Below are 112437 nucleotides of genomic sequence, written 5' to 3'. Positions count from 1 at the left end.
ACCCGGCCAAGCTCGGCTATTGCGACGCCTGCTTCACCGGCGATTACCCGATCCCGCTGACCGACGCGCTGGACCAGCCGCCGGTCGAGTCGAACGTCCCGGTCCGCGCCTGACCCGAAGCCCTCCCCCGCAACGGGGGAGGGTTTTTCGTATGTGAACGAACAATAATCCCAGGAAACGAGTCGTCCCCATGTCCCGTCTCTCCGGCCGCATCGCCCTCGTCACCGGCGCCTCGCGCGGCATCGGCGCCGCCGTCGCCAAGCGTTTCGCTGCCGAAGGCGCCCATCTGGTTCTGGTCGCCCGCACGGTCGGCGGGCTGGAGGAGACCGACGACGCCATCCAGAAGCTCTCCGGCCAGTCGGCGACCCTGGTGCCGATGGACCTGCGCGACTACGACAAGATCGACCAGCTCGGCCATGCGCTCTACCAGCGCTTCGGCAAGCTGGACGTGGTCGTCGGCAATGCCGGCGCGCTGGAGGCTCTCGGCCCGGTCGCCCAGTACGATCCGAAGCTGTGGTCGCGGGTGATGGACCTGAACGTGACGGCGAATTACCGGCTGATCCGCTCGATGGACCCGCTGCTGCGCGCGTCGGGCACCGGCCGCGCCATCTTCGTGACGTCCGCCGCCGCCAAGGCGCCGCACCATTACTGGATGCCCTACGGCGCCAGCAAGGCGGCGCTGGAGATGATCGTGAAGACCTACGCGATGGAGGTCGCCTCCTCCACCGTCCGCGTCAATCTGCTCGACCCCGGCGTGGTTGCGACCAAGCTGCGCACCCAGGCATTCCCCGGCGAGGACCCGACGAAGGTCGCCCAGCCCGACGACGTGACCGAGCGCTTCGTGGAGCTGGCCGAGGCCGCCTGCGAGCGCCATGGGGAACTGGTTCTGGGGCAGTAACAACTCACCTGCCAAATCCCCCTCTCCCCCCGGGGAGAGGATCGGGGGTGAGGGGGATGCACATGCCGGATGTCTTCGGCTGCGCCGAACCCCCTCATCCTAACCTTCTCCCCAGGGGGAGAAGGGATCTCCAAGAAATCAGCGCACCATCCCGCGCAGCCTATACAGCTCCTCCAGCGCCTGACGCGGCGTCAGGCTGTCCGGGTCGATCCCCGCCAGCGCCACCTCGACCGCTGACGGCCCGGCCGGTGCCGTCTCGACCTCCGCCACCACCTTCGCCGGCCGCTTCAACGCCGCGCTGAACAGCGGCAGATCCTCGGCCAGCCGGTGGATCGTCGCGTTCTGGTCCCCCGATTCCAGCAGCTTCAGCACCTCGTCGGCCCGCCCGACCACCGCCGGCGGCAGCCCGGCCAGCTTGGCGACGTGGATGCCATAGCTGCGGTCCGCCGCGCCCGCCGTCACCTCGTGCAGGAACACCACGTCGCCCTGCCATTCCTTGATGCGCATGGTGTGGCAGGACAGCGCCGGCAGCTTCGAGGCCAGCATCGTCAGCTCGTGATAGTGCGTGGCGAACAACGCGCGGCAGCGGTTCACGTCGTGCAGATGCTCGACGCAGGCCCAGGCGATGGACAGGCCGTCGAAGGTCGCCGTCCCGCGCCCGATCTCGTCCAAAATCACCAGAGCCCGCGCGCCCGACTGGTTCAGGATCGCCGCCGTCTCCACCATCTCCACCATGAAGGTGGAGCGCCCGCGCGCCAGATCGTCGGCGGCGCCGACGCGGCTGTAGAGCCGGTCGACCACCCCGATATGGGCCTGTTCCGCCGGGACGAAGCCGCCCATCTGCGCCAGGATCGCGATCAGCGCGTTCTGTCGCAGGAAGGTCGATTTACCGGCCATGTTCGGACCGGTCAGCAGCCACAGCCGGTTGTCCGGCGCCAGATCGCAGTCGTTGGCCACGAACGGCCCGCCATGGGCGGCGTCCAGCACCGCCTCCACCACCGGATGCCGCCCGCCCTTGATCGAGAAGGCGAGGCTGTCGTCCACCAGCGGCCGGCTGTAGCGCCTCTCATCCGCCAGTTCTGCCAGCGAGGTGGCGACGTCCAGCGCCGCCAGCGCATGCGCCGCCTGGGCGATGGCGTCGGCCTTGCCGGCGACCACCTCGACCAGCCCGGCGAACAGCTCCAGCTCCACCGCCAGCGCCCTGTCGGCGGCCTCCGAAATCCGGCGTTCCAGATCCGACAGTTCCACCGTGCCGAAGCGCACGGCGTTCGCCATGGTCTGGCGGTGCATGAACACCTCGCGTCCCTTGTCCGACATCAGCTTGTCGGCATGGGCGGCGGTGACCTCGATGTGATAGCCCAGCACATTGTTGTGCTTGACCTTCAGCGACGGCACCCCGGCGATCTCGGCATATTTCGTCTGCAGGCCGGCGATCAGCCGCCGGCTCTCGTCGCGCAGGGTCACCAGCTCATCGAGCGCATAGCTGTAGTCGCGGGCGATGAAGCCGCCGTCACGCGCCAGCAGCGGCAGCTCCGGCGCCAGCGCCTGGGTCAGCTGGTCCACCAGTTCCGAATGCGCACCCAGCCGCTTGTCCAGCGCCGCCAGCCCGTCCGGCAGCGGCATGGCGCCGGCCAGCAGCTCGCGGATCAGCCCGGCCTGCCGCAGCCCGTCGCGGATCGATGCCAGATCGCGAGGGCCCCCCCGGCCCAGTGTCAGCCGCGACAGCGCCCGTTCCAGGTCGGGACAGCTGCGCAACGCTTGGCGCAGCTCGGCCCGCAGCCGTTCCCCGGTCAGCGCGAACTCCACCATGTCCAACCGGCGGCCGATGGCGACCGGATCGGTCAGCGGCGAGGTCAGGTGGGCGCAGAGCAGCCGGGCCCCGGCTCCCGTCACCGTGCGGTCGATGGTGGCGAGCAGGCTGCCGCGCCGTTCCCCGTTCAGCGTCCGCGTCAGTTCCAGATTGCGCGCGGTGGAGGCGTCGATCTCCATCACCGCCCCCGGCCCCAGCCGGCGCGGCGGCGACAGCCGGGGCACGCGCCCCTTCTGCGTCAGCTCGACATAGCCGACGAGCGCACCGGCCGCCGCGACCTCCGCCCGGCTGAACGTGCCGAAGGCGTCCAGCGTGCCGACGCCATACTGGGTCAGCAGGCGCTGCTTGCCGTTCTCGCTGTCGAAACGCGGGTTGGGCTGCACGGTCAGCCGCGACTTCCATTCGCCCCACAGCTCGAACAGCTCCGGCGTCTGGCTCAGCTTCTCGGAGATCAGCACTTCCTGCGGGTCGAGCCGCCCCAGCGCGGCACCCAGGCCCGCGCGCTCCACCGGCTGCACCACCAGCTCTCCGGTCGACATCTCCAGCCAGGCCAGCCCCAGCCCGCCCGCCGTCTCCGCCACCGCCGCCAGCCAGTTGGAGGAACGGGCGTCGAGCAGGCTGTCCTCGGTCAGGGTGCCGGGGGTGACGATGCGGATGACGCCGCGCTTCACCACCGATTTGCCCCCGCGCTTCTTCGCCTCGGCCGGGTCTTCCATCTGTTCGCAGATGGCGACGCGGAAGCCCTGGCGGATCAGGCGCTGCAGGTAATTCTCGTGGGAATGCACCGGCACGCCGCACATCGGGATGTCTTCGCCCAGATGCTGGCCGCGCTTGGTCAGCGCGATGTCCAGCGCCGCCGCGGCATTGACCGCATCCTCGAAGAACATCTCGTAGAAGTCGCCCATCCGGTAGAACAGCAGGCAATCGGGATGCGCCTGCTTGATCTCCAGATACTGCGCCATCATCGGCGTGGCGTCGGGCGGAATGACGATTTCTGCGATGTCGGACACGGGAACCACGAAGCCTTGGATGGGTGTTGTTTCGGATGCGCACCCTATCACGGGATATGCAGCCGCGGGATAGGCGGCTTTGCCGAGCCTGGGACAATGGGACGCGCACGAACGACTCGGGTCCACGTCCCTGTTGCGGTTGACGGGCGCGCGCCGCCGGTCGCTACAATAGGGAAAGCTGAAAAATAGGGAGACGGCCATCATGACGCAATCGACCGGGCAGACCGTGCCCGCCGCCACACCTGCCGCCATACCAGCCGAGGTGCGGGAGGTCGTTGCCCTCTTCGCCACCCGCGCCGCGTTCGACCGCGCGGTGGAGGCCCTGCTGGCGGCCGATTTCGACCGCGCCGACCTGTCGGTCCTGGCCAGCCACACCTCGCTGGAGGCCGCCGACCCGAAATACCGGCCGCGCGACGAGGCGCTGACCGGACTGGTGGGCGAGCTGAAATACGCCTTCCCCCTGACCACCGCCGGCCTGATCGCCATCGTCGGCGGCCCCATCGAGGCGGCGCTGGCGGCGCTGGTCGCGGCCGGCGTCGGCGGCGTGGCGATCAAGGACTATCTGGACGAGCTGACCAGCCATCCCAAGCCCGACGAGTTCACCCGCGCGCTGGAGGCCGGCGGCATCATCCTGTGGGTGCGGGTGGAGACGGCGGAGCGCGAGGCGCAGGCCTCCGCCCTGCTGGATCGCGAAGGCGGCGGCAATGTGCATGTGAGCGTCCGCGACGCCTGACGGAGGGGCGGGCAGGGGGTAAGGCAGGCGGCATCAGGCAGGCGGCGTCAGGCGGTCAGGTTCATCACGGCGCCGCGCTTGGCGTCCTGCCCCGTCAGCTTCCGCTTCAGCTCCTCGGCGATTTCCTTCTCGACCGCCTCCCGCTTGTCCGACGGCATCGACTTCAGGTCGTCCTCGGTCATCTTGTGACGGGCAAGCCAGTCATCGCGGATCCGCTCGGCCGGCGTCTTCTTCGATTCCTTCAGGAAGGCGTTGACCGCGTCGGTGTCGGTGGTCGGGCCTTCGCTGCTGCCCCAGCCCTTGCGCGCGGCCGCCGTCTGCGACTGGGTGTAGAGGGAGGTCGAATAGCCGCTGTAGCCGTTGACTTGCATCGCGGTGGTTCCGCTGTCGGTTGCGCCGCCGCCGGACAGAACCTGCCGACAGTGCAGAACGCGATGCAATTTCAACGCCGAACGGGAAACCTTCTCGTTTCAAGGACTTGATGCGTTCACCAGGGCGGCCGAGCCTGCCGCCGGGCAAGTTCTGCCGGCCCATTCCTGCCGGTCTCGCCCTTCGCCGGGGACCCGGCCCTTCCCGTTACGCCGCGGCGGCCTGACGGCGCGTCGGGGTGGCGACCATCCGCAGCCCGTGCGCTTTGTACTGCGCCTGGACGATGGACGCCCATCCCATGCGGATCAGCGTCAGCTTCACCCCGTCCGACAGCTCGTCGCCGGTGACGAGGTCGGTCACCTGCCACATCAGCGTGTCGTCCACCGAGCGCGGGAACATCGCGGCCACCCGCAGCAGCCGCGCCATCAGCGCCGCCACCGTCTGCCGTCCCAGCCCGCGTTCGGCCAGCGCCAGCGCGTCGTTCAGCGCCGCCAGCTCCCGCCGTCCCTTCAGCGATGTCTCCTTCGCGGCTGTCTCCGCCGCGCGTCCCGTGCTCGTCCGGCCGGTCATGGCCTGTCTCCTGCGATACCGTCCATGGCGACCACTCTGGCCCCGCAACGGAAGCCTCGCTGTGACGGCCGTCACAACCGGGTGCACATGCAGGGGCCGGGCCCCTGGTTTTCCAGTGCGGGCGTGCTACCTGAAGGCTTTACCGCTATAGTGCGACCGTTGCGGCCATCCGGATCGCCTGCACGCCGCTTTAGAAGCCGAGGTTTTTCCCGACCGATGCTGTCCCGCTCCAAGGCGTTGCCCCCGCCAGAGTCGCCCGCGCCCGCCATCCCGAACAAGCGCGCCATCATCTCCCGCCGCAAGCTGTCGGGGGAGCTTGAGGATCTGGTCGCCGAACACGGCACCGGCGACAAGCTGCGCCCGGCGCTGATCGCCTGCCTGCGCAAGTCGCTGGCCGAGGGCAGGGCGGAGGTGCGGCGGCGCTTCGACGCCGGCGGCTCGGGCGAGCAGTGCGTGCGGGAAAACTGCTATCTCGCCGACCGCGTGGTCGGCACGCTGGCCGACTTCACCGTCCGCTTCATCTTCCCCACCGCCAATCCGACCTCCGGCGAGGTGTTCGACGTGGTGGCCACCGGCGGCTACGGCCGCGGCGAGCTGGCGCCCTTCTCCGACATCGACCTGCTGTTCCTGTTGCCCTACAAGCGCACGCCGCGGGTGGAGCAGGTGGTCGAATACATGCTCTACATCCTGTGGGATCTGGGGCTGAAGGTCGGCCATGCCGTGCGCAGCATCGACGAGTGCATCCGCCAGTCCAAGGCCGACGTCACCATCCGCACGGCCATCCTCGAATCGCGCTATCTCTGGGGGCCGGGCCAGCTGTTCGCCGAGCTGCGCAAGCGCTACGACAAGGAGGTGGTGGCCGGCACCGGCCCCGAATTCGTCGAGGCCAAGCTGGCCGAGCGCGACAACCGCCACCTGAAGATGGGTGACAGCCGCTATGTGCTGGAACCCAACCTGAAGGACGGCAAGGGGGGGCTGCGCGATCTCCAGACCCTGTTCTGGATCGCCAAGTATCTCTACCGGGTCGAGGGAGTCGACGAGCTGGTCGGCAAGCATGTGCTGACGCCGGAGGAGGCGCAGCGCTTCGCCAAGGCGCAGAACTTCCTGTGGACCGCGCGCTGCCACCTGCATTACCTGACCGGCCGGCTGGAAGACCGCCTGACTTTCGACGTCCAGACCAGCATCGGCGCCGCCATGGGCTATACCGACCATGCCGGCACCAAGGGCGTCGAGCGCTTCATGAAGCATTACTTCCTGGTCGCCAAAGACGTCGGCGACCTGACGCGCATCTTCTGCGCGGCGCTGGAGGCGGAATCGAAGCGTCCGCCCCGGTTCAATCTGCTGCGTCTGGCCTCGGTCGCCCGGCGCAAGGACGTGGACGGCTTCATCGTCGACGGCGAGCGGCTGAACGCCCGCAGCGACAAGCAGTTCAAGGAACAGCCGATCGACATGATCCGCCTGTTCCACACCGCGCAGATGAACGACATCGACATCCACCCGGCGGCGCTGCGCTCCATCACCCGGTCGCTGTCGGCCATCGGCCCGAAGCTGCGCAACGATCCGGATGCCAACCGGCTCTTCCTCGACATCCTGACCGGGCCGAAGGATCCGGAGATCACCCTGCGCCGGATGAACGAGGCGGGCGTGATGGCCCGCTTCATCCCCGACTTCGGCCGGGTCGTCGCGCAGATGCAGTATGACATGTACCATGTCTACACGGTGGACGAGCACACGCTGTTCGCGCTCGGCATCCTGCACAAGATCGCGTCGGGCGAGCATGCCGACGAACTGCCGCTGTCGACCGAGGTGATCCACAAGGTCGTCTCGAAGCGGGCGCTCTATGTCGCCGTCCTGCTGCACGACATCGCCAAGGGCCGCGGCGGCGACCATTCGGTGCTGGGCGCCCGCGTTGCCGAGAAGCTCTGCCCGCGGCTCAGCCTGACGGCGGAGGAGACGGAGACGGTGGCGTGGCTGGTGCGCTGGCACCTCGCCATGTCGCACACCGCCTTCAAGCGCGACCTGGAGGACGACAAGACCGTCCGCGACTTCGTGGCGCTGGTCCAGTCGCCGGAACGCCTGCGCCTGCTGCTGGTGCTGACGGTGGCCGACATCCGCGCCGTCGGCCCGCAGCGCTGGAACAACTGGAAGGCCACGCTTCTCCGCGAACTCTACAACCGTTCCGAAGAGCTGATGTCGGGCGGCATGACGGTGGAGGGCCGCGGCCGGCGCATCCAGGCCTCCCAGGCCGCATTGCGCGCCCAGCTGACCGACTTCGACGAGGCGGCATTCGAGCATCACAAGGGGCTGGGCTACCCCGGCTACTGGCTGGCCTTCGACACCGACACGCTGGCCCATCAGGCCCGCATCGTCCGCGAGGCGGAGCGGGCACAGCGTCCGCTGACGGTGGAGACCCGCGTCGACCGCGGCCGGGCGGTGACGGAGGTGACGATCTACGCCACCGACCACAGCGGCCTGTTCTCCCGCCTCGCCGGGGCGCTGGCCGCCTGCGGGGCGGACATCGTCGATGCCCGCATCTTCACCATGACCAACGGCATGGCGCTCGACGTCTTCTCGGTGCAGGACGCCGCCGGCGGCGGCGCCTTCGAGAGCGGCGACAAGCTCGCCAAGCTGTCGGTGATGATCGAGAAGGTGCTGTCGGGCCAGTTGAAGCCACTGAACGACCTGTCGACCCGCCGCACGCCCCATGCCAGCCGCACCCGCGTCTTCCATGTGCCGCCGCGCGTGCTGATCGACAACAACGCCTCCACCACCCACACGGTGATCGAGGTGAACGGCCGCGACCGTCCCGGCCTGCTCTACGACCTGACCCGCGCTTTGTCGAACCTGACCCTGCAGATCAGCTCGGCCAAGGTATCGACCTTCGGCGAGAAGGCCATCGACGTCTTCTATGTGAAGGACGTCTTCGGCCTGAAGGTGACGCATGACGGCAAGCTGTCCAAGATCAAGGAACGGCTGCTGAGCGCACTCGACGACCCCACCGGCGACGCCCCTCCCCCGGCGACGGTCAAGCGGACCCGGACCAAGGTGACGGGGGCGTAAAACACCCCCTCTCCCCCAAAGCTGATACCCTCTCCCCCCGGGGGGAGAGGGGACAGCCCCGGAAACCGCCGTCTACGGCGCCATGAACACGCTGGCGTGCTTGCCGGCCTCGCCGCTGCCCAGATCCTTGGCGATCACCGCGACATCGGTCGAGCCGGACTTCACCGCCGCCGCCGGCACCTTCACGAACACCCGGAAGGTCGCCACCGAGTCCGCCTCCGCGGTCAGCGTCAGGCTGCCGCCGCTGCCGGCCGCCTCATCCCCCGCCACCGACAGATGCGCGTCGCGCAAGCCCTCGAAGCTCACCGCATAGCTGCGGGCGATGTGCGTCTTGTTCAGCACCTTGATGGTGTAGGCGTTCTGCACCGACCCGTCGGACAGAGTCACGAACAGCGGCGCCCGGTCGCGCAGCACGCTGACGTCCAGCGTCGGCCGCAGCATCAGCGCGATGCCCATGGCGCAGAGCACGATCAGCATGATCAGCGAATAGATCACCGTGCGCGGCCGGACCAGCTTCACCCGTTCCGGCTTGCCGTCGATCTTGGCGATCTGGTTCGACTGGGTGTCGAAACGCACGAGGTCGAGCGGCCGGCCGATCTGCCGCATCACGTCGTTGCAGGCATCGACGCACAGGCCGCAGCCGATGCAGGAGATCTGCTGTCCCTCGCGGATGTCGGTACCGGTCGGGCAGACATGGACGCACTGCTTGCAGTCGATGCAGTCGCCCAACCCCGCCGCCTGCCGGTCGTCCCAGCTCTGCGACTTGCGCAGCGGCGCCCGGCCTTCGCCGCGCCAGTCCTCGTAGGTGACCAGGAAGGTGTCCTCGTCCACCATGGCGGACTGGAAGCTGCGCCACGGGCAGACATAGATGCAGATCTGCTCGCGCGCCCAGCCGGCGAAGAAATACGTCGTGAAACTGAACAGCGCGCTGAAGGTCGCCACCCCGCTGGTGATCTCACCGTGGAGCAGCTCGTTCATCAGCGTCGGCGCGTCGTTGAAATAGAACACCCAGGCCCCGCCGGTCAGCAGCGAGATGCCGACCCACGCCGCATGCTTGGCGGTCTTGCGCGCCAGCTTGGCCCCGGTCATCGGCGCCTTGTCCAGGCGGATGCGGGTGGTGCGCGGCCCTTCGATCTTCCGCTCCACCCACATGAACAGGTCGGTCCACACCGTCTGCGGGCAGGCATAGCCGCACCAGATGCGCCCGGCCAGCGTGGTGGCGAAGAAGATGCCGAAGGCGCCGAGAATCAGCAAGCCGGTCAGGTAATAGACCTCCTGCGGCCAGATCTCGATCCACAGGAAATAGGCGCGCCGCCCGACCATGTCGATCAGCACCGCCTGGTCCGGGATGCCCGGCCCGCGCTCCCAGCGAAGCCACGGCGTGATGTAGTAGATCGCCAGCAGGACGATCAGCACCGCCCATTTCAGCTGCCGGAAGCGCCCCTTCACGTCGGCGGCATAGACCTTGGGCCGGTCGATGAACCAATGGCGTCCCGGTTCCTCCTGCGGCCCGGCGTGGGTCTTGGCGGCGTGCTTGCCGGCAGGTTCGGGGCGGCGGGTGAGGGTGGTGTCTTCTTGGCGAAGGGACATGGCATCTTTCCTCGGCCGTCAGCGGCACGGGTGGCGTCAGCGTCGTCCCTTCTCCATAAGACTTCCGTGATGGAGCCGCATTGCGCAATGTCAATCCGGCCCACTTTCTCAAACGGTCTGCCCGCGCAGCTCCGCCAGCCCGTCGTGATAGGCGCGGTCGAACAGCGCCTCCAGCCGGGCGTCGATGCCGCGCAGCCCGGCGACCACCGCATGGGCCCATTCGAAATACTCGACCTTGCGCGACAGCGGCCAGTCGGCGGGCGGGCTGTGCGCCATCGAGCGCAGGTTCGACACCTTGTCGGCCAGCTTCACCAGCTTCGCGCGGGTCGAGGCCTTGGGGGCGGCGTCGATCTGGTGCTGCTTGCGCTCGGCCTTCGACATGCGCTTGTCGTCGGTGGTCTCGGCGACGACCTGCACCACCTCGGTGCCGAACAACTGCTCGATCTCCTCATAGCTGGCGTCGGTGTCCTCCAGCGTGTCGTGCAGCAGCGCCGCGATCACCACCACCGGGTCCTTGCCGGCCGTCGCCTCCGCCACCAGCAGGGCCACCTCCGACAGGTGGTTGACGTAGGGTTCGGCGCGCACGCCCTTGCGGCGCTGGTCGATGTGCTTGTGCGCGGCGAAATCCAGCGCGCGGGCGAAATCGAGGAGGGGGGCGCCCGGCAAGGAGGAATTTGGCAAGGAGGCGTTTGGCAGGCTCATGCTGTTCTCTCGGCTGGGGCATTGCATTATTCTCCGCATCGGAGAAGCCCGTCCTGGGAACTCCCCGATGCCGAAGGACCGCGCCCATGTTCACGTCATTCTTCTTCGATCTGCGCAAGGCCGGCGTGTCCGTCTCGCTGACGGAGTACCTGACGCTCATGGAGGCCATGAAGCAGGGCACCGCGTCCTTCCGCGTCGAGGATTTCTATTATCTCAGTCGTGCATGCTTGGTTAAGGACGAACGCAACCTCGACCGCTTCGACCGCGTCTTCGGCGCCACCTTCAAGGGCCTTACCGAGGAGATGCCGGCCGGCGAGGAGGTCCCCGTCACCGACCTGCCGGAGGAATGGCTGCGCAAGCTGGCCGAACGCTTCCTGACCGACGAGGAGAAGGCGCAGGTCCAGGCGCTCGGCGGCTGGGACAAGCTGATGGAGACGCTGGCCCAGCGTCTGGCCGAGCAGAAGGGCCGGCACCAGGGCGGATCGAAATGGATCGGCACCGCCGGCACCTCACCCTTCGGCGCCTACGGCTACAATCCGGAGGGCGTGCGCATCGGCCAGCACGAGAGCCGCCACCGCCGCGCCGTCAAGGTGTGGGACCGTCGCGAGTTCAAGAACCTGGACGACCGGGTGGAGATCGGCACTCGCAACATCAAGGTGGCGCTGCGCCGCCTGCGCAAGTTCGCCCGCAGCGGCGCCGCCAGCGAACTCGACCTGCCCGGCACCATCCGCGCCACCGCCAACAACGCCGGCTGGCTCGACCTGAAGATGGTCCCGGAGCGGCACAACACGATCAAGGTGCTGCTGTTCCTCGACATCGGCGGCTCGATGGACGACCACATCCGCCTCGTCGAGGAGCTGTTCTCCGCCGCCCGCAGCGAGTTCAAGCATCTGGAGCACTTCTACTTCCACAACTGCGTCTATGAGGGCGTCTGGCGCGACAACGCCCGCCGCCACACCGAGCGGCTGTCGACCTGGGACGTGCTGCACACCTATCCCGCCGACTACAAGCTGGTCTTCGTCGGCGACGCCGCCATGAGCCCCTACGAGATCGTCTATCCCGGCGGCAGCGTCGAGCATTGGAACGAGGAAGCCGGTCAGGTGTGGATGCAGCGCCTGCTGTCGGTCTACGCCAAGGCGGTCTGGCTGAACCCGACACCGCCGCAATACTGGGACTATTCGGAAAGCACCCGGCTGCTCCAGCGCCTGATGGGGGGGCGGATGTTCCCACTGACGCTGGAGGGGCTGGACGGGGCTATGCGGGAGTTGGGGAGGTAAGGGGGCGGATCGGCCGGAAGGGATCGATTGGGGCAAACTTTGAAGTCACCCCACCACCCGCCGGTACAGGTGCCACGTCGCATGCCCCAGCACCGGCATGACCACCGCCAGCCCGACGAAGGCCGGCAGGCACCCGACCGCCAGCATCGCCACCACGATCACGCCCCACAGCATCATCGGGCCGGGATTCGCCATCACCGCGCGGATGGAGGTCTGCATCGCGATGATCCAGTCCACCTCGCGGTCCAGCATCATCGGGAAGGACACCACGCTCAGCGCCAGGGTCGCCAGCGCGAAGATCAGGCCGACGGTATTGCCCAGCACGATCATCTGCCAGCCCTCCGGCGTGGTGAACAGCAGATGGACGAAGGCGCCGACGCTTCCGGGCTCCAGCCGGCCCAGCGTGTGGTCGTAGACGATCTGCGCCGCCCCCAGCCACAGCACATAGAGCGTCAGCATCAGCAGCCCCAGTGCCGCGATCGACCAGATCGCCCGTGACCGGAAGACATCCAGCGCATTGACCCAGGAAACCGGCTGCCCGCGTTCCCGCCGCCGGCTCAGTTCGTAAATGCCGACGGCGGCGAGCGGTCCGACGAAGGCGAGGCCGGCGACCAGCGGGTAGAACAGCGGCAGCAGATCGCCGCCATAGGCGATGCGCGCCGCGACCAGCCCGACGAGCGGATAGATGACGCTCAGGAACAGCAACTGCGTCGGTGCCGCCAGGAAGTCGCGCCATCCCAATGCCAGCGCCTCGCCCAGGCTGAGGGTGTCGATGGAACGGATGCGGACATCCTTGGGCACCACCAGCATGTCTGTCAGCGGGGCCTTGTGCTCGGGCATGTACCAGCGGTTCGCCATGGCTGGACTCCTCCCTCTTCCTTGACCGGCCCGGTGGGGGCGTGGACGGGCAGTCGGTGGTGTCGCGAGGGCGGCTCGATCCGGCGAACGGGCGGGGCGGCGTGAGACTGTGCCGGCCAGGCGGGGACGGGGGATCGGACCGCGGTCCGGCAGAGGATACACCCGCTGCCGAAATCGGGCATGGCGAATGATGGGTATACATACATTTTCGGGGGATGAGGCCGCGCAGACCTTCGAACCGAGGAACCATCAACGCGAGGGGTTTTAAACCTATCATTGCCGAAGATTCGCGCTTGAATTAGGATTAATAACCTACATAGCCGAGGAGATGCCCCATGCCCGATTGCCTGTCCCCCACCAGCCACCCCACCGACCACTTCCCCCGCTGGGCCGAGGAGCCGCCGGTTACACCCGGGGGCTCGCTCGTGCCCGGTTCGCGCTTCCACGAGGAACAGTGGGTGATGGCCGCCGGCATGCTGGCGCGTGGCGCCTCCTTCCAGCAGGTCGCCCGCGCCATGGGGTGCAGCCGCACCACGCTATGGCGTGCCTATTACGGGTCGCAGGCGTTTCGCCATCGCGTCTGGTGGGAGCGGCAGGCGCTGAACCGGGAGTCGGAGCTTCGGCTCGGCTCGCTCCGCGCCCTGGTGACCGAGCAGATCGAGCGGCTGGTCTCCTCCGGCGATCCCTCCACCGTGCGCTGGCTGGCCGAGCGGCTCGGCCTGTTCAGGGAGTGCGACGATCCGGGCGCCAGGCAGGCCGCTGCCGCCAACCCCGCCACCGCAGCAGCAGACCCCGCGCCGCCCGAGCCTCCGCTGCCCGGCCTCGACGACGACAGCATCCCCGGCGCGATCCGCGAGCACAATCCGCCCGACCCCAAGGTGATCGCCGCCATCGTCGCCCGGCCGGAGGCTGAGGGGCCGAAGGGTGTCTATCCCTGGACCGTCAACCCCGACGATCCCTATCCCAATCTCGGCTCGGCCCTGGAGCGCCAGGGCGGGGAAGGGGCGTTCCCCCGCCGCCGGTGAGCGGATGCGACAGTGGAACGCCGCCCGGAAAACGGTTCACGGCGTTTCAGACGTTCCATCCGCCCCACGCCGCAGCGCCGGCACCCCGCCCAAGACCGCCCCAAACCGCCACCTCACACCGCCGCCTGTTCGATCAGCCGGTTCGCCAGGGTCACCTTCTGCGCCAGCGTCGTCGCCAGGATGCGGTGCAGGACCAGCGCCAGTTCCGGATCCTCGCTCTCCAGCCGGGCGAGCGTCGCCGCGGTCAGCCGGTGGATGGTGGCGGGGGTTTCCACCACCACGTCGGCGCCGCGGGTCTGGCCCAGCAGCAGGGCGATCTCGCCGACCACCGCCCCGGCGGTCATGGTGCGCAGGCGCAGGCTGCGGCCGTCGGGCAGGGCGATCTGCACCTTCACCCGGCCGCGCCCGATGATGAAGACGTCGCTGGCCGCCTCGCCGGCACGGATCAGCACCTCGTCCGGCTCCAGATGCAGGGTGTCCAGCGCCATCACCGCATCGGCCAGCCGGGGGTGCGGACCGGTCATCGCCTCCAGATGGCGCAGCAGCGGCGCGTCCACTCCGCCACCGGCCGCGCCGCTCTGGGCCAGCAGCGCCTCCTCGCAGGATTCCAGCGCATGGTCGAGGTCGGGCGCACGGCGCAGCACCGGGTCACGGTCGGGGTCCAGGCCGCAGTTGCGGAAGGCGTCCTCCACCGCGTCGGGCAGGGCGCTCAGCACCAGCGTGGCGCCGGCCGCCTCGATCAGGTTGCGGATGCGGCGGAACACCCCGGCGGCGGCCGAATCCATGCCCTTGATGTGGCGGAAGTCGATGATCAGGAAACGCAGCGGCCGGTCGCCCACCTGTCCACCCGTCTGCCCGCCCGCCCGCTCCAGCCGGTCGCGCACCGGGCCGACGATCTGCTCGGCGGTGCCGAAGAACAGATAGCCCTGCAACTGCATCGCCTCGATGGCCGTTCCGGCGCCGGTCAGATGCAGGCTGGCCGCCGGGCTGCGGTCGACCCGGCTGCGCAGCTCCGCCCCGCTGTGCCGGCCGCGGATCACCGGCAGCCGGGAATAGCTGTAGACGAACATCGCCAGCGACACCGCCAGCCCCAGCGCCAGCCCCTCCATGAAGCCGATCCCGGCAATCGCCAGGACCACGGCCAGCACGATCAGCCACTCCGTCCGCGGCAGCCGGCGGCGCGCGTCGATCAGCCACTCCTGCAACAGCTCGACGCCGAGGAACAGGATCAGCCCGGCGGTCAGGAACACCGGCGTCACCGACACCAGCCACCCCGCAACGAACAGCCCGCCCAGGATCACCGCCGCGGTCGCCAGCCCGGCGCCGCGCCCGGTGGCACCCATCCGCCCGGCCAGCAGGGTCATGCCCAGCCCGACATAGCCGGACGGCCCGCCCAGCGCGCCCGTCAGCAGGTTGGCCGCTCCGGTGCTGCGCAGCTCCGCGTCGGCGTCGATGTCGCGCCCTTGGCTCAACTCCCCCTGGGCCAGCTCGATCCCGCTGACATTCAACAGAAGGCCCAGCATGCCCAGCACCGCGACGGAAACCATCGCCGGCAGCGCCGCCGCCACCCGGCCCCAATCGGCCAGCGCCAGAACCTCCGTCGGCACCGGCAGGCTGAACCCGCCGCCGCCGGCCACGCCGGGCAGCCAGCCCCAGCCGCGCGCCTCCTCCGCCGTCACCCCCAGCAGGGGCAGCCCGGCATGGAAGGCCAGCGCCGTCGCCAGCAGGACCAGCGGCATGGTGAAGGGGCTGTCGCTGCGCCGCATCGTCAGCACCAGCAGCCCGGCCAGCCCGACCGCCGCCGCGGCGGTGACCATCACCATCGGCGCCGCCAGCCCGGCGATGCCGGCGCCCAGCCCATGCCGCCCGCTGACCATCGCCAGCGCGCCTTCCACCAGCAGCCAGCCCGACCCGGCGAGGAAGCCGGCCACCACCGGATAGGGAAAGAACCGCACCAGCCGCCCCAGCCGAAGCCGCCCCACCGTCCAGAACAGCAGCCCGGTCACCAGCGTGCTGCCGCCCAGGATGGCGAAGGCGGTGGCGATCCTCACCTCCTCCGGCGCGCTCTCCAGGCCGGCGGCCATGGTCGCGACGGTGGAGGCCAGGATGGCGACGCCGGTCTCCTGCACCAGCGCCACGGAATTCGGCTGCGTGCTGCGCAGGGCGACCAGCAGGGCCAGGATGGCGGCGCTCAGCAGCACCACGCCGACCCCGGCGCCCAGCCCGGCCGCCAGCGGCCCGGTGAACAGCAGCGCGGCAATCGCCAGCCCGTTGCCCAGATTGTCGATGCCCGCGATCAGCCCGATCATCGCCGATGCGATCGGGCGCCGGCCGGGATGCGCAGGGTGGCCGGTGGAGGGTTTCCGAATGGGGGCGTCGCTCATGATGTCGCGTTCGGTCCGGCTGATCGGGCGGGTCTTGTGCAAAGGGCTGCGTCACGGCGGCAGACCGCCGTCACGGTTGCAGCAATGAGCGGAATTCCGCGGCCCAGGCAAGCAATAAGCGGTGATGAATTGTGCTGCGCCACCCTGCATTGCGCCAGCCGGTTCTTCCGCCGCGGGGCGACGGTCCCCCGACCCGGCCAGGGCTTGGTATGGTGGCATATGATTAAGCGTGTGTTGGCGTTGCAAAAATCAATTATCAGGAATCATATCTCTCGCTATAGGACGGTATAGAGGGAGAATTTCGTGAAGCATGCATATTTGCTGGGCCTGCTGATGCCCCTGGCGCTTGGCGCCGCCTCAGGCGCGCTGGCAGCAACCGCCGCGACCAAGGACGCTGCCGAACCGGCCGGCGAGGCCATCGGCAATCCGCCGCTGCTGACCAATTCCGAATCGCCGCGTGTCGGCTCTCTCCTGATGCGCCAGCCGCAGGCGACCGCCCGTCCGCACACCGGGCAGGCGCGCAATTACGACCTGTTCGTGTCCTTCACCGACGGCTATATCCGCAACCCCGCCCAGGGCCGTCCCGACGCGGTGCGGTTGCGCAGCTATCGCGGCACCAACGTCGATCCCAACCATCCCTATGTCGCGCCGACCATCGAAGCGACGCCGGGCGACACGGTGCGCATCAAGCTGCACAACGACCTGCCGGCCGATCCGAACTGCACCAGCCAGGCGGCGGCGGACATCAACACCCCGCACTGCTTCAACGGCACCAACCTGCACAGCCACGGCGTCTGGGTCAGCCCGACCGGCAACAGCGACAATGTGCTGATCTCGCTCAATCCGGGCGTCGATTTCGAATATGAGTACAACATCCCGGCCGACCATCCGGCCGGCACCTTCTGGTATCACCCGCACCGCCACGGCTCGACCGCACTCCAGGTCGGCAGCGGCATGGCCGGCGCGCTGATCATCCGCGGCGACCGTCCGCCGACGCGCGAGGCCAACGGCGATCTCGATACCCTGCTGACCAGCCCCAAGGGCGTGGCGATGACCGACCGGGTCCTGCTGTTCGAGCAGATCCCCTACGCCTGCACCAAGGACGGCAAGCTGAAGACCAACGCCGACGGCTCCATCGACTGGAGCTGCGCGCCGGGCGAGGTGGGCGAGGTGGTGTCCTACGACCAGTTCGGGCCGGGCACCTGGGAGCAGTCCGGGCGCTTCACCACCGTCAACGGCCGCGTCCGTCCGATGTTCGCCAACGCCAAGACCGGCGAACCGGAGCGCTGGCGCCTGATCCATGGCGGCGTCCGCTCGCCCATCACGGTGGAGTTCCGCAAGCTGGACCCCACCGGTTTCTTCCAGAGCGAGAAGACGCTGTCCGCCGCCGGCCAGGACCGCTTCGCCAAGGAACGCTGCGTCGGGCAGCCGGTGCCCTACATCCTGGCGGCCTCCGACGGCCTGACCATGGAGGAAGGGCAGGTGCGCACCAGCGTGCCGATGCAGCCGGGCTACCGCGACGATTTGCTGGTCAACTTCCCCGAACCCGGCATCTACTGCGTCATCAACAAGCCGTCCGCCGCCAACGCCAGCCCGGACCAGACCGCCACCTCCACCGGCGTGCTCGGCTTCGTCCGGGTGAAGGGCGACCGCGTTGTCAAGGATCCGGTGAAGGAGACCATCCGCCGGCTGTCGGTCAACGCGACGAAATACGCACCGTCGGTCGCCAAGGAGGTCATCGACGGGCTGACCTCCCGCTGCTTCGCCAAGGCGATGGTCGACACCCCCTATTGCCCGCGCTTCTCGAAGTTCACCGCCCACCGGCCGATCACCGAGCATGAGGTGATGCACCAGCCCAAGCAGGAGCTGACCTTCTTCATCAACCTGCCGCCGGAAGGGGGCAAGCGCACCAACCCGCTGTTCCAGGTCGCCGACAGCTTCGAGGTGGTGGAGAATCCCGACGGCACCTATGGTCCGAAGGGAGCCGCCGCTTACCAGCCGAACGTGGACAACCGGCCTGTGGTGCTGGGCACCGCCCAGCAGTGGGAACTGGCCTCCTACTTCGTCAGCCATCCTTTCCACATCCACGTCAACCCGTTCCAGATCGTCTCGGTCATCGGTCCGGACGGCCGCGACGTCAGCGAGCCCGGTTCCGGCGACCCGGACTATGCCGGCATGAAGGGCGTGTGGAAGGACACCATCTGGGTGAAGAGCGACAACAGCAGCGCGCTGACCTCCGCCGAGCCGCCGAAGGGCGTCTACAAGGTGACGGTCCGCACCCGCTACGAGCGCTTCATCGGCGAGTATGTGCTGCACTGCCACATCCTCGACCATGAAGACCAGGGCATGATGCAGAATGTCAGCATCGGCGTGCCCGATGGCCGCGGCGGCCTCGCCGGGGCGCATCACTGACCGCCCGGCGCGCTTCCCGCTTCCGCAAAGCCGGGAGCGGGGAGTGCGCTCCCCCCGATGCTGCGATCCGTCGCTGCCTCCAACCATTGAAAAAGGCCCCTGTTTGCGTCTACGGTCGCGCGTCCCCTTGGAGTGAGTGCATGCGCGATATCACCCCCGTCACGGTCGCACGCGGCGACGGCATCGGCTCGGAGATCATGGATGCCGTGCTTTATGTGATGAATGCGGCCGGCGCGCGGCTGAAGGTGGAAGAGGTTCCGGCAGGCGAGGCCGTCTACAAGCGGGGTCATCCCGGCGGGCTGGATGCCGCCGGCTGGGGATCGATCCGCCGCACGCGGGTCTTCCTCAAGGGGCCGATCACCATGCCCCAGGGATACGGCAACAAGTCGCTGAACGTCGTCGCCCGCACCACGCTGGGCCTGTTCGCCAATGTCCGCCCCTGCGTCTCCTACCACCCCTATGTGCGAACCCGGCATCCGCGCATGGACGTGGTCATCATCCGCGAGAACGAAGAGGACCTCTACGCCGGCATCGAGCATCGCCAGACCGACGACGTGATCCAGTCGGTCAAGCTGATCTCGCGTCCGGGGTCGGAGCGCATCGTCCGCTATGCCTTCGACTTCGCCCGCTCCAACCACCGGCAAAAGGTGACGGCCTTCGTCAAGGACAACGTCATGAAGATGACGGACGGGCTGTTCCTGAAGATCTTCTACGAGATCGCGGCCGATTATCCGGAGATCAAGGCCGACCACATGATCGTCGACATCGGCGCCGCCCGGCTGGCCGACCAGCCGGAGCGCTTCGACGTTATCGTCACCCTGAACCTCTACGGCGACATCGTTTCCGACATCGCCGCCCAGCTGACCGGCTCGGTCGGGCTGGCCGGCTCCGCCAACATCGGCGAGACCTGCGCCATGTTCGAGGCGATCCACGGTTCGGCCCCGATGATCGCCGGGCAGGGCATCGCCAACCCCTCGGGCCTGCTGATGGCCGCCGTGATGATGCTGGTCCATATCGGCCAGGGCGACATCGCCGCCCGCATCCACAATGCGTGGCTGAAGACCATCGAGGACGGCATCCACACCGCCGACATCTATGCCCGCGGCCTGGGGCGGGTCCGTGCCGGCACCGCCGCCTTCGCCGAAGCGGTGGTTGAGCGGCTGGGCCAGACCCCGGTCACCATGCCGCCGGTGGGCTATTCCACCGCAAGGCCGGCCTATGACGGCCTCAACCGGCTGGCGCCGCGCGTGCGTGCGCTGAAGGAGCTGGTCGGGGTGGACATCTTCCTGCATTGGTCCGGCGGCCTGCCCGACGATCTGGCCGAGCTGGTGCTGCCGCTGTCGACCGATGCGCTGAAGCTGACCAGCATCTCCAACCGCTCGCAGCGGGTCTGGCCGGACGGCAATGCCGATGTCTTCTGCACCGACCATTGGCGCTGCCGCTTCCTGTCTCAGCACGGCCCGGTGCAGCATGGCGCCATCGTCGAGCTGCTGGGCCGGCTGGCCGCAGCCGGGATCGACTTCACCCAGACCGAGAATCTCAGCAATTTCGACGGCAAGGCCGGCTTCTCGTCGCCGGGCCAGTGATCCGGTGGGCGGGGTGGGAATAAAGCGGCAGGGCAGGGCGTCATGACTGACGACGACGCCATCCCCGGACCCGACATGAGCCCGCCCGACATCGACGACCGCGCCATCGCCGCGCATGTGCCGCGGCTCCGGCGCTATGCCACCGCCCTGGTGGGCAACCGGCCGGACGCCGACGATCTGGTGCAGGACTGCGTGGAGAAGGCGCTGGCCAACCGCCATGCGCTGCGGGACCCGTCGAAGCTCGGCGGCTGGCTGATGACCATCCTGCACAACCTTCACATCTCCAGCCAGCGCGGCCGGCGGCGGCGCGGGGCGGAGGTGCCGGTGGAAGATCTGGCCGACGATCTGGCTCTGAGCGCCCCGCCGGCCGACCGTGGGGCGGTGCGCGACTTCGTTCGCGCCTTCGCCCAGTTGACCGATGAACACCGCACCATCCTGCTGCTGACGGGAATGGAGGGGCTGTCTTACCGCGAGGTGGCGGAGGTGCTGGAACTGCCGATCGGGACGGTGATGTCGCGGCTGGCCCGGGCGCGCGAAAAATTGAGGGTCCTGCTGGATGGTGGAACCCAGCAGGTCGTCAGGAGGATCAAGTGATGAGCGGCATCAGCAATCCCGTGACCGAAGCCGAGCTGCACGCCTGGCTGGACGGCGAATTGCCGGAGGAGAGGCAGGCCGCTGTCGAACGCCACCTCGCCGACAATCCGGAGGTCGCCCAGCGCTTCGAACGCTACCGTGTTCAGCGCTCCCTGTTGGGTCAGAGCTTCGGTCCGCTGATCGACCAGCCTCTACCCGACCGCCTGACCCCGCCCTTCACCGCCCGCGACCATTCCGAAAAGCCGCTTCCTGCCCGTGGCCGTGCTGTCTGGTGGGGAACGGCGATTGCCGCCTCCCTTCTGGTGTTCGTCGCCGGCGGTGCCAGCGGCTGGCTGATGCGCGACCGCATCGGCGTGCGGGCCGAGCCGCCGACCGCCGCCTTCATCGCCGATGCCGTCGCCGCCCACCGCGTCTTCTCCGTCGAGGTCCGCCATCCGGTCGAGATCGGCGTCGAGGAGGAAGCGCATCTGGTCAACTGGCTGTCCAAGCGGTTGGGCAAGAATATGCGTTGCCCAAAAGTCACACGAGGGGGTTACCAACTGATCGGCGGCCGGCTTTTGGCCGATTCCGCTGGACCTGTTGCAATGTACATGTACGAGGATGCGGCCGGGCGTCGCATCACGTTGTATATCCGCCCCTCTCCCAACACCTCCGGTTCAGCATTCCGGTTCGCCCAGGATGGCGGCGTCCGCGCTTTGTATTGGCAGGACAATGGGTTGGCGCTGGCTGTCGCCGGAGAGACCGATCGGGATACCCTGTCCGGCGTCGCCGAGGAGGTCTATGGCGCGTTGAATTCGTGAGTCTACCCACGGACTTATCAACAGGAATGTTGCCGCGCCCCCCTATCGTCCGCGGCCGTCATCTGGTAGCTTCCTCACCGGCTGGCACAAAATGTTGCGGCTTATGGAAAACGGCACTAGACCGTGACCTGTTTGCCACAGCATAACCGGACACCGGATCGGGAGTACTCGGGGATGAGTTGGACGGACGAGCGGATTCAACAGCTCAAGGATCTCTGGTCCCAGGGTTTGAGCGCGAGCGAGATCGCCGACATTCTGGGAGATATCACCCGCAACGCGGTCATCGGCAAGGCCCATCGCCTGGGCTTGTCGGGCCGGCCGTCGCCCATCAAGAAGAAGCCGACCCGCGGCGCCACCATCCTCGCTCTGACGGAGCGCATGTGCAAATGGCCGGTCGGCGACCCCAAGCACCAGGATTTCCACTTCTGCGGCAAGACCGCCCTGCCGGGCATGCCCTATTGCGCGGAGCACGCTGCTCTGGCCTATCAGCCGGCGTCGGGCAGCAAGAAGCGTGAGGAAGACCGCAACGTCGGCGCTGCCTGACAGTTCGGCAAGATACCCAACAAAAAAGCCCGCTCTCGGGGGAGAGACGGGCTTTTTTGTTGGGTGATTTGTGGGTCGACTGGTTGCGCGGGGAGGAGCCCTATCGGACCTTCGCCGCATCGCGCAGCACCAGAACCATCCCCTTATGGCCGGCGACCAGCATCGCCGCCCCGGCCGGCCGATCCGGTCCCTCGACCGACCACAGCGTGTCGCCGACGAACAGCCGGCCCTGTCCGTTGACGATCGGCTCGCTCAGCGTCACCGCACGGCCGACCAGCTGACCGGCGCGGTCGTTGATCCGGGCGGCATCGCTTTCCGACGACGCATTGCGGCGGCGTGCATGGACCATTGCGACGGCAACGGCAGCCCCCGCGGCGATTGTGAAGAATCCGGCCTCGTTGACCAGCCCCCAGTCATGCCAGAGCGCGGTGACCAACCCTGTCAGCATCGCCGCCCCGCCGAACCAGATCAGGAACAGGCCGGGGATGACCAATTCCGCCGCGATCAGCACCGCACCCAATGCTCCCCAAAGCAGAGGTGACATCCGTCACTCCCCATCCGCAGCGGATGCGGTCGGCGGCGCCGACCAAGGATTGCGCTTGGCGGCGGTGGGAGGCTCCGGCGGTCTCGGCGGGGTCGCGTCGCGCAGCAGCTCGCCCAGACCCGACAGGGCACCCGCCACACCGGCCAGTTCCACCGGCAGGATCATCGTCTTCTGGTTGGGAGAGGCGGCGAAGGCCTTCAGCGCCTCCATGTATTTCTGACCGAGGAAGTAGCCCAGCGCCTGGTTCGAACCCTGCGCCACCGCTTCCGACACCAGCCGCGTCGCCTTGGCTTCGGCCTCCGCCAGCCGTTCGCGCGCCTCCGCCTCCAGCTTGGCGGCTTCAAGCTTGCCCTGGGCGATGCGGATCTGGCTTTCCTTCTCGGCGTCGGCCTCCAGAATCTGGGCGCGGCGAAGGCGTTCGGCCTTCAACTGCCGACCCATCGCCTGAACGATGTCGTCGGGTGGGGTGATGTCGCGCAACTCGATGCGGGTCACCCTCACACCCCAGGAGGCGGTCGCCTCGTCCACCGCACGCAGCAGGTTGGCGTTGATCGCCTCACGCTGGCTCAACAGCTCGTCGAGGTCCATTGAACCCATCACCGTGCGGGTGGTGGTCATCGCCAGCGTCTGGATCGCCCGCTGCAGGTCGTTGACCTCGTAGGTCGCCTTCATCGGGTCCAGCACTTGGAAATACAGCACCCCATCTGCCGTCACCGCGGCATTGTCCTTGGTGATGACGCTCTGCGACGGCACGTCCACCACCGTCTCGCGCATGTCCACCTTGGCCCGGATCGAGCTGATGACCGGAAAGATCACGTTGAAGCCGGGATGCAGAGTCTCCTGATAGCGGCCCAGCCGCTCGACGATGAAGTTGAAGCCCTGGGGGACCGTGCGGACGCTCGTGATCGCCAGAATGACGACCAGCACGAACGCCGCGATGACCAGAATGCCGAGTTCCATCAATCGCCGCTCCTGACATGGACGAGCGCCGTCGCAGACGCCCTCACACCCCATCATGAGCCAATTCGGAGAGGCTGCAAATGCCGCCCCCGTCGCAACAGCGTGCCTCAGTAATCCTGGGTGTCATGCTTCAACCGCACCAGTTCGCCGTTCAACAGCGACAGCATCAGCTGCACCACCATCTCATGGACGATCACGGTGTGGTGGTTGCCGGTCTCCTGCATCGCCTTGCGCAGCGATTCCCGCACCGCGGGCACGCCGGTGACATCGATCAGCACATCCAGACCATCGCCCAGTTCCGCCAGATCGTGGAAGTTGGTGGTGGTCTTCACGCCCCGGTGTTCGGCAAGGCGCATGCCCGGCGCCTCCGGATCGAGATCCGCCACGCCCAGCAGTTCGACGAAGGGAGCGGCCAGCAGCTTGCGCAGCAGCGGCATTCCGGTTTCGCCGGCACCGATGACGGCGACGCGGAACAGATCGTTGGACATCGGGTTCGTTCCTTTTCAAATTCGGACAAGAAAAAAGCGGGGAGCCGAAACTCCCCGCTCGAACCCTAGCCGAGCCGCGGTCCGGTTTGACCCGGACGCGGCGTCGCACCCTCGTGAAGAAAGCGCCGGCTGAAGACGACGCCGGCCTTACGACCAGGCGGCCATCTTCTTTTCCAGATTGTCCGACAGCTTGTCCAGGAACTGCTTCGTGGTCAGCCACGGCTGCTGCGGGCCGATCAGGATGGCGAGATCCTTGGTCATGAAGCCGGACTCGACGGTCTCGACGCAGACGCGCTCCAGCGTCTGGGCGAACTTGATCACGTCCGGGGTGTCGTCGAATTTGCCGCGATAGGCCAGGCCCTGGGTCCAGGCATAGATCGAGGCGATCGGGTTGGTCGAGGTTTCCTTGCCCTTCTGGTGCTCGCGGTAGTGGCGGGTCACCGTGCCATGGGCGGCCTCGGCCTCGACGGTCTTGCCGTCCGGCGTGACCAGGACCGAGGTCATCAGGCCCAGCGAGCCGAAGCCCTGCGCCACGACGTCCGACTCAACGTCGCCGTCGTAGTTCTTGCAGGCCCACACGAAGCCGCCTTCCCACTTCAGGGCCGAGGCGACCATGTCGTCGATCAGGCGGTGTTCGTAGACCAAGCCCTTGGCCTTGAACTGGTCAGCGTAGGTCTCGTCGAAGATCTTCTGGAAGATGTCCTTGAAGCGGCCGTCATAGGCCTTCAGGATCGTGTTCTTCGTCGACAGGTAGACCGAGTAGCCGCGCTCAAGGCCGTACATCAGGCTGGAGTGGGCGAAGCCCTCGATCGAGTCGTCGAGGTTGTACATGCCCATCGCCACGCCGGCGCTGGGGTAGTCGAACACCTCATGCTCGATCTGGCTGCTGCCGTCGGCGGCTTCCCACTTGATCGTCATCTTGCCCGGACCGGGGACGACGAAGTCGGTGGCCTTGTACTGGTCGCCAAAGGCGTGACGGCCGATGATGATCGGCTTGGTCCAGCCCGGAACGTAGCGCGGAACGTTTTCGCAGACGATCGGCTCGCGGAAGACGGTGCCGCCCAGGATGTTGCGGATGGTGCCGTTCGGCGACTTCCACATCTTCTTGAGGTTGAACTCCTTCACCCGAGCTTCGTCCGGGGTGATGGTCGCGCACTTCACGCCGACGCCATACTGCTTGATGGCGTTCGCGGACTCGACGGTGACCTTGTCGTCGGTCTTGTCGCGGTTCTCGATGCCGAGGTCGTAGTACTTCAGGTCGATGTCGAGGTAGGGCAGGATCAGCTTGTCTTTGATGAACTGCCAGATGATGCGCGTCATCTCGTCGCCGTCGAGTTCGACGACCGGATTGGCTACCTTGATCTTGGTCATGGGTGCGAGATCTCCCCGAACGGGTAAGGGCGTTGTCATTCCTTGGGAGCCGGGCGCGTCGTCCAGCGGGCGCTTGTTGCCGGGGAGCATGCCGCATGGGTGGCTCCCCGGTACCCCGGGCGGAAATCAATCGCGGTTATATAGCATCGCCCCGTGACGGAAAGGAAGGCGCGGCGGTGGCTCAGGCGTCGATGTCGCACGATTCCGCTTGCAACACGGCCCTGCGCCCGGCCATGATGGTCAATTGGTATTACCGGTTGGCCGGATTGTGGCCCTTTGACGGCGGAATGCCGCGTTGGGGCCGCAAATCCGGCGCCTGGAACGGTCAGGCCGCCGACTCCGGCGTTCGTGAGGGTCGCCGTTCTACCGGATGGCTGGCCGCCGTGCCGGCAAGGTCTCGTTCCGCATTCAGCATGTAGTCACGGGTCAAGGGCACTGCCCCCAGCGAGCGTGCGACCTGGACTTGGAACACCATGTGCCCCTGCAGCCGGAAGGCCAGTTCGGCACCGGCCAGATAGAATTCCCACATGCGGCAGAACCGCTCGTCGTACAGGGCTTTGGCCTCTTCCCAGCGGTCGAGGAAGCGGGCACGCCAGTGACGCAGCGTTTCGGCGTAATGCAGGCGCAACACCTCCAGGTCGGTGGCGAACAGGCCGGACCGCTCGATGACCGGCAGCACCTCCGACAGGGCAGGGGAGTAGCCGCCGGGGAAGATGTATTTGCGGATCCAGGGGTTGGTGCTTGCCGGCCCGTCGAGCCGGCCGATGGAGTGGATCAGCGCCACACCCTCGTCGTTCAGCATCTCGCGTACCGCCGAGAAGTAATCGCGGTAATGCGGCACGCCGACATGCTCGAACATGCCGACCGAGACGATGCGGTCGAAGGCCCCCCGGTGGGCGGCGGCGAATTCGCGATAGTCGCGCAGCTCGAAGGCGACCCGGTCGGCCAGCCCCGCCTCCTCCGCCCGCTGGCGGGCGACCGCCAGCTGTTCGGACGACAGGGTAATGCCGGTCACCCGTGCCCCGGTGTGCCGCGCCAGATAGAGCGCCATGCCGCCCCAGCCGCAGCCGATGTCGAGCACCCGCATGCCCGGCACGATCATCAGCTTGGCTGCGATGTGCCGCTTCTTGGCCTCCTGCGCCTCGTCCAGCGATGTCCCCGGCTCGGGGAAATAGGCGCAGGAATACTGCATGTCCCGGTCAAGGAAGAGCTGATAGAACTGGCGTGACAGGTTGTAGTGATGCTCCACATTTTGCCGTGACCGCTGCATCGGGTTGTATTGCTGCACATGGCGCAGCAATGGCGATAGCGATTCCAACGCACGGCCCAGCGCACCCTGAACCTCGGCGCCGCTCATCAGCATCGCCAGCAGGTCGTAGATGGTGCCGCCCTCAATCGAAAAGCGGCCGTCCATATAGGCTTCGCCAAAACGCAGGCGGGGATTGATCAGCAGGTCGCGCTCGACCCTGCGGTCATGGAGGCGAAGGGTCAGATGTGGAGGACCGGATCCGATCCGATGATGTTTTCCATCGGCCGTAACAAGATTGAGGGTTCCGTCGCCCTTGGCGGCGGCAAGCAGGCGAACCAGCAGCATGCCGAACTCCTTCCGCGGTGCCGTCCAAGCATCGCGCGCAAGGCTGGGTGCGACAATTCGTCAATCGGTCAGGACTGCTACCCAATTGGGCATTGCTGCCCTATGCGCAGAGTTATGTGCGGAGGTGCTCCGCCGGGCCCTGAATGCGGAAAACCGCCCGGCCCCAGGTGGGGCGGGCGGTTTCCGGACGAGCGGTGCGACGATGCCGCGAGAACCCCGAAGGCGTCTTCGGGGCTGCCACGGCAGAAGGGCTATCAGCCCTCCTCTTCCTCGGTCGCGGTCTCTTCGACGAAGGTCTCTTCCTCGTCGTCGTCGCGCAGATCGGCGGCGGTGATCATGCCACCGCGCTGGGCCTGCAGTTCGGCCTCTTCAGCCGAACGGGCGACGTTGACCGTGACCGTGATCGACACTTCCGGGTGCAGGACGACGCGCAGCTTGAACAGACCCAGGGTCTTGATCGGGGTGTCGATCTGGACCTGCTTGCGGTCGGTCTTGTAGCCGGCGGCGGTCAGCGCGTCGGAGACGTCGCGGGTGGTCACGGAGCCGTACAGGACGCCGGTCTCGGCGGCCTGACGGATCACGACGACCGTCACCTTGTCCATCTTGGTCGCGACCTGCTCGGCGTCCTTGCGGCGCTCCAGGTTCACGGCCTCAAGGTGGGCCTTCTGCTTGTCGAAGACAGCCAGGTTCGCCTTGGTGGCGCGCATGGCCTTCCGCTGCGGCAGCAGATAGTTACGGGCGAAGCCGGGACGCACATTGACGACCTGGCCCATCTGGCCGAGCTTCTCGACCCGCTCCAGCAGAATAACTTCCATCACTCGTCCTCCTGACCGGGGGCCGCGGGGGAAAACCGGCGGCGCAGCCCGATCCATTGCTCGATCATGCCCAGGCCGACCAAAAGCAGGATCGGCCACCCGAAGAGAAACAGCATCATGTAGAAGCCAACCAGGATCAGCGTTCGCGCCGATTTGCTGCTGGCGAATACATGAACCACCGAAAGCCCGGCGAAGGCGAACGGGATTGCCAGGATCAGGGCCAGATTGACCGCCAGGAACCCGACGGTTCCCGGGACGGCCGATGCCGCAGCGACCGACACCGCGAACAGCGGCGCCAACCAACCCGGCAGTTCCAGCTCGGCCAGACGCATGGCAGGGCGCCGGTTGCGGCCGAACCGCATCAGCGCCCCCTGCGCCAGCACCGCGTTGACGATCGTCATGACAAGCCATGAGACCGCAACCAGTCCCGGCAGGACGGCCGCCACCCAGAATGCCTCGGGATCCGGGGCCGGCTGGCCCTGCGAGCGGAACGCCGGCTCGACGACTCGGGCCAGGGTCTGCCGCATCAGCCCTTCGAGCCCACCGGGCTCTCCGAGCGTCAGGATCACCGCGGCGAGCAGCGCCGCCACGCCCATCCCGGTCAGGCCCATCAGGACCCGGCCGGGCGGATACCATTCAAGGGATCCATCCTCCCGCGAGCGCGCCAGCAGCGACTGCCGCACCACCAGGATTGCCGGGGCAGCCCCGGTCACCAGGTAGGACAGCGCCACCAGCATGCTGCCGGAGGTGCCCAGCAGCACCGCGGCGGCACCGGCCAGACCGGCCAGCGCCACCACCGGAGCCCCCAGCCACAGTCCCGTCAGGAACAGGGGCAGGGGGGCCAGATAGCCCAGGATCAGCGCACCCATCCCGCCGAACGTGACCGACAGGTAGAAGAATGCGCTCGCCAGACCGCCGCCGACGGCGACCACCAGCGGAACGGCCGGACCCAAGGCCATGGAAACCCCTTGAAGAACCTTCACCGAAACAGTTCGGCCGTTGCCGGGCTTACTTCACCACGTAGGGGAGAAGGGCCAGGAAACGGGCGCGCTTGATGGCGCGGGCCAGTTCGCGCTGCTTCTTCGTCGAGACCGCGGTGATGCGGCTCGGGACGATCTTCCCGCGCTCGGAGATGAAGCGGGACAGCAGCTTGACGTCCTTGTAGTCGATCGCCGGGGCGTTCGCGCCCGAGAACGGGCAGGTCTTGCGGCGACGGAAGAACGGGCGGCGAGCGCCGCCGGTGCGGGCCGGAGCGCCCGTGGTCTGCTTGTCGGACATTTACGCGGACTCCCCTTCGGCGGCGGCAACGTTTTCCTGGCGACGCGGCGGACGCGGGCCACGGTCGTCGAAGCGACGCGGACCACGATCGCCACGATCGCCACGCTCGCCGCGCTCGTTGCGGCTCTGCATCATCGCCGACGGATTGGCGTCGAGCTCGTCGACACGCACGGTCATGAAGCGCAGCACGTCTTCGCTGATGCTCATGTTCCGCTCCATCTCGGCGACGGCGGCGGCCGGCGCGTCGATGTTGAAGAGGGTGTAGTGACCCTTGCGGTTCTTCTTGATCTTGTAGGTGAGGGTCTTCAGACCCCAGTATTCGCTCTTGGCGATCGTGCCGCCGTTGTCGCGAACGATCTGGGCGAACTGCTCAGAGAGCTGCTCGGCCTGGGCGGCCGAAATGTCCTGGCGCGCGATCAGCACGCACTCGTAAAGTGCCATTGCACTCCCCATGGCTGTTCATGGTCCGGCGCTGCGCCCCATCCCTCATGGATCGGATCAGCCGCCCGGGCCTAGCCGACGGCGGACCGACGGCAAGGAGTTATGAAGCGGCGCAGTATGCACAGGCCGGCGGTGGTAGCAAGTGGAAAACCTCCCCACCTTTTGGAAAATCTATGCCGGCCATAGGGTGTTGTCCGGATGAACGGGAGTGCTGCCCGGATGAACACCGCTGCGCTTCCCGGGAATGGGCTGGGTAGAGACGGGGCAGGGGTGGATATCGCACGGGATACGGTCCGGCGCATTTGACCGAAGTGCAATACACCGTCCCAGGCGCCATGTTGCGACTGCCGTTCCTGGCGGAGCTATGGGTCGACTCGCCCAGTCATGCTCCGTCGGCGGCATGACAGCCCGGTGCCTGGAGTAGCCATGCGCAAGAACATGTTGCCGTACCATGTCGTGGAACTGAGAGGGCTGGCCTGCATTCTGCTGGTCGCCTATCACGTGGTCGGCATTCCCGGATCCGGAATGCAGGTGGCGGAGGGGTCGATCTACCGCTATGCCACCGACAGCTTCGAGTTGATCCGTATGCCGCTCTTTACCTTCATCTCGGGGCTGGTCTATGCCCTGAACCCGGCCCGGAGCGATCGGCTGAAGACCTTCTTCACCAAGAAGCTTCGCCGCCTGGGCTTCCCGTTCCTGGTGGTGTCCGCCATCTTCTATTTCCTGCAGACGCATGCGCCGGGCGCGAACGGAAGTTTCGTTCCCGAGTCGATGTGGCGGATCTACGTCTACCCCTATGCCCATTTCTGGTATTTGCAGGCGCTATTCCTGATCTTCTCTGTCGTGGCGCTGCTCGATGCGCTCCACGCCATGGACAGACCGGGCGGATTCGTACTGGCAATGGCCGCAGCGGTGGCGGCCTGCCTGACGGTCCATGTCGAATCGAATATCTTCTCGATCAACGAGGCCTGCTTCCTGTTGCCGCACTTCCTGTTCGGGGTGGGCGTCACCCGATTCCGGGGGATGGTCCCGCGGCAGACGATGCAGGCGGCGGCCGGTGCTGCACTTGCCCTCGGCGTCGCGCTCCATCAGGCGTCGCTGTGGGGGTATCTGCCCCATTTCGGCTGGAACAGCAGCGTTGCCCTACTGTGCGGCATGGGTGGAGCGGTGACCCTGCTGCATGCCATGCCGTCGAGCCGGATTTTCCGGACCGTCGGCGCCTCTTCCTATGCGATCTACCTGCATCATGCCTTGTTCGCCGCCGGCACGCGCGTGGTGCTGCACCATGTGGATGCCCCGGACGGCGTGATTTTCTGGGGGGCTCTGCTTTCCGGCCTGATCGGCCCGATGGTGCTGGAGATGCTGGCGCAGTTCCGGCCATGGACCAGGGTGGCGCTGATGGGCAAGGCATGACCACAGGCCTTTGATTTGCACTGCGGCAAACGGTGCAAGACCCGGTGAGCGGCACCTCTGCGCGAGCCCACGGACAACCCCCTCGGAATGGCGGTTTTTCGTGGGCTTTCTGCCTCAATACGTGGCGTTTTATCGCACCATTGTCGCTTTGGTCATCGCGCGTCGCTTGACTTGCTCAAAAGTGAGGGTATGACTGTCGCCCAATCCATGGTGCCGCCGCAGGGGCGGGGCGCATTCATCCAGGGTTTCACCGAAGCATGACCAGGGCGTTCGTCTTTCCGGGGCAGGGCAGCCAGGCCGTCGGCATGGGCCGCGAACTCGCCGAGGCGTTCGAAGTCGCTCGTCACACCTTTGAAGAGGTGGACGATGCGCTGAACCAGCGACTGTCGCGCCTGATGGTCGAGGGGCCCGAGGCCGATCTGACCCTGACCGAAAACGCCCAGCCCGCCCTGATGGCGGTCAGCGTCGCGGTGATGCGGGTGTTGGCGAGCGAGGGCGGTGTCGATCTGTCCAAACATGCCACCTTCGTTGCCGGCCATTCGCTGGGCGAGTATTCGGCGCTGTGCGCTGCCGGTGCCTTCTCGCTGGGCGATACCGCGCGCCTGCTGAAGCTGCGCGGGCAGGCGATGCAGAAGGCCGTTCCGGTCGGCAAGGGCGCCATGGCGGCTCTGCTGGGTGCCGATCTGGATCAGGCGCAGTCGATCGCCGCCGACGCGGCCCAAGGCGAAGTGTGCAGCATCGCCAACGACAATTCCGTCGGACAGGTGGTGATCTCCGGCAGTGCCGATGCCATCGACCGTGCCATCGCGCTGGCGGCGGAACGCGGTCTGAAGCGCTCCGTGCGTCTGCCGGTGTCCGCTCCCTTCCATTGCTCGCTGATGCAGCCGGCCGCCGACGCCATGGCGGAGGCTCTGGCGAACGTCACGATTTCTGCGCCGGTGGTTCCGGTGGTTGCCAACGTCACCGCCTCGGCGGTGTCCGATCCCAACTCCATCCGTCGCCTGCTGGTCGAGCAGGTGACCGGCATGGTCCGCTGGCGCGAATGCGTGCTCTATATGAAGGAGCAGGGCGTCGAACGGCTGGTCGAGGTCGGGTCGGGCAAGGTGCTCGCCGGGCTGACCAAGCGCATCGACAAGGATATGGCGGCGGTGTCGGTCGGCACCCCGGCCGATGTCGAGTCGTTCCTGAAAACCCTGTGATTGTATCAGCACTCTGATAAATCAGCGTCATGAGGCCATCCATGTTTGACCTGACCGGCAAGTCGGCCCTCGTCACCGGCGCCTCCGGCGGCATCGGCGCGTCGATCGCCCGTGCTCTGCACGCCCAGGGCGCTGCCGTCGCGCTGTCCGGCACCCGCGTCGCCCCGCTGGAGGCCCTGGCCGCCGAGCTGGGCGAGCGTGCCTTCGTCGTGCCCGGGAACCTGTCGGAGGCCGCCGCCACCGAGCAGCTGTTCAAGGACGCCGAGGCGGCGCTGGGCAAGATCGACATTCTCGTCAACAATGCCGGCCTGACCCGCGACCAGATCGCCATGCGCCTGAAGGACGAGGACTGGCAGTCGGTCATCGACGTGAACCTGACGGCGGCCTTCCGCCTGTCGCGGGCAGCCATGCGCGGCATGATGAAGCGCCGCTGGGGCCGTATCATCAACATCACGTCGATCGTCGGCGTCACCGGCAACGCGGGGCAGGCGAACTACGCCGCCTCGAAGGCCGGCCTGATCGGCATGTCGAAATCGCTGGCGGCCGAACTGGGTTCGCGCAGCATCACCGTCAATTGCGTCGCGCCGGGCTTCATCGCTACGGCCATGACCGACGCGCTGAACGAAGAGCAGAAGCAGAAACTGCTCCCGTCTATCCCGGCCGGCCGCATGGGCCAGTCGGACGAGATCGCCGCCGGGGTCGTGTACCTCGCGAGCGAGGAGGCCGCCTACGTCACTGGCCAGACGCTGCATATCAACGGCGGCATGGCTATGATCTGATGAGGATCGGACGGGGCGGCATCGCCACGTGTGAAGAACGGCGCCAACCAGGCTCGCTCGCGGGTGCTGGTCAAGGCTGCTGAAATGTGTTATCGGACGGGGCTTTTCGCGGCAGGACGGCACGTTCTTCGCGTGTTGCTCCGACCGGATTATCCCGAGCGGTTTCAAGGATTGGAAGGTCTTAAAAGATGAGCGACATCGCCGAGCGCGTGAAGAAGATCGTTGTGGACCACCTGGGTGTCGAGGAGTCGAAGGTGGTGGAGAACGCCTCCTTCATCGACGATCTGGGCGCTGACAGCCTCGACACCGTCGAGCTGGTCATGGCCTTCGAGGAAGAGTTCGGTGTCGAGATCCCGGACGACGCCGCGGAGAAGATCCTGTCGGTGAAGGACGCCATCGACTTCATCAAAGCCAACGCCGCCGCCTGATCGGGCCGCGGGCATTGAGCCCCCGAGGGCCAGGCAAACCGCATTTGCAACACCAGCAGTGCGGAGCCTGGCCGTCGACGACCAGATCGTCGACAGTTTATTCGAGGAAAGGTCAAGGAACAGCCTCATGAGACGTGTCGTCGTCACCGGACTCGGTATGGTCACGCCGCTCGGCGTCGGCCACACGCTGAACTGGGAGCGGCTGATTTCCGCAACGTCGGGAATCCGCGGCATCACGGGGTTCGACGCTTCGGACCTGGCCTCCAAAGTCGCCGGGCAGGTCCCGCGCGGAAACGGTGAGGGCGAGTTCAACGCCGACACCTTCATTCCGCCGAAGGACCAGCGGAAGATGGATGACTTCATCATCTTCGCCATCGCCGCGGCGCAGGAAGCAATCAAGGATTCGGGTTGGGTTCCCCAGACCGATGAAGAGCGCGAGCGGACCGGCGTCATGGTCGGTTCGGGCATCGGCGGCCTTCCGGGCATCGCCGACGGCGCCGTCACCCTGCACGAAAAGGGTCCGCGCCGCCTGTCACCCTTCTTCATCCCTGCCTGCCTGATCAATCTGGCCTCCGGCCATATTTCGATCCAGCACGGCTTCAAGGGCCCCAACCATGCGGTCGTCACCGCCTGCTCGACCGGCGCGCACGCCATCGGCGACGCTGCCCGTCTGATCATGTGGGACGATGCCGACATCATGGTCGCCGGCGGTACGGAGGCGGCGGTCAGCCGTCTCGGCGTCGGCGGCTTCGCCGCCATGCGCGCGCTGTCCACCAGCTTCAACGACACGCCCGAAAAGGCGTCTCGCCCCTATGACAAGGAGCGCGACGGCTTCGTCATCGGCGAGGGTGCCGGTGTGGTCGTGCTGGAAGAGTTGGAGCACGCGAAGAAGCGCGGCGCCACCATCTATGCCGAAGTCGTCGGTTATGGCATGTCCGGCGATGCGCACCACATCTCCGCTCCGGCGGAAGACGGCAATGGCGGTTTCCGCGCCATGAAGGCTGCGTTGAAGCGCGCCGGGCTGAACCCGTCCGATATCGATTACGTCAACGCCCACGGCACCTCGACGCCGCTCGGCGATGAGATCGAGCTGGGGGCGGTGAAGCGCCTGTTCGGCGACGCCATGGACAATCTGGCGATGTCCTCCACCAAGTCGGCCATCGGCCACCTGCTGGGAGCCGCCGGTGCGGTCGAGGCGATCTACTCGATCAAGGCGATCAACCACGGCATCGTGCCGCCCACGCTGAATCTCGAAAATCCGTCAGAGAGCTGCATGGGTGTCAATCTGGTGCCGAAGGTGGCGCAGGAGCGCCGCGTGCGCGCCGCGCTGTCGAACTCCTTTGGGTTCGGCGGCACCAATGCCTCGCTGGTGTTCAAGGAATTTGCGTAAACGAAGCGCCGCACCCGCGTTGCGGTCTGCAGTCTTCAAGAGGTGAGCAATGGGCTGGGGTCTCCGGATTTTTGCGGGGACGCTGGTCCTCGCCGTCGGTGCGGCGGGTGGAATCGGCGTCTGGGGCTACCAGCGCTATTCGGCCCCCGGACCGTTGGAGCAATCCGAAACGGTCGTCATCCCGCGCGGCAGCGGGTTGGAGTCCATTGCCATCACGCTGGGCGACTCCGGCGTGATCGGTTCGCCGCTGGTGTTCGCCGCCGCGGCCAAGCTGTCCGGCACCTTCCGTGACTTGAAGGCTGGCGAGTACCAGTTCCCCGCGGGAATCAGCATCGAAGGCGTTCTGGAGCAGATGCGCCAGGGCCGCACTGTGGTGCGTCGCTTTACCGTGCCGGAGGGGCTGACCTCAGCCCAGGTGGTCGCACTGCTCGCACGGGAAACCGGACTGACCGGCGATCTGCCCAAGCCGCCGAAGGAAGGCTCCCTTCTGCCGGAGACCTACCACTTCGCCTATGGCGACAGCCGCGCCGCTCTGATCGAGCGGATGCAGACGGCGATGACCCAGGCGCTTGCCGAGGCCTGGAAGAACCGCGACCAGAATTTGCCGTTCGAAACGCCGCAGCAGGCGTTGACTCTCGCCTCCATCGTCGAGAAGGAGACCGGCATCGCTGCGGAGCGGCCGCGGGTGACGGGAGTTTTCGTTAACCGGCTGGAAGCCGGCATGAAGCTCCAGTCCGATCCAACGGTGATCTATGCGCTGACCGATGGCAGCGGCGAACTGGGGCGTGCCCTAACCCGCAACGACTGGAAGTTCGAGTCGCCCTACAACACCTATGTCGCCACCGGCCTGCCGCCGGGGCCAATCGCCAATCCGGGCAAGGCCTCGATCCAGGCGGTGATGAAGCCCGAACGGCACGAGTTCCTGTATTTCGTCGCCGACGGCACCGGCGGCCATGTCTTCGCCAAGTCGCTGGCTGACCACAACCGCAACGTCACCAAATGGCGCGAGGTCCAGCAAGGCCGGCAGCCGGAGCATGGCGAAACGTCATCGGAGTGACGGCCGATAACGAACCGCGTGGTTGCGCGTATTTTAGGAATTCGGCAGTCTTTGCATCGCAGCGAAACTGACCACCGTCCCCAGGGAGATGTAATGAGCGTGGATGTCGAACAGCGCATCCGTGATCGCGCCTATGCGATCTGGCTGGAAGAGGGCTGCCCCCAGGGCCGCGATGCCGACCATTGGCTTCAGGCTGAACACGCGATCCTGGCCGAGGCGGTTGCCGTTCCGGATCATGCGCCGGTCGTCGCCGTGGTGAAGGCTCCGCGCAAGACCACCAACGCCAAGCCGCGCAGTGTGGTGAAGCCCGCCGAAGCGGAAGCCGCGCCTGCCGAGCCCCCGAAGGCGCGTAAGCCGCGTATCCGCAAGGCGGTCACCGCCTGATCTGTCGCGGCCCGACCGGTCGCGGGATGGCGTCCGGGGTCAGGCGGCGTTCGAAGCCTGCGGCAGTTGCAGGTTGGAAATGACCATCACCCCGGCGGTCGTGCCGTAGGACTTGCGGGCGGCGCGCAGAGCGTCCAGCGCCTCCGTAAGGCTTTCCTCGGCGAAGCCCGGAGCCAGCCCGGCCAGTTCCCGCTCCGTCAAATCGATGAAGGCGTCCAGCAGGCGCGCGTGGATGCGGCTGGCCAGGCGGACTTCATCGGCGACCTTCTGTGCGGGCATGGGGAACTCCCTTGGTGTCGTGTGGGTCTAATGTTCGGAAGAGCGTCTTCTCGGGATCGAGCGTTCCCGCAAACCGATTAGGCGTGGAATAGGGTTAAAAGAACTTTAAATGCCATGTAATCCCGGCTGGGATTAAGAATTACCACTTCAGAGACTGCGGCCGGTGGGCTTGCGCAGCGGCATGCAGCGCCGGAAACGCTTCCGGGTCTCGCTCCCTGTTCGGAACTTCGGCAAAGGCCAAGCTTCAGCCGGCTTGGAAGCGCGATACCTGACGGCGCGTTTCATCGGCGAGGCGGGAGAGATGCACCATCGTCGCGGCGATCTCCTCCGACGCGGCGGCATTCTTGGAGGCGACGGTGCGCACGCTCTCGACCGACCGCTCGATCTCGCGGACGGAGGCCTGCTGTTCCTCCATGGCGACCGCGACCGACTGGAAAGCGCCGTCGATGCGGTCGACCCGTTCGGCCAGACCGTCCATCCGGCGCCGCGCCTGTTCGGTAACGGCCTTGCCCTCTTCGGCCAGTGCGGCGGCGGCTTCGATGATCTCCGCGATCTGGCGGGCGCTTTCGACGGCGTTGTCGGCGAGCTTGCCGACCTCCTCGGCGACGACTTCGAAGCCCTTGCCCTGCTCGCCGGCGCGGGCGGCCTCGATGGAGGCGTTGACCGACAGGATGTTGGTCTTCACCGCGATCTGGGTGATCGCCTCGGTGATGCGGCCGATGCGCCGGCTGTTGTCGGCGATGGTCTGCGAGACGCGCAGCAGTCGCGCCATGTCCTGCCGCCCACCGTCGGCGAAGTCGGCGGCATCCTTCACCATGTCGGACGCATCGCGTGTGCTGTCGGTGACATGGGCGATGGCGCGGGCCGATTGCCCGACCGCCGTCGCCACCTGATCCAGATCGTCGGTCTGTTCCGAGGCGCCGTCCGACACATGGGCGATGGCGGTGCTGGCCTGACCGGCGGCGACGGCGACCTGGGTCGCCTGCTCACCGATGGTGCGGAAGGCCGTGCCGGTTTCCTGCAGCAGGGCCACCATCTCGCCATAGGCCCCATGGAAGTCCGGAGCCTGCCGCGTCCCGACCGTCTCAAGCGAGTCCACCGGCTTGCCGGACAGCCTGTGCATCTCGCCATGCAGTCCGTGCAGCACCTGGATGACGGTGGCGAGGGCACGGCCGATGGAGCCCAACTCGTCCTGCCGGCCGGTGTTGGGCACCGCCACTGTCAGATCGCCGTCCGACAGGCGCTGGACCGCCGCGGTGGTGGTGGCGATGGGGCCGGTCAGGCTGCGGGCGATCAGGATGGACAGGATCGTGCCGGCGGCCAGCGCGCCGAGCGCCCCGCTCCACAACAGCATGACCGCACGCGACCGTCCGGCCTCGCGCTCGGCCGTCTGGGCGGCCACCAGCTGCGTCACCTGATCGTTGACGATCCTGGCTGCGTCGCGCATGGCGTCCCGCGCGGCGTTGCGCCGGGCGACGATGTCGGCCACCAGCAGGAACTCCGTCTCGACTCCCATGATGGAGGCGGTCAGCTTCTCCGACTCGCGCAGCGCTTCCCCGTCGTTGGCCGCCTTGCGGACATCGCCGACGACCGCCAGCAGCCTGTCGATGCTGGCGCTGAGGGAGTTGCGGCCGGAACCGCCATGGTCGATCAGGAACTGCTGCACGTCCAGCAGCGCGCCGCGGGTGTCCTGGATCAGCCGCCCGGCGATAGAGACCAGCAGCGCCGAGGATTCCAGCGCCGTCACCGCAGCACGATCGCCGGGATCGGCCTTCACCCGCGCCAGCGCGTCGGCATAGCGCGCCGACTGGTCGTGCGTCAACGTCTGGGCGATCACCAGCAGGGCGGCGGTCTGCTTGCGCAGCTTCGCCAGGCTGGCGAAACGGTCGACCTCCAGCCCGACCACCTCGTCGAAGGACTTGCGGTAGGCCGCCAGCTTCTCCAGCGCCTCGCGCAACGCCTCCGGGGGTACCGCATGGTCGGGCAGGGCCAGCAGCGCCTCGGCCTCCGCCCTCAACTGGTCGGTCAGCTGCCGCACCCGCCGGCTGGCGGAGGGATCGACGTCCAGCAGGTAGCGCGACTCCTCCTGCCGGGCGCTGTACAGCAGCGTGTCCAGACGGGCGGTCTGGGCGGCGATCTCCACCCGCGAGGCGTAGGTGTTCAGCCCGCTCCAGCCGACGACGGCGACGGCGAGCGTCAGCAGCAGGACGGCGGCGAAGCCCAGGGCGATGCGGGTGGCGATGGACATGCCGGTGGAGGTCCGATCAAGGCCGCCCCGAGGACGGCGCCGGGTTGAGCGATGGGCGGATGGCGGAAGCCCCGCGCGAACTGCGGCATCCCAGTCCATCTGCCGGATTCACCTTGCTTCGGTTGGGGTGCATCCGGCAAGTCATAAGGGTGGCGTGCGGTCTCCGCGAGATGTCGCGGGATGCCGCTGGTCGTTCGTGAGGAGCCAGTACTGCGATGTCCCTTCCGGCCAGCTTGCGGATCCTTCCCCGCTTCGGACTCGCCGTTCTTCTGCCCACGGCGGCAGCGCTCGTTCCCCTTCTGCTTCCCCAGGCGGTTCCGGATGCCGCGCTGCAGACCGTCTGGCTGGCCACAGGCGGCGCGCTTGTCCTGGCGCTGCTGATCGGCTGTGTCCTGGCGCTCGATCTGTCGGATGCGATGACGCGGCTGGAGTCGGCTGCAGAGTGCCTCGCCACCGGAACGCCGGACACCGGAACGACGGACCCCAGTATGCCGGACGATGCATCCGCGCTGTCTGTCCGTGGCGACGAGGCCGGAGGCATTGCCGCGGCGCTTGCCCGTGTCGCCCGGACCCAGGACAGTCTCCATGCGACCCTCCGCCGCCTGACGCATGAGGCCGACGGCGACGCACCGGCCGCAACACCTCTTCTCCCCGGCCGCTATGGTGAGATGGCGACGCTGGTGGAGGACGCCCGTGCCTCCTTCCGGAACATCGGCCAGCAGGCCGCCCAGGTCGCCGTCGCCGCCGGGCAGGCCAGCACCGCAGTGTCGCAGGTCGCCGACGGCGCCGCCATCCAGACCGAGGATCTCGACCGGGTGGTTAATGCGGTCGGCCGCTCCGTCCGGGCCATCGCCGACGTCACCGACAGCACCCGCGCCGCTTCCGACATGGTGCGTGTCACCGCCGGATTCGCCGACCGCGGCAAGGCGGAGATGGCGCGGCTGGTGCGGGTTTCGCAGACCATTGGCGACAACAGCCGGCGCATCGGCCGCATCACCGAGGCGATCACCCAGATCGCGGTAAAGACCAACATCCTGTCGGTCAACGCCTCCATCGAGGCCGCCCGTGCCGGCGAACAGGGCAAGGGCTTCGAAGTGGTCGCCGAGGAGGTCGGCAAGCTCGCCGACAACGCCGTCGAAAGCGCCCGCCAGATCGCCGAGATCGTCGAGGCCGCCGCAGCACTGGCGGAGGAGGGGGTGGCGGCGACGGCGGAAGTGGTGCAGATGATGGACGGCATCGCCGAGCGGGTCACCCAGATCGACCGCATGGTCCAGTCGGTCGCCGCGGCCATGGCCCATCAGCAGGACCATATCGTCGAGATCGAATCGAACGTCGGCAACATCCGCACCGTCGCCTCCAAGAACGCCGCCGCGTCGGAGGAGATCACCGCGACCATGGTCCACCTGTCCCGGCTGGCCGACGACACGCGGCGGCTGGCCGAACGCTTCCGGGCGTCGTGACCGGCGGCGCCGTTCCTCCTGCTTCCGGATCGGAGGGGCCGCTGCACGATCTGGTGCGGCGGCTGCTGGAGGATGTCCGGCGCAAGGCGGGGATCCGCCACGACCGCCCGCTGGAGCGCAAGCTGGTGCGCATCCTGGCGGCGATGCCGCTGGCTGTGCTGGAGGAATGGGTGGCGCAGATCGAAGGGGCGCCGGCCGACAGTCCGGACTGGCTGAGCCTGATCGAGAATCTGACGATCCATGAAACCTATTTCTTCCGCGACCTGCCGCATCACGCCTATCTGCGCGGCCATCTGCTGCCGCGCCTGATCGCTGAACGCGCCGCGACCCGGACCCTGCGGCTGTGGAGCGCCGGCTGCGCCACCGGGGAGGAGGCCTATGGTCTCGCCATCGTGACGCTGGAGGCGCTGGCCGACGCCGGGCACGCACGCCGCACCGCCCAGGGGCTGGAAACCGACTGGACCGTCGAGGTCCTCGGCACGGACCTCAGCCGCATCGCCGTGCGGCAGGCCGCCAACGCCTGCTATGGTGGCGAGGGGCTGGGTCCCTTCCGCGAAATGCCGGCGGATTACGGGAACTGGTTCGTGCCGCTGGGGGCAGAGGCGCCGCTGCACCGGCGGGTGCATGGCGATGCCCGCCGGGTGGTGCGCTTCGCCCGCCACAATCTGATGGATGCGACCCTGCCGGATGGGGTGCCGGCCGGTGGCTTCGATCTCGTGTCCTGCCGCAACGTCATGATCTATTTCGATGACGACAGCCGCGAGCGGGCGCTCTCCCTGCTGACCGCGGCGGTGGCGCCGGGCGGCTGGCTGGTGCTCGGCACCACCGACCGGCTGCCGGACGACTGCTGCCGGGGCCACGGCTTCGAACGCCATCGCGGCGACCGCGCGCTCGCTTACCGGCGGGGAGGAGCGGCGGTATGACGACCTGCGGCTATCTCACCTTCGACATTGCCGGTACGCCCTTCGCCGTCGCCGCGGATCGGGTGGAGGAAGTGGCGGAGCCGACCGGCATCACCCGGCTTCCCTTCGCCCCGACGCAGGTGGAGGGGCTGGCGAATGTCGCCGGCCGCATCCTGCCGGTGCTGGACGTCACCGGCTATCCGTCGCTGCGGCTGGCCTGGGGCGGCGGACGGCGTGGCGGGCTGCTGATCGTGCTGCGCGCCGGGACCGGTGTGCTGGCACTCCGCGCCGGCCGCATCGGCGGTACGCTGACGGCAGAGCGGGTGGGGCTGTGCGCGGCGGAGCCGGAGGATGGTGGAACACCGGTGGCCGGCCGGTTGCGCCATGGCGACCGGTCCCTGCGCCTGCTCGACCCCGACCTGATGCAGTTGGGGCGCGGCGGGGCGCTCGCCATTCCGGGGCTGGCGGAGGCCGACGCGCTGTCCGGCGGTGCTGCCGAGCCTCCCGACCCGTCGCGCGAGCGTGCCAGCATCCGCCTGCTGATGGTGGAGGTCGCCGGCCAACCCCATGCGCTGGAGATGGCCGATCTGCTGCTGGTCTTCCCCGTCGGCGACCTGCGTCCGCTGCCCCATGCGCCGGCGCTGGTGCGGGGTGTGGCGCGGGTGCAGAAGCGGTCGATCCTGGTCACAGATCCGCTCGGTGCCGGTATCGGGGATCGGCCCGGCGGCTACGCCGTTGTCCTGCGGACGCGCCGGGGGCCGGTGGGCGTGCGGGTGGATGGGGTGCGCAGCGTGGTGCGCGTGCCGCTGGACCGTCTGCGCGCGGGTGAGGCCGGGGCGGCGGCCCGGATCGTGGACTATGATGGACTCTGGCTCGACGTGAGGAGTGTGGCGCGCATGCTGGGCGATCGACTCGACGACATCGGCCGTTTCGTGCCGGAAGGCGGCGATCCCGACGACGATCTGGCGGAAAGCCGCCTGCCGCGCCGTTTTTACCGCCGCTTCCTCACCCTGGTGGTGGAGGCCCGCATCTATGCGCTGGAGTTCGAGAGGGTCCGCCGCGTGGTGGAGGTCTCCGACCGGCTGCGCCTGCCGCAGGGCGCCGAAAGCTTCGACGGGCTGACCGATGTCGACGGCCGCATCCTCCCGGTTCTCGATCTGCGCCGTCTGCTGGCGCTGGCGCCGGTCGGCGCGCCTCCTGCCACGCCCGGCATCGCCGTTCTGGTGGAGATCGACGGTGGTACCGTGGCGGTGATCGCCGACGAGATCCAACGCATCCGCAAGATCGACAGCGAGGATGTCGACCCGCTGTCCGACCGTCTGACCGCCGCGGTGATCCGCCTGGACAATGCCCTGATCCCGGTTCTGCGGCCCGAGGGCTTGACCGCCGCCGCGGCTGCCGGCACCAGGGTGCTGCCCATCGGAGACGCCCGGAGCGAGGCCGCAGCGCCATGACCGACCCGCGCATCCGTCTGCTGGTGGTGGACGACAGCAACTTCGTCCGCATCGCCCTCCGCAAGATGCTGGAGCCGGCGTCCGACATCGAGATTGTCGGCGAGGCGCGCAACGGTGCCGAGGCTCTGCGCCTGTCGCGGAAGCTGAAGCCGCATGTCGTGGCGATGGACCTGAACATGCCGGTCATGGACGGAATCGAATCGGTTCAGGCCATCGCCGCGGAGAAAGGCCCGCCCTGCATCATGGTTTCCAACGAAACGTCGGAGGGGGCCGCCGCCACCATCCGGGCGCTGGAAACCGGGGCGGTGGATTTCGTCTGCAAGAACAGCTCCTTCATCACCTTCGACATGGCGTCCATCGAACGCCAGCTGACCGAGAAGGTGCGCCATTGGGGCCGCTGGCGCATGACCATGACGGGGGAGCTGGCCACCGATTCCGTTGTGGCGCCCGTGACCGAACCTGCACCCGAACTGGCTCCGTCGACGCGTGCGTCCGTCCGCGGACACCGCCCCGACCTCGTCGTCGTCGGCGTGTCCACCGGCGGGCCGGTGGCGCTGGCGGAATTGCTGGGTGCGCTCGGACCGCTGCCCTGTCCGCTGGTGGTGGCGCAGCATATGCCGGCCAGCTTCACCGCCGGTTTCGCCGCGTCGCTCGCCCGGTCGCTCGGCCGGCCGGTGGCGGAGGGGGCCGACGGCGAGACGCTCGACCCCGCGGCCGTCACCATCCTGCGCGGCGGCGGCGACTGGGCGGTGCGCCGCGGCGCTTCCGGCCGCTTCACCCTGCATGCCGCCGACCCGGCCGGCGCCATCTACCACCCCTCGGCCGACCGGCTCTTCCGCAGCGCCGCGGAAGCGGCGGAGTCGCCGGTCGCCGTCGTCCTGACCGGCATGGGCGACGACGGCAGCAGCGGGGCGGCGGCCTTCGCGGAACGCCGCTTTCCCGTTCTGGTCCAGGATCCGGCGACCTGCGCGGTCGACGGCATGCCCAGGGCGGCAATCCGTGCCGGTATCGCCACGGAGGTGTTGCCGGTTACGTCAATCGCCCGCAAGCTGAACGCTCTCTTCACACTCTCCTGACCGTCAGTCAGACCCCGGAAGCCGACAGGCGCTGCAAACATAGGAAGCTTTTACTCATGGCGAAGCCGACGATCCTGCTGGTCGATGACTCGGTGCTGATGCGCACCATCATCGGCGACATCGTGCGCGCTGACGACGAGCTGTCCCTCGTCGGCGCGGCCGAAAACGGCAAGGTGGCTCTGGAGATGGTCAAGAGCCTGAAGCCCGACATCGTCCTGCTCGACATCGAGATGCCGGAGATGTCGGGGCTGGAGGTTATGGAGCATCTGTCGCTAATGTCGCGCGCCAAGGTGATCATCATCTCCTCCGTTGCGCAGGTCGGCTCGCCCGAAGCGAACGAGGCCCGCGCCCTGGGGGCGGTGGAGATCATCGCCAAGCCGTCCGGCACCATGAGCCTCGACCTTGCCCACAAGAAGGGGCACGACATCGTCGCCGCCATCCGCCGCGCCTCCGGCTTGCCCCCACCCGCGAAGCCCTGAGTCTCCGGTTCGGCGCCTCCTTTCCAGAGCGGTGATCCATGAGCAGCGAACTGATCGAGACCCTGTGGCGACAGTTCGGCGTCGAGGCCGGCGAACATTTCGACCTGCTGGAAAAGCTGCTGTCCGCCGGCCCCGGCGATGGGCCGGAGGTGGAGCGGATCGCCGCCCTGTTCCGCTCCTTCCATTCGCTGAAGGGGGCTGCCCGCGCCATGGACCTCTTCGCGATGGAGGCGGTGGCGCACCGGGCGGAAACCATCCTCGGCCGTGTGCGCAGCGGCGCGCTGGTGCTGACGGAGGAGGTCACCGCCCCGTTGCTGGAGGCTCTGGACGCGCTGCGCGGGCTTGCCGAGGCCGGCATGCGCGACCGCCGCGACGGGCTGGCGCCGGCGGACCTGCTGGCGAGGCTCGACGCGCTGGGCGGTGAAGGGCCGGCTGTCAAGCCTGCGTCCGTTCCGCCGCCGCCCCCGCCGGTGCGTCTGCACGAGAACGAGCGGATGCTCGGCCTGTTCGTCGGGCTGCTGCATGACGGGATGGCGACGCTGACACGCGCGCTCGACCTCGACACCCTGGACGAAGAGGGAGTCCGCAGCGTCGACGACACGGCAGACCGGCTGGAGCTGGCCTGCGAGCGGCTGAACTTCCTGCCCTTCGCCGACACGCTGCGCCGGTTCCGCGAGGCGCTGGCCGCCCGTGATGCCGACGCCATCCTGCGCGAGCTTCAGGCCGTCGCCACCGCCAGCGCCCGCATCGGGCGGCTGACCGGCAAGGATGCCGGCGCGGCGATCCTGGCGACCCTGCTGGCCGACCACAACGCGCAGATCCTTGCCCAGGGCGGCGCCCGCGCCGATGCGTTGCTGGCCGATCCGGCGGCGCTGGCCGATGCATCCGTTGCCGCCGAGCTTGCCGGGCTGCTCGACCGCATGGCGGCGACGCTGGACATCGTACGGCTGCCGCGCGGCTCCGCCCTGCTGCGGGTGCTGGCCGATGTGATGCGCCGCGCGGTCCCCACCGACAAAGCCGCCGACCATGCCGCCAACCACGACGGCTGGCCGGTCCTGCTGGCCGACGCCCGCACCATGCTCGCCGATCTGGCGGCGCGGGCTGCGCGCGATCCGGCCGAGGATCTGGACACCGACGGGGTGGCCGCGCTGGAAGGCCGCCTGCGCGCCTTCGTCGATGCCGTCTCGGCCGAGCGGGAGGCGGGCGAGGCGCGCCGTCCGCTGACCGCGGACGAGTTGTCGGCCCTCGGACTCGATCCCGGCCTGCTGCGCTTCCTGTCGCCCGACAGCACCGCCGACCTGCGCGCCGCCATCGCCGATCCGGAGATGCGGCTCTACGAGGTCACCGCCTTTCTGGAAACCTCGCCGGAGGTCGCGTCCGGCTTCGTCCAGTGGATGGGCAGCAAGGTGCGCGCCATCACCAACTGGCCGGAATTCATCGACGGCAAGACCTGGCTGCGTGTGCTGGTCGCCTCACCGCAGGAGCTTCCGGCCCTGGCGGATGCCCTGGCCGGCATCGATCCCGGCGGCGGATTCCTGCGCATCCGCGCCTGCGCGCCGTCCGACCCGGCCGGGGATGGCGGAGAGCCGGTCACACCTGACGTGCCGGCCCCTGCCGACGCGCCGTCCCTGCCTGCGGTGCAATCCGCCGGTGCGCCGATGACGACCGCTGCCCCGCCGCCGCCCGCCGCCCCAGCCGCCCGCCCGGCGGCGACCGCCGCGGGGGGCGTATTGCGCGTGCCCGGCGAGGTGATCGACCGCTTCATGGCCCGCATCGACGGCATGGTCCTGCTGTCCGGCGACCTGAACGCCACGGCCAACGACCTGAGGCTGGAGTCGGCGCTCGCCGCCTTGACCGAGCGGCTGGGTGCCGGCGACCCCGACCTGCGTGCGCTGCGCGAGGCGGTCGAGCATCACCGCCGCGACCTGCTGGACCTCGACACCCAGCTCAGCCGCTCTGTCGACCGGTTGCGCGAGGCGGCGCTGGACCTGCGCGTCGTTCCCATCGAAACCCTCTTTAACCAGTTTCCCCGCGTCGTGCGCGAACTGGCGCGGGGGCAGGGCAAGTCGGTGCGCTTCGCCACCGAGGGCGGCGAGGTCCGCATCGACAAGAGCATGGTGGAGATGCTCTACGACCCGCTGATGCATATGGTGCGCAACGCCATCGACCATGGCATCGAAGCTGCCGCCGACCGTGAGGCGGCCGGCAAGCCGGCCCAGGCTACGCTTTCGCTGCGCGCCATCCAGCGCAACAGCCGCGTTCTGGTTGAGATCGTCGACGACGGCCGCGGCATTGCGACGGAGGCGGTGCGCGCCAAGGCGGTGCGCCAGGGCCTGATCGGCGAGGAGGACAGCCTGCATTTGTCGCCCGATGCGGTGCGCGAGTTCATCTTCGCCCCCGGTTTCTCCACCGCCGACACGGTGACCGAAACGTCCGGCCGCGGCGTCGGTATGGATGTGGTGCGCAACGCCATCACCCGGCTGGGCGGCAGCATCGCCATCCGCACGCGGGAAGGGGCGGGCACCGCCTTCGCCATCGACCTGCCGCTGTCGGCGGCGATCCTGCGCACCCTGCTGGTGCAGGTCGACGATCAGGTGCTGGCGATCCCCGACCGCTTCGTCGAGGAGGTCTGCGGCTTCACCGCCGACGATTTCCACCGCGTCTCCGGCTGCTGGACCGTCATGCGCCGCAAGCGGGTGCTGCCGGTGGTCCGCCTCGCCGATGCGCTGGGATTTCCCGCCGACGGGGAATGGCCGCCGTCCGGTCCTAGCCAGCGCCTTGTCGTCGTGCTGCGCCAGGGCAGCCGCCGGATCGGGCTGGAGATCGACAAGCTTCTGCGCCGCGGCGACCTGTTCGTCCGCGAAAGCCATCCCGGCCTTGCCGAGGTGCCCGGTGTCGGCGGCGTCTCCCTGCTGAACGACGGCCGCATCGTCATCATCCTGGACGGCGACGAACTCTATCGCCTCGCCGCGCTGGCCCAGCGGCGGGAGGCCGAGGCGCCGGCCTGATGAACCCGTTCGGCTTGGCCGGTTCATGAAGGGAAATTCATGGTTGAGTCAGCTTGGGGACAGGGCGGACGGGCTAGTGTCCTTCTTGTGACGCGGTCGGGCCAGCCCCCCTGAAACACCGGCCCGTCACAGTTGAGCGTCTTCTTATCTGGTGTCTCTTCCCGATGGTTCCCTGCCATCGGACCCGACCGTCCGGTTCTCCCGTTTGCCTCCGGACGGTACCTATCGGCGGAGCGCGTCCAAGCCAATTTCCAGGCCGACGTTGCCCCCCACCATAGGCCCCCTGGCCTTGGGTGCGCTCCGCCGTTCCTTCTTTTCCCCGATGCCGTTCAGCAGCCTTGACGCAGGAAGGTCCACCCGGCTTTCTGGTGGCCGTCGAAGGCTTTCCCGGTAGCGACCCGCCCGTGCGTCCCGCCATCCTGTTTCCGCTGTTCAAACCGGTCACGGCACTCCCCGGCCTCGGCCCCCGGCTGGGCAAGCTGGTGGAGAAGCTGGCCGGCGCCCATGTGGTCGATCTGCTGTGGCATCTGCCCTGCGGCGTGGTCGACCGCCGCTTCTCGCCGAAGATCGCGCAGGCGCCGCATGGGCGCATCGCCACCCTGACCGTGCGCATCGACTCGCACGCGCCGCCGCTGAACCCGCGCCATCCCTACAAGATCCGCTGCACCGACGAGACCGGCGTGCTGGAGCTGGTCTATTTCCATGTCCGCGGCGACTGGCTGTCGAAGCAGATCCCCGCCGGCACCACCATGGTGGTTTCCGGCAAGGTGGAGTGGTTCAACGACACCGCCCAGATCACCCATCCCGATGCCGTCGTCCCGGTCGACGCCAAGGAAGAGCTGGAACTGGTCGAGCCGGTCTATCCGATGACCGCCGGCCTGCCGGCCAAGACGCTGCGCAAGGCGGTGCGCGCCGCACTGAACGATGTCCCACCACTCGATGAATGGCAGGACCCGGCATGGCTGTCCCGCCGCCAATGGCCGACCTGGGCCGAGGCACTGAAGCGTGCCCACACGCCGGAGGATGAGGGCGACCTCGCCGCCACCGCGCCCATCCGTTGCCGCCTCGCCTATGACGAGCTGCTGGCGAACCAGCTGGCTCTGATGCTGGTGCGTGCCAGCCAGCGCCGGCTGGCCGGGCGGGCGACCCAGGGTGACGGCAGCCTGCGCCGCGCCGCGCTGGCGGCGCTGCCCTTCTCCCTGACCGGCTCGCAGGCTGGATCGCTGGAGGAGATCTATGCCGACATGGCCGCCGAACGGCGGATGCTGCGGCTTCTCCAGGGCGATGTCGGCAGCGGCAAGACCGTGGTCGCGCTGATGGCGATGCTGAACGCGGTGGAGACCGGCGCCCAGGCCGCTCTGATGGCGCCCACGGAAATCCTCGCCCGCCAGCATGCCGAGAGCCTGGCGCCGCTGTGCAAGGCGGCCGGTATCGAGATCGGGCTGCTGACCGGGCGCGACAAGGGCAAGGCGCGCCAGGCTGTGCTCGACCGGCTGGCGTCCGGCGAGCTGCCGCTGCTGGTCGGCACCCATGCCCTGTTCCAGGAGGATGTCGCCTTCAAGGATCTGGCGCTGGCGGTGATCGACGAGCAGCACCGCTTCGGCGTCCATCAGCGCCTGCAACTGTCGGCCAAGGGGCGGGCGGTCGATGTGCTGGTGATGACCGCCACACCGATCCCGCGCACGCTGACCCTGACCGCCTATGGCGACATGGACGTGTCGCGCCTGACCGAAAAGCCGGTCGGCCGCAAGCCGGTGCAGACCGTCACCATCGCCCTTGACCGGCTGGAGGACGTCGTCAACGGCATCCAGCGCAAGGTGGCAGAGGGCGCGCGGGTTTACTGGGTCTGCCCGCTGGTCGACGAATCGGAACAGAGCGACCTCGCCGCCGCGACCGAGCGCCATGCCTTCCTGCGCGCCACCTTCGGCGATCGCGTCGGGCTGGTCCATGGCAAGATGCGCGGGCCCGACAAGGATGCGGTGATGGCCGCCTTCGCCGAAGGCAGCCTGGATGTGCTGGTCGCCACCACGGTGATCGAGGTCGGCGTGAACGTTCCGGAAGCGACGGTGATGGTGATCGAGCATGCCGAACGCTTCGGCCTCGCCCAGCTTCACCAGCTGCGCGGCCGGGTCGGCCGTGGCGAGAAGCCGTCGAGCTGCCTGCTGATGTTCGAGTCGAACCTGACGGAGACGGCGCGCGCGCGGCTGAAGACCCTGCGCGACACCGAGGACGGCTTCGTCATCGCGGAGGAGGATTTGCGCCTGCGCGGTGCCGGCGAGGTTCTGGGCACCCGCCAGTCGGGCCTGCCAGGCTTCCGGATGGCCGACCTCGCGGTGCATGGCGACCTGCTGGCGGTTGCGCGCGACGATGCCCGGCTGGTGGTGGAGCGCGACCCCGACCTCGCCAGCCCGCGCGGACAGGCGCTGCGGACCCTGCTTTACCTTTTCGAACGGGATGCGGCGGCCAAGACCTTGCGGTCGGGCTGATCGCCGTCCCGATCCTCGTCGTCAGGTTCGGCCGGCATTTCCACCAGGGTGGGGCGGCGGTCGGGCGGGACGACGATGCCGCCGGACATCACCAGCTTCAACCCATCCTCGACGGTCATGTTCAGCACGGTCACGTCTCGCCGCGGCACCATCGCCAGATAGCCGGCGGTGGGCGGCGCACAGGGGATGAAGACGTTGACGATGTCGTCGGCTTCGCCGGCCAGCTTCACCTGCACCTCGGGATGGGCGCTGCCGGTGATGAAGCCCAGCGACCACACGCCGGGGCGCGGATACTGGATCGCCACCACCTCGCGGAAGGCGTTCGATTTCTTGGCCAGCACCGTCTCGAAGATCTGCTTCACCCCGCCATAGACGGAGCGGACGACCGGCATGCGTCCGACCACCCCTTCGCCAACGCCCAGCACCAGCCGGCCGACATAGCCGGCGGCGAAGGCGCCGATCAGGGTGACGGCGATGATGACCACCAGAACGCCAATGCCGGGGATCGAGAAGGGCAGATAGTTTTCCGGATTGTAGACGCTGGGGATCAGCGGCCGGATATATCCGTCGATCAGCGAGACGAACCACCAGGCGATATAGACGGTGATGGCTATAGGGGCCGTTACCAGGATGCCGGCCAAAAAATAGGCCCGCAGGCGCCCCATCAACCCGATGCCTTCGCGGCGATGCCGCGCCGGCTCCCCCGTATGGCCTTTCGCCTGGGGCTTGCCCTGGGTTTTCGGGTCGGCCTTCACCTCGGCCTTCGGTTCAGTCTGATCTCCGCTCACGCCTGCCCATCCGCCCATCGTCCGTCCGCGCCATAGTGGGGCAAGCGCGGCCCGCTCTCAACTGCCGCGTAAGGGGACGCGGGAATTGGGAAAAGCCTCAGCCGACCAGCGAGCTCGCGATCACCGACAGCAGCGTGACGGCCCCGGCGATGGCGGCGCCGTCGACATGGTTAGGGAAGGCGCGCCAGAACTCGTCCTTCGAGACCGGTTCCGGTGCGTCGTATTCGTCTATCGACAGGCCGGCGGCGAGGCTGCCGCAGGTATGGTCGGCGATGGCGCCCGACAGATGCGCCATGGCGACGGCGAGATAGCAGAACTTTACGAAATCCAGCAGGAAGCCCAGCGTGCTGTTCGCCTCGCCCAACGGGCTGGCGGTGAATCCGGTGGCGGCGACCGTGCTCGCCATGGCGATGGCCGCTGCGAAGGGGATCAGGGCGACCGACAGCAGCCGTTGCCGGTCGATGCGGCGGGCGGTGGGCACGGGGAACAGGCTCGGCATGGTCGGCGCTCCGGGCAACGATGGGACTGGCCAATGGGAATTCGGCGTGGCGTCACCCCCTTCTGCGCGCTTGGCGTTAACGGAGGGTTGACACCGGCCAATAGTCACAGCGCCTTCCACCTTTGCGCAGGTCACGCTATCCTTCGGAGCAACATACAGTCCGGGGCGAAGCCGGAATCTTCCGTGCCAAAGACCGACATGACGAAACCAGAATGACCAAATCCGACAGCCCGGCCGATGGGCTGGCTGAGGCATCCGCCGCCGGCCTGGACCGCATCGAGCTGCTTCGCCCGCTGTCCGTCGACCAGCGCGCCGCGGTGGCGCGCCAATGCCGCTGGCGCCGCTTCGCTCCCGACGAGCAACTGATCGACCATTGGGCCGACACCCGCGACGTCGCTTTCGTGGTCGAAGGGCGGGTGCGGGTGCTCAGCCATTCGGCCGGTGGGCGCGAAATCAGCTTCAACGACATCGAGGCGGGGGAACTGGTGGGGGAGATGTCGGCGCTGGACGGCCGTCCGCGGTCCGCGTCGGTGGTGGCGCTGGGGGAGGGCGCCTTGATCGCCTTCCTGCCGGCCAAGCCTTTCCAGGCGCTGGTAACCGCCCATCCGGATCTGGCGATGGCGACGATGCTGCGGCTATGCGACAAGCTGCGAGGCGCCACCGACCGCATCATGGAACTGTCGACGCTGGGCGCCAACAACCGCGTTCATGCCGAACTGCTGCGCCTCGCCAAGCGTGGTTCGCGCCAGGGTGCGTCGGCGATCATCGCGCCGATTCCCGTCCATTCCGACATCGCCGCCCGCGTCAGCACCACGCGTGAAACCGTCGCCCGCGTGCTGAGCGACCTGACCCGCGACGGGATGCTGGAACGCCGTCCCGACGCGCTGGTGGTGCGCGACCTGTCACGGCTGGAAATGCTGGTCGAGGATGTCCGCGGCGGCGCCTGAGCGCGCCGGCAGGGAAGCGTACCCTGCTCGGACCCTGAAAAAGAAAAGGCCGCGGCAACCCGTATGGTCGGGCCGTGCCGCGGTCGCCTTTCAAACCCTCAAGACTTTTTTTGCTTTTGTTCCGCGATCAGCGGTGCAGAGACCGGACCAGGATCGCCACCGGGGTGGCCATGGCCCATTCGGTCAGGAACGCGGCGACCGGACGCAGCAGGATCGCCGCGGGGGTGGCTTCGAACCAGTCGGCGGCGAAATCGCGGACCGGATGCTGGGACTGGGTGTCGCCATGGATTCCATGATCGCCATGATGAAGGCTGAGGATGCTCATGATCGTCTCCGTCGGCTGGAAATGTCGGAAGGGGTGGCGGGGTGTCAGCGCTTCAGCAGGCCGAGCAGGTAACCGGCCGGGGTGGCGGCAACCCATTCACGCAGGAAGGCGCCGACCGGACGCAGGACCAGATAGGCCGGGGTGGCTTCGAACCAGGCCACCGGGAATTCGGCGACGGCGTGCAGGGCATCGGTCGAAGCGTGGTGTTCGGTGCCGGGGTGGAAAGTGGTGGTGGTCATTGTCGTCTCCATCGGGCTGTTGAGGAGACTATATACTGGTATACCCAATGCCAAATACGCGGCCTTTGCATTGCTGAATGCCGCAAAAATTACAGCTATACAGAGGTTTCCTTTGGCAAATCGTCATTGGACAAATCAATCAGTGTCCCGAACTATAAACCCATGGCGACGCCATCCGGACTGCTCCCCCGCGCCCGCCGGATGTTCGGCCGACCAACCAACATCTTGACAGTGCTGCCGGAAAAAACGACTTCAGGGGGATGGTTCAGTATATCGGCCCCGATCCGCTCCGCAGTCTCTACGACGCCGTCCAAACGATGCGGCGCGAACCCTCCGCCATTCCGGAGACCTCCCGCACCGGAAAGCTGCTGGCCCAAGGCCGCGCCCGCATGGCGCGCAAGGTGGGAGAGGAGGCGATCGAGGTGGCAATCGAGGCGATGCGTGGCGACCGCGGCGCGCTGGTGATGGAGGCGGCGGACCTGCTGTACAATCTGGTGGTGCTGCTGGCCGACCTGGATGTCGCCCCCGACGAGATCCTGGCAGAGCTGCGGCGGCGCGAGCTGGCCTACGGCATAGCCGAGAAGCTGCCGAAATCGGACGACCCCATCAACGGTGTCGCCGCCGGCCATGACAGGCCGCTTCCCCCCAAACCCAATTCGGACAAACCCAATCAGGCCAAACGCTGCAAGCGTTAGGCGGAGTCCGCCTCCTGCGGGAAGACCAGATCGAACCGCGTGCCCGCGCCCCTGGCGAAATGGTATTCGCCGTGGATTTGCCGGGTGAAGGCCCGGATCAGATCCATGCCCATCGACCGCCGTCCGGGCGGGGCGGTATCCCCCGGTTCCGGCGCGCCGGTGCCGTCGTCCTCGATGCTCAGGTGCAGCGATCCGTCTTCCGCCGTCACCGCGATATCGATGGTGCCGGAGCCGCGGCCCGTGAAGGCATGCTTGTAGGCGTTCGACACCACCTCGTTCAGGATCAGGGCGAAGGGCACCACACGGTTCAGGTCGAGGCTGACGGGCTCGACCCTGTGCCTGATGACGATGGTCCGGCCGGGGCGGCTGTGGAAGCTGTTGAGGTGCCCGGCCAGCGCCTCGACGAAATTGTCGAGCCGGACCGCCGATATGCCGGTCGACCGGTAGATCTGCTCGTGGATCAGCCCCATCGTGTTGATGCGGGTCAGGGCTTCGCTGAACGGCGCTTCCAGTTCGGGCGACCGCTGCGCCTGCAACTCCAACAGGCTGAGAATGACCTGCAGGTTGTTCTTCACCCGGTGGTGAATGTCGCGCAGCAGCACTTCCTTGTCGGCAAGCGCCTGATCGAGGTGATGGGTGCGCTCGGCGATGCGGCCCTCCAGCGCCTCGTTGGCGCGGCGCAGCGCCCCCTGCGCATTCACCGCCTGCCGTGACCGGTGCAATGCGATGCCGCCCAGCAGACCCAGCAGGCCGAGCGCTGGGAAGGCCGTCAGGACATAGGGCAGCACCCGGTCGCGCCAGGCCGCCTCGATGGAGGCGACATCGGTGCCATAGACCACGTAGACGGGCAGGTCGGGCACCTTGCGGCGGGCCAGCAACCGCTCGATTCCGTCGGAGGGGGTGACCGCGCGGAAGATGCCGTTCCTGTCGGGGGCGGAGATCAGTTCCGGGAAATGGCCGATGGCGGCGCTGTCCTCCGGTGCGATCATCGGATTGCGGACCAGCACCTCGCCATCCTCGCGCATCAGCAGGATCACATCGCGGGACCCATGCAGGACCGAACGGTAGAAGTCGCTGAAATAGCTGGGAAGCAGCGAGATCTGCGCCACACCCTGGAACCGGTGGTCGGGCAGTTCCATCCGGCGGCTTAGAGTGAAGACGACCTCCGATACGATCTTGCCGTTCATCCGTGAACCGATGTGAAGCATCGTGCCGGGATTCCGGTGGGCGCGGAAATACTCGCGGTCTCCCGCGTTTAGCGGGCGCATCGGCCATTCGTAGCTGCTGGCGCGAACCCGCCCGGTCTCGTCGGTAATCCAATAGGACTGGACCTCCGGCGATTGCGCGGCCATCGCCTTCAGCCGCTCGAACAGCAGGGGAGTGTTGTCGATCCGGTCCCAGCCCAGGTCGTCCACCATCCATTCCATGTGCGACAGGGTGGAGGCATGGATGCCCAGCGTTCTCGCCGCATGTTCCTCAAGAACGCGGGCGATGGCGATGCTGCGGTTCTCCGCCTCGGAGATCACCTGGCTGCGATACTGGTAGGCCGAGAACACCAGAAGGGCGGCGGTGAGCCCCAGCGATACCGCCAGCAATGCGCCCACAGCCAGGGACGCTGCCTTGCGCCCTCCCCGTTCCGCAACCCGGCTTCCTGCGGCATGTGCGTCCTGTTCGAGGCCAGCAGGGGTCATCGGGGCGAGGTGGTCCTTCCGTAAAGAGGATGGGCAGGGCCTGAGAATAGCTCAACCGTTGCATTCCGTCATCCGACAACCATATCGGGTTAAGCATCTATACTATTTCCCCGAATGGTAGGCTTCGTCCTCTCTTCTGTCCAATCCGGCATGATGCATTGGGACTTCGGCCGAGGGAGCATCCCCGCAGCATGGAAAAAGGAATCCTCCATCTCCTCTCCCGGTGGGCAGCTGTCCCGTGGTCAGTGTCGCACCCGCTCTGTCCTTTGCACAGCTTCCGTTGTGTGTGGGCGCAATGAACTCTTGCGAAACATTGACGAACCGACACGGCGCTGTTCACTAATATGCGACAAATTGAAACGAATGCTGCCGATTCGTCCGATCGGACTTGGAACCGGCACCGGACGGTGGTTCCATTATGCTGCGATGAGGGCGGTCATGCCCAGCGGTATGGGGGCGAGGGATGATGGGGATGGACGGTGGGCTGGACGACGAGCTGCTGTTCGGCCCGGAAGACGGTGCCGTGACCGTGGCAACGCCCCGGCCATCCGGGCTGCCCTGGCCCGTTCTGGTGGTGGACGACGATCCCCAGGTCCATGCCATGACCGCGGTTCTGCTGCGCGACTTCGATTTCGACGGACGCCCGTTCGAGGTGGTTAGCGCGCTGTCGGCGGAGGAGGCGAAGGCGGTCCTAATCCAGCGGCCCGACCTGCCCATCGCCCTGCTCGATGTGGTGATGGAGACGGAGGATGCCGGCCTGAAGCTGGTCCGCCACATCCGGGAGGAACTGGGCAACCATCGCATGCGCATCATCCTGCGCACAGGCCAGCCGGGACAGGCGCCGGAACGAGACGTCATCGTCGGCTATGACATCAACGATTACAAAGCCAAGAGCGAACTGACCGCCCAGCGTCTTTTCACCACCCTGGTCAGCGCGTTGCGCGCCTGGCGCGACATCGTGACGATCGAGCGCAACAGGCAGGGGCTGGAGCGGATCCTCAGCGCGTCGGCCCCGCTGTTCGAGATGCGGCCGATGCGCAGTTTTGTCGAACGGCTGGCGGAGCAGATCGCCCGCGTCGTCGATCACGGCGCCGCGCCGGCGGTGCTGGCCTGCCGGCCGGTTGCGCGTGCCGACGGGAGCCTGACCGTCGAAATCGTCGCCGGGCTGGGTCCGTTCGCCGGCAGCATCGGCATGCCGGTCGGCGAGGTCCTGACCGTCGCCGCCGCCGCGGAGGTGGCAACTGCGCTCGCCACCCAGTCCAACCTCTACCGTGACGACCATTGCGTCCTGGTTTTCCGCACGCGCGAGCATGGCGTGACCATCTTCCGGCTGGAACGGACGGAGCCCTATATCGCCGACGAGCACCGTCTGCTGGAGCTGTTCTGCAACCGCGTCGCCATCGGGTTCGACAATGTCTGCCTGTATGAGGAGCTGATGGCGCTGAACCGCTCGCTGGAACAGCGGGTGGAGGATCGCACGCTGGAACTGGCCGCCAACCAGAAGGCGCTGATCCTGGCGAAGGAACGGGTGGAACGGGCGCTGGAGCGCGAACTGCTGGCGCGCGACCAGCAGCGCCAGTTCCTGGGCATGGTCAGCCACGAATTCCGCACGCCGCTCGCCATCATCGACAGCGCCGCCCAACTGCTGGCGATGCGGGCCGGGCAGGTGGAGCCGGAGATGCTGGAACGGCTCGCGGTGATCCGTGGCAGCGTGCAGCGCCTGACCGGCCTGATCGACTCCCATCTGACCGACGAGCGGCTGCAGAGCAATGCCCTCGTCGTGGAGCGGGCCGAGGTCGACCTTCCGGACCTGATCCGCACCGTCGTCCAGCCTTTCCGCGTCGCCTACCCCGACCGCGAATTCCGGCTGACCCTGGACCGTTTGCCGCGGCGGGCGGAGATCGATGCCAACCTGATCGGTCTGGTGATCAGCAATCTGGTCAACAACGCCCTCAAATATTCCGGGCCGGGTGGGCCGATCCTCCTCAGCGGCGACACCGACGGCGCCATGGCGGTGATCGAGGTGACGGACCAGGGCCGCGGCATTCCCGAGGTGGAGCTTCCGCGCCTGTTCGACCGTTTCTTCCGCGGGGCGGGCGCATCCGGAGTGCCGGGCACCGGCATCGGGCTGCACACCGTCCAGCAGATCGCCCTGCTGCATGGCGGCGCGGTCGCCGTCGACAGCATGCTGGGGAAGGGATCGACCTTCCGGGTCGTGGTGCCGGTGTGATGCAGCGCGATGTCGGGGCGGCTCCCATCTCGCCTCTCCGAAAGTCTATGGTCCTTTGTCATAGGAGGTGACATAGTCGGACGGAACCCTGGTACCGGTGGAACGTCAGGCCGCAGCCATGCTCGCCCAGCAATATGCGTCGATTAAGCGCGATCTCGACGACAAGGGGATCGTGTTCTCTTTCAGCGGATATTTGTCGGAGGGGATACTTTACTCCCTGGGTGAGGCTCTGCGCGAGAAGCTGGCCTTGGAGGCGGCCGACGGGCCGACCATCCGCCGCGTCTTCTCGGTCTTTGTCGAGCAGATGCAGAACATCATCCGATATTCGGCGGAGAAGATGTCCGGCACCGCCGGCCGCGCTGTGGAGCTCAGTGCCGGAATGGTTACCATCGGCATGGAGCGCGGAAAGGTCTTCATCGTCTGCGGCAACACCGTGCGCAACAGCGAAGTGCCCCGCCTGAAGGAACGGCTGGACCATCTGAAGAGCCTGGATCGCGACGGCATCAAGAGCTACTACCGCGAGCAGCTTCGCGAGGAGCCGGACGACGGCAGCCGCGGCGCCACGCTGGGATTGATCGAGATCGCCCGGCGGGCCAGCGATCCCATCGATTACGATTTCAACGCGATGGACGCCGACCGCAGCTTCTTCTGCCTCAAGGTCAGCGTATGAACGTTCGAGCCGAGCAGCATGCGATGGACTGCCTGACCATTCCCGCCACCGGACGGACGCCCGGCGTGTCGTTCGACTTCGCCAGCGGCCATTTGCGGATGACCGGCGAATCCTATCCCGACGATGTCGCGGCCTTCTTCGGCCCGGTGTTCGAGGCGTTGCGCGGCTTCCTCGACGATCCCGACGGCGGTCCTATCCGCTTCGACATGGAGCTTCTCTACTTCAACAGCTCCAGTGCCAAGGCTCTGATGAACATATTCCAGATGCTTGAGACGGTGGCCAAGGGCGGGCGGCCGGTGACGCTGACATGGTGCGTCGAGGAGAATGACGAGTCCATGCGCGAACTGGGCGAGGATTTCGCGGAGGATTTACGGCACGTCGTCTTCCAGATGCGGGAGATGCCCGCCGGCGGCCCGCCATGAGCTTCAATCTCTTCGCCGCGGAGGAGGAGGCCCTCGCCAAGGCCCGCGCTCTGGAGACGAGGCTGGGCGCGCTGGCGCCGGACTGCCTGCCCGAATTCCGCGACCTGATCGCCGCCTTCGAACTCAGCACGCGGGAGCAGCAGCGGCTCGTGCGGGTCAGCGACCGGTTGCAGGCCCAATTGAGCGACGCCATCCACGAGTTGGACCGCCAGCGCAGCGAGGCGGAGGCGGCACTCGATCACCTGCGCGAGGCGCAGGAGGCGATGGTCCAGTCGGAGAAGCTGGCGTCGCTCGGTGCGCTGGTCGCCGGCGTCGCCCATGAGATCAACACGCCGGTCGGCATCGCCGTCTCCTGCGCCTCGCATCTGGCCGACGCCACCCAGGCGATGCGCCGGCGGGCAGACGGCGGGACCTTGGGCAAGGCGGAGTTCGCCCGCTACCTCGCCACGGCGGTCGACACCACCGATCTGATCCTCGGCAATTGCGAAAGGGCGTCGCAGTTGATCGCCGGCTTCAAGCAGGTGGCGGTGGACCGCGCCAGCGCGGTCCGGCGCACCGTCAATCTCGCTTCCTATATCCAGGACACGCTGGTCAGCCTTCAGCCCAAGTTCCGGCCGTCGGGCCATGCGGTGGCGGTCTATTGTCCCGCCGACCTGGAACTGGACAGCTATCCCGGCGTGCTGTCGCAGATTTTGTCGAATCTGGTGATGAATGCGCTGACCCATGCCTTCGCCGACGGGCAGGCTGGGGGGATGGCGATCACGGTGGATTGTCCGGATGCCGACACCGTCCGCATGTGCTTCGCCGACAATGGCCGCGGCATGAGCGAGGAGCACAGCGCCCGGGTGTTCGAGCCCTTCTTCACCACCCGGCGCGGTCGCGGCGGCAGCGGGCTTGGGCTCCACATCGTCCACAATCTGGTGGTCGGTGTGCTGATGGGCTCGATCACGGTGTTAAGCGCGCCTGACCTGGGCACCAGTTTCACCCTGCAGTTCCCCCGCCGGACACCCGACCGCGACCTGCCGGTCGAGGCTCTGACGATGTAAGAACCGGGCTCAGCCCTGGCCCGCCCCAACCACCCGGATCGGAGCGGAGAACACGTAACCGACGCCATGCACCGACTTCAGCGGCGCGGGACCGCCGATGGCGCCCTCCACCTTGTGGCGCAGGCGGCCGACGACGGTGTCGATGGAGCGGTCTTCCGGGTTCCAGCGGCGATTGTACAAAGCCTGGGAGATCTGGTCGCGTGTCGCCGGCTTGCGTGCCTGGGCGGCGAGCAGGCTGGTCAGCTTCATCTCCATGCTGGTCAGGCTGATGCGGATGCCGGCAGGATTGGTCAGGCTCCATTCCGTCGGGTCCAGCGACCAGCGCGCCTCGTCCGCCCCGTCGCCGGCGGCTTCGCCGGACGCCGCGCCGTTGGCGGACTGGGCGGCCGATTCCGCGGCGCGCTCGCTCAGCCGCCGCAGCAGCGACTTCACCTGCGCTTCCAGTTCGCGAAGCTCGACCGGCTTTACGAGATAGGCGTCGGCGCCGATCTCCAGCCCGACGATGCGGTCGACCGTCGAACTGCGGGCGGTGACCATGATGATGCCGGCGCCATGATGGTCGCGCAGCCGGGCCGCGATCTTGAACCCGTCCTCGTCCGGCAGATTCACATCCAGGATGACGATGGCGGCGGTGCGGGTCTGCAACAGCCGGTCCAGTTCCGTCCCGTCGCGGGCGCCGATGGCATCGAATCCGCAGCTCGACAGATACTCCACCATGTCCGACCGCAAGGAATTCTCATCTTCGACCACGACGATCGTCGGACCGGCCATGCCGTGTTCTCCCCATCACCACTCCAGCGGGTGCAACATACCCTGGAATGCCTAAATTTTAAAACAAACTTGAGTGGTAGTCGCTGCTCCCGCTGCGCCTGCGTCACAACCCGTCACAATATATGACGTGTCTGTAACAGATTCGCACAATCGGTCCAGGACTTTTACGCCGCCCGGCGGCTGGACCCTGTGCTGGAAATGGCGGCTGCGTCCGTCAGCCGCACGCGGAAACCGAACAGGGTGATGTCGTCACGCTGTTCGCGGCCGCACTGGAACCGGTCGAGCGAGCGTTCCACCTCGGTCTTCAGTTGGTCGAGTGGGCTGTGGGTGCCTTGGCTCAACAGCTCGTGCAGCCTGATCCGGCCGAAGCTGCGTCCGCGCTCCCCGCCATTCTGGTCGACCAGACCGTCGGTGCCCATCAGGAAGGTCTGGCCGGGCCGCAGGGCAATGCTCTGGTTGGTGAAGGGCGACTCGGCGCCACACCCGGCCGGCTCGCTGCCGGTCGCGCGAAAAGCGCTCGGACGATAGCCCAGGCTGCGGCGGTCGCCCCGCAGTTCCGTCAGGCCGCCGTCGGCGACGACCAGCAGCGGGATACGGGCGCCGGCGAAGACCAGTTTGCCCTCGGCCGGTCGGATGTGGCACAGCCCCAGGTCGAGGCCGTTGTCGAAGCAGTCTGCTCCGCCGCGCGCTTCCTCCTCCTGATGCAGGGCGGCGCGGACCTTGCGGTCGACGGCGGCAAGCACCGCGGCCGGATCTGCTGCGCCAAGCTGGTCCAGTGCATTGTTGAGGATCGCGCTGGCGGTCATGGTCATGAAGGCGCCGGGCACGCCATGGCCGGTGCAGTCGGCCACAGCGACCACGAATCCGTCCTCGACCTCCCGGCAGACATAGAAGTCGCCGCTGACCACGTCGCGCGGGCGCCACAGAACGAAATGTTCGGTCAAGCCGGCCGACAGCGTGCCGGTGGACGGCAGGATGGCCGACTGGATCAGCTGGGCGTAGTTGATGCTGTCCATGATGGCGCGGTTGGTGGCGGCCAGCGCCTCGGTCCGGTCGCGAACCCGGCTTTCCAGGGTGCTGGTGTGATCCTGCACCGTCGCCGCCATCCGGTTGAAGCCATCGGCAAGCACACCGATCTCGTCGCTCCGACCGGCATCCATGCGGGCGCCGTACTCTCCGCGGGCCATGGCGCTTGCCAGCTGCGTCAGGCGGCGCAGCGGGCGCAGCACCATCCGGTTCAGCGTCAGCCCCAGCGCCGCCATCGCCCCCAGCAGCGACAGCAGAAGCAGCCCGGCGACCGGGATCAGCGCATCCAGCGTGGCTTGCCGCACCTCGGCCGTCGAATAGGCGATGCGCAGATGCCCGACCGTCTGCACCCGCCCTTCGCGTCCGTGCAGAAGGATGGGGCGTTCGACGGTGACGATGCCGTCGGCATCCTCGGTCTTTCCTGCGGCCTTTCCAACTGAGGTCCGCGCCAGCGGCTGCTCCCGGTCCGTCTCGAAGACGGCGATGGAGCGGATCGCCGGATCGCGGGCGGTCAGCGCCTCGATCATGCGCTGGGCGCTGCGGTTGTCCATTTCCCACACGAAGCCGCTGAGCGCGTCGGCCTGGGTGGCGGCGACCAGCTCGGCCCGCCGCAGCAGGTCCTGATGGCGCTGTCCCTCGACGATCTGCTCCGAAAGCAGCATCGCGATGGTGCCGATGCTTGCCGTCGTCAGCAGGATGGCCCCTGCCACCCGCGCAAGCAGGGAGGATCGCCGGTTCAAGACAATATCCCGCTGCGCCGCCACAGCGCTTCCAGGCGCCCGTCCGCCTCCAGACGGTCGAGCAGCCCATTGAGCCAGCCGGCGGTGAGCGCCACGCCGTGCCGGATCAGGATGGTGTGCTCGTAAATCTGATCGGTGCGGTCGGAGACCAGGATCTGCCGGGCAAGCTCCGGCTCGCGCTGAAGGAAGCGGGTCAGGAAGGATCGGGTGACGATGGCCAAGTCGGCCCGCCCGGCGACGACGCTGCGGACATTGCCCTCGTGCGTCACTGTGACGCGGGTGCGGTAACGCTGCTCCAGCCGCTTGGGGTCGGCATCGAAGCCGGCGAAGGCATAGTGATAACCGAGCCGTCCGAGAATCGTCTTCCCGCTCAGGTCGTCGAAATAACGCTGGTCGATTCCCGGTGCCGCCCTGGCGATGAACACCTCCGCATCGCGCAGAAAGGGGCGGGTGGTATCGACCGGGCGGTCCTGCCAGCCCCAATTGCGGCACTCGAAGGCGATCATGTCGAACCGCCCCTGTTCCAGATCCTCGTAACGGCGCTGCGGGGCGGTCCTGACCGTCTCGAACCGGAAGTCGCCCTGGGCGCCGTTCAGCAGATCCAGCAGGTCGCGCGTGATGCCGCCGCCGGTTTCGTCGACATAGGGCGGGAACTCATAGGCGCCGACCTGGATGATCGTGGTCGAAGCCTGTGCCGACCGGAGCCCAAGGAGCGGAAGGGTGCAGAGAAAGGGCAAGGCGGTTCCAAGAACCGTCCGGCGGGATAGCGGTCCCGACATTGCGCCCCTCCCGTGCTACCGCGAACAGATTAGGATCAGTCTACCCCGGTATGCACCCACGTCGCAATGCAGGACGTTTCCTTATCAAGTCCGGCAAAACAGCCTCTCCGGTACGATAACTTCCTCTCCAATCTCTCAAGCCGCCTCGGTGGCCCTTTCCGTCTGGGCATCGGCCAGAGCGGCGATCTCGCCGCCGGTCAGGGTCTCACGCTCCAGCAGGGCCTGGGCGATGCCGTCCAGGGCGGCGCGGTCGGTGCGCAGCAGCCGGCGGGCATGGTCCATGCCTTCGTCGGTGATGCGCCGGACCTCTTCGTCGATGCGCCATGCCGTCCGTTCGGACCGCGCCCCCGGTTCCGCCGCCGCATGGGCGACGAAGCCGATCTCCTCGCTCATCCCCCAGGCGGTGACCATCCGCCGCGCCAGATCGGTGGCGGCGCGGAAGTCGGCCTCGGCCCCGGTGGTGACCTGATCGGCGCCGAAGGCCATCTCCTCCGCCGCGCGGCCGGCCATGGCGACGGCGATGTCGGCCATCAGCTTGGCGCGCGAGACCGAGACACGGTCGCCTTCCGGCAGCCGCACCACCATGCCCAGGGCACCGCCGCGCGGGATGATGGTTGCCTTGTGGATCGGGTCGGCCTGCGGGCAGCGCAGCGATACCAGCGCGTGGCCGGCCTCATGCACCGCGATCAGCCGCCGTTCGTGCGCCGTCAGGGCGAGGCTGCGGCGCTCAGTGCCCATCAGCACGCGGTCCTTCGCAGCCTCGTAATCGGCCATGGTGACGATGACACGGCCCTGGCGCGCTGCCGACAGCGCCGCCTCGTTGGTCAGGTTGGCCAGTTCCGCGCCGGAGAAGCCCGGCGTGCCGCGCGCCACCGTGCGGGCGCAGACGTCGGGGGCCAGCGTCAGGCGCCCGGCATGGACGCCGAGGATGGCCTCGCGCCCGGCGACGTCGGGCAGGCTGACATGGATGTGGCGGTCGAAACGGCCGGGGCGCAGCACTGCGGGGTCCAGCATCTCCGACCGGTTGGTGGCGGCGATCACCACCACCTCGCCGCCATCGACGATGCCGTCCATCTCCACCAGCAGCTGGTTCAGCGTCTGCTCGCGTTCCGAATGGCTGGTCGATTCGCCGCGCTTGCCGGCCAGCGCATCGATTTCGTCGATGAACAGGATGCAGGGGGCGCTGGCGCGGGCGGTCTTGAACAGGCTGCGTACGCGCGCGGCACCCAGACCGACGAACATCTCGACGAAATCCGATCCCGACGCGGCGAAGAAGGGCACGCCGGCCTCGCCCGCCGCGGCCTTGGCCAACATGGTCTTGCCGGTGCCGGGCGGGCCGACCAGCAGGATGCCCTTCGGCACGTGGGCGCCGGCCATGGCGAAGCGGCGCGGATCCTTCAGGAACTGCACCGTCTCGCGCAGCTCCTCCTTCGCCTCGTCAACGCCGGCCACGTCGGCGAAGACGGTCTTGGTGTCCTCCGGCCGCACGCGGGTGGCGCGGCCCATGCCGAAGAACTGTCCGCCGCTCATCAGCAACCCGCCGATCAGCAGCGCCACCACCACGAAGGGAGCGGCACGGTCCAGCACGCCCACCGTCTGCGCCATCAGCCCGCCGGGGCCCTCGTCGAAGGCGATGGCGACCTTGTGGGCGCGCATCTCCTTCAGCAGATCGTCGGTCACCGGCATGACGACGCGATAGCGGCTGCCGTCCGTACCGACCGCATGCCCGGTGCCGTTGGCAAAGGTGATCGAACCGAGTTCGCCGCGCCCGGCCTGCTCGATCAGCGCGCTGTAGGTGGCCGGCCGTTCATCCGCCCGCTGGTGGTGATCGTACCAGGCGGCGAAGCCGAGCCACACGGCAAGCAGGGCGGCCAGGACGGCAAGTGCGATCAACGGGCGTTTCGGCAGCGTGGGCATGTCGGCTCCGCAAAGGGAAAAGGACTGGCTTTCGATCTATGCCATTGATGCTGGAGGGTGGGGCATGACAGCAACCGATAAGGCCCCGCGTCCCTTCTTTGACACCGTAAGCGGTGCGTTTCCGGAATGGCTCCTTTCGGATTCTACGGAGATCTCAAGCGGTTGCCGATAGGCTTCTCTTCGGACAGTATGGTCCTCCAACCAAAGTGCACCGCCCGAACGATAAGGACCATACCGACATGGCCGAGGCCGCCGCCGCGGCGCCCGCCCTCCAGCTGGAAGGCGTGACCTGCACCTTTCCCTCACCCGACGGCCGGGGACGTTCCTACACCGCCGTCCAGGGTGCCAGCTTCACCGTCGCCGACGGGGAGTTCGTGTCGATCGTCGGCCCGACCGGCAGCGGCAAGTCGACGATGCTCAACGTTGCCGCCGGCCTGCTGAAGCCCAGCGAGGGCCGTGCGCTCTCCTTCGGGCAGCCGGTGACTGGCATCAATCCCAAGGCCGGCTACATGTTCCAGGCCGAGGCGCTGATGCCCTGGAAGTCGGCGCTCGACAATGTCGCCGCCGGGCTGGAGTTCCGCGGCGTGTCGAAGGCGGAGGCGCGGGACCGCGCGCTGCCCTGGCTGTCGCGCGTCGGGCTGGAGGGGTTCGGCGACCGCTTCCCGCACCAGCTCTCCGGCGGCATGCGCAAGCGGGTGGCCCTGGCCCAGACGCTGATCGTCGATCCGAAGATCATTCTGATGGACGAGCCCTTCTCGGCGCTCGACGTCCAGACCCGCCAGATGATGGAGAACGAGCTGCTCGACCTGTGGGCGGCCGACCGCAAGTCGGTGGTCTTCATCACCCACGACCTGGAGGAGGCCATCGCCATGTCCGACCGGGTGCTGGTGCTGTCCGCCGGGCCGGGGGCGCGGCTGATCGGCGAATACCGCATCGGGCTGGACCGTCCGCGCGACGTTGCCGAAATCCGCATGACCCCGCAGTTCCTAGCGTTGCACCAGGAGATCTGGGCGCAGCTGCGCGACGAAGTGCTGAAGGGCTACGCCCAGACCAAGCTTCGGTGACGACATCATGAGATCCCACGCCAAACGCCTGCCCAGCCGTCCGGTCATCCTGCTGCTGCAATTGGGCGTCCTGATCGCCTTCTTCCTGATCTGGCATGTCCTGACCGACACCAAGATCCTCAGCCCCTTCTTCTTCGGCACGCCGGGGGCGGTTCTGGCCCGCACCTGGGCCGACTTCGCCTCGGGGGTCATCTGGTACCATCTCGGCATCACGCTGCTGGAGACCGCGCTGGCCTTCATCATCGGCACGGTGGCCGGCATCGCCTTCGGCTTCTGGTTCGCCCGCGCGCCGTTGGTCTCCATCGTCTTCGACCCCTACATCAAGGCGGTCAACGCGCTGCCCCGCGTGGTGCTGGCGCCGATCTTCGCGCTGTGGCTGGGGCTCGGCATCTGGTCCAAGGTGGCGCTGGGGGTGACGCTGGTCTTCTTCATCGTCTTCTTCAACGTCTACCAGGGCGTGAAGGAGGTCAGCCCGGTGGTTCTGGCGAATGCCCGCATGCTGGGCGCCAGCTCCCGCGACCTGTTCCGCCACGTCTATCTGCCCTCGGCCCTGTCCTGGGTCTTCTCCTCGCTGCACACCGCCGTCGGCTTCGCCATGGTCGGTGCGGTGGTGGGCGAGTATCTGGGATCCGCCGCCGGCCTCGGCTACCGCATCCATCAGGCGGAGGGGGTGTTCGACACGGTCGGCGTCTTCTCCGGCATGCTGGTTCTGACGATCTTCGTCGTCCTGATCGATGCCGCCGTCACCATGATCGAGAAGCGGCTTCTGCACTGGCGGCCGCAGGACACCGGCGGCGGGCAGCACTGAAATCCAATAGGAAAATTCCAAAGGGAGGCAACCAATGACGCTCAAATCGCTGATCGCGGCCGCCGCGGTCGCCCTGACCCTGGGAACGTCCGGCTTTGCCGTGGCCCAGGGCAAGCTTGAGAAGACCGACATCAAGATCGCCGTCGGCGGCAAGCCGCTGCTCTATTACCTGCCGCTGACGCTGGCCGAGCGGCTGGGCTACTTCAAGGAAGCCGGGCTTAACGTCGAGGTCAGCGACTTCGGCGGCGGCGCCAAGAGCCTCCAGGCCCTCGTCGGCGGCTCCGCCGATGTCGTGACCGGCGCCTACGACCACACCATCCAGATGCAGGCCAAGGGCCAGCCTATCGTCGCGGTGACCCAGCTCGGCCGCTATCCCGGCATCGTCCTGGCATCGGTCAACAAGTCCGGCACCGTCAAGTCGGTGCAGGACCTGAAGGGCAAGAAGGTCGGCGTCACCGCCCCCGGCTCCTCGACCAACTTCATGCTGAACCATGTGTTGACCTCGCTCGGCTTGAAGCCGGAGGATGCTTCGGTCATCGGCGTCGGCGGCGGCCCCAGCGCCATTGCGGCGATCAAGCGCGGCGAGATCGATGCGATCGTCAATCTCGACCCGGTGATCAGCCAGGCCCAGGCCGACGGCGACATCACCATCCTGGCCGACACCCGGACCGAGAAGGGTACGATGGACGTCTATGGCGGCCCCTATCCCGCCGCCGTGCTCTACATGAAGCCGGACTTCATCAAGGAGAACCCGAAGACCACCCAGGCGCTGGCCGACGTCTTCGTCCGCACCATGCTGTGGCTGAACAAGGCCAGCACCGACGACGTGCTGAAGGTCCTGCCGGAGGAATATTTCCTGGGCAACAAGTCGCTCTATGCCCAGGCTTTCGAGCATTCCAAGCCGACCTATTCGCCGGACGGCCGCTTCACCCAGGAGGGTGCCGATGCCGCGCTGAAGGTGCTGAAGGCCTTCGACCCGGCGGTGGCGTCCGCCAGCATCGACCTGTCCAAAACCTACACCAACCAGTATGTCGAGGACGCGCTGAAGCGCCTCCAGAAGTAAGTTCTGCGGTAGGTTTCGAAATACCCATAGAAAAAATGCGGGCGCGGCATTCTGTCGCGCCCTTTTTCATGCTGCACCGCCGTTAGACTGGACGAAATCGGTCCTGATTGCCCCCCGGATCAGGACCACTCATCCAGCAGCGGAGTGTCCCATGGCCGAAGTGATTTTCTACGGACTGGCCGATTGCCCGGCAAACACCAGACAGAAGCAGCAGCTGGCTGCCGCCGGCCACAGGCTGGTCGAGCGCGACCTTGCCACCGCCGAGCTGACCGCCGCCGAGTTGCGCGCCTTCTTCGGCGACAAGGAGGTCGATGCCTGGTTCAACCGCCGCGCCGCAGCGGTGAAATCCGGCGCCGTGACGCCCGGCGCCCTCGACGAGTCGGCCGCGCTGGCGGCGATGCTGGCCGACCGCGAGCTGATCCGCCGCCCGCTGATCCAGGTGGGCGACCGCCGCGAGGCCGGCTTCGACCCGACCACGCTGCATGGCTGGATCGGCCTGACCTCCGGCGAAAGCTGCGACGACAAGCACGCCCGCGGCCAGTGCGACCACGGCCACCAGCATTTCGTCAAGGCGCCGGCGGCTTAACCGGACTTACTCCGGCGGCACTTCGCGCGGCTTGCGATCCTCGCCGATGGCGACATAGGTGAAGACGCCCTCCGTCACCTTGATCGGGTCGGAGCCGGACCGTTCGCGGCGCACCCAGGTCTCGATGCGGACGCGCAGCGAGGTGCGGCCGACCTTCTCGATCCGGGCAAAGCAGCTGACCTCGTCGCCGACGAAGACCGGCTTGTGGAAGGTCATCGCTTCGATCCCGACGGTGGCGACGCGGCCATGGCTGCGCCGCACCGCCACCGTCCCGCCGGCCAAATCCATCTGTGCCAGCAGCCAGCCGCCGAAGATGTCGCCGTTCGGATTGGTGTCCGCCGGCATCGCAATTGCCCGCAGGGCAGGGCCGTTGTCGAAGTCGTATGCGTCCGCTGCGCTCATGCTTCCTCCGGCGTCATAAAAATTTTGCCCACAAAACCATGTGGCGACGCAGTATAAGCGGCCCAGGATGCGCTTGCGCACCCCTGACGAAATTCCTATCATCCCGTCATGAGCGATCTTTTCGAGAACACGGCCCCCAAGGCCGACAGCTATTCCGCCCAGGACATCGAGGTTCTGGAGGGGCTGGAGCCTGTCCGGCGCCGGCCGGGCATGTATATCGGCGGCACCGACGACCGCGCGCTGCACCATCTGGTGGCCGAGGTGTTGGACAACGCCATGGACGAGGCGGTGGCCGGACACGCCAGCCGAATCGACTTGGAGCTGACCGCCGACTATACGGTGATGGTGCGCGACAACGGTCGCGGCATCCCCATCGACGACCACCCGAAATATCCGGGCAAGTCGGCGCTGGAGGTCATCATGACCACGCTGCACTCCGGTGGCAAATTCTCCAACAAGGTCTACCAGACCTCGGGCGGCCTGCACGGCGTCGGCCTGTCGGTGGTGAACGCCCTGTCGGACCGGCTGACCGTCGAGATCGCGCGCGAAAAGCAGCTCTACGTGCAGGAATACAGCCGCGGCCTGCCGCAGGGGCCGCTGGCCCATCGCGGCAACGTCAACCGGCGCGGCACCACCATCCGCTTCCACGCCGATCCGGAAATCTTCGGCGAGACCGCTCATTTCGAACCGCACCGGCTGTACCGGCTGGCGCGCTCCAAGGCCTATCTCTACCGCGGGGTGGAAATCCGGTGGAGCTGCGATCCGGCCCTGCTGTCGGTCGACGCCACCACGCCCGCGTCGGAAACGCTGCATTTCCCCGGCGGACTTCAGGATTACCTGAACGCCGCGCTGAAGGACCGTAAGACCCTGACGCGCTTGCCCTTCGCCGGCGCGCTCGATTTCCCCAACGGCCAGGGCCGGGTGGAATGGGCGGTGGCGTGGCCCGACGATGACGAGGGCTTCTCGCACACCTACTGCAACACCGTGCCGACCCCGCAGGGCGGCACCCACGAGGCCGGCCTGCGCACCGCGCTGACCCGTGGCCTGAAGGCCTATGGCGAGCTGACCAGCAACAAGCGCGCCGGTCAGGTCACCGCCGACGATGTGATGGGCGACGCCTGCGTCCTGCTGTCCGTCTTCATCCGCGAACCGCATTTCCAGGGCCAGACCAAGGAGAGGCTGGTGACGGCGGAGGCCCAGCGCCTCGTCGAGACCGCGGTGAAGGACCATTTCGACCATTGGCTGTCCGGCGACCCGCAGAGTGCCAACGGTCTGCTGGAACGGCTGATCGAAAAGGCCGAGGAACGGGCGCGGCGCAAGCAGTCCAAGGAGATGACGCGCAAGTCGGCCACCCGCCGGCTGCGCCTGCCCGGCAAGCTGGCCGATTGCTCGCGGAATTCCCCCGAGGGCACCGAACTGTTCCTGGTGGAGGGTGATTCGGCCGGCGGCTCCGCCAAGCAGGCCCGCCAGCGCGAGACCCAGGCGATCCTGCCGCTCCGCGGCAAGATCCTGAACGTCGCCAGCGCGTCGGTCGACAAGATGAAGGCCAATCAGGAGCTGAACGACCTGACCCAGGCGCTCGGCTGCGGCATCGGCAAGGATTTCTCGACCGACAAGCTGCGCTACGAGCGGGTCATCATCATGACCGACGCCGATGTCGACGGCGCCCACATCGCCTCGCTGCTGATGACCTTCTTCTACCGCGAGATGCCGGCGCTGATCCAGGAGGGCCACCTCTACCTCGCCCTGCCGCCGCTTTACCGGCTCAGCCACGGCAATAAGCAGGTCTATGCCCGCGACGACGCCCACAAGGACGAGCTGCTGTCGAAGATGTTCAAGGGCAAGAAGCCCGACATCAGCCGCTTCAAGGGTTTGGGCGAGATGATGCCGGCCCAGCTGCGCGATACGACGATGGACCCGTCCAAGCGGTCGCTTCTGCGCGTGGTCGTGCCCAACGCCGCCGATCCGGAAGAAAAGCCGGAATTCGAGCGCACGCGGTTGCTGGTCGAGGATCTGATGGGCAAGCGTCCGGAGCTGCGCTTCAAGTTCATCCAGGACAATGCGAAGTTCGTGAAGGCCGACGACATCGACGTGTGACGGGGGGAGGGCATCACCCCGCCACTCAGCCGTCCGGCCAGGGGCAGCGGAGTTCCGCTGCCCAACGGCCGTCTTCCAAGCTGTCCGATCCGTACTTCTGATCCTTACTGCGGCCCGGATTCCACCTGAAGATCGGGTGGCGGAACGTGCGTGAATTTCTCGGTTACAGAGAATGACGCCCTAATATATCCTCTCGTGAACAGCTGTCTTGATGGTTTTTCCCGCATCATGACCTGTTCCTTTAGGAGGCGTATGCATACCCCAGCATTTCCCGGAACAGATATCCCGGTTGACGCCGTCCCGTCCGAAATTCTGACCGACGTGCTGGCTCCGCTGATACCATTCGTCACCGACCTTTTCATACCGCGTTACCAGTCCTGCGAGGTTGGGCGCTGGCGGCTTCAGGTGGTTCCCTTGCTGTTGAGTGCCGGCTACTGGAGTCCGGCCCGGCTGACCAGGGATACCGCGATTCTCAGCCGGCGCGAGGCCGGTCAGGGCTATCGCACCTGGATGTCGATGACGCCGATGGAAATCGAAAGCCAGGAGATCGGCGTGCGTGCCGCCACCGGCCACACGGTGGTGATGGGTATGGGCATGGGCTGGGCGGCGGTGAATGCGGCGCTGCGACCGGAGGTGACGCGGATCACCATTGTCGAATTGGACCCCGACGTCATCGAGGTGAACCGGCTCATCGGTTTGTTCGACCAGCTTCCGGCCGACATCGTGGCAAAGATCGAGGTGGTCAATGCCGACGCAATGAAATACCGCTCCGACACTCCTGTCGACATGCTGATGACCGACATCTGGCTGCCGATCAACGGTGACGAGCGGATGGAGCAATCCCGGACGATGGCGCGCAACACTTGCGCGCGAAACGTCTATGTTTGGGGGCAGGAGCTGGCCATTGCCCGCCGCGCTCGTGGTCTTGGGCTGGAATTGACGCACCGGACGGTCGCGAGAATGGCAGCGGAGTTCGACCTTCCCTTGGTCGGCCCGGAATATCCCGACTATCCGGACCTGATCGCCCGCGCCGCGGACAAGTGGCTGAGAGACGTGTGACGGAGCAGGGGAGCACTCGCCCTTCCGGCAGCCGCACCCCATATCCGGCCATGCGATACCGATGCCAGCCACACCGACGGACACCCCGATCATGCGCATGCTCCCGCCGCTCGCCGCCCTCCTGCTGGGCGCTTCCGTTCTCGCCGCCTGCACCAACGAGCGGGTGGTGGCGAGCGAGCCGACGCCGGCCTACACGCGCAGCGAGGTGGCCTATGCGGCGAGCGACCGCGACCTTCGGGTGGTGGTGCATGGCAACCCCTTCGGCCTGACGCCCGACCGCTTTGCCGAGAAGGTTCTGCCCCATATGCAGGACCGGGTGTTCGGCGTGAGGACCAACCTCACAACCACGCCGAACGACACGGCGCGGCGCGATTACAAGGTGGTGCTGGCCTTCAACGTAGTGGAAAACATGCTGAATTCCGCCCTCTGCACCGAAGGGCCGATCCCGACCGCTCCGCCGGGCGGACCGATCATCGTGCAGGGCGCGTTCTGCCGGTCGGGTGGCGCACTGACTTCCGCCACCGGTTGGCTCGACCGGCCGCAGGGACCGGACGATCCGGATTTCCGCAGCCTGATCAGCGACATGACCTTCTCGCTGTTCCCAAGCCAGCGGTCGGATCTGCTCTGCGGCACACCGGATTGCTAATCTCGGACCGCCAAGTCTCGGTTGCTGACCCCCGATGGTCGATGCCGCTCAGTCCCGCAGCAGCCAGTCGCGCATCAGGGCGGTGACCGCCTGCGGCTGTTCCATCACCGACAGGTGGCCGCAGTCCTCGATCACCACCAGCCGCGCGCCGGGAATGGCTTCCGCCATCTCCTCGTGCAGGGCCGGGGGCGTCAGGATGTCCTGGCGGCCGCAGACGACCAGCGTCGGGCAGCGGATGGCGGCAAGACCCGGCCGGCTGTCCACCCGGTTGATGATCGCCTCCTGTTCCCGCGCATAGCCATCGACGCCCACCCGTTCCATCTGCGCCAGGACGGAGCGGACGAAGCCCTCGTCGGCCAGCCGCTCCGGATGGATCAGACGGGGCAGGGCGGCGCGGATGACCTGCCCATAACGGCCCTGGCGGGCGAGCGCCACCGCCTCCCGCCGGGTCGCGCTTGCCTCCGCCGTGTCGGGGCGGGCGTTGGTGTCGAGCAGGGCGAGCCGTTCCACACGTTCCGGCGCCCGGCGCAGGATCTCCAGCGCCACATAGCCGCCCATCGACAGGCCGGCGACGGCGAACCGTTCCGGTGCCTGGGCCAGCACCTTGCCGGCCATCGCCGCGATGCCGTCGCAGTCGGCCAGTTCGACGACCTGCGGATCCGCCACCTCGCCGAGATGCCGGACCTGATGGTCCCACAATGCGGCGTCCAGCGGCATGCCGGGCAACAGGATCAACGCGGGGCGGCGGCCGGCCTTTGACGATGTAGAGTTTGAGGGCATAGGATTTCTCTTGCGCTCACTTCACCAGGGCGCTGACGAGCTTGAAGACGGGGGTGCCGGCGCGCTCCATCCACTCGAACAGCACCATTTCGGTGGTGACGATGGTCACGCCGGCGGCGCGCATGCGCTCCAGCGCCATGACGCGGTTGTCGGGCGTGCGCGACGACACGGCGTCGGCCACCAGATAGACCGCATGACCCTGCTGGCGCAGCCCGAGCGCCGTCTGCATCACGCAGACATGGGCTTCCGTCCCGCACAGCACGATCTGCGGGCGCTTCAACTCCGCCAGCGCGGCGTTGAAGGCCGGCTCGCCGGTGCAGCCGAAGGTGATCTTCTCGATCACCGGGGTTCCGGCCGGCAGGTTGGCGCGCACCGCCTCCACCGTCGGCCCCAGGCCGCGCGGATATTGTTCGGTCAGCAGCGCCGGCACCGACAGGGCGGCAGCACCCTTCAGCAGCATTCCGGCATTGCGGACGACGCGGGCGGAGTCGTGGATAGCCGGCAGCAGCCGTTCCTGCACATCCACCACCACCAGCACCGAGTCCTGGGCACGAAGAATCATCAAATGCTCTCGACCGTTCCATTTGAAGCGGGCCACCCCGTTTCAGGGGGCCGGCAAGCGCCGCGACTCGCGGTGTTGCCGGACGACAGCCTAGCGCAGGGGACCCATTTCGCCAACGCGGCGTATTTCCGCGTCAATTTTCGGTCTCCGAACATCGGATCTATTGACATGTAGCTTTGACTTCCTATTCTTCGGCCTCATCCAGGCATCGGGCGTCGGACGCTCGATTTGCGCACTCCAGAACAGAAACAGGTTGGATGCTTTTTTCGGAACTTGGGCTTGGCCCTGACGTCCTGCGCGCCATCGAGGACAAGGGTTACACCCAACCGACGCCCATTCAGGAACAGGCAATTCCCTGTGTCCTGCAACGCCGCGACGTGCTGGGCTGCGCGCAGACGGGCACCGGCAAGACGGCGAGCTTCACCTTGCCCATGATCGACATCCTGGCGTCGGGCCGTGCCCGCGCGCGGATGCCGCGGTCGCTGATCCTGGAGCCGACGCGCGAGCTGGCGGCCCAGGTGTCGGAAAGCTTCGAGACCTACGGCAAGTACCACAAGCTCAGCATGGCGCTGCTGATCGGCGGCGAGACCTTCACCGAACAGGTGAAGAAGCTCGACCGTGGCGTGGATGTGCTGATCGCGACTCCGGGTCGTCTCATCGACCTGTTCGAGCGCGGCAACATCATGCTGAACGACATCAAGGTCTTCGTCATCGACGAGGCCGACCGCATGCTCGACATGGGCTTCATCCCGGACATCGAGCGCATCGTCAGCAAGCTGCCGAAGAACCGCCAGACCCTGTTCTTCTCGGCGACCATGCCGCCGGAAATCCGCCGTCTGGCCGATGCCTTCCTGACCCAGCCGCTTGAGATCTCCGTCGCTCCGCCCGCCTCGCCGGCGGAAACGGTGACCCAGGCCCTGACCCTCGTGCATGAGATGGACAAGCGCAAGGCGCTACGCCATCTGCTGCAGACCGAGGACGTCAAGAACGCCTTCATCTTCTGCAACCGCAAGCGCGACATCGCCGTGCTGCAGAAGTCGCTGGAACGCCACGGCTTCAATGTCGGCGCGCTGCATGGCGACATGGTGCAGTCCAAGCGGACCGAGACGCTGGAACGCTTCAAGCAGGGTGAGATCACGCTGCTGGTCTGCTCCGACGTCGCCGCCCGCGGCATCGACGTCCAGGGCCTCAGCCACGTCTTCAATTTCGACGTGCCGCTGACCCCCGACGACTATGTCCACCGGATCGGCCGCACCGGCCGCGCCGGCAAGCAGGGCCGTGCCTTCATGCTGGCGACGCCCGACGACACGAAACTGGTCGGCGCGATCACGCGCCTCATCAAGCGGGAGATCCCCATGATCGCCATCGACGGTCTGGAGACGGCCGAGTTCGGCGAGGAAGACAGCAGCTCCCGCGGCCGAGGCCGTGGCCGTGGCGGTCGTGGGGCCAAGCCTGACACCCGTTCGGAAGCCCGTCCGCCCCGTGGTGCCCGTGAAGAGCGCGCCCCGCGCGAGGAAGCCGCTCCCCGCGAAGAGCGCGCCGCCCGCGAGGAACGTCCGGTGCGTGAGGAGCGTCCCGTCCGTGAGGAGCGCCCGATGCGTGAAGAACGTCCGGTCCGCGAGGAGCGTCAACCCCGCGAATCGCTGGCTGCCGCCGAATCCCGTCGCAGCAACGAGCCGCGCCGTGATCGTGACCGTGATCGCCGCCGTCGCCGTGACGACGACGATGATGACGTGCCGGTGATCGGTTTCGGCGACCATATGCCGGCCTTCATGCTGCGCTCGGCCCGTCCGCGTCCGTCCAGCGAGACCTCGACCGATCCGTCGCAGGAGGGCTGAGCCCGTGCAGACCATCTTCGTCATGGTCAAATGCGATCTCGGACGGGCTTATGAGGTCGCCGATCAGGCTGTGCAGCTGATCGAACAGGTGTCGGAGGTGCATTCCATCTCCGGCCAGTACGATCTGCTGATGAAGTGCTACCTAAAGCAGGACGACGACATCGGCCGCTTCGTGACGGAGCATGTGCAGACCCTGCCCGGCGTGAGGGACACCTTCACGCTGATTGCGTACAAGGCGTTCGCATAGAACCTGTTCGTACAGCCGGTTCCGGCTTGCGGACATGAAAAGGCCGGGCAATTGCCCGGCCTTTTTCGTTGCCGTGAGGACCGGTTACTTGTCCGGTCCGCATCCGGGCCCGACGGCGGGATCGTTCGCGAAGCTCCCGTCATCGACCTGACTGTCCGCGCCGTAATCGGGATTGGTCCCCGCCGCCAGCGCCGCCAGCCGGTGGGCGGTCGCCACATGCGCTTCGCGTTCGACCGCACGGTAATGGTCGATCACCTGTTCGCCGAAGGCGGTCAGCACCGTGCCGCCGCCATGCTTGCCGCCGACCGCGGCGCTCACCACCGGTTCGCTGAAGATGCGGTTCAGGTCGTCCACCAGCAGCCACGCCCGCCGGTAGGACATGCCCAGCGCCCGTCCGGCAGCGGAGATGGAGCCGGTGTCGCGAATCCGCTCCAGTAGCGCGATCTTGCCCGGCCCGATCGAGCCGCCGCTTTCGAAGTCGATGCGGATTCTCATGCGAGTCATCGTGACGGGCTCCCCTTCAGCGCTCGGCCGAGTCCAGACCGTCGCCGCTCCAGGCGCCGGCGCGGAAGAAGGCGTCGATCCGCTCGCACCAGGGATCGATGTCGAGCCCGGCGGACTCCAGCCAGTCGCGGTTGAAGTAGGTCCCCATATAGCGGTCGCCCGGATCGCAGATCAGCGTGGCGACGCTGCCCTGCCGGCCCTCCCGCATCATCCCGGCGATCAGCTCGATGGCGCCCACCAGATTGGTGCCGGTCGAGCCGCCGCAGGCGCGGCCCAGCCGCTCGCGCAGCACCCAGACGGCGGCGATGCTGGCGGCGTCGGGCACGCGGATCATCCGGTCGATCACCGTCGGCTGGAAGGACGGTTCTACCGTCGGACGCCCGATGCCCTCGATGCCCGAACCGCGGCCGACGCTGGCCTTCGCATCGTTGTCGCGGAAGCCGGCGAAGAAGGCAGAATGCTCGGGGTCGGCGACGCAAACCCGCGTCGGCAGCCGGCGATAGCGCACATAGCGCCCGAAGGTGGCCGAGGTGCCGCCGGTGCCGGCGCCGCAGACGATCCAGTCCGGCACCGGATGCGGCTCCTGCGCCAGCTGTTCAAAGATCGACTGGGCGATGTTGTTGTTGCCGCGCCAGTCGGTGGCGCGCTCGGCATAGGTGAACTGGTCCATGAAATGGCCGTCGCAGTCGCGGGCCAGCCGCTGCGCCTCGACACAGACCTCCGACGCGCGTTCCACCATATGGCAGCGGCCGCCATAGAACTCGATCTGCGCGATCTTGGCCGGCGAGGTGTTGCGCGGCACCACGGCGACGAAGGGCAGTTCCAGCAGCTGGGCGAAATAGGCTTCCGACACCGCGGTGGAGCCGGACGAGGCCTCGATCACCGTCGTACCCGCGCGCACCCAGCCATTGCAGATCGCGTAGAGGAACAGCGACCGTGCTAGCCGGTGCTTCAGGCTGCCGGTGGGATGGGTCGACTCGTCCTTCAGATACAGCGTGATCCCCTGCGCCGCCGGGATCGGCATCCGCAGCAGGTGAGTGTCGGCGGAGCGGTTCACGTCCGCCTCAATCCGGCGCAGAGCCTCGTCGAGCCAGCCCCGGCGGGCGACGGTGGGAGCGGCTGCGGCGGGGGAGGGGATGGTCATGGCGTCATATCCGGCGATTGGCTGCCCCATCCATAGCGCGGAATTTTACCGAATGCATCCGGTAGAATATCCTTCCCCGCCATGGTGGAAGGTCAGCCCTGCCGGATGCGGGCGACGAAAGCCGACACCTCGCCCAGCATGCGGTCGGCACGCTCGCCCACCGCGCGGGCGGCAGCTGCCACCTCGGCGGAGGCCTGACCGGTGGCGGTGGCGTGACTGCACACCAGGTTCAGGCTGTCGGACACCGAGCTGACGCCCTGTGCCGCCTCGTTGACGTTCTGGCTGATGTCGCGGGTCGCCGCCCCCTGCTCCTCAATGGCGGCGGAGATGCTGGAGGCGACGTTGTTCACCGTCTCGATGGCGCCGCCGACGCCGCGCATCGCCTCGACGACGGACGAGGTGGCGTCGGTCATGGCGGCGATCTGCGCCTGCACGTCATCGGTGGCCTTGGCGGTCTGGTTGGCGAGATTCTTCACCTCGCTTGCAACCACGGCGAAGCCCTTGCCGGCCTCGCCGGCACGGGCCGCCTCGATGGTCGCATTCAGCGCCAGCAGATTGGTCTGCTCGGCGATGGAGCGGATCAGGTCCACCACCTCCACCGTGCGGCGGGCGACGCCGTCCAGCTGTTCGATCAGGGCATAGGTGCGGCGCACATCCTCGACCGCCCGGGCGGAGCCGGTCGTCGACTCGGCGATCTGCTGGGCGATCTCGCGGATGGAGGCGGCCAGCTCCTCGGTGGCGCCCGCCACCGCCTGGACGTTGCCGGAGGTGGTCCCGGCGGCGCGGGCGGCGCCGTCCATCAGCCGGGTGGTCTGTTCCGCCCCGCGGCTCATTGCGCCCGAGGTGTGGCTCAGCTGTCCGGCCGACTCGGCGACGGAATGGACCAGTGCACCGACCGTGCTCTCGAACTCGTCGGCCAGCCGCCTCATGGTGGCGCGGCGGCCTTCCTCGGCCTCCCGTTCCAGCGCGGCATGGCGGCGGCGCAAATCCTCGGCTTCGATGGCGCTGAGGCGCAGCGTCTCGACCGAACGGGCCAGGGCCCCCACCTCGTCGGCACGGTCCGCGCCGGCGACCTTGGCGCCCAGATCGCCCTTGGCGATGCGGTCGGTGGCGTTGGCAATGCCATCCAGCCCCTTGCCGATGCGCGACACCAGACGGAAGCCGAACAGTCCAAGCAGCAGGGCCGCCGCGAGCGTCACCAGCAGCGTCTTGATCAGCGTGCTGCGGAAGGCGGCATCGACATCGTCGATGTAGACGCCAGTGCCGATCATCCAGCCCCACGGCTCATAGATCGCGGCAAAGGCCAGTTTCGGCATCGGCTCGGTTCCGCCGGCCTTGGGGAAATTGTAGATCAGGGTGCCGTCGCCGCTGCGGGCCGAATCGATCAGGCCACGGATCACCAGCACGCCGTTGCTGTCCTTGAAGTCGGCGAGCTTGCGGGTGCCTTCCAGGTCGGGACGCACGCCGTGGAACACGTTGGTGCCGTCGAATTCGTACCCGAACATGTACTCGTTGCCGAAGAAGCGCAGGGCCCGCAGCGCACCCTTGGCGAGGGTCTGCGCCTCCTCCCGGCTGAACTCGCCCTTGGCGGCGCGGGCATCGTAGGACTTCATGATCGACAGCGAGGTCTGCACCACCGCCTGGATGGAGTTGCGGTAGCCCTCCACCATGGTTTCGCGCTTCGATGTCGCGGACCAGATGCCGCCCACCAGAATGGCGACGAGGAACAGCCCCTGAAGGATCAGGAGCTTTGCCTTGATGCTGTGAAGTTTGCCGATCATAGCCCTGTTCCACCCCATGCGCGCGACGCCGCATCCGCCGCCCGGCGGCGCGTGACGATACGGTTCGCTAATCAAACGAACTCTAATACAACGAGCCAGTCATACTGGAGTAGTGTTCGTCGACGCAATGCCTGACGTCGAGCCAGGAGTAATCCGGATGGTCGCGAAACCGGTTGTGACCATTGGAGCACCAGGGTTACACCTGATAAAGAAGTCTGTCAGGATGCGACGCCATGACGCTGATCGCTTATCCCCTTTCGGGCGCGATGCCCGACATCCGTCCCGCCCGCCCGACCCGCGACTGGATCGATGCCCTGCCGGAGCAGTACGGCTACCGCTGCCTGCCGCTGAACATCGCCAGCATGCACGGGTGGGAGGTCTGCTGCCCGGTGCGGGTCACCGCCGTGTGGGATGGCGGAACGGGGCTGGATGCCATCGCTGTCACGGCCGACGAGCCGCATCCCCTGCTGCCGGCCAGCCATTTCGGCAGCGGCGTCCTGACCTTCCATGTCGCGGCCCTGTTCCGCACGCCGCCGGGCGTCAACCTGATGGTCACCGGCCCGCTGAACCATCCGAAACACGGAATCCTGGGCCTGTCGGGAATCATCGAGACCGACTGGTCGCCTTACCCCTTCACCATGAACTGGAAGTTCACCGCTGCCGGCGTGCCGGTGACCTGGGAAAAGGGCGAGCCCTTCGCCCATCTCATGCCGATCCAGCGCGGTCTGGTGGAAAGCCTGACGCCGGAGGTTCGCGACTTGGACAGCGATCCGGAGACTGCGGCGCAGTACCGGGCCTGGGCGACCTCGCGCAGCCAGTTCAACAACGAACTGCGGACTCCGGGCAGTGCCGCGGCACAGGAACGCTGGCAGAAGGGCTATTACCGCGGCAAGAAGCCGGACGGCAGCGAAGGCCCGCCCGACCATGAAATCAAGGTGCGGGCGCAGCCGTTTCCGAACAAGTAGTTATCGCTCAAACAGTTAGAGCGTATCCTGAATGCTGCGCACGAACTCCGGCAGGCCGATCTGCCGGCGGCGGCGCAGCCGTTCGGCATGCAGGATGGACTCGACCGCGGCGATGCTCTCGGTCACGTCGCTGTTGACGATGACGTAGTCGTATTCCGGCCAGTGGCTGATCTCGTTGGACGCCTTCGCCATCCGGTTGGCGATGACCTCCTCGGAATCCTGGCCGCGGCCGCGCAGGCGGCGTTCCAGCTCGCTGACCGACGGCGGCAGGACGAAGACGCTGACCAGATCGTCGCGGGCGTTCTGCGCCAGCTGCTGCGCGCCCTGCCAGTCGATGGCGAACAGCACGTCGCGGCCGGCGCCCAGCGCGTCCTCCACCGCCACACGCGGCGTGCCGTAGCAGTTGCCGAAGACGCGGGCATGTTCCAGCAGGTCGCCGGTCTCGGCCATGCGGTCGAAGCGCGGCTGATCGATGAAGTAATAATCCAGCCCTTCGACCTCGCCCGGACGCATCGCCCGAGTGGTCACCGACACCGACATGGTGATGCCGGCATCGCGGTCCAGCAGTCCGCGGGCGATGGTGGTCTTGCCGGCCCCCGACGGGGAGGACAGCACCAGCATCAGGCCGCGGCGGTGGATCGGGGAGGTGTTGGTCGCAGCCATGGCGGTCACTCGCAGTTGCCTGTCATTCAGGAACGATGATTATTCGATGTTCTGGACCTGCTCGCGAAGCTGCTCGATGGAGGCTTTCAGCGACAGGCCGATGCGGGTCAGTTCGACATCCGCCGATTTGGAGCAGAGCGTGTTGGCCTCGCGGTTGAACTCCTGGCACAGGAAGTCGAACCGGCGGCCGATGGCGCCGCCCTCCGCCATCATGTCGCGCGCGGCCTGGATGTGGGCGCGCAGGCGGTCCAGCTCCTCGCGCACGTCGGCCTTGCCGATCAGGATCGCCGCCTCCTGGGCCAGCCGCTCCTCCGACAGGGCGGGGAAGGAACCGAGGATCGCCGCAACCTGGGTCCGCAGCTTCTCGCGCAGCGCTTCCGGCTGGGTCGAGGCGCAGGCCGACGCCGCATCCACCAGCCGGGCGATCTCGTCAAGATGGCCGTTCAGCACCTCGGCGATGCGCGCTCCCTCGGCGAGGCGATTGACCGCCAGCTGGTCGATCAGTTTGGACAGGTCGCCCTTCAACGCCGACTCGACACGCTCGCGTGCCTCGGTTTCGTCCTCTTCCACTGGTTCGATGATGCCGCGGACGGCCAGCAGCGAATCCAGACGAGGCGCGGCGGCCCCGGCCCCCTCGATCTCCCGCGCGATCTCCAGGACCTGGGCCAGAAGCTCGCGGTTGATGCGCAGCTGCGACACCGCCTGGGCGCGGTTGACGGTCAGCGTCAGGTTGACGTTGCCACGGGCCAGCCGCTTCGGCACGTCGGCCCGGGCCGCCGCCTCGACGCTGTCGAAGCCGGACGGCAGGCGGCAGCGCAGATCCAGGCTGCGGCCATTGACGCTCTTGGCCTCGAAGGTCCAAGAATAGCCGTCGCCGTGCCCGTCGACGCGTGCGAAACCGGTCATGCTGGCAATGACGGGGCGATGGGCTGGCAACGGCGGCCTCACTTGAAAAGCGGTGTCGAATGATGTCGTGCTTATAAACGCGACATCACCGCACAACAAGCGTCGGCGCCATCGGGCAGCCGACGGGCAGGGCGCAAATCCCATGAAACAGCCGCGTTCCCTTGTCATCACCGGGGCCTCCAGCGGTATCGGCGAAGCCCTGGCTGTCCTGTACGCGGCTCCCGGAGTCGGACTTGCCCTGACCGGTCGCGACTCCGCAAGGCTGGAGGGCGTGGCGCAGCGCTGCCGTGCTGCCGGTGCCGTGGTCGAGACAAAGGCGATCGATGTGGCCAACCGCCAAGCGATGGCGGACTGGTTGGCTCGGGTCGATGCGACCTCGCCGGTCGACCTGCTGATCGCCAACGCCGGCATGTCGGCGGGCACCGGCGATGGCGGGGAGACGGAGGAGCAGGCGCGGCGCATCCTGGCGGTGAACATCGACGGCGTTCTGAACAGCATCCACCCGCTGCTTCCGGCGATGCGGGAGCGGCGGAGCGGACAGATCGCCATCATGGCCTCGCTGGCTGGCTTCCGCGGCCTTCCCGGCGCGCCCGCCTATTGCGCCAGCAAGGCGATGGTCCGGGTCTATGGCGAGGCGCTGCGCGGCGATCTGGCCGGGGAGGGGATCGGTGTCTCGGTCATCTGTCCGGGCTTCGTCAAAAGCCGGATGACGGCGGTGAACCGCTTCCCGATGCCGTTTCTGATGGAGACCGATGCCGCGGCCCGGGTCATCCGCCGCGGGCTGGAGCGCAATCGGGCGCGAATCGCCTTCCCCTGGCCAATGATGGCCGCGGTCTGGCTGCTGGCTCTTCTTCCCCCGGCCTGGACCGACGGTTTGCTACGGCAGGCCCCGCGCAAGACTTGAACGCGCTCAGTCCACCTTCGCGTGGGCGATGGCCTCGCGAACGCTGACGCCCTTGCGCATGATGTTGTCGACCGCGCGGCCCTGGACCAGATTGATCCCCATCTTGTGGGCATAGACCAGGCTGGTGACGCTGTCGCAGCGGGCCAGGATGAATTTGCAGCGGTCCTGTTCGGCGATGCGGTCGCGGAAATACTTCTCGAACGACGGGTCCATCTCCAGCATGTCGTTCGACCAGAAGATCTTGGCGTAATCGGCGTTCAGATATTCCAGGTCGAAATTCGTCACCCAGAACGGGTTCAGCCCGTCGACCGCGATCTGGTAGCGGCGGTCCTGGGCGAACTCCACCACCTCGTTGAACAGCGACAAATTTTCGATCAGGTCGCCCTTCGATACTTCGAGAACCACCTGCCCGCGGAAGTCGATCGGCAGCCGCTCGTCGAACTTCACGAACCCGGTCGAAATGACGGTGGACAGGTTGATGTTGATGCCGATGCGACGGCCCCGCATGAAGCTGAGCCCGTGGTTCAAAGCGCGCAGCACCGACTGGTCGAGATTGGCGGTGAAGTAGTTGAATAGCCACTTGTTGGCGGTGATGTCGTAATCCGGGCAGAGCCGTTCCTGGAGAAGCTTGATCGAGATGTAGAGTTCGAAATACTCCATCTCGGCTTCGCCGCTGCCGATGTTGGCGATGCCCTGGTTGAACAGGAAGGGCGACAGGTCGAACATCTGCATGGAGCGTTCGAGCTTGCCGAGTTCTTCCAGCGTGATCGGCGGCTTGGTCTCGGTGACGTGGTTGCCGGTCTCGTTCGCCTGCAATTCCTCGATGAAACGGATGACGTTGATGAAGTTCAACGCCAGTTCCATGATCGAATAGAGCGAATATTCCTTGTAGGGGTTGGGGCCCGTCAGTGTCGTCTTCGACAGGAAGACCTGTTCGACCGTCTGGCAGACGTCGGTCACGCCGGTCAGCTTCAGCCCCTTGTAGAGGATGATGACGTCGCCGTTGGAAATGTTGAAGGATTGCAGATAGGACGCTTTGGTCCCCAGTTCCTGGATGATGGACCGCACCATCATCTGGCTGCTGGGGTCGCGATCCTTCAAAAGCGACAGGTGCATGTGGATCAGACGCATGCCCTGCAGTTCGTTCTTCGCCGACCGCAGCAGATTCAGCAGCTTGTCGTTGTCGAAGTCCGGCTTCTGATCCTTGGCGGCGGCGACGGCGGCCTGCTTTTCCGTGGTGGAAAGCCGGACACGGTCCCGTCCAATGGGTGGTCTGCCGCCAAACCTGCTCATACCTTGTTCACTCCCACAACAAGCGTCACGCCTGCCAACCACCCGTATCGTCGGCCGCTCGTTGTCCGGCGGCCTTTTGTTTTCCATCCGGGCCACACCATGCCCGAGCGGCGTTGTCGGCAGGCCGGAGGTCCGGGGCATGCCTCGGCCGGCATACCCCGGTCCGCTCGATGCTGCGAAGCCGAACCGATCTTAACGGTAACTTTCTTTAAAAAGCCCTTAAGGCTGAAGTCCGGGCGCAGGAGGAACCCGGACCGCAGCAAAATGCGTCACAGTCATCGAAGCGACGCCATCCGAAAAGGTCAAGTTTCCGGTTCCGGCGGAGCCGCCGACGGGCGTGGTTCGCCAGCAGGAACGATGCGGACGCGGCGATCTATGACCGCAAGTCCGATCTTTCCGTGCTTCAAGGCAAGCGCATCATTGCCGAAGAGTTCGCGCCGCCATCCCTGCATCGCCGCAATGTCTGCGCCGTCGTCGGCCGCCAGAGCCTCCAGATCGGCCGACGATGCGACCAGCTTCGCCGCGACATTGTTCTCGTCGCACTTCATCTTCAGCAGGACGCGCAGAAGCTCGACGATGGGTTGCAGGCCGGGCGGCGGTTCCTCGCGCGGTTCGACGCGGGGCAGGGCGCTGTCCGGCAGGTCCAGTCCCCCCTTCACCGCCGCCAGCACGTCGGCGCCCTGGCGCCCCTCGGCGAAGCCGCGGCCCAGCCCGCGGGTGCGGGCGAGATCATCGACGGTGGTCGGCGCATGGGCGGCGATTTCCAGCAGCGCCTCGTCGCGCAGGACGCGGGAGCGCGGCTGGTCGCGGCGCTGCGCCTCGCGCTCGCGCCAAGCCGCCAGCTCCTTCAGGATCGCCATGAAGCGCGGCTTGTTGGTGCGCACCTTCAGCCGCAGATAGGAGCTTTCCGGATCGACCTGATATGTGGCCGGATCGGTGAGGATCGCCATCTCCTCCTCCAGCCAGTGCGACCGGCCGGAACGGGCGAGGCGGCGCTTCAGCTTCTCGTAGGCCGGGCGCAGATGGATGACGTCGGACAGGGCGTAGGTCAGCTGCCGCTCGGTCAGCGGGCGGTGCGACCAGTCGGTGAAGCGGCTGGACTTGTCGATGCGCGCGCCGGCCAGCTTGGTCACCAGCGTTTCGTAGCCCACGCTCTCGCCGAAGCCGCAGACCATCGCCGCGACCTGGGTGTCGAACAGCGGATGCGGGATCTGGCCGGAAAGATGCCAGAAGATCTCCACATCCTGCCGGGCGGCGTGGAACACCTTCAGGACCGACGGGTCGCTCATCAGCGCGAACAGCGGCGCCAGGTCGATGCCCTCGGCCAGCGGGTCGATGGCGACCGCGCCGTTGGGCCCGCCGACCTGGACGAGACACAGTTGCGGCCAATAGGTCTTTTCCCGGAGGAACTCGGTGTCGACCGTGATGTATTCGGTCCCTGCCAGCGACTGACAGAAGGCCTGGAGGGCGTCGGTTGTCGTGATGAGCGTCATGGTTGCTTCATACACGACCGAACGGGTGCTTGAAAGTCCGCCGACGCGCGAAGGCGATGCGTTTCTCGGGACGGCCGTCCGGGCGGGTGGGGGAGCGGACAGTCCCGGCCCGATTTTACCGCTCCGCTTATCCCGCAGCCGCCACGGTGCTAAACTCGGGTTCGACGGCCGGCATGCCGGCGAATTGAACAGTGAACAGGGGCGCGCAGAGTGTTTCATAGCGTTCCAAATGTCGCGTTCCGGCCCTGTTGGCTGCACGCTCCGCCCTATCGCGGCTTGACTTTCGGCCGCGTCCGGTGTGGTGTGTCGGACCGCTTTTTCCGCCGGAATCCGACCTTTTCAAGGTGTTTCGACCCATGCACCCCTACCGCACGCACACCTGCGGCCAGCTTCGTGAAGAGAATGCCGGTGAAACCGTCCGCCTGTCGGGCTGGATGAACCGGAAGCGCGACCATGGACAGCTGCTGTTCATCGACCTGCGCGACCATTACGGCCTGACGCAGTGCGTGGTCGATACCTCCAACCCGGCCTTCGAGGTCGCGAACCGGCTGAAGCTGGAATCGGTCATCACCGTCACCGGCAAGGTGGTGAAGCGCACGGCCGAGACCATCAACGACAAGCTGCCCACCGGCCGCATCGAGATGCAGATCGCCGAGCTGACCGTGGAAGGCGAGGCGGAGCAGATTCCGCTGCAGGTCAACCAGGACACCGATGCCGGCGAGGACGTTCGTCTGCGCTACCGCTTCCTCGACCTGCGCCGCGAGCGCATCCACGAGAACATCATGCTGCGCTCGCGCGTGATCGCCTCGGCGCGCCGCCGCATGATCGACCAGGGCTTCACCGAATTCCAGACGCCGATCCTCACCGCCTCCTCTCCGGAAGGCGCGCGTGACTATCTGGTGCCCAGCCGCAACCATCCCGGCAAGTTCTACGCCCTGCCGCAGGCTCCGCAGCAGTTCAAGCAGCTGCTGATGGTCGCCGGCTTCGACCGCTACTTCCAGATCGCCCCCTGCTTCCGCGACGAGGACGCCCGCGCCGACCGCAGCCCGGGCGAATTCTACCAGCTCGATTTCGAGATGTCCTTCGTCACCCAAGAAGACGTCTTCGCCGCCATCGAGCCGGTTCTGCACGGCATCTTCGACGAGTTCGGCGGCTTCCGCCGCGACTCGAAGCCGGCGATCGACGGGCTGCCGTTCCGCCGGATCTCCTACGCCGAGTCGATGCTGAAGTACGGCAACGACAAGCCGGACCTGCGCAACCCGCTGGTCATCACCGACGTGACCGAGGTGTTCAAGCGCGACGACGTGGAATTCCGCGCCTTCAAGCAGACGCTGGAGAAGGGCGGGGTCGTCCGCGCCATCCGTGCGCCGAAGGTGTCGGACCGTCCGCGCAGCTTCTTTGACAAGCTGAACGACTGGGCCCGCGGGCTCGGCGCTCCCGGCCTCGGCTACATCGTCATGGAAGCCGGCGGCGGCAAGGGCCCGATCGCCAAGTTCGTGCCGGAAGCCGCCCAGGCTGCCCTGCGCGAGTTGGCCGGTCTCGAGGACGGCGATGCGATCTTCTTCGTCTGCGACCAGCCCGGCCCGGCGGCCAAGCTGGCCGGCTTCGCCCGCACCCGCATCGGCGAGGAACTGGACCTGATCGAGAAGAACGCCTTCCGCTTCTGCTGGATCGTCGACTTCCCGATGTACGAGCTGGACGAGGAGACCAACAAGGTCATCTTCAGCCACAACCCGTTCTCCATGCCCCAGGGCGGCCTGAAGGCGTTGCAGGAGAAGAACCCGCTGGAGATCAACGCCTACCAGTACGATATCGTCTGCAATGGGGTGGAACTGTCCTCGGGCGCGATCCGCAACCATCTGCCCGAAGTGATGTACAAGGCCTTCGACATCGCCGGCTACCCGCCGGAGGAGTTGGAAGCCCGATTCGGCGGCATGCTGAGCGCCTTCAAGCTGGGCGCCCCGCCGCATGGCGGTTCGGCTCCGGGCATCGACCGCATCGTCATGCTGCTGGCCGACGAGCCGAACATCCGCGAGGTCATCGCGTTCCCGCTGAACCAGCGGGCCGAAGACCTGCTGATGCAGGCCCCGGCACCGGTCGACACCGCCCGCCTGCGGGAGCTTCACCTGAAGCTCGACCTGCCGAAGCCGAAGGTGGCCGCTCCGGCGGCGCCCCAGGCTTAAAGCCGGACAGCCCGCAGTTATCGAGAAGGGCCGCGCTTTCGGGCGCGGCTCTTTTTCTTACGGAAGAACGCTTTTCTTTCCGGCGACCTTCTTAGCCCTGGCCGCGCCGACCGCATCGAGGAAGCTCTGCCGGGTCGCTTCCCTGCCGAATTCGGCCTCGATGGGCCTGAGCGTAAACATGACGGCGGCCATCGCCTGATAGAACGACATGTAGGTCAGGTTCAGCCCGGCCCCCGCCACCGCGCCGGCAATCGGCACCGACTGCGCCACGATCTTGGGCGACAGCGTTATCGCGAAGCGGCCGGCGACTTTTGTGATCATCTCGGCCACCCGCGGCGCAGCCATATTGGCGCCGACTCGCGACGCCACGAAGAGAGCGTCGGCCTCGTCGTCATCGTCCAGCGGCCCGCCGAGCGCGAACACCTGAAGACAGGCGACCTGTATCGCCGGGTCCTTCAAATCCGCGCCCTTGGAGCGCGCCACGTCGGCAATCGACCGGAGAATGGCCGTGGTGGTGACGGGCAATTCCGCCAGAATCCCCGGCGCTCCAAAGAAGCCGCCCGCCGCACCGGTTGCAGCCCCCAGCAATCTATACAGGCCTTTCGATGCTTCCTTGCCCGCCTCGTCATCCATGTTCAGGATCGCGACCTTGAAAGCCCGCTCGAGCGCCGAGCGAAGCGTGTCGTGCAGAGAACCGCGAATACCCTCGGGCAGCAAATCCATCGCGCCTTCGACCGTGCTGCCCAGCTTGGCCACGGCGGACATCAGGATCCCCTGGGCCGCCACATACCGTTCTGCGGCGTCATTCACCACGGACAAGGCCTTCGAATCCAAAGTCATCTGATTCATCCGTAAAAATGAGAATGACCGAAGCAAGCTACACCATAGGTTTTCAGGCGATCAACGCGTCGGCCGTTCCGGGTGTGTGAAGCCATGAAGTGAACCTTCTGGTCTTCGGCGATCCGATGGAGCTTGGGTGAACGGAAGCAGGCGGGCCTGGCCGTCCGCCGATGTCATAACGCTGAAAATGAGGGGTGCGGTTCACGGCGACAAAAACACTCGTCATGTCCGCGTGGCTGTTGCCAAAGTGATGCAAGAGAGCTATGTAAGCGCCGTCGTCAAAACCTCACGCGGGCTGGCGGACCCTCGGTTTTACCCCGATGGCCCGATCCGGTGTCTTCAGCCATGGTTTCCATGCGCTGTCGACAATGCCCGCGGCGGAGCAACCGGAAAAAGGGATTTTTTCCACATGACCATGCCCACCTTCACCATGCGCCAGCTGCTGGAAGCCGGTGTCCACTTCGGTCACCACACCCGTCGCTGGAACCCGAAGATGAACCAGTACATCTTCGGCGTGCGCAATGGCGTGCACATCATCGACCTCGAGCAGACCGTCCCGATGCTGCACCGCGCCCTGCAGGCCGTGCGTGACGTCGTCGCCGGCGGTGGCCGCGTCCTGTTCGTCGGCACCAAGCGCCAGGCCCAGGAGCGTATCGCCGAGGCTGCCGCCAAGTGCGGCCAGTACTACGTCAACCACCGCTGGCTCGGCGGCATGCTGACCAACTGGAAGACGATCTCCCAGTCGATCAAGCGCCTGCGCGAGATGGAAGAGCGTCTGGGCGGCGACACCTCGGGCCTGACCAAGCGCGAAATCCTGGAGCTGACCCGCGAGCGCGACAAGCTGGAGCGTGCGCTGGGCGGCATCAAGGAGATGGGCGGCCTGCCGGACGTTATCTTCATCATCGACACCAACAAGGAGTCGATCGCGGTCAAGGAAGCCAACAAGCTGGGCATCCCGGTCATCGCGGTCCTCGACAGCAACTCCGATCCGGACGGCGTGGCCTTCCCGATCCCGGGCAACGACGACGCGCTGCGCGCCATCGAGATGTACTGCGACCTGACGGTCGGCGCCGTGCTTGACGGCCTGCAGGCCGAGATGAGCGCTGCCGGCATCGACGTCGGCGCCGCCGAGGACGCCCCGGCCGAGCAGCTGCCGGAAGAAGAGACCGCCGAGACCGCCGCCCAGGCCTGACCCTGACGGTTGAAGGGCAGCCGGGCCTTATGACCTATGGCCCGGCTGCCTTTTTTATGGGCTGCCTTTTTGATGGGTTGCCACCCGTTTTGACTTTGTGACTCAATCCGATCCGCCTGCCGGATCGCTTGGAAGGAAGAGGGCGCAACATGGCCGAGATTACCGCCTCGCTCGTCAAGGAACTGCGCGAGAAGACCGGCGCGGGCATGATGGACTGCAAGAAGGCGCTGAACGAGACGCAGGGCGACCTCGAGGGCGCCGTCGACTGGCTGCGCAAGAAGGGCCTCGCCGCCGCCGCCAAGAAGTCGGGCCGCGTCGCCGCCGAAGGTCTGGTCGCAGTTGCCACCGCCGGCACCAAGGGTGCCGTCGTCGAGGTGAACGCCGAGACCGACTTCGTCGCCCGCAACGACAAGTTCCAGGGTTTCGCCGCCAAGTGCGCCGAGCTGGCCCTGGTCACCGGTGGCGATGTCGAGGCGCTGAAGGCCGCCGCCTATCCGGGCACCTCGCACACCGCCCAGGACGAGCTGACCAGCCTGATCGCCACCGTCGGCGAGAACATGAACCTGCGCCGCGCCGTTACGCTGTCGGTTTCGGCCGGTGTCGTCGTCAGCTACGTCCACTCGGCCATCGCGCCGGGCCTGGGCAAGATCGGCGTTCTGGTCGCCCTGGAGTCGACCGGTGATGCCGGCAAGCTGGCCGACCTCGGCAAGCAGATCGCCATGCACATCGCCGCCGCCCGTCCGGACGCGCTGGACATCGCCGATGTCGACAGCTCGTCGCTGGAGCGTGAGCGCAGCGTGCTGGCCGAGCAGGCCCGCGCTTCGGGTAAGCCGGAAGCCATCATTGAGAAGATGGTCGAAGGCCGCGTCCGCAAGTACTACGAGGAAGTCTGCCTGCTGGAGCAGACCTACGTGATCGACGGCGAGACCAAGCTCCGCAAGGTGGTTGAGAACGCCGCCAAGGACATCGGCGCTCCGGTCAAGGTTACGGCCTTCACCCGCTTCGCGCTGGGCGAGGGCATCGAGAAGGCCCAGTCGGACTTCGCTGCCGAAGTCGCCGCCGCCGCCGGCGGTCAGGGCTGAGACCGGTAAGGTCGAACGCTTAGGTCCGCAAGCCGCATTCTGAAACAGCAAGGGAGCGTTCCCCTCATGGTCGATACCACCGGGACCACCACGCCGGCCGGGAGCGCCCGCTACAAGCGCGTTCTCCTCAAGGTGTCGGGCGAAGCGCTGATGGGTCAGCGCGACTACGGCCTGGACCCGGAGATGGTCAACCGCATCGCCAACGAGGTGAAGGCGGTCATCGGGCTCGGCGTCCAGGTCTGTCTGGTCATCGGCGGGGGGAACATCTTCCGGGGTGTGAAGGGTGCGGCGAGCGGCATGGAGCGTGCCTCGGCCGACTATATCGGCATGCTCGCCACCGTGATGAACGCGCTCTCGATGCAGAGCGCGCTCGAACGGATGGGCGTCAGCACGCGGGTGCAATCGGCCATACCCATGTCGACGGTCTGCGAGCCCTACATCCGGCGCCGCGCCGTCCGTCACATGGAAAAAGGCCGGGTGGTGATCTTCGCCGCCGGTACCGGCAATCCCTTCTTCACCACCGACACCGCCGCGGCGCTGCGCGCTTCGGAAATGGGCTGTGATGGTCTGCTGAAGGGTACGCAGGTCGATGGCGTCTATACCGCCGATCCGAAGAAGGATCCGGCGGCCGAACGTTACGAACGCCTCACCTACATGGACGTACTGACCAAGGAACTCCAGGTGATGGACGCTTCGGCGATCGCGCTGTCGCGCGAGAACCACATTCCCATTCTGGTCTTCTCGATCCACACGCCCGGCGCCTTCGCCGAAGTGATGCAGGGCCGTGGCAAGCACACCATCATAACGGAAGAAAGGGAGTAGGCCCGTGGCTGCGCCCGACCTATCGGATCTGAAGCGCCGCATGGAAGGCGCGCTTGACTCGTTTCGCAAGGAACTGGGCGGTCTCCGTACCGGCCGCGCCTCTTCCAATCTGCTGGAACCGGTGATGGTGGAGGCCTATGGCAGCCGCATGCACCTGCGCGAGGTCGCGACGGTCTCCGTTCCGGAGCCTCGCCTGATCTCGGTCCAGGTCTGGGACCGCGGCATGACCAAGGCGGTCGAGAAGGCCATCCGCGACAGCGGTCTTGGCCTGAACCCGCAGGCCGAAGGCCAAGTCATCCGCGTGCCGCTGCCGGACCTGACCCAGGAGCGCCGCGCCGAACTGGCGAAGGTCGCCCACAAGTACGCCGAGCAGTGCCGCGTCGCCATCCGCAACATCCGTCGCGATGGCATGGACGGCCTGAAGAAGGCGGAAAAGGCAAGCGAGATCACCCAGGACGAGCACAAGGTCCAGTCGGACAAAGTGCAGGTTCTGACCGACCAGCACATCAAGCTGGTCGACGATTCGCTTGCGCAAAAAGAAAAGGAAATCATGCAGGTCTGATCCGGAATGCGCGACGCGGACGACAACCGGTCCAACACGGCTCCTGGGCACGTTGCCATCATCATGGATGGCAATGGGCGTTGGGCCAAGGCGCGCGGCCTGCCGCGCACCGCCGGGCACAAGAAGGGCGTGGACGCCGTCCGCCGCACCGTGGAAGCGGCGCGCGAACTTGGCATCGGCACTCTGACGATCTTCAGCTTCTCCTCGGAGAACTGGCGCCGGCCGGAAGAGGAGATCAGCGACCTGATGGGCCTGCTGCGCTTCTATCTGCGCAGCGAGGTCGCCGAACTGCACCGCGGAGGTGTCCGCCTGCGGGTGATCGGCGACCGCACCCGCCTGTCCGAGGACATCAACCGGCTGATCGACAATGCCGAGGCTTTGACTCGCGACAACCGGACCATGACCCTTGTCGTGGCTCTCAGCTATGGCTCGCGCCTGGAGATCGTCCATGCCGCCCGCCGGCTGGCGGAGGAGGTGGCCGCCGGCCGCCTCTCGCCGGAGTCCATCGACGAGGACGCGCTGTCGGCCCGGCTCTACACGTCCGACATTCCCGACCCCGACCTGATCATCCGCACCAGCGGCGAGAAACGGATCAGCAATTTCCTGCTGTGGCAGGCGGCCTATGCCGAGCTGGTCTTCGTCGATACGCTCTGGCCCGATTTCACCAAGCGCGATCTGGAGGCGGCGATTGAAGAGTTCCACCGACGGGAACGCCGCTTCGGCGCCACCACCGCCGGGTCCCGCTGACAGCGCGGCGCCCGCCGCCGCGGCTCCGGCCAAGCCATCCAAGACGGGCGACCTCAAGGTTCGTGTCCTGTCGGCGCTGGTCATGGCGCCGGTCGTGCTGGGCGCCGTCTGGGCCGGCGGCTGGGTGTTCCATGCCCTGATCGCCTTCGGATCGGTGGTTGCCGTTTCCGAATGGACCAGCATCGTTCCCAGTGCCCGCCGGCTTCCTGCACGCCTGATGGCGACCATCGGAATCCTGGTGGCGCTGATGGTGCAGATCGTCGCCGGCCCGGCCGCCGGCTTGGGTGCGGCGACTGCCTTCGCGGTTTTGACCGCCATCGTCGGCGGCGGCTCCGACCGCGGCCTGCTCGGCTTCGGTGTGCTGTATGTCGCGGTCGGCATGGCCGGCCTGATGTGGCTGCGCGATCTGCCCGACAGCGGGCTCTCCCTGTTCCTCTTCGTCCTCTTTGCCATCTGGGCGACCGATATCGGCGCCTACGCCGCCGGGCGCAGCATCGGCGGTCCAAAGCTGGCACCGCGCATCAGCCCGAAGAAGACCTGGGCCGGCCTGATCGGCGGCATGACCGCGTCCGCCCTGTTCGGCTGGCTGGTGGCGCTTGCGTTCGGGGCGGCACGTCCCGACATCGCTCTGGCGGTCGGTGCCGCCACCGCCGTGGTCGGGCAGGCGGGCGACCTGTTCGAGTCGGCGGTCAAGCGGCGCTACAATGTGAAGGACAGCGGCCAGCTCATCCCCGGGCATGGCGGTATCCTCGACCGCATCGACGGGCTTCTGGCCGCTGCCCCGGTGCTGGCCTTGTTCCACGCGGCCGTTGGATCGGTTCTGTCATGGTGGTGAAAGCGGATGCGCCGCGTAGCGTGACGATTCTCGGGTCGACCGGGTCGGTCGGCACGCAGACCGTCGACCTCGTCTCCCGCGATCCGGAGCGCTTCCCGGTGGAGGCGCTGACCGCCAACCGCAACGTAACCCTTCTGGCGCAACAGGCGCGGCAGCTGAATGCCCGCATGGCCGTTGTCGCCGACCCCGCCGCCTATGCCGAGTTGAAGCAGCTTCTGTCCGGCACGGGAATCGAGGTGGCCGCCGGCTCCGAGGCGGTCGCCGCCGCAGCCGAACGGCCAGCTGATTGGGTGATGGCCGCCATCGTCGGCGCCGCCGGACTGGAACCGACACTCGCCGCCATCCGGCGCGGCGCCATCGTCGCCTTCGCCAACAAGGAGGTGCTGGTCTGTGCCGGTGCCCTGATGATGGAGGAGGTGAAGGCGCACGGCGCCACGCTTCTGCCGGTCGACAGCGAGCACTCGGCGATTTACCAGGTCTTCGATTTCGAGCGCACCGACAGCGTTTCCCGCCTGATCCTGACCGCGTCCGGCGGTCCCTTCCGCGACAAGGACCGCGCCTTCATGTCGGCGGCGACGCGGGAGCAGGCGGTGGCCCATCCCACCTGGGACATGGGCGCCAAGATCTCGGTCGACAGCGCCACGATGATGAACAAGGGGCTGGAGCTGATCGAGGCCCATTTCCTGTTCGGCATTCCGGAAGAGCGCATCGACGTGCTGGTCCACCCGCAGTCGGTCATCCATTCCCTGGTGGAATATGTCGACGGCTCGGTGCTGGCGCAACTCGGCACGCCCGACATGCGCACGCCCATCGCCTATGCTCTCGGCTGGCCCGCCCGCATCGCCACCCCGGCGGAGCGGCTGGACCTGGTCAAGGCGGCGACGCTGACCTTCGAGGCGCCGGATCCCGTGCGATTCCCGGCACTTCGGCTGGCCCGGGCTGCCTTGCAAAGCGGTGGGGGCGCTCCTACTATACTCAGTGCCGCCAACGAGGTGGCCGTCCAGGCGTTTCTCGACCGCCGGATCGGCTTCCTCGACATCGAACGGATCGTCGAGGAGACGTTGACGGCGTTGCCCCACCGCCCGCTGCGCGATCTCGCCGCCGTGCGGGAGGCCGACGCGGATGCGAGGCGGGATGCCGCCGGCCGTGTTGCGGCCATCGGTGCGACGGCGGTTGGCAGCCGATGATCCGCGTTCGAGGCGCTGGAAGGCGCAAGGGTTGAAATGGATGTTATCGGCGGTTTCTGGACCTCGGTGTTGGCCTTCCTTCTGGTCCTCACCGTGCTCGTCTTCGTGCACGAGCTTGGTCACTATCTGGTCGCGCGGCGCAATGGCGTGCGGATCGAGACCTTCTCCATCGGCTTCGGGCCGGAGATCTTCGGCTTTACCGACCGTGCCGGCACGCGCTGGAAGTTCAGCGCGCTGCCGCTCGGCGGCTACGTCAAGATGTTCGGCGACGCCGATCCGGCCAGCACGCCGGGGGCGCACCTGACCGCGATGTCGGCGGAGGAGCGTGCGGTCTCCTTCCACCACAAGCGGGTGGGGCAGCGCGCGGCCATCGTCGCCGCCGGCCCGATTGCCAATTTCGTCTTTTCCATCGTCGTGCTGGCCCTGCTGTTCATGACCGCCGGCCAGTCCTTCACCCCGCCGGACGTCGGCGGCATCCAGCCCGGAAGTGCCGCGGAGCGCGCCGGCATCCAACCGGGCGACCTGATCCTGTCGGTCGACGGAACCGGCGTTCAGCGATTCGAGGAAATCCGCCAGATCGTCTCGATCCGTCCGGGCCAGCCGCTGGCGGTCGAGTTGAAGCGCGACGGCCGGGTGATGACCCTGACCGCGACGCCGGATTCGCAGACCGTCACCGACCGACTCGGCAACGCCCATCAGATCGGTCTGCTCGGGATCAGCCGCGGCAGCGTCGGAATGATGCGCCACGATCCCCTGACCGCCGTCTGGCAGGCGGGACGAGAAGTCGCAGGCATGATCACCGGCACCTTCACCGCGCTGGGCCAGATGGTCCAGGGATCGCGCGGGACGGAGGAGCTGGGCGGACCGTTGCGCATCGCCCAGATGTCGGGCGAGGTGGCCCAGTCCGGCTGGTATCCGCTGGTTTGGTTCATGACCTTCCTGTCGGTCAATCTGGGGCTGATCAACCTGTTCCCGGTCCCGATGCTCGATGGCGGACACCTGCTTTTTTACGGGATTGAAAAGCTGCTCGGCCGGCCATTGGGAGCGCGAGCGCAAGAATACGGTTTCCGAATTGGATTGGCCTTGGTATTAACGCTCATGGTCTTCGCCACGTGGAACGACCTAGTTCAGTTGCGCGTGGTCGATTTCTTCCGGGGACTGGTTTCCTAAAGCCAGCCCCTTGCCAGGGAGCGTGATTTGCCGGTGTCGAGCAAAGTTCTGGTGGCGGGCCTGCTGGCCGGCTGCGCCATGACGACGGTGTCTGTCGCCCACGCCCAAACCGCATCCTCGCCCGGACGGGCGACGGGTGCCACGGGGTCCATGGTCGCCCAGGTGTTCAGTGGCGGTACGGTGCGCGACATCCGGGTCGAAGGCACCCAGCGAATCGAGCCCTCCACGGTCCGCTCCTATCTGACGATCCAGCCGGGCGACCCGTTCGATCCCGACCGGATCGATCAGTCGTTGAAGTCGCTGTTCAACACTGGCCTGTTCGCTGACGTCGTGCTGAAGCGCGAGGGCGATGCTCTGGTCGTGACGGTGGCCGAAAACCCGATCATCAACCGCATCGCGTTCGAAGGGAACCGGCGCATCGACAAGGAGACGCTGGATAAGGAAATCCAGCTGCGTCCCCGCGTCGTCTACACGCGCACCCGTGTCCAGTCCGACGTCCAGCGCATCCAGGACATCTATCGACGCCAGGGCCGCTTCGGCGCGACGGTCGAGCCGAAGATCATCCAACTCGACCAGAACCGCGTCGACCTGGTGTTCGAGATCAATGAGGGCGTGCGCACCGGTGTGCGTGGCATCACCTTCATCGGCAACGAACATTTTTCGGACGGCACCCTGCGTGAGAATGTCCAGACCAAGGAATCGGCCTGGTGGCGTTTCCTGACGTCTGACGATAACTACGATCCCGACCGGCTGAGCTACGACCGCGACCTGCTGCGCCGCTTCTACCTGAAGGAAGGCTATGCCGATTTCCGCGTGGTGTCTGCGGTTGCCGAGCTGACGCCGGACAAGTCGGACTTTTTCATCACTTTCACCATCGAGGAAGGTGAGCGGTACAAATTCGGCAAGGTCGACATCAACACCTCGCTGAAGCAGCTCGATCCGGCCGTGCTTCAGAACAGCGTGCTCACCACCGAGGGCGATTGGTACAACGCCCAGAAGGTGGAAGACACCATCACGAAGCTGACGAACGCCGTCGGCGATCTGCAATACGCCTTCGTCGATGTCCGGCCGCGGATCACGCGCAACCGCGAAACCCACACGATCGACATCACCTACGAGATCAACGAAGGGCCGCGCACCTTCGTCGACCGCATCGACATCTCGGGCAACGTCCGGACGCTCGACAAGGTGATCCGCCGCGAGATGCTGCTGTCCGAAGGCGATCCCTTCAACTCCTCGAAGTTGAAGCGCTCGGAACAGCGCATCAAGGATCTTGGCTTCTTCGAGCGCGTGAACATCACGACCGCCGAGAGCAGCGCGCCCGACCGCACCGTGGTCAATGTCGACGTGGCCGAGCAGTCCACCGGTGAAATCTCCATCGGTGCCGGCTTTTCGACCTCCGACGGTCCGCTGGGTGACTTCTCGATCCGCGAGCGCAACCTCCTCGGCCGCGGTCAAGATCTGCGTCTGGGTGCGACCCTGTCGGGCCGGCGCCAGCTGTACGATATCTCCTTCACGGAGCCGTACTTCATGGACCGCGACCTGTCGGCCGGCGTCGACGTGTTCCGGACCCGCTACAATTACCAGGACGAAAGCTCGTTCAACGAGAAGAACACTGGCTTCGCCCTGCGCCTCGGCTATCCGCTGACGGAGCGTCTGCGCCAGCGAGTCTACTACCAGCTGCAGGATACACTGATTGAGGAAGTGCCGACGACCGCGTCGAAGTACATCCAGGAGCAGCGCGGCGAACGGCTGACTTCGCTGATCGGCCAGGAACTGACCTACGACGTCCGCAACAGCAAGCTGACGCCGACGGAAGGCTATTTCATCCGCCTGACCAACGACATTGCCGGCCTCGGCGGCTCGGTGCGCTTCCTGCGGAACAAGCTGGCCGGTGGATATTATCTGCCGCTTGGCGATGAACAATGGGTGCTCAGCACGACCGGTGAGATCGGGTATATCCACGGTCTTGGCAAGAAGGTCGACCTGGGCGACCGCTTCTTCATCGGCGGCGATACCCTGCGCGGCTTCAACACCGCCGGTATCGGCCCCCGCGACGTTTCGACCGGCGACGCTCTGGGCGGCACGCGCTATGCCCGTGCCTCGGTGGAGATGAGCTTCCCGTTCGGCCTACCGGAGGAATTTGGTCTGCTCGGGCATGCCTTCACCGACGTCGGCACCCTCGGCAAGGTCGACATCAAAGATCCGAACGTGAAGGATGACGAGAGCATCCGCGTTTCCATCGGCACGGGTGTGTCGTGGAAGTCGCCGTTCGGCCCCATCCGGCTCGACGTCGCGCTGCCGATCCGCAAGGAAGGCTACGACAAGAAAGAGCTCGTCCGCTTCAGCTTCGGAACCAGGTTCTAATATGCAATCCACGCTGTTCAAGACGCGGCTTCGCGTCGCCCTTCTGTCGGCCGTCACGGCTGCCGGCCTCGTTCTTACCGTAGGTGCTGTTCAGGCCCAGTCGGCGCCCAAGGCCGATGCCCCCAAGGCGGAAGCGCCAAAGACCGACGTGCCGGCGCCGGGTGCGGAGCTGAAGGCTCCGGTCATCGCCGTGATCGACGTACAGAAGATCATGCAGGAGTCGAGCGCGTCGAAGGGCATCACCAAGTCCTTCGAAACGCTGCGTGACTCCTACCAGAAGGAAATTTCCGCGCTGGAGGACAAGCTCCGCAAGAACGAGGACGAACTGCGCAAGCAGCAGACCGTTCTGTCGCCGGAAGCGCTCGCCACCAAGCGCCGTGACTTCGAAAAGCAGGTCGCCGACGTCCAGAAGACGGTGCAGACCCGCAAGCGCGCCCTGGAGACCAGCCTGAACGAGGCGATGGCTGTCGTTCACAAGACGATGGTCGAGGTGGTCGCGGACATTTCCCGCGAGCGGGGTGCCAACCTCGTTCTGGCCCGCCAGCAGTTCGTTCTGGTCGACACCCAGCTCGATGTCACCGATGTGGTGATGGAGCGGGTGAACAAGAAGCTGCCGCAGGTTGCGCTGAACGTTCCGAAGCAGTGATGTAAATCTGACCGGGGCCGATGCCATCCCAGGCGGGACGGCGGCGGCCCCGTTCTGTTTCCGGTTTCAGTCCTCTTCCGGGTTCGGCGTTGCGGTCGCCGCGGAAATGGGGCAAGAAGGCGGTGCAAACAGGAAGGCGCCGGTGCTCCCCATCGGGGCGGCGGTGCCCGTTCCCTGAAACGGGGAATACTGAACCCTATCGGTTGGTGGAAAGGCGGGCGGCCGGGCAATGGACGTGACGGCGGACAACAGCGCACAAAGCAAAAAGATCGACGACATCGACGTCATGCGGATCATGAAGATGATTCCGCATCGTTACCCGATCCTGATGATCGACCGGGTGATCGACGTGACGCTGGGCGAAGGCGCCACCGGCGTCAAGAATGTCACGATCAACGAGCCCTTCTTCCAGGGGCACTTCCCGTCCCGCCCCGTGATGCCCGGTGTCCTGATCATCGAGGCGATGGCCCAGACATCGGCCGTTCTGGTGGTGGCCACGCTGGGTCCGGATGCCGAAGGCAAGCTGGTCTATTTCATGACCGTCGACGAGGCGCGTTTCCGCCGTCCCGTCACCCCTGGCGACACCATCCACATCCACGTCACCAAGCAGCGCCAGCGTGCCAACGTGTGGAAGTTCAAAGGCGAGGCCAAGGTCAACGGCGTCCTCGTCGCTGAAGCCGTCTATTCCGCCATGATTCTGGACGAAAAATGACCGTCACCATCCATCCGTCCGCCATCGTCGATCCCGCGGCCAAGCTGGGGGAAGGGGTCGACATCGGCCCCTTCTGCGTCGTCGGTCCCGACGTCACGCTGGGCGATGGCGTTCGGCTGGTGTCGCATGTGGCGGTCGATGGGCGCACCAGCATCGGCGCAGACACCGTCATCTACCCCTTTGCGTCCATCGGCCACCGTCCGCAGGATCTGAAGTTCCATGGCGAGCCGTCGGAGCTTGTCATCGGTGCCCGCAACCAGATTCGCGAGCATGTGACGATGAACCCCGGCACCGAGGGCGGCGGCATGCTCACCCGCGTCGGCGACGACGGGCTGTTCATGATGGGCTCGCATGTGGCCCATGACTGCGTCGTCGGCGACCATGTCATCATGGCCAACAACGCCACCCTGGGCGGCCACGTGACCCTGGGCGACTATGTCATCATCGGCGGGTTGTCGGCGGTGCGCCAGTTCGTGCGCATCGGCTCCCATGCCATGATCGGCGGCATGTCGGGCGTCGAGAACGACGTGATTCCCTTCGGTCTCGTGATGGGAGACCGGGCGCGGCTGGCAGGCCTGAACCTTGTGGGGCTGGAGCGTCGCGGCTTCAAGAAGGACGACATCCACGCCCTGCGCGCCGCCTATCGCATGCTGTTCGGTCCGGAAGGCACCTTCGCCGAACGGGTCGACGGGGTCGGCCGCGATTTCGGCGAGCGGGCGCTGATTTCGGACGTTCTGTCCTTTATCCGCGCCAAGGAAGCCCGGTCTCTCTGCCAGCCGCGCGAGAGCTGAGGCAACCGGCCGATGGCCGAAACCACGCAAAGTAACGGATCGCCGGCGGCAGGACCCAAGCTGGCGATCCTTGCCGGCGGCGGCACGCTGCCCGCACGCATCGCCGAGGCGGTGCGTGGGCAGGGTCGCGACGTCTTCATTGTTGCCTTCGACGGTCATACCGATCCGCAAACGGTTGCGGGGCTTCCGCATCTGTGGAGCCGTTTCGGCGCTGCCGGCACGATCCTGCGCCGCCTTCACGAGGAAGGCGTCGGGGAGGTCGTGCTCGCTGGGCCCGTCAGGCGGCCGTCCTTCACCGAGTTGATGCCGGATTGGCGCACCGCGCGCTTTCTCGCCCGCGTCGGGACACGCGCTTTGGGCGATGACGGCCTGCTGCGGGCCGTCGTGCACGAGGTCGAGGAAGACGGTTTCCGTGTGGTCGGTTTGCACGAGCTGCTGAGGGATCTGCTGACCGTCGCAGGGCCGGTGGGCCGGCTGATGCCCGATGCCGATGCGGAGCGGGACATTGCCCGCGGGGTCGAGGTTGCCCGTGCCCTGGGCGCGCTCGATGTCGGGCAGGGAGCGGTGGTCCAGCAAGGCATCGTCCTGGCGGTCGAGGCGATCGAAGGGACCGACGCGATGCTTGGCCGCTGCGCCGGATTGATCCGGCCGGGCCCTGGCGGCGTGTTGGTCAAGGTGAAGAAGCCCAAGCAGGACCGCCGCATCGACCTGCCCACCATGGGGGTCACCACCGTGGAGCGGGCTGCGGCCTCGGGGCTGCGTGGCATTGCGGTCGAAGCCGGCGGCAGCCTGTTGGTCGACCGTGCCGCGGTTGCCGAAGCGGCAGACCGTCTCGGCCTGTTCGTCCTCGGCATCGAGATCCCGCAATGACTGCCGGTCATATGGTTGTCGCCGATGTGGCTGACGATGCACCGACGCTGTTCCTGATTGCAGGCGAGCCTTCCGGCGATGCGCTTGGCGCGCGGCTGATGGCGGCGGCGAAGCGGCTGACCGGCGGCAAGGTTCGCTTCGTCGGTATCGGCGGTGAGCGGATGACGGCGGAGGGGCTGGTCAGCCTCTTCCCGATGGCGGAACTGACGCTGTTCGGTATTTTCGAACTGCTGCCGCATCTGCCGAACCTGATCCGCCGCATCGACCAGACGGTGGCTGAAATCCTGCGCATGCGTCCCGACGCGGTGGTCGGCATCGATTCGCCCGGATTCACGGTGCGCGTTGCGAAAAAACTGCGTGCGGCCGATCCGGCAATTCCGCTGGTCCATTATGTGGCTCCGACGGTCTGGGCATGGAAGCCCAAGCGTGCGGCGAAGTATGCGGCCATCTACGATCACCTTCTTGCGGTGCTTCCGTTCGAGCCACCCTATTTCGAGAAGGAGGGGCTGGCTTGCACCTTCGTCGGCCATTCGGTTGTCGAGGGTCGGGCGGGCAGGGGAGATGGGCCGGGATTCCGCCAACGCCATGGGATTGCCGCGACCGACCGTGTCGTGGCCGTGCTTCCAGGCAGTCGCAAGGGCGAAGTATCGCGTCTCCTGCCGGATTTCCGCGCGACGCTGGACCTGCTGCGTCCGTCCCATCCCAATCTGGTGGCGGTGGTGCCGACTGTGGCGACAGTGCGTGACCGTGTCGCTGCCGCGATTGCCGACTGGCCGGTCCGAACCCTTCTGGTCGAGGGGGACACCGAGAAATACGACGCCTTCGCCGCAGCGGAGGTGGCACTCGCCGCCTCGGGTACCGTGGCGTTGGAGTTGGCGCTTGCCCGGCTGCCGACGGTCATTGCCTATCGCCTCAATCCGGTGACGGTCGCGCTCTATCGGCGGCTGATCCGGGTCAAGTATGTGAACCTCGTCAACCTGATGCTCGACCGCATGCTGGTCCCGGAACTGCTGCAACAGGACTGCCGACCCGATAAACTGGCAGCCGAATTGGGGCGCCTGCTGGACGATCCGGAGGCGCGTCAGGTGCAGATCGACGGCGTCGCCGAGGTTGCCCGCTGGCTGGGCCAGGGAGATATCCCGCCGAGCGAACGGGCCGCGCGCGCCATTCTGGACGTCGTCGCAGAGCGCCGCTCAATCGGGCCCCAAGAGGGCAAACCCCGAACGGGAGAACAGAGACCATGAGCGAATTCCGTCTGTTGCATACGATGCTGCGCGTGCTGGACCTGGAGAAGTCGCTGGACTTCTACACCCGGCTGCTCGGCATGAAGCTGTTGCGCCGAAATGACTTTGAGGGCGGCCGTTTCACCCTCGCCTTCGTCGGCTATGGCGAAGAGTCCGACACCGCCGTTCTGGAACTGACCCACAACTGGGATCAGAAGGAGCCGTACGAGATCGGCACCGCCTATGGCCACATCGCGCTGGGCGTGCCGGACATCTACGGCACCTGTGAGAAGCTGGCGGCCGAAGGCGTGAAGATCCCGCGTCCGCCCGGCCCGATGAAGCACGGCACCACGGTGATCGCCTTCATCGAGGATCCGGACGGCTATAAGGTCGAGCTGATCGAGCGGAAGTGACCGCTCGGGACTTTACCGTTTTCGGGAAAGGGCGTGGTCGGTGACGGCCGCGCCCTTTTTTGATGCGGCGGGATCATCGATAGGAAGCCGGCGGAAGCGCGTCCGATAACTCGCCGGACTGAGCCCCAGCCTTTGCCGGAAATGGTGGCGCAGGGTGGCGGCGGAACCGAAGCCGGTCAAGGTTGCCACCTCCTCCACCGGCAGGCTGCTGCATTCCAGCACCTCGCGGGCCCGGGCCAGACGTTCGGTCAGCAGCCAGTCGCCGGGGGTGGTGCCGGTCATCGCCTGAAAACGGCGCAGGAAGGTCCGCAGGCTCATGCCCGCCCGTGACGCCATGCTGGACAGGCTGTGATCCTCCGCCAGCGTCTCCCGCAAATGGTCGAGCAGGGGGGCCAGACGCGCACCCTCGCGGGCTATCGGCACCGGCGTTTCGATGAACTGCGCCTGACCGCCTTCGCGGTGGGGCTGAACAACCAGACGGCGGGCGACGCTGTTCGCCGCCTCCGGGCCGAAATCGCGACGGACAAGATGCAGGCAGAGGTCGATGCCGGCCGCGCTGCCGGCGGAGGTCAGGATGTTTCCTTCATCCACATACAGCACATCGGGCACCACCCGGATGTCGGGATAGAGGTCCGCAAGCGTTGCGGCATATCGCCAATGCGTTGTCGCCCGGCGGCCGTTCAGCAGACCGGATGCGGCGAGAACGAAGGCTCCGGAGCAGATCGACAGGATGCGGGCGCCCCTGGCGTCGGCCCGTCGAAGGGCGGCAGTCAATGCAGTGGGAACCGGCTCCATTGCGCCGCGCCATCCGGGAATGACGATGATGTCGGCTTGGTCGAGCAGGTCGAGACCGCCATCGGCCTCGACGCGGATGCCCCCCATCGCCCGCAACGGGCCGTCGTCGAGGGCTGCGACGGCGAAGCGATACCAATCCGGTCCCAACTCTGGACGGGGCAGGCCGAACACCTCGACGGCGACACCGAACTCGAAGGTGCAGAGACCGTCATAGGCGAGCGCGACCGCCAGGGGGGGAAGGGTATTTGGCATGAACTGCACGATAGCTGGCAATCACGCCACTTTCCAGCCGAAGCCGCCACAGGGATGATTGGGTCCTCATCATTCATCCGGCGATTGCGAAGAGGACAACATGGCCAGTCACGTCAGCGAAATTCCCGCCGCTCCTTCCGAACAGGCGGAGGCGCACTTTGCCAAGCGCCTGACGCTGGAGACCGATTGCTGGGATGTTCACGACTCATCGAAGTCCGGTGCGCCGGATTTTGTTCTGCTCGATGTCCGTGGTCCGGCAGCTTATGCGCGTGGCCATGTACCGGGCGCCTTGAACCTGCCGCATGGCAAGATCACGGAGCGGCGGATGGCCGAGTGGCCGGAGGGAACGCTGTTCGTGGTCTATTGCGCCGGCCCCCATTGCAACGGGGCGGATCGCGCGGCTCTGCGTCTGGCGCGGATCGGGCGGCCGGTCAAACTGATGATCGGCGGCGTGACTGGCTGGATCGACGAAGGCTTCGCGTTGGAAAGCGAGGGCTGAAGGACTGCCTCAGACGAAGACAATCCCGGCGATCAGCGCCAGGATCAGCAGATAGACGACCAACCGGCGGACGCGCCAGCCAAGCGGCGCCCGGTTGTCGTTGGCCGGCGGGCGCAGACGCACCCGCCGGGCCGGAACGATGTACGCAGTCGGGTCCTGGGCGGCTCCGTTGGAGCCGCCCATTCCGATATGGGCTGTGGGCCGGTTAGCCACGCTCGGCCAGCGGCACGAACGGCCGCTTGACGTCGCCGGTGTAGAGCTGACGCGGACGGCCGATCTTCTGCACCGGGTCCTCGATCATTTCCTTCCACTGGCTGATCCAGCCGACGGTGCGGGCCAGCGCGAACAGCACGGTAAACATGCTGGTCGGGAAGCCCATCGCCTTCAGGATGATGCCCGAATAGAAATCGACGTTCGGATAGAGCTTTTTCTCGATGAAGTACTCGTCCGACAGGGCGATCTTCTCCAGCTCCATCGCGATGTCCAGCAGCGGCTCGTCCTTGATGCCGAGCTCGCCGAGAACCTCGTGGCAGGTCTGGCGCATGACCTGGGCGCGCGGGTCGTAGTTCTTGTAGACCCGGTGGCCGAAACCCATCAGGCGGAAGTTGTCGTTCTTGTCCTTGGCGCGGCGGACGAACTCGGGGATGCGATCCACCGAACCGATCTCTTCCAGCATCTTCAGAACGGCTTCGTTCGCACCGCCATGGGCCGGACCCCACAGCGAGGCGATGCCGGCGGCGATGCAGGCGAACGGGTTGGCGCCCGACGAACCGGCCAGACGGACGGTGGAGGTCGAGGCGTTCTGCTCGTGGTCGGCGTGCAGGATGAAGATCTTGTCCATCGCCTTGGACAGGATCGGGTTGACCTTGAACGGCTCGCAGGGCGTGCCGAAGGTCATGTAGAGGAAGTTCTCCGCGTAGGACAGGTCGTTGCGCGGATACATGAAGGGCTGGCCGGTCGAGTACTTGTAGGCCATTGCCGCGATCGTCGGCATCTTGGCGATCAGGCGATGCGCGGCGATCTTGCGCGCGGTCGGATCGTTGATGTCCAGCGAGTCGTGGTAGAAGGCCGACAGGGCACCGACGACGCCGCACATGATCGCCATCGGGTGGGCGTCACGGCGGAAGCCGCTGTAGAACTTGGTCAGCTGCTCGTGCACCATCGAGTGGCGGCGCAGGATGTTCTCGAACTCCGTGCGCTCGGCCGCGGTCGGCAGGTGGTTGTTGAGCAGGAGGAAGCAGACTTCCGGGAAGGTCGAATGCTCGGCCAGCTCATCGATGGCGTAGCCGCGGTGCAGCAGCACACCCTCGTCGCCGTCGATGTAGGTGATGCCCGATTCGCAGCTGCCCGTGGAGGTGAAGCCCGGATCGTAGGTGAAATAGCCGGTCTCGGCGTAGAGCTTGCGGATGTCGATCACGCTCGGCCCGACGCTGCCGTGCATGATCGGCATCGTGACCTGCTTGCCCGTCTTATTGTCGATGAGGGTAACGGTGTCCTTGCCGTCCTCAGTCTGGGTCATCTCGGCACGTCCTTATCGTTGAGGGTCGGGCTTGGTGCCCTTTTTTCGTCGGCGCAGCATAGTTCCATGGCTGCCCGATGGCAACGCACGGAAATGACCATTATGCTGCACCCGCTGCATCGCGGATGCGAGAAAGCGTCGCTTCCCGACCCAGCAATTCGGCGACCTCGAAGATCGGCGGCGACACCGTCGAACCGGTCAGCGCGGCGCGCAGTGGCTGCGCCACTTTGCCCAGCTTTTCACCCCGTGCCTCGGCGAAGGCGCGGACCTGGGATTCGAGCGCGGCGGCGGTGAACTCCGGCTCGGCGGCGACGGCGACCGCCAGTTCCTTCAACAGAGTGCGGCCCTTTTCATCCAGCAGAGCGGTTGCTTTTTCGTCATAGCTGAGCGGCTGCGGCGCAACATAGAAGCGTGCGCTCTGGGCCAGATCGACAACGGTGCGGGCGCGCTGCTTCAACCCGCTCATCGCCCGCGTCAGAAGGTCGCGTTCCGCCTCGGACAGGCTGCGGCCGAGATCGGCTTCCAACCGCGGAGCGATCAGGCCGAGCAGGCGGGAATCGTCGGCCAGACGCATGTAATGGGCGTTCAGATTCTCGAGCTTGGCGAAGTCGAAACGCGACGCCGACCGGCCGATGCTTTCCAGGTTGAACCACTCGATCGCCTGCTCGGTCGAGATGATCTCGTCATCGCCATGCGACCAGCCGAGCCGCAGCAGATAGTTGCGGACCGCCTCCGGCAGATAGCCCATGTCGCGGTAGGCATCGACGCCCAGCGCGCCATGGCGCTTGGACAGCTTGGCGCCGTCCGGCCCGTGGATGAGCGGGATATGGCCGAAGCGCGGCAGGTCCCAGCCCATCGAGTTGAAGATCTGGATCTGGCGGAAGGTATTGGTCAGATGGTCGTCGCCGCGGATGACGTGGGTGACGCCCATGTCGTGGTCGTCCACCACCACCGCCAGCAGATAGGTCGGCGTGCCGTCGGCGCGCAGCAGGATCAGGTCGTCGAGCTGGGCGTTCTGCACCGTTACCTCGCCCTGGACGAGGTCGTTCAGGATGGTCTGGCCTTCCTGCGGCGCCTTCAGCCGGATCACCGGTGCCACGCCAGCGGGGGCATCGGACTCGGGACGGTCACGCCAGCGGCCATCGTAGCGCATTGGCTGGCCGGCGGCCTTCTGGGCGGCGCGCATCTCCTCCAGCTCTTCCGGGCTGCAATAGCAGCGATAGGCCTTGCCGGCGGCCAGCATCTGGTGCGCGACCTCGGCATGGCGGTCCTTGCGCTCGAACTGGCTGACGACGTCGCCGTCCCAATCCAGACCCAGCCACTTCAGCCCGTCGATGATGGCGTCCACCGCCGCGTCGGTGGACCGTTGCCGGTCGGTGTCTTCGATCCGCAGCAGGAACTGACCGCCGGTGTTGCGGGCGTACAGCCAGTTGAACAGGGCGGTGCGTCCACCGCCGATGTGCAGAAAGCCGGTCGGCGACGGAGCGAAGCGGGTGACGACGGTCATCGGTCTCTCAATTTCCGGTTCGGCGCTGGTATGATGCGCCGGTGGTTCGACACCGTGGTTTAACACAGCCACCCGGCTTGGAGGCAATGCGATGCGCGCATGGACGGTCATTGAGGGGCTCGCAGATGGCATCGCTGCGCCGGGAATCCGTTACCGGTGACGGCCGCCGGCTGGCCGGAGGAGGAAACCGACGGTCCCGCGGCGCTCGGCGGACGCTGGCGGCGACTGCTGGCGCGCATGGGCGGGCGACTCGTGGCGCTCGCGGAGGCGGAGGGCGCGCGCTGGGTGCTGTGGCTGCCCGTCGCCTTCGGGGCGGGTGTGTCGGTCTATTTCGGGCTGCGGCAGGAGCCCGACTGGTGGATCGGCGCGTCGGCGGTCGGCGGTTGCGCGGTGCTGGTGCTGGCGCTGCGGCGATGGTTCGCCATGGCCGGCGTGGCGACGGCGCTCTTGATGCTGGCGGCGGGATTCCTGGTGGCGCAGGCGCACACCATCCGCATGGCGGCACCGGTGCTGAGCCGCAGCATCGCCGGTGCGACCGTCACCGGCCGCGTGATGGCGGTGGAGCGGCGGCCGGGCGCGACGAGGATCACCCTGCGGGACGTGACCGTCAGCAAGCTGGCGCCGGAACGGACGCCGGCCGCCGTGCGCATCCGCCTGTCGGACCGCTTCCCGGCACCGGCGCCCGGATCGGTGGTGCGGCTACGGGCGACGCTGTTGCCGCCGCAGGCGCCTGCCGAACCCGGCGCCTTCGACTTCCAGCGGCGGGCGTGGTTCATGGGGCTGGGCGGCACGGGCTTCGCCACCGGTGCGCCGGAACTGGTCGAGGCGCCGCCGGTGACGGGGTGGAGCACGGTCGCCATCGCCTTCGAGAAGGCGCGCGGCGCGATTGCCGAGCGGGTGGCGGCTGCCATCGGCGATCCGGTGGAGGCGAGCGTCACCACGGCGCTGCTGAACGGCGAGGAGTTCGGCATCCCGGAAGCGACGATGGACGACTTCCGCAACAGCGGGCTGGCGCATCTGCTGTCGATCTCCGGACTGCATGTCGGCGTCGCCGCCGGCATCCTGTTCTATGTCGTGCGGGCGTTGCTGGCGGCGGTGCCCTACATCGCGCTGCGGTGGCCGATCAAGAAGATCGCGGCGCTGTTCGGCATCCTGTCGGCACTCGCCTACACGCTGCTGGTCGGGGCGCCGCTGCCGACGGTGCGGTCGGTGCTGATGACCGGCATGGTGATGGGGGCGATCATGCTGGACCGCCACCCGTTGAGCATGCGGCTGGTCGCCTTCGCCGGGCTGGTCACCATGGCGATGGACCCGGAGGGGATGCTGGGGCCGAGCTTCCAGATGTCCTTCGCCGCGGTGGTGGCGCTGATCGCGGCATTCGAGCGTGGCAGCGTCAGGCTGGCGGAATGGCGGCGCGATGCGGGATGGATCGTGCGCGGATTGTTCTATGTCGGCGGGATTTTGCTGACCAGCGTGGTGGCGACGCTGGCGACCTTGCCCTTCTCGCTCTTCCATTTCCAGCAGATCGCCTTCTATGGCGTGCTGTCGAACCTGATCGCCATTCCCATCACGTCCTTCTGGGTCATGCCGTGGAGCCTGATCGCCTACGCGCTGCTGCCCTTCGGACTGGAAGCACCGGCGCTGATCGCCATGAACTGGGGCGACCGGGCGGTGATCTGGACGGCGGAGTTCTTCGGCCGTCTCCCCTGGGCTTCGCTGACCGTGCCGGCGATGCCGGCGGAAGGGTTCGCGCTGCTGGTGATGGGAGGGATCTGGCTGTGCCTGTGGACGCGGTGGTGGCGTTGGTTGGGAATGCTGCCGGTCCTGGCGGGACTGGCCTCGCCCATGCTGGCGGTGCGGCCGGATGTGCTGGTGGCCGGCGACGGGCCAGTGATGGCGGTCAGGCTGCCGGACGGACGGCTCAGCGCGTCGGTCAAGGGCGGCGGGCGGATGACCGAAACCTGGCGGGAGCGCGATGGCGAGCGGTCGGTGGCCGATCCCTGGCCGGCGGACGGAGGATGGAACGGGGGAGGGCGGTCACTGGACTGCGACGCGCTTGGCTGCCTGTACCGGGTGCAGGGAAAGACGGTGGCCTTGCCGCGGCTGCCGGATGCGCTGGATGAGGACTGCGGGGCAGCCGATGCGGTGGTGACGGCGGAGGTGGCGCGACGCTGCCGGGCGGATTTGGTGGTGGACCGCTGGGTGCTGCGGCATGAGGGCGCGCATGCGCTGAGGGTGACCGCGGAGGGAATAACGGTGGAGACGGTGCGCGGGCTGCGGGGAGATCGGCCCTGGACCGGAGGAAAGTGAGAGCAGCTTGGACTTCGCCGATCCCTTCCCCCGCGGATACGGAGGAGGGGATCGGCGGCTGGGCACAAAAAGCTCAGTACTTCCGGACCAGACCGACCAGCTTGCCCTGCACGCGGACGCGGTCGGCGCCGAAGATGCGGGTCTCATAGGCGGCGTTGGCGGGCTCCAGGGCGATGGTGTTGCCCTTGCGGCGCAGGCGTTTCAGCGTCACTTCGCCCTCGTCCACCAGAGCGACGACGATGGTGCCGTTCTCAGCCGCATCGCAGCGCTGGATGACGATGGTGTCGTGGTCGAGGATGCCGGCTTCGATCATCGAGTCGCCGGAAACCTCCAGAGCGTAATGGTCGCCACCGGTCAGCATGGAGGCGGGGACGTCGACGAAGGCGCTGTTGTCGCGCAGGGCCTCGATGGGCGTACCGGCGGCGATCCGGCCATAGAGCGGGAGCTGCACCGTCTCGTTCGCGGCGGCCGGGGTCGGGGCGGGGGGAGCGGTATCGCGGCCGGCGAAGGCGAAATCGCCCTTGATGACGTTGGGCTGGAACTTCGGCTTGGGAGCCGCGGTCCGGTTGCGGGAGGCGTCAAGACCCTCGGGAAGGCGGAGAACCTCCAGCGCACGGGCCCGGTGGGGCAGGCGGCGGATGAACCCGCGCTCCTCCAACCCGGTGATCAGGCGATGGATACCCGACTTGGACTTCAGGCCCAGGGCGTCCTTCATCTCGTCGAACGACGGCGAGACACCGCCCTGGCCAAGCCGTTCGTGGATGAACAGCAGCAATTCGTGCTGCTTGCGCGTGAGCATGGATGCCTCCCGGCTTGGGCCAGACTGAAGATGGAACAAAAACTAAACGTTGCTCCATGTTCTAGTTTGGTTCCTGCTGCGCGTCAAGCCCCCCATCGGCTTCTTTTAGAACTTGTGTGGAACATTTGGAACGCGGTGAAACAGTTTTCCGGGTGATGTTCACCTGTTCCAGTCCTCACCCAAGCGCCATGTCCGGCGCTCTGTTCAAGTCTAGACGCTGAGCACTCCATCCGTCAAAGGGAGCACGGTCACCATCGCGCCGGCCGGTTCCGGGTCGGCATGGGGCGGGCGGGGGATCAGGCAATCGGACTGGGCGTACAGGGTGGTGATGGCACTGTCCTGGCGGGCGAAGGGCGTGACGGTCAGGACACCGTCCGGGCCGGCGGCGAGGGTGGCGCGCAGATATTCCTCGCGCCGGTCGTTGGCCCTCAGCGCGCCGGTCAGGCGGGCGCGCAGCGGCAGGCGGTCATCCTCCGGCGGCAGGCCCTGCAGCACGCGCAGGATCGGGCGGAGGAACAGGAGCGCGGTGACGCCGGTGGACACCGGGTTGCCGGGCAGGCCGAGCAGCGGCACCGACCCGGCACGGCCGAACATCAGCGCCTTGCCCGGACGCATCGCCACCGTCTGCACCTCCAGCGCCACGCCGCGTTCGGCCAGCACATCGCGGACGAAATCGTAATCGCCATGCGCCGCCCCGCCGGTGGTGACCAGCAGGTCGCAGCCGGCCGCCCCCTTCGCCAGTGCCGCCACACTTTCCGGCGTGTCCCTGGCGACGCCCAGATTGTGGGCGAGCCCGCCCTGGGCGGTCACCAGGGCGCAGAGGCCAAGCGCATTGGTGCTGACGATCTGGCTCGGCCCCAGCGGGTCGCCGGGCAGGGCGATCTCGTCGCCGGTGGCGAGGACGGCGATGCGCGGCCGGCGGTGGACCGACAACCACGGCACGTTTCCGCCGGCGGACAGCGCGATGTCGCGCGCGGTCAGGCGCCGGCCCGTCGGCAGAAGCTCCTGACCGGCCGTGAAGTCGAAGCCGGCTTCGCGGACGAAGCGGCCGGCGGCCACGGCGCGGCCGATCCGCACGGTGGCGTGGTCGGCGCAGCAATCCTCCTGCATCACCACGGCGTCGGCACCGTCGGGCAGGGGCGCGCCGGTGAAGATGCGCACCGCTTCGCCCGTACCAACGCTGCCGGTGAAGGCGTGGCCGGCGGCGGATTCGCCGATGCGGCGCAGCGGGACGGGGGCCTCGGCGGTCGCGGCGGCGATGTCGGCGGCACGCACGGCCCAGCCATCCATGGCGGCGGCGTTGAAGGGTGGCTGGGTCAGTCGGGCGACCACCGGTTCGGCCAGCACACGGCCGAGAGCATCGGGCAGGGCGACCGTCTCCGCCGGGAGGGCGGCGAAGGCCGACAGGATGCGGGCGCGCGCCTCGGCGACGGGGATCATGGCGTCAGGCTCCGGTGGAGGAGGACGCGCCCCACTCGCCGCTCTTGCCGCCGGCCTTGTGAAGCAGACGCACGTCGGTGACGGTCATCCCGCGGTCCACCGCCTTGCACATGTCGTAGACGGTCAACGCTGCGACGGTGACGGCGGTCAACGCCTCCATCTCCACGCCGGTCTGGCCCTTCAGCTTGCAGGTCGCCGTCACGTCCACCGCGTTGCGGGCGGGATCGCAGGACAGGTCGACCTTGACCGAGGTCAGCATCAGCGGGTGGCACAGCGGGATCAGGTCGGGCGTGCGCTTGGCTCCCATGATGCCGGCCAGCCGGGCGACCG

At 67.0% G+C, this 112437-nt stretch carries 105 protein-coding genes and 1 pseudogene (2 of these 106 cut by a window edge); 60 read left to right on the top strand and 46 right to left on the bottom strand.

Annotation, left to right across the window (positions count from 1 at the left end; translation table 11 throughout):
- Together purF and ABNQ38_RS18025 are read left to right on the top strand one after the other, a co-directional pair.
- A protein-coding gene (gene purF / locus ABNQ38_RS18030) for an amidophosphoribosyltransferase (protein WP_377809581.1) crosses the window boundary here: on the top strand, positions 1-113 show its 3' end. 1336 nt of this gene lie to the left of the window's left edge; 113 of the gene's 1449 nt are visible here — the last part of the coding sequence; the start codon falls outside the window, past its left edge; it ends in the stop codon at positions 111-113.
- A gap of 77 nt (positions 114-190) precedes the next feature.
- Positions 191-898, top strand: coding sequence for an SDR family NAD(P)-dependent oxidoreductase (locus ABNQ38_RS18025; RefSeq protein WP_377809580.1), 708 nt, complete (start codon positions 191-193; stop codon positions 896-898).
- A 138-nt stretch (positions 899-1036) separates the two neighbouring features.
- On the opposite strand, the gene mutS is transcribed toward ABNQ38_RS18025, so the two are convergent.
- A complete protein-coding gene (gene mutS / locus ABNQ38_RS18020) occupies positions 1037-3673 on the bottom strand; it encodes a DNA mismatch repair protein MutS (RefSeq protein ID WP_377810094.1) in 2637 nt (878 codons plus the stop codon).
- 247 nt (positions 3674-3920) lie between these two features.
- Between mutS and ABNQ38_RS18015 the strand changes: the two genes are divergently transcribed.
- Positions 3921-4451: a hypothetical protein gene (locus tag ABNQ38_RS18015; RefSeq protein WP_377809579.1), complete on the top strand. Its 531-nt coding sequence runs from the start codon at positions 3921-3923 to the stop codon at positions 4449-4451.
- A gap of 47 nt (positions 4452-4498) precedes the next feature.
- Here ABNQ38_RS18015 and ABNQ38_RS18010 read toward each other — a convergent pair whose 3' ends face one another.
- On the bottom strand, positions 4499-4822 hold the full coding sequence (locus tag ABNQ38_RS18010) for a hypothetical protein (protein ID WP_377809578.1): 324 nt from the start codon (positions 4820-4822) through the stop codon (positions 4499-4501).
- Between the two features lie 205 nt (positions 4823-5027).
- Complete coding sequence (locus ABNQ38_RS18005; RefSeq protein ID WP_377809577.1) at positions 5028-5390, bottom strand: hypothetical protein; 363 nt, start codon at positions 5388-5390, stop codon at positions 5028-5030.
- A 216-nt stretch (positions 5391-5606) separates the two neighbouring features.
- Between ABNQ38_RS18005 and ABNQ38_RS18000 the strand changes: the two genes are divergently transcribed.
- A complete protein-coding gene (locus tag ABNQ38_RS18000) occupies positions 5607-8450 on the top strand; it encodes a [protein-PII] uridylyltransferase (RefSeq protein ID WP_377809576.1) in 2844 nt (947 codons plus the stop codon).
- Between the two features lie 72 nt (positions 8451-8522).
- Here ABNQ38_RS18000 and ccoG read toward each other — a convergent pair whose 3' ends face one another.
- Both ccoG and ABNQ38_RS17990 read right to left on the bottom strand, forming a co-directional pair.
- The gene (gene ccoG, locus ABNQ38_RS17995) at positions 8523-10040 is read right to left on the bottom strand and encodes a cytochrome c oxidase accessory protein CcoG (protein ID WP_377809575.1); all 1518 of its coding nucleotides are present in this window, start codon (positions 10038-10040) and stop codon (positions 8523-8525) included.
- Between the two features lie 108 nt (positions 10041-10148).
- Positions 10149-10742, bottom strand: a complete 594-nt coding sequence (locus ABNQ38_RS17990) for an HD domain-containing protein (protein WP_377809574.1) — start codon at positions 10740-10742, stop codon at positions 10149-10151.
- An 86-nt stretch (positions 10743-10828) separates the two neighbouring features.
- Here ABNQ38_RS17990 and ABNQ38_RS17985 point away from each other — a divergent pair, with 86 nt between their 5' ends.
- The gene (locus ABNQ38_RS17985) at positions 10829-12019 is read left to right on the top strand and encodes a VWA domain-containing protein (protein ID WP_377809573.1); all 1191 of its coding nucleotides are present in this window, start codon (positions 10829-10831) and stop codon (positions 12017-12019) included.
- A gap of 45 nt (positions 12020-12064) precedes the next feature.
- On the opposite strand, the gene ABNQ38_RS17980 is transcribed toward ABNQ38_RS17985, so the two are convergent.
- The gene (locus tag ABNQ38_RS17980) at positions 12065-12877 is read right to left on the bottom strand and encodes a DUF2189 domain-containing protein (RefSeq protein WP_377809572.1); all 813 of its coding nucleotides are present in this window, start codon (positions 12875-12877) and stop codon (positions 12065-12067) included.
- Between the two features lie 335 nt (positions 12878-13212).
- Between ABNQ38_RS17980 and ABNQ38_RS17975 the strand changes: the two genes are divergently transcribed.
- Positions 13213-13902, top strand: coding sequence for a hypothetical protein (locus ABNQ38_RS17975; protein ID WP_377809571.1), 690 nt, complete (start codon positions 13213-13215; stop codon positions 13900-13902).
- A 113-nt stretch (positions 13903-14015) separates the two neighbouring features.
- Here ABNQ38_RS17975 and ABNQ38_RS17970 read toward each other — a convergent pair whose 3' ends face one another.
- The gene (locus tag ABNQ38_RS17970) at positions 14016-16286 is read right to left on the bottom strand and encodes an SLC26A/SulP transporter family protein (RefSeq protein WP_377809570.1); all 2271 of its coding nucleotides are present in this window, start codon (positions 16284-16286) and stop codon (positions 14016-14018) included.
- 303 nt (positions 16287-16589) lie between these two features.
- On the opposite strand from ABNQ38_RS17970, the gene ABNQ38_RS17965 reads away from it, so the two are divergent.
- From ABNQ38_RS17965 to ABNQ38_RS17945, 5 genes are all read left to right on the top strand, one after another.
- Positions 16590-18698, top strand: coding sequence for a multicopper oxidase family protein (locus tag ABNQ38_RS17965; protein WP_377809569.1), 2109 nt, complete (start codon positions 16590-16592; stop codon positions 18696-18698).
- Between the two features lie 140 nt (positions 18699-18838).
- Positions 18839-20284: an NADP-dependent isocitrate dehydrogenase gene (locus ABNQ38_RS17960; RefSeq protein ID WP_377809568.1), complete on the top strand. Its 1446-nt coding sequence runs from the start codon at positions 18839-18841 to the stop codon at positions 20282-20284.
- Positions 20285-20326: 42 nt separating this feature from the next.
- Complete coding sequence (locus ABNQ38_RS17955; RefSeq protein ID WP_109047670.1) at positions 20327-20878, top strand: RNA polymerase sigma factor; 552 nt, start codon at positions 20327-20329, stop codon at positions 20876-20878.
- A complete protein-coding gene (locus ABNQ38_RS17950) occupies positions 20878-21678 on the top strand; it encodes an anti-sigma factor family protein (RefSeq protein WP_377809567.1) in 801 nt (266 codons plus the stop codon). The genes ABNQ38_RS17955 and ABNQ38_RS17950 overlap by 1 nt, the downstream gene beginning before the upstream one ends.
- 174 nt (positions 21679-21852) lie before the next feature.
- A complete protein-coding gene (locus tag ABNQ38_RS17945) occupies positions 21853-22221 on the top strand; it encodes a GcrA family cell cycle regulator (RefSeq protein ID WP_109047672.1) in 369 nt (122 codons plus the stop codon).
- A gap of 100 nt (positions 22222-22321) precedes the next feature.
- Here the strand turns inward: ABNQ38_RS17945 and ABNQ38_RS17940 are convergent, their stop codons facing one another.
- The 9 genes from ABNQ38_RS17940 to rpsF all read right to left on the bottom strand — a co-directional run bounded on the left by ABNQ38_RS17940 (position 22322) and on the right by rpsF (position 29712).
- Positions 22322-22765 carry an NfeD family protein gene (locus tag ABNQ38_RS17940; protein ID WP_377809566.1) on the bottom strand — a complete coding sequence of 148 codons (444 nt, stop codon included), beginning with the start codon at positions 22763-22765 and terminating at the stop codon, positions 22322-22324.
- Positions 22766-22768: 3 nt separating this feature from the next.
- The gene (locus ABNQ38_RS17935) at positions 22769-23725 is read right to left on the bottom strand and encodes an SPFH domain-containing protein (RefSeq protein ID WP_377809565.1); all 957 of its coding nucleotides are present in this window, start codon (positions 23723-23725) and stop codon (positions 22769-22771) included.
- 107 nt (positions 23726-23832) lie between these two features.
- Complete coding sequence (locus ABNQ38_RS17930) at positions 23833-24213, bottom strand: oxidoreductase (RefSeq protein WP_377809564.1); 381 nt, start codon at positions 24211-24213, stop codon at positions 23833-23835.
- Positions 24214-24360: 147 nt separating this feature from the next.
- Positions 24361-25584 carry an NADP-dependent isocitrate dehydrogenase gene (locus tag ABNQ38_RS17925; RefSeq protein ID WP_109047676.1) on the bottom strand — a complete coding sequence of 408 codons (1224 nt, stop codon included), beginning with the start codon at positions 25582-25584 and terminating at the stop codon, positions 24361-24363.
- A gap of 325 nt (positions 25585-25909) precedes the next feature.
- Positions 25910-27178, bottom strand: a complete 1269-nt coding sequence (locus ABNQ38_RS17920) for a class I SAM-dependent methyltransferase (protein ID WP_377809563.1) — start codon at positions 27176-27178, stop codon at positions 25910-25912.
- A 254-nt stretch (positions 27179-27432) separates the two neighbouring features.
- A complete protein-coding gene (rplI, locus tag ABNQ38_RS17915; protein WP_377809562.1) occupies positions 27433-27993 on the bottom strand; it encodes a 50S ribosomal protein L9 in 561 nt (186 codons plus the stop codon).
- Positions 27993-28952, bottom strand: coding sequence for a DUF2232 domain-containing protein (locus tag ABNQ38_RS17910; protein ID WP_098740030.1), 960 nt, complete (start codon positions 28950-28952; stop codon positions 27993-27995). The genes rplI and ABNQ38_RS17910 overlap by 1 nt, the downstream gene beginning before the upstream one ends.
- A gap of 49 nt (positions 28953-29001) precedes the next feature.
- Positions 29002-29271, bottom strand: coding sequence for a 30S ribosomal protein S18 (gene rpsR, locus ABNQ38_RS17905; RefSeq protein ID WP_012974291.1), 270 nt, complete (start codon positions 29269-29271; stop codon positions 29002-29004).
- Complete coding sequence (rpsF, locus tag ABNQ38_RS17900) at positions 29272-29712, bottom strand: 30S ribosomal protein S6 (protein ID WP_098740029.1); 441 nt, start codon at positions 29710-29712, stop codon at positions 29272-29274.
- Positions 29713-30138: 426 nt separating this feature from the next.
- Between rpsF and ABNQ38_RS17895 the strand changes: the two genes are divergently transcribed.
- From ABNQ38_RS17895 to ABNQ38_RS17865, 7 genes are all read left to right on the top strand, one after another.
- Positions 30139-31125, top strand: a complete 987-nt coding sequence (locus ABNQ38_RS17895; protein WP_377809561.1) for an acyltransferase family protein — start codon at positions 30139-30141, stop codon at positions 31123-31125.
- Between the two features lie 257 nt (positions 31126-31382).
- Positions 31383-32324, top strand: a complete 942-nt coding sequence (gene fabD, locus ABNQ38_RS17890) for an ACP S-malonyltransferase (protein WP_377809560.1) — start codon at positions 31383-31385, stop codon at positions 32322-32324.
- Between the two features lie 41 nt (positions 32325-32365).
- Positions 32366-33103 (top strand): 3-oxoacyl-[acyl-carrier-protein] reductase, encoded by a 738-nt coding sequence (gene fabG / locus ABNQ38_RS17885; protein ID WP_098740026.1) that lies wholly within the window; start codon positions 32366-32368, stop codon positions 33101-33103.
- A gap of 188 nt (positions 33104-33291) precedes the next feature.
- Positions 33292-33531 (top strand): acyl carrier protein, encoded by a 240-nt coding sequence (locus ABNQ38_RS17880; protein ID WP_014247969.1) that lies wholly within the window; start codon positions 33292-33294, stop codon positions 33529-33531.
- 127 nt (positions 33532-33658) lie between these two features.
- A complete protein-coding gene (fabF, locus tag ABNQ38_RS17875; protein ID WP_377809559.1) occupies positions 33659-34921 on the top strand; it encodes a beta-ketoacyl-ACP synthase II in 1263 nt (420 codons plus the stop codon).
- 49 nt (positions 34922-34970) lie between these two features.
- The gene (mltG, locus tag ABNQ38_RS17870) at positions 34971-35978 is read left to right on the top strand and encodes an endolytic transglycosylase MltG (protein ID WP_377809558.1); all 1008 of its coding nucleotides are present in this window, start codon (positions 34971-34973) and stop codon (positions 35976-35978) included.
- 93 nt (positions 35979-36071) lie between these two features.
- Complete coding sequence (locus ABNQ38_RS17865; RefSeq protein ID WP_377809557.1) at positions 36072-36362, top strand: DUF2934 domain-containing protein; 291 nt, start codon at positions 36072-36074, stop codon at positions 36360-36362.
- A 39-nt stretch (positions 36363-36401) separates the two neighbouring features.
- Here the strand turns inward: ABNQ38_RS17865 and ABNQ38_RS17860 are convergent, their stop codons facing one another.
- On the bottom strand, positions 36402-36641 hold the full coding sequence (locus ABNQ38_RS17860; RefSeq protein ID WP_098740022.1) for a hypothetical protein: 240 nt from the start codon (positions 36639-36641) through the stop codon (positions 36402-36404).
- A gap of 244 nt (positions 36642-36885) precedes the next feature.
- Entirely contained in the window at positions 36886-38889 is a 2004-nt protein-coding gene (locus ABNQ38_RS17855) for a methyl-accepting chemotaxis protein (protein ID WP_377809556.1), read from the bottom strand.
- Between the two features lie 215 nt (positions 38890-39104).
- Here ABNQ38_RS17855 and ABNQ38_RS17850 point away from each other — a divergent pair, with 215 nt between their 5' ends.
- The 7 genes from ABNQ38_RS17850 to recG all read left to right on the top strand — a co-directional run bounded on the left by ABNQ38_RS17850 (position 39105) and on the right by recG (position 49754).
- Positions 39105-40349, top strand: a complete 1245-nt coding sequence (locus ABNQ38_RS17850) for a methyl-accepting chemotaxis protein (RefSeq protein WP_377809555.1) — start codon at positions 39105-39107, stop codon at positions 40347-40349.
- A complete protein-coding gene (locus ABNQ38_RS17845; protein WP_377809554.1) occupies positions 40346-41272 on the top strand; it encodes a CheR family methyltransferase in 927 nt (308 codons plus the stop codon). Before ABNQ38_RS17850 ends, ABNQ38_RS17845 begins: the two co-directional genes overlap by 4 nt.
- Positions 41269-42705, top strand: a complete 1437-nt coding sequence (locus ABNQ38_RS17840; RefSeq protein ID WP_377809553.1) for a chemotaxis protein CheW — start codon at positions 41269-41271, stop codon at positions 42703-42705. Before ABNQ38_RS17845 ends, ABNQ38_RS17840 begins: the two co-directional genes overlap by 4 nt.
- A complete protein-coding gene (gene cheB / locus ABNQ38_RS17835; RefSeq protein ID WP_377809552.1) occupies positions 42702-43781 on the top strand; it encodes a chemotaxis-specific protein-glutamate methyltransferase CheB in 1080 nt (359 codons plus the stop codon). The genes ABNQ38_RS17840 and cheB overlap by 4 nt, the downstream gene beginning before the upstream one ends.
- A 56-nt stretch (positions 43782-43837) precedes the next feature.
- A complete protein-coding gene (locus ABNQ38_RS17830; RefSeq protein WP_377809551.1) occupies positions 43838-44260 on the top strand; it encodes a response regulator in 423 nt (140 codons plus the stop codon).
- A gap of 38 nt (positions 44261-44298) precedes the next feature.
- Positions 44299-47268 carry an ATP-binding protein gene (locus ABNQ38_RS17825; protein ID WP_377809550.1) on the top strand — a complete coding sequence of 990 codons (2970 nt, stop codon included), beginning with the start codon at positions 44299-44301 and terminating at the stop codon, positions 47266-47268.
- 404 nt (positions 47269-47672) lie between these two features.
- The gene (gene recG / locus ABNQ38_RS17820) at positions 47673-49754 is read left to right on the top strand and encodes an ATP-dependent DNA helicase RecG (protein ID WP_377809549.1); all 2082 of its coding nucleotides are present in this window, start codon (positions 47673-47675) and stop codon (positions 49752-49754) included.
- Here the strand turns inward: recG and ABNQ38_RS17815 are convergent.
- Positions 49706-50542 carry a DUF502 domain-containing protein gene (locus tag ABNQ38_RS17815; RefSeq protein WP_377809548.1) on the bottom strand — a complete coding sequence of 279 codons (837 nt, stop codon included), beginning with the start codon at positions 50540-50542 and terminating at the stop codon, positions 49706-49708. The genes recG and ABNQ38_RS17815 overlap by 49 nt on opposite strands.
- A 97-nt stretch (positions 50543-50639) precedes the next feature.
- Positions 50640-51041, bottom strand: a complete 402-nt coding sequence (locus tag ABNQ38_RS17810; protein ID WP_377809547.1) for a hypothetical protein — start codon at positions 51039-51041, stop codon at positions 50640-50642.
- 212 nt (positions 51042-51253) lie between these two features.
- Between ABNQ38_RS17810 and ABNQ38_RS17805 the strand changes: the two genes are divergently transcribed.
- Complete coding sequence (locus ABNQ38_RS17805; protein ID WP_377809546.1) at positions 51254-51988, top strand: Crp/Fnr family transcriptional regulator; 735 nt, start codon at positions 51254-51256, stop codon at positions 51986-51988.
- Between the two features lie 127 nt (positions 51989-52115).
- Here the strand turns inward: ABNQ38_RS17805 and ABNQ38_RS17800 are convergent, their stop codons facing one another.
- Both ABNQ38_RS17800 and ABNQ38_RS17795 read right to left on the bottom strand, forming a co-directional pair.
- On the bottom strand, positions 52116-52313 hold the full coding sequence (locus tag ABNQ38_RS17800; protein WP_098740011.1) for a hypothetical protein: 198 nt from the start codon (positions 52311-52313) through the stop codon (positions 52116-52118).
- A 44-nt stretch (positions 52314-52357) separates the two neighbouring features.
- On the bottom strand, positions 52358-52552 hold the full coding sequence (locus tag ABNQ38_RS17795; protein ID WP_377809545.1) for a hypothetical protein: 195 nt from the start codon (positions 52550-52552) through the stop codon (positions 52358-52360).
- A gap of 260 nt (positions 52553-52812) precedes the next feature.
- Between ABNQ38_RS17795 and hisE the strand changes: the two genes are divergently transcribed.
- Positions 52813-53247, top strand: coding sequence for a phosphoribosyl-ATP diphosphatase (hisE, locus tag ABNQ38_RS17790; protein WP_377809544.1), 435 nt, complete (start codon positions 52813-52815; stop codon positions 53245-53247).
- Here the strand turns inward: hisE and ABNQ38_RS17785 are convergent.
- Positions 53244-54851: a sensor histidine kinase gene (locus ABNQ38_RS17785; protein WP_377809543.1), complete on the bottom strand. Its 1608-nt coding sequence runs from the start codon at positions 54849-54851 to the stop codon at positions 53244-53246. The genes hisE and ABNQ38_RS17785 overlap by 4 nt on opposite strands.
- Positions 54852-55401: 550 nt before the next feature.
- On the opposite strand from ABNQ38_RS17785, the gene ABNQ38_RS17780 reads away from it, so the two are divergent.
- The 4 genes from ABNQ38_RS17780 (at position 55402) to ABNQ38_RS17765 (ending at position 59306) form a co-directional block, all read left to right on the top strand.
- A complete protein-coding gene (locus ABNQ38_RS17780) occupies positions 55402-57168 on the top strand; it encodes a DUF3369 domain-containing protein (protein WP_377809542.1) in 1767 nt (588 codons plus the stop codon).
- 97 nt (positions 57169-57265) lie between these two features.
- Entirely contained in the window at positions 57266-57838 is a 573-nt protein-coding gene (locus ABNQ38_RS17775; RefSeq protein WP_377809541.1) for a SiaB family protein kinase, read from the top strand.
- Positions 57835-58260: a DUF1987 domain-containing protein gene (locus ABNQ38_RS17770; protein WP_377809540.1), complete on the top strand. Its 426-nt coding sequence runs from the start codon at positions 57835-57837 to the stop codon at positions 58258-58260. Before ABNQ38_RS17775 ends, ABNQ38_RS17770 begins: the two co-directional genes overlap by 4 nt.
- Complete coding sequence (locus tag ABNQ38_RS17765) at positions 58257-59306, top strand: sensor histidine kinase (RefSeq protein ID WP_377809539.1); 1050 nt, start codon at positions 58257-58259, stop codon at positions 59304-59306. The genes ABNQ38_RS17770 and ABNQ38_RS17765 overlap by 4 nt, the downstream gene beginning before the upstream one ends.
- Positions 59307-59315: 9 nt before the next feature.
- Here ABNQ38_RS17765 and ABNQ38_RS17760 read toward each other — a convergent pair whose 3' ends face one another.
- From ABNQ38_RS17760 to ftsH, 4 genes are all read right to left on the bottom strand, one after another.
- A complete protein-coding gene (locus ABNQ38_RS17760; RefSeq protein WP_377809538.1) occupies positions 59316-60077 on the bottom strand; it encodes a response regulator transcription factor in 762 nt (253 codons plus the stop codon).
- A gap of 164 nt (positions 60078-60241) precedes the next feature.
- Positions 60242-61843 (bottom strand): SpoIIE family protein phosphatase, encoded by a 1602-nt coding sequence (locus ABNQ38_RS17755; protein WP_377809537.1) that lies wholly within the window; start codon positions 61841-61843, stop codon positions 60242-60244.
- Positions 61840-62622, bottom strand: coding sequence for a substrate-binding periplasmic protein (locus ABNQ38_RS17750; RefSeq protein WP_377809536.1), 783 nt, complete (start codon positions 62620-62622; stop codon positions 61840-61842). Before ABNQ38_RS17750 ends, ABNQ38_RS17755 begins: the two co-directional genes overlap by 4 nt.
- A 135-nt stretch (positions 62623-62757) precedes the next feature.
- Positions 62758-64539 carry an ATP-dependent zinc metalloprotease FtsH gene (ftsH, locus tag ABNQ38_RS17745; RefSeq protein WP_377809535.1) on the bottom strand — a complete coding sequence of 594 codons (1782 nt, stop codon included), beginning with the start codon at positions 64537-64539 and terminating at the stop codon, positions 62758-62760.
- Between the two features lie 239 nt (positions 64540-64778).
- Here ftsH and ABNQ38_RS17740 point away from each other — a divergent pair, with 239 nt between their 5' ends.
- The 4 genes and pseudogenes from ABNQ38_RS17740 to ABNQ38_RS17725 all read left to right on the top strand — a co-directional run.
- Entirely contained in the window at positions 64779-65603 is an 825-nt protein-coding gene (locus tag ABNQ38_RS17740; protein ID WP_377809534.1) for an ABC transporter ATP-binding protein, read from the top strand.
- Positions 65604-65610: 7 nt separating this feature from the next.
- Positions 65611-66411 carry an ABC transporter permease gene (locus ABNQ38_RS17735; RefSeq protein ID WP_377809533.1) on the top strand — a complete coding sequence of 267 codons (801 nt, stop codon included), beginning with the start codon at positions 65611-65613 and terminating at the stop codon, positions 66409-66411.
- Positions 66412-66445: 34 nt separating this feature from the next.
- The gene (locus tag ABNQ38_RS17730; protein WP_377809532.1) at positions 66446-67474 is read left to right on the top strand and encodes an ABC transporter substrate-binding protein; all 1029 of its coding nucleotides are present in this window, start codon (positions 66446-66448) and stop codon (positions 67472-67474) included.
- 40 nt (positions 67475-67514) lie between these two features.
- A pseudogene (locus ABNQ38_RS17725) lies at positions 67515-68060 on the top strand (ArsC/Spx/MgsR family protein); the annotation flags it as partial.
- A 6-nt stretch (positions 68061-68066) separates the two neighbouring features.
- On the opposite strand, the gene ABNQ38_RS17720 reads toward ABNQ38_RS17725, so the two are convergent.
- A complete protein-coding gene (locus ABNQ38_RS17720) occupies positions 68067-68462 on the bottom strand; it encodes an acyl-CoA thioesterase (protein WP_014247936.1) in 396 nt (131 codons plus the stop codon).
- Positions 68463-68570: 108 nt separating this feature from the next.
- On the opposite strand from ABNQ38_RS17720, the gene parE reads away from it, so the two are divergent.
- The 3 genes from parE (at position 68571) to ABNQ38_RS17705 (ending at position 72264) form a co-directional block, all read left to right on the top strand.
- Positions 68571-70559: a DNA topoisomerase IV subunit B gene (gene parE, locus ABNQ38_RS17715; RefSeq protein ID WP_377809531.1), complete on the top strand. Its 1989-nt coding sequence runs from the start codon at positions 68571-68573 to the stop codon at positions 70557-70559.
- A gap of 252 nt (positions 70560-70811) precedes the next feature.
- Entirely contained in the window at positions 70812-71618 is an 807-nt protein-coding gene (locus tag ABNQ38_RS17710) for a hypothetical protein (RefSeq protein ID WP_377809530.1), read from the top strand.
- Positions 71619-71709: 91 nt separating this feature from the next.
- The gene (locus ABNQ38_RS17705; RefSeq protein ID WP_377809529.1) at positions 71710-72264 is read left to right on the top strand and encodes a hypothetical protein; all 555 of its coding nucleotides are present in this window, start codon (positions 71710-71712) and stop codon (positions 72262-72264) included.
- Between the two features lie 48 nt (positions 72265-72312).
- On the opposite strand, the gene ABNQ38_RS17700 is transcribed toward ABNQ38_RS17705, so the two are convergent.
- Both ABNQ38_RS17700 and ABNQ38_RS17695 read right to left on the bottom strand, forming a co-directional pair.
- On the bottom strand, positions 72313-73044 hold the full coding sequence (locus tag ABNQ38_RS17700; RefSeq protein WP_377809528.1) for an alpha/beta fold hydrolase: 732 nt from the start codon (positions 73042-73044) through the stop codon (positions 72313-72315).
- Positions 73045-73060: 16 nt separating this feature from the next.
- The gene (locus tag ABNQ38_RS17695) at positions 73061-73606 is read right to left on the bottom strand and encodes a hydrolase (protein ID WP_377809527.1); all 546 of its coding nucleotides are present in this window, start codon (positions 73604-73606) and stop codon (positions 73061-73063) included.
- A gap of 257 nt (positions 73607-73863) precedes the next feature.
- Between ABNQ38_RS17695 and ABNQ38_RS17690 the strand changes: the two genes are divergently transcribed.
- Together ABNQ38_RS17690 and ABNQ38_RS17685 are read left to right on the top strand one after the other, a co-directional pair.
- Positions 73864-75444 (top strand): DEAD/DEAH box helicase, encoded by a 1581-nt coding sequence (locus ABNQ38_RS17690; RefSeq protein ID WP_377809526.1) that lies wholly within the window; start codon positions 73864-73866, stop codon positions 75442-75444.
- Between the two features lie 4 nt (positions 75445-75448).
- Positions 75449-75691, top strand: a complete 243-nt coding sequence (locus ABNQ38_RS17685; protein WP_085089209.1) for an Lrp/AsnC ligand binding domain-containing protein — start codon at positions 75449-75451, stop codon at positions 75689-75691.
- Between the two features lie 84 nt (positions 75692-75775).
- Here the strand turns inward: ABNQ38_RS17685 and ABNQ38_RS17680 are convergent, their stop codons facing one another.
- The 3 genes from ABNQ38_RS17680 to ABNQ38_RS17670 all read right to left on the bottom strand — a co-directional run bounded on the left by ABNQ38_RS17680 (position 75776) and on the right by ABNQ38_RS17670 (position 79120).
- Positions 75776-76195 carry a winged helix-turn-helix domain-containing protein gene (locus ABNQ38_RS17680; RefSeq protein ID WP_377809525.1) on the bottom strand — a complete coding sequence of 140 codons (420 nt, stop codon included), beginning with the start codon at positions 76193-76195 and terminating at the stop codon, positions 75776-75778.
- Between the two features lie 16 nt (positions 76196-76211).
- Positions 76212-77339, bottom strand: coding sequence for a PLP-dependent cysteine synthase family protein (locus tag ABNQ38_RS17675; RefSeq protein WP_377809524.1), 1128 nt, complete (start codon positions 77337-77339; stop codon positions 76212-76214).
- Positions 77340-77431: 92 nt separating this feature from the next.
- Entirely contained in the window at positions 77432-79120 is a 1689-nt protein-coding gene (locus tag ABNQ38_RS17670) for a methyl-accepting chemotaxis protein (RefSeq protein ID WP_377809523.1), read from the bottom strand.
- 233 nt (positions 79121-79353) lie between these two features.
- Between ABNQ38_RS17670 and ABNQ38_RS17665 the strand changes: the two genes are divergently transcribed.
- Positions 79354-80085: a DUF6065 family protein gene (locus tag ABNQ38_RS17665; protein WP_377809522.1), complete on the top strand. Its 732-nt coding sequence runs from the start codon at positions 79354-79356 to the stop codon at positions 80083-80085.
- A 15-nt stretch (positions 80086-80100) separates the two neighbouring features.
- On the opposite strand, the gene gmk is transcribed toward ABNQ38_RS17665, so the two are convergent.
- Both gmk and ABNQ38_RS17655 read right to left on the bottom strand, forming a co-directional pair.
- Positions 80101-80748, bottom strand: coding sequence for a guanylate kinase (gene gmk / locus ABNQ38_RS17660; RefSeq protein ID WP_377809521.1), 648 nt, complete (start codon positions 80746-80748; stop codon positions 80101-80103).
- A gap of 39 nt (positions 80749-80787) precedes the next feature.
- The gene (locus ABNQ38_RS17655) at positions 80788-81654 is read right to left on the bottom strand and encodes a YicC/YloC family endoribonuclease (protein ID WP_377809520.1); all 867 of its coding nucleotides are present in this window, start codon (positions 81652-81654) and stop codon (positions 80788-80790) included.
- A 142-nt stretch (positions 81655-81796) separates the two neighbouring features.
- Between ABNQ38_RS17655 and ABNQ38_RS17650 the strand changes: the two genes are divergently transcribed.
- Positions 81797-82558 carry an SDR family NAD(P)-dependent oxidoreductase gene (locus tag ABNQ38_RS17650; RefSeq protein ID WP_377809519.1) on the top strand — a complete coding sequence of 254 codons (762 nt, stop codon included), beginning with the start codon at positions 81797-81799 and terminating at the stop codon, positions 82556-82558.
- Positions 82559-82564: 6 nt separating this feature from the next.
- Here ABNQ38_RS17650 and ABNQ38_RS17645 read toward each other — a convergent pair whose 3' ends face one another.
- Both ABNQ38_RS17645 and rnd read right to left on the bottom strand, forming a co-directional pair.
- The gene (locus ABNQ38_RS17645; protein ID WP_377809518.1) at positions 82565-83851 is read right to left on the bottom strand and encodes a hypothetical protein; all 1287 of its coding nucleotides are present in this window, start codon (positions 83849-83851) and stop codon (positions 82565-82567) included.
- Between the two features lie 302 nt (positions 83852-84153).
- Positions 84154-85344, bottom strand: coding sequence for a ribonuclease D (rnd, locus tag ABNQ38_RS17640; protein WP_377809517.1), 1191 nt, complete (start codon positions 85342-85344; stop codon positions 84154-84156).
- A 356-nt stretch (positions 85345-85700) separates the two neighbouring features.
- On the opposite strand from rnd, the gene aspS reads away from it, so the two are divergent.
- A complete protein-coding gene (aspS, locus tag ABNQ38_RS17635) occupies positions 85701-87527 on the top strand; it encodes an aspartate--tRNA ligase (RefSeq protein ID WP_377809516.1) in 1827 nt (608 codons plus the stop codon).
- Between the two features lie 57 nt (positions 87528-87584).
- Here aspS and ABNQ38_RS17630 read toward each other — a convergent pair whose 3' ends face one another.
- The gene (locus ABNQ38_RS17630) at positions 87585-88367 is read right to left on the bottom strand and encodes an EcsC family protein (RefSeq protein ID WP_377809515.1); all 783 of its coding nucleotides are present in this window, start codon (positions 88365-88367) and stop codon (positions 87585-87587) included.
- Positions 88368-88776: 409 nt separating this feature from the next.
- On the opposite strand from ABNQ38_RS17630, the gene rpsB reads away from it, so the two are divergent.
- The 10 genes from rpsB (at position 88777) to ABNQ38_RS17580 (ending at position 98977) form a co-directional block, all read left to right on the top strand.
- Entirely contained in the window at positions 88777-89559 is a 783-nt protein-coding gene (gene rpsB / locus ABNQ38_RS17625; RefSeq protein ID WP_098739982.1) for a 30S ribosomal protein S2, read from the top strand.
- Positions 89560-89708: 149 nt separating this feature from the next.
- Positions 89709-90641, top strand: coding sequence for a translation elongation factor Ts (gene tsf, locus ABNQ38_RS17620; protein WP_377809514.1), 933 nt, complete (start codon positions 89709-89711; stop codon positions 90639-90641).
- Between the two features lie 66 nt (positions 90642-90707).
- Positions 90708-91463, top strand: coding sequence for a UMP kinase (gene pyrH, locus ABNQ38_RS17615; RefSeq protein WP_098739980.1), 756 nt, complete (start codon positions 90708-90710; stop codon positions 91461-91463).
- A 40-nt stretch (positions 91464-91503) separates the two neighbouring features.
- Positions 91504-92025 (top strand): ribosome recycling factor, encoded by a 522-nt coding sequence (frr, locus tag ABNQ38_RS17610; RefSeq protein WP_211099175.1) that lies wholly within the window; start codon positions 91504-91506, stop codon positions 92023-92025.
- A 6-nt stretch (positions 92026-92031) separates the two neighbouring features.
- Entirely contained in the window at positions 92032-92772 is a 741-nt protein-coding gene (locus ABNQ38_RS17605) for an isoprenyl transferase (RefSeq protein ID WP_109447365.1), read from the top strand.
- Positions 92714-93607 (top strand): phosphatidate cytidylyltransferase, encoded by an 894-nt coding sequence (locus ABNQ38_RS17600; RefSeq protein WP_377809513.1) that lies wholly within the window; start codon positions 92714-92716, stop codon positions 93605-93607. The genes ABNQ38_RS17605 and ABNQ38_RS17600 overlap by 59 nt, the downstream gene beginning before the upstream one ends.
- Positions 93598-94794, top strand: coding sequence for a 1-deoxy-D-xylulose-5-phosphate reductoisomerase (locus ABNQ38_RS17595; RefSeq protein WP_377809512.1), 1197 nt, complete (start codon positions 93598-93600; stop codon positions 94792-94794). Before ABNQ38_RS17600 ends, ABNQ38_RS17595 begins: the two co-directional genes overlap by 10 nt.
- 36 nt (positions 94795-94830) lie before the next feature.
- Positions 94831-95964, top strand: coding sequence for an RIP metalloprotease RseP (gene rseP / locus ABNQ38_RS17590; RefSeq protein ID WP_109049994.1), 1134 nt, complete (start codon positions 94831-94833; stop codon positions 95962-95964).
- Between the two features lie 27 nt (positions 95965-95991).
- Complete coding sequence (bamA, locus tag ABNQ38_RS17585) at positions 95992-98331, top strand: outer membrane protein assembly factor BamA (protein ID WP_377809511.1); 2340 nt, start codon at positions 95992-95994, stop codon at positions 98329-98331.
- 1 nt (position 98332) lies between these two features.
- The gene (locus tag ABNQ38_RS17580) at positions 98333-98977 is read left to right on the top strand and encodes an OmpH family outer membrane protein (protein WP_377809510.1); all 645 of its coding nucleotides are present in this window, start codon (positions 98333-98335) and stop codon (positions 98975-98977) included.
- A gap of 66 nt (positions 98978-99043) precedes the next feature.
- Here ABNQ38_RS17580 and ABNQ38_RS17575 read toward each other — a convergent pair whose 3' ends face one another.
- Positions 99044-99274: a hypothetical protein gene (locus ABNQ38_RS17575; RefSeq protein ID WP_377810138.1), complete on the bottom strand. Its 231-nt coding sequence runs from the start codon at positions 99272-99274 to the stop codon at positions 99044-99046.
- Here ABNQ38_RS17575 and fabZ point away from each other — a divergent pair.
- The 5 genes from fabZ to gloA are packed head-to-tail and all read left to right on the top strand — an operon-like array spanning position 99207 to position 102986.
- Complete coding sequence (gene fabZ / locus ABNQ38_RS17570; RefSeq protein ID WP_377809509.1) at positions 99207-99689, top strand: 3-hydroxyacyl-ACP dehydratase FabZ; 483 nt, start codon at positions 99207-99209, stop codon at positions 99687-99689. The genes ABNQ38_RS17575 and fabZ overlap by 68 nt on opposite strands.
- On the top strand, positions 99686-100480 hold the full coding sequence (lpxA, locus tag ABNQ38_RS17565; protein WP_109049991.1) for an acyl-ACP--UDP-N-acetylglucosamine O-acyltransferase: 795 nt from the start codon (positions 99686-99688) through the stop codon (positions 100478-100480). The genes fabZ and lpxA overlap by 4 nt, the downstream gene beginning before the upstream one ends.
- Before the next feature lie 12 nt (positions 100481-100492).
- Positions 100493-101350, top strand: a complete 858-nt coding sequence (locus tag ABNQ38_RS17560; protein ID WP_377809508.1) for an LpxI family protein — start codon at positions 100493-100495, stop codon at positions 101348-101350.
- 11 nt (positions 101351-101361) lie between these two features.
- Positions 101362-102594 (top strand): lipid-A-disaccharide synthase, encoded by a 1233-nt coding sequence (lpxB, locus tag ABNQ38_RS17555; protein WP_377809507.1) that lies wholly within the window; start codon positions 101362-101364, stop codon positions 102592-102594.
- The gene (gene gloA / locus ABNQ38_RS17550) at positions 102591-102986 is read left to right on the top strand and encodes a lactoylglutathione lyase (protein ID WP_098739969.1); all 396 of its coding nucleotides are present in this window, start codon (positions 102591-102593) and stop codon (positions 102984-102986) included. The genes lpxB and gloA overlap by 4 nt, the downstream gene beginning before the upstream one ends.
- 12 nt (positions 102987-102998) lie before the next feature.
- Here the strand turns inward: gloA and ftrA are convergent, their stop codons facing one another.
- The gene (gene ftrA / locus ABNQ38_RS17545; protein ID WP_377809506.1) at positions 102999-104033 is read right to left on the bottom strand and encodes a transcriptional regulator FtrA; all 1035 of its coding nucleotides are present in this window, start codon (positions 104031-104033) and stop codon (positions 102999-103001) included.
- 100 nt (positions 104034-104133) lie between these two features.
- On the opposite strand from ftrA, the gene ABNQ38_RS17540 reads away from it, so the two are divergent.
- Positions 104134-104532, top strand: a complete 399-nt coding sequence (locus ABNQ38_RS17540; protein ID WP_377809505.1) for a rhodanese-like domain-containing protein — start codon at positions 104134-104136, stop codon at positions 104530-104532.
- 9 nt (positions 104533-104541) lie between these two features.
- Here the strand turns inward: ABNQ38_RS17540 and ABNQ38_RS17535 are convergent, their stop codons facing one another.
- From ABNQ38_RS17535 to gltX, 3 genes are all read right to left on the bottom strand, one after another.
- On the bottom strand, positions 104542-104715 hold the full coding sequence (locus ABNQ38_RS17535) for a hypothetical protein (RefSeq protein WP_158285584.1): 174 nt from the start codon (positions 104713-104715) through the stop codon (positions 104542-104544).
- Positions 104716-104737: 22 nt separating this feature from the next.
- Entirely contained in the window at positions 104738-106051 is a 1314-nt protein-coding gene (gene gltA, locus ABNQ38_RS17530) for a citrate synthase (protein WP_376959136.1), read from the bottom strand.
- A 100-nt stretch (positions 106052-106151) separates the two neighbouring features.
- Positions 106152-107558 carry a glutamate--tRNA ligase gene (gene gltX, locus ABNQ38_RS17525; RefSeq protein WP_377809504.1) on the bottom strand — a complete coding sequence of 469 codons (1407 nt, stop codon included), beginning with the start codon at positions 107556-107558 and terminating at the stop codon, positions 106152-106154.
- 156 nt (positions 107559-107714) lie between these two features.
- Between gltX and ABNQ38_RS17520 the strand changes: the two genes are divergently transcribed.
- Positions 107715-109868: a ComEC/Rec2 family competence protein gene (locus ABNQ38_RS17520; protein ID WP_377809503.1), complete on the top strand. Its 2154-nt coding sequence runs from the start codon at positions 107715-107717 to the stop codon at positions 109866-109868.
- Positions 109869-109941: 73 nt separating this feature from the next.
- Here ABNQ38_RS17520 and lexA read toward each other — a convergent pair whose 3' ends face one another.
- From lexA to moaC, 3 genes are all read right to left on the bottom strand, one after another.
- A complete protein-coding gene (gene lexA / locus ABNQ38_RS17515) occupies positions 109942-110667 on the bottom strand; it encodes a transcriptional repressor LexA (protein ID WP_200190355.1) in 726 nt (241 codons plus the stop codon).
- A 210-nt stretch (positions 110668-110877) separates the two neighbouring features.
- On the bottom strand, positions 110878-112107 hold the full coding sequence (glp, locus tag ABNQ38_RS17510) for a gephyrin-like molybdotransferase Glp (protein ID WP_377809502.1): 1230 nt from the start codon (positions 112105-112107) through the stop codon (positions 110878-110880).
- Positions 112108-112111: 4 nt separating this feature from the next.
- Positions 112112-112437, bottom strand: the 3' portion of a protein-coding gene (gene moaC, locus ABNQ38_RS17505) for a cyclic pyranopterin monophosphate synthase MoaC (protein ID WP_377809501.1). 166 nt of this gene lie beyond the right edge of the window; the window shows 326 of its 492 coding nt (coding positions 167-492); the start codon falls outside the window, past its right edge; the stop codon is at positions 112112-112114.

Origin of the sequence: Azospirillum sp. A29 (assembly GCF_042604625.1) — a bacterium.
Lineage (GTDB): Bacteria > Pseudomonadota > Alphaproteobacteria > Azospirillales > Azospirillaceae > Azospirillum > Azospirillum palustre.
Note: the sequence above shows the minus strand (reverse complement) of the source record. Positions and strands in the feature narration are given on the sequence as shown.

Coding starts and splice junctions, on each gene's coding strand:
- ftrA (WP_377809506.1), bottom strand. CDS start 104,033: ATGCCAAATACCCTTCCCCCCCTGGCGGTCGCGCTCGCCTATGACGGT.
- ABNQ38_RS17850 (WP_377809555.1), top strand. CDS start 39,105: ATGTCCCTTCCGGCCAGCTTGCGGATCCTTCCCCGCTTCGGACTCGCC.
- ABNQ38_RS17535 (WP_158285584.1), bottom strand. CDS start 104,715: ATGGGCGGCTCCAACGGAGCCGCCCAGGACCCGACTGCGTACATCGTT.
- ABNQ38_RS17880 (WP_014247969.1), top strand. CDS start 33,292: ATGAGCGACATCGCCGAGCGCGTGAAGAAGATCGTTGTGGACCACCTG.
- pyrH (WP_098739980.1), top strand. CDS start 90,708: ATGGTCGATACCACCGGGACCACCACGCCGGCCGGGAGCGCCCGCTAC.
- ABNQ38_RS17665 (WP_377809522.1), top strand. CDS start 79,354: ATGACGCTGATCGCTTATCCCCTTTCGGGCGCGATGCCCGACATCCGT.
- gmk (WP_377809521.1), bottom strand. CDS start 80,748: ATGGCTGCGACCAACACCTCCCCGATCCACCGCCGCGGCCTGATGCTG.
- ABNQ38_RS17805 (WP_377809546.1), top strand. CDS start 51,254: ATGACCAAATCCGACAGCCCGGCCGATGGGCTGGCTGAGGCATCCGCC.
- ABNQ38_RS17990 (WP_377809574.1), bottom strand. CDS start 10,742: ATGAGCCTGCCAAACGCCTCCTTGCCAAATTCCTCCTTGCCGGGCGCC.
- ABNQ38_RS17810 (WP_377809547.1), bottom strand. CDS start 51,041: ATGCCGAGCCTGTTCCCCGTGCCCACCGCCCGCCGCATCGACCGGCAA.
- ABNQ38_RS17970 (WP_377809570.1), bottom strand. CDS start 16,286: ATGAGCGACGCCCCCATTCGGAAACCCTCCACCGGCCACCCTGCGCAT.
- ABNQ38_RS17955 (WP_109047670.1), top strand. CDS start 20,327: ATGACTGACGACGACGCCATCCCCGGACCCGACATGAGCCCGCCCGAC.
- ABNQ38_RS17735 (WP_377809533.1), top strand. CDS start 65,611: ATGAGATCCCACGCCAAACGCCTGCCCAGCCGTCCGGTCATCCTGCTG.
- ABNQ38_RS17750 (WP_377809536.1), bottom strand. CDS start 62,622: ATGTCGGGACCGCTATCCCGCCGGACGGTTCTTGGAACCGCCTTGCCC.
- fabG (WP_098740026.1), top strand. CDS start 32,366: ATGTTTGACCTGACCGGCAAGTCGGCCCTCGTCACCGGCGCCTCCGGC.
- ABNQ38_RS17865 (WP_377809557.1), top strand. CDS start 36,072: ATGAGCGTGGATGTCGAACAGCGCATCCGTGATCGCGCCTATGCGATC.
- ABNQ38_RS17670 (WP_377809523.1), bottom strand. CDS start 79,120: ATGATCGGCAAACTTCACAGCATCAAGGCAAAGCTCCTGATCCTTCAG.
- ABNQ38_RS17695 (WP_377809527.1), bottom strand. CDS start 73,606: ATGATTCTTCGTGCCCAGGACTCGGTGCTGGTGGTGGTGGATGTGCAG.
- ABNQ38_RS18015 (WP_377809579.1), top strand. CDS start 3,921: ATGACGCAATCGACCGGGCAGACCGTGCCCGCCGCCACACCTGCCGCC.
- ABNQ38_RS17710 (WP_377809530.1), top strand. CDS start 70,812: ATGCATACCCCAGCATTTCCCGGAACAGATATCCCGGTTGACGCCGTC.
- ABNQ38_RS17630 (WP_377809515.1), bottom strand. CDS start 88,367: ATGACTTTGGATTCGAAGGCCTTGTCCGTGGTGAATGACGCCGCAGAA.
- rnd (WP_377809517.1), bottom strand. CDS start 85,344: ATGACGCTCATCACGACAACCGACGCCCTCCAGGCCTTCTGTCAGTCG.
- ABNQ38_RS17680 (WP_377809525.1), bottom strand. CDS start 76,195: ATGACTCGCATGAGAATCCGCATCGACTTCGAAAGCGGCGGCTCGATC.
- rplI (WP_377809562.1), bottom strand. CDS start 27,993: ATGGAAGTTATTCTGCTGGAGCGGGTCGAGAAGCTCGGCCAGATGGGC.
- ABNQ38_RS17950 (WP_377809567.1), top strand. CDS start 20,878: ATGAGCGGCATCAGCAATCCCGTGACCGAAGCCGAGCTGCACGCCTGG.
- gltX (WP_377809504.1), bottom strand. CDS start 107,558: ATGACCGTCGTCACCCGCTTCGCTCCGTCGCCGACCGGCTTTCTGCAC.
- ABNQ38_RS17980 (WP_377809572.1), bottom strand. CDS start 12,877: ATGGCGAACCGCTGGTACATGCCCGAGCACAAGGCCCCGCTGACAGAC.
- rpsR (WP_012974291.1), bottom strand. CDS start 29,271: ATGTCCGACAAGCAGACCACGGGCGCTCCGGCCCGCACCGGCGGCGCT.
- ABNQ38_RS17935 (WP_377809565.1), bottom strand. CDS start 23,725: ATGGAACTCGGCATTCTGGTCATCGCGGCGTTCGTGCTGGTCGTCATT.
- lpxA (WP_109049991.1), top strand. CDS start 99,686: ATGACCGTCACCATCCATCCGTCCGCCATCGTCGATCCCGCGGCCAAG.
- ABNQ38_RS17770 (WP_377809540.1), top strand. CDS start 57,835: ATGAACGTTCGAGCCGAGCAGCATGCGATGGACTGCCTGACCATTCCC.
- rpsB (WP_098739982.1), top strand. CDS start 88,777: ATGACCATGCCCACCTTCACCATGCGCCAGCTGCTGGAAGCCGGTGTC.
- ABNQ38_RS17705 (WP_377809529.1), top strand. CDS start 71,710: ATGCGCATGCTCCCGCCGCTCGCCGCCCTCCTGCTGGGCGCTTCCGTT.
- ABNQ38_RS17580 (WP_377809510.1), top strand. CDS start 98,333: ATGCAATCCACGCTGTTCAAGACGCGGCTTCGCGTCGCCCTTCTGTCG.
- ABNQ38_RS18000 (WP_377809576.1), top strand. CDS start 5,607: ATGCTGTCCCGCTCCAAGGCGTTGCCCCCGCCAGAGTCGCCCGCGCCC.
- ABNQ38_RS17825 (WP_377809550.1), top strand. CDS start 44,299: ATGAGCAGCGAACTGATCGAGACCCTGTGGCGACAGTTCGGCGTCGAG.
- ABNQ38_RS17760 (WP_377809538.1), bottom strand. CDS start 60,077: ATGGCCGGTCCGACGATCGTCGTGGTCGAAGATGAGAATTCCTTGCGG.
- ABNQ38_RS17840 (WP_377809553.1), top strand. CDS start 41,269: ATGACGACCTGCGGCTATCTCACCTTCGACATTGCCGGTACGCCCTTC.
- ABNQ38_RS17575 (WP_377810138.1), bottom strand. CDS start 99,274: ATGATCCGCATGACGTCGATGTCGTCGATCTTTTTGCTTTGTGCGCTG.
- mutS (WP_377810094.1), bottom strand. CDS start 3,673: ATGATGGCGCAGTATCTGGAGATCAAGCAGGCGCATCCCGATTGCCTG.
- rseP (WP_109049994.1), top strand. CDS start 94,831: ATGGATGTTATCGGCGGTTTCTGGACCTCGGTGTTGGCCTTCCTTCTG.
- ABNQ38_RS17595 (WP_377809512.1), top strand. CDS start 93,598: ATGGTGGTGAAAGCGGATGCGCCGCGTAGCGTGACGATTCTCGGGTCG.
- gloA (WP_098739969.1), top strand. CDS start 102,591: ATGAGCGAATTCCGTCTGTTGCATACGATGCTGCGCGTGCTGGACCTG.
- ABNQ38_RS17720 (WP_014247936.1), bottom strand. CDS start 68,462: ATGAGCGCAGCGGACGCATACGACTTCGACAACGGCCCTGCCCTGCGG.
- ABNQ38_RS17560 (WP_377809508.1), top strand. CDS start 100,493: ATGGCCGAAACCACGCAAAGTAACGGATCGCCGGCGGCAGGACCCAAG.
- ABNQ38_RS18010 (WP_377809578.1), bottom strand. CDS start 4,822: ATGCAAGTCAACGGCTACAGCGGCTATTCGACCTCCCTCTACACCCAG.
- ABNQ38_RS17650 (WP_377809519.1), top strand. CDS start 81,797: ATGAAACAGCCGCGTTCCCTTGTCATCACCGGGGCCTCCAGCGGTATC.
- ABNQ38_RS17930 (WP_377809564.1), bottom strand. CDS start 24,213: ATGTCCAACGATCTGTTCCGCGTCGCCGTCATCGGTGCCGGCGAAACC.
- ABNQ38_RS18025 (WP_377809580.1), top strand. CDS start 191: ATGTCCCGTCTCTCCGGCCGCATCGCCCTCGTCACCGGCGCCTCGCGC.
- ABNQ38_RS17540 (WP_377809505.1), top strand. CDS start 104,134: ATGGCCAGTCACGTCAGCGAAATTCCCGCCGCTCCTTCCGAACAGGCG.
- lexA (WP_200190355.1), bottom strand. CDS start 110,667: ATGCTCACGCGCAAGCAGCACGAATTGCTGCTGTTCATCCACGAACGG.
- frr (WP_211099175.1), top strand. CDS start 91,504: ATGGAAGGCGCGCTTGACTCGTTTCGCAAGGAACTGGGCGGTCTCCGT.
- ABNQ38_RS17940 (WP_377809566.1), bottom strand. CDS start 22,765: ATGTCACCTCTGCTTTGGGGAGCATTGGGTGCGGTGCTGATCGCGGCG.
- ABNQ38_RS17945 (WP_109047672.1), top strand. CDS start 21,853: ATGAGTTGGACGGACGAGCGGATTCAACAGCTCAAGGATCTCTGGTCC.
- ABNQ38_RS17780 (WP_377809542.1), top strand. CDS start 55,402: ATGATGGGGATGGACGGTGGGCTGGACGACGAGCTGCTGTTCGGCCCG.
- ABNQ38_RS18005 (WP_377809577.1), bottom strand. CDS start 5,390: ATGACCGGCCGGACGAGCACGGGACGCGCGGCGGAGACAGCCGCGAAG.
- ABNQ38_RS17960 (WP_377809568.1), top strand. CDS start 18,839: ATGCGCGATATCACCCCCGTCACGGTCGCACGCGGCGACGGCATCGGC.
- ABNQ38_RS17800 (WP_098740011.1), bottom strand. CDS start 52,313: ATGAGCATCCTCAGCCTTCATCATGGCGATCATGGAATCCATGGCGAC.
- ABNQ38_RS17925 (WP_109047676.1), bottom strand. CDS start 25,584: ATGACCAAGATCAAGGTAGCCAATCCGGTCGTCGAACTCGACGGCGAC.
- ABNQ38_RS17895 (WP_377809561.1), top strand. CDS start 30,139: ATGCGCAAGAACATGTTGCCGTACCATGTCGTGGAACTGAGAGGGCTG.
- ABNQ38_RS17690 (WP_377809526.1), top strand. CDS start 73,864: ATGCTTTTTTCGGAACTTGGGCTTGGCCCTGACGTCCTGCGCGCCATC.
- ABNQ38_RS17645 (WP_377809518.1), bottom strand. CDS start 83,851: ATGAGCAGGTTTGGCGGCAGACCACCCATTGGACGGGACCGTGTCCGG.
- ABNQ38_RS17910 (WP_098740030.1), bottom strand. CDS start 28,952: ATGGCCTTGGGTCCGGCCGTTCCGCTGGTGGTCGCCGTCGGCGGCGGT.
- ABNQ38_RS17860 (WP_098740022.1), bottom strand. CDS start 36,641: ATGCCCGCACAGAAGGTCGCCGATGAAGTCCGCCTGGCCAGCCGCATC.
- fabF (WP_377809559.1), top strand. CDS start 33,659: ATGAGACGTGTCGTCGTCACCGGACTCGGTATGGTCACGCCGCTCGGC.
- ABNQ38_RS17985 (WP_377809573.1), top strand. CDS start 10,829: ATGTTCACGTCATTCTTCTTCGATCTGCGCAAGGCCGGCGTGTCCGTC.
- lpxB (WP_377809507.1), top strand. CDS start 101,362: ATGGTTGTCGCCGATGTGGCTGACGATGCACCGACGCTGTTCCTGATT.
- parE (WP_377809531.1), top strand. CDS start 68,571: ATGAGCGATCTTTTCGAGAACACGGCCCCCAAGGCCGACAGCTATTCC.
- ABNQ38_RS17795 (WP_377809545.1), bottom strand. CDS start 52,552: ATGACCACCACCACTTTCCACCCCGGCACCGAACACCACGCTTCGACC.
- ABNQ38_RS17920 (WP_377809563.1), bottom strand. CDS start 27,178: ATGCTGCTGGTTCGCCTGCTTGCCGCCGCCAAGGGCGACGGAACCCTC.
- ABNQ38_RS17765 (WP_377809539.1), top strand. CDS start 58,257: ATGAGCTTCAATCTCTTCGCCGCGGAGGAGGAGGCCCTCGCCAAGGCC.
- ABNQ38_RS17855 (WP_377809556.1), bottom strand. CDS start 38,889: ATGTCCATCGCCACCCGCATCGCCCTGGGCTTCGCCGCCGTCCTGCTG.
- gltA (WP_376959136.1), bottom strand. CDS start 106,051: ATGACCCAGACTGAGGACGGCAAGGACACCGTTACCCTCATCGACAAT.
- glp (WP_377809502.1), bottom strand. CDS start 112,107: ATGATCCCCGTCGCCGAGGCGCGCGCCCGCATCCTGTCGGCCTTCGCC.
- cheB (WP_377809552.1), top strand. CDS start 42,702: ATGACCGACCCGCGCATCCGTCTGCTGGTGGTGGACGACAGCAACTTC.
- ftsH (WP_377809535.1), bottom strand. CDS start 64,539: ATGCCCACGCTGCCGAAACGCCCGTTGATCGCACTTGCCGTCCTGGCC.
- rpsF (WP_098740029.1), bottom strand. CDS start 29,712: ATGGCACTTTACGAGTGCGTGCTGATCGCGCGCCAGGACATTTCGGCC.
- fabD (WP_377809560.1), top strand. CDS start 31,383: ATGACCAGGGCGTTCGTCTTTCCGGGGCAGGGCAGCCAGGCCGTCGGC.
- ABNQ38_RS17605 (WP_109447365.1), top strand. CDS start 92,032: ATGCGCGACGCGGACGACAACCGGTCCAACACGGCTCCTGGGCACGTT.
- ABNQ38_RS17700 (WP_377809528.1), bottom strand. CDS start 73,044: ATGCCCTCAAACTCTACATCGTCAAAGGCCGGCCGCCGCCCCGCGTTG.
- ABNQ38_RS17740 (WP_377809534.1), top strand. CDS start 64,779: ATGGCCGAGGCCGCCGCCGCGGCGCCCGCCCTCCAGCTGGAAGGCGTG.
- aspS (WP_377809516.1), top strand. CDS start 85,701: ATGCACCCCTACCGCACGCACACCTGCGGCCAGCTTCGTGAAGAGAAT.
- ABNQ38_RS17675 (WP_377809524.1), bottom strand. CDS start 77,339: ATGACCATCCCCTCCCCCGCCGCAGCCGCTCCCACCGTCGCCCGCCGG.
- fabZ (WP_377809509.1), top strand. CDS start 99,207: ATGGACGTGACGGCGGACAACAGCGCACAAAGCAAAAAGATCGACGAC.
- ABNQ38_RS17830 (WP_377809551.1), top strand. CDS start 43,838: ATGGCGAAGCCGACGATCCTGCTGGTCGATGACTCGGTGCTGATGCGC.
- ABNQ38_RS17975 (WP_377809571.1), top strand. CDS start 13,213: ATGCCCGATTGCCTGTCCCCCACCAGCCACCCCACCGACCACTTCCCC.
- ccoG (WP_377809575.1), bottom strand. CDS start 10,040: ATGTCCCTTCGCCAAGAAGACACCACCCTCACCCGCCGCCCCGAACCT.
- mltG (WP_377809558.1), top strand. CDS start 34,971: ATGGGCTGGGGTCTCCGGATTTTTGCGGGGACGCTGGTCCTCGCCGTC.
- ABNQ38_RS17655 (WP_377809520.1), bottom strand. CDS start 81,654: ATGACCGGTTTCGCACGCGTCGACGGGCACGGCGACGGCTATTCTTGG.
- tsf (WP_377809514.1), top strand. CDS start 89,709: ATGGCCGAGATTACCGCCTCGCTCGTCAAGGAACTGCGCGAGAAGACC.
- ABNQ38_RS17730 (WP_377809532.1), top strand. CDS start 66,446: ATGACGCTCAAATCGCTGATCGCGGCCGCCGCGGTCGCCCTGACCCTG.
- hisE (WP_377809544.1), top strand. CDS start 52,813: ATGGTTCAGTATATCGGCCCCGATCCGCTCCGCAGTCTCTACGACGCC.